This is a genomic window from Pseudomonas sp. B6002 (assembly GCF_013385985.1).
Taxonomy (GTDB): domain Bacteria; phylum Pseudomonadota; class Gammaproteobacteria; order Pseudomonadales; family Pseudomonadaceae; genus Aquipseudomonas.
The window spans coordinates 55293-166226 of sequence record NZ_JACAOY010000006.1; the positions used below are offsets into that span (position 1 = coordinate 55293).

The window sequence follows — 110934 nt, forward strand, 5'->3', positions numbered from 1 at the left end:
GATGCCGGTGCAGGAGCATGTGGACTGGCACCAGTTCTTGCCCAAAAGCGCGATTCGCAGCAAAGGCTACAGCGACAGCGAAGCCTTGCTGCCCACGGGCCCGCGCTCGTTCCAGGGCTATCGGCTGCTGCAGGAATACTTCGCCATGCCTCAGCGCTTCATGTTTGCCGACATCGTCGGGCTGGCCAACAGCGTGAGCCGTTGCGCGGCGGAACAGCTGGACGTGATCGTGCTGTTCAAGAAGCTCGACCCGGTGCTGGAACAGAGCCTCAGCGCGGCCAATTTCGGCCTGTACTGCACGCCGGCAATCAACCTGTTCCCGATGCGCACCGAGCGTGTGCACCTGTCGGACCAACAGTCGGAATACCACGTGATCCCGGACCGCACGCGGCCGATGGATTACGAGATCTACCAGATCGAAGGCGTCACCGGTTACGGCAGCGGCGCCGAGGCCAGCCAGACGTTCGAATCGTTCTACCGTGCCAACGACCTGCACGCGCGCACGCCGCCCAAGGCCTTTTACCAGGTGCGCCGCGATACCCGGGTGCTGTCCGAGCAGCAACGGCGCCAGGGACCACGCTCCAGCTACATCGGCAGCGAGCTGTTCCTGTCGCTGGTGGACGCCCAGGAAGCGCCGCACCGCAGCGACCTGCGCCAATTGGGCATCGACACCCTGTGCAGCAACCGCGACCTGGTGTTGAGCATGCCGGTGGGCAGCGGCCGTACCGACTTCACGGTCGAGAGCGGCGCGCCGGTGCAGTCGGTGCGTTGCGTGGCCGGGCCGACGGTGCCGGCGGCGTCGTTTGCCGAAGGGGAAACCGCATGGCGGTTGGTCAGCCATTTGTCCCTCAACTATTTGTCGCTGCTGGACCAGGACAAGGAGCAGGGCGCCACCGCCTTGCGTGACCTGCTGCGCCTGTATTGCCGCATCGACGATGAAGCCGCGCACAAACAGATCGAAGGCCTGCGTTCCGTCACCGCCGAGAGCATCGTGCGGCGTCTGCCACTGCCGGGGCCGATCACCTACGGGCGCGGCCTGCAAATAGGTGTGACCCTGGATGAGTCGGCCTTCGAAGGCGCCGGGGTGTTTGTGTTGGGTTCGGTGTTGGAACAGTTTTTTGCCAAGTACGTGTCACTCAATTCGTTCACTGAAACGGTGATCAAGAGCACGGCACGCGGCGTGATCATGCAGTGGCCGGCGCGGGTGGGCAGATGCGAGATCCTCTGAGCCTGCTCAGCGCCCTTGAGGCGCACCCTGGGCGCTTTGACTTCTACGGCGCGCTGCGCCAACTCGAATGCGCGTTCCCGCAATTGCCGCGTATTGGCCAGGCTGCGCGCCCGGCGGATGAGCCCGTGCGCTTCGGCCAGCAACCGTCGCTGGCGTTCGAACCGGCGATGATCGCCGCGCTCAAGCCGGGCGTTACGCCCAAGTTGCTGCTGAATTTTTTCGGCCTGATGGGCGCCAACGGCCCGTTGCCGATCCACCTCACCGAATACATCCGCGACCGCCAGCGCAACCTGAATGACCCGACCCTGGCCGCGTTCTGCGACGTGTTCCACCACCGCATGATCAGCCTGTTCTACCGCGCCTGGGCCAGTGCCCAACCGGCGGTGAGCCTGGACCGGCCGGGGGCGGACCGTTTCGCCCAGTACCTGGGTTCATTGATCGGCATCGGCCAGGCGTCGTTGCTTAACCGCAATGCCGTGCCGGACGTGGCCAAGCTGCATTTTGCCGGGCGCCTCGGGCCGCAGACGCGCAACGCCGAGGGCTTGGCGGCGTTGCTCAGCGATTACCTGGGTGTGCCGGTGCAGGTCGAGCAGTTTGTCGGCCACTGGATGACCTTGCCCGCCGACGGGCTGTGCGCGCTGCGCAGCGGCCCCGACGCCGCCGTGCTCGGCCAGACCACGGTGATGGGCAAGAAAGTCTGGAACACCCAGCACAAATTCCGCCTGCTGATCGGCCCCCTGGACCTCGCGCAAACCCGTCGCCTGCTGCCCGGTGGCGACAGCCTGCAGCGCGTGCAGGACTGGGTGCGCCAGTACGTCGGCCTGGCGATGGACTGGGACGTCAACCTGATCGTCAAGAAAGAACAGCTGCCGGGCCTGCGCCTGGGGTCTGCGCCCCTGGGTTGGACCAGTTGGCTGAGCAGCAAAGCCCCCCAACACGATGATCGGCAATTGCTGATCAACCCTCGCATTTCTTCTCAAGGACCTGCCCATGGCTGATATCAGTCGCGTCGCGCTTTTCGGCAAACTCAACAGCCTGTGCTACCGGGCCATCGAAAGCAGCACCGTGTTCTGCAAGATGCGCGGCAACCCCTATGTGGAGCTGGTGCACTGGTTGCAGCAGATCCTGCAACTGACCGATTCGGACTTGCTCCGGCTGGTGCGCCACTACGGCATCGACCCGGCGGCATTGGCCCGCGACCTGACCGCCGCGCTGGACCGTCTGCCCCGTGGTTCGACCTCGGTCACCGACCTGTCTTCCCAGGTGGAAGAGGCGGTCGAACGCGCCTGGGTCTACGCCACCCTGATGCTCGGCGAGTCCCAGGTGCGTTCCGGGCATTTGCTGCTGGCGCTGCTGAAAACCCCGAGCCTGCGTAATGGGTTGTATGGCGTGTCCCGCGAGTTCAATAAGGTTGGCATTGATGATTTGAGCGAGCAGTTTGGCGCGTTGCTCAAGGATTCCCCCGAGGCGCAGATGACCGCCAGCGATGGCTACCAACTACCGGGTGAAGACCTCGGCGCCGTGGCGCCCAGCAAGCAGGAAGCCTTGCAGCGTTTTACCGTCGACCTCACCGAACAGGCGCGCAGCAGCAAGATGGACCCCATCGTCGGACGGGACGAAGAGATCCGCCAGGTCATCGACATCCTCATGCGCCGTCGCCAGAACAACCCGATCCTCGTTGGCGAGGCCGGGGTCGGCAAGACCGCCGTGGTCGAAGGTTTTGCCCAGCGTATTGCCCGGGGTGACGTACCGCCTAGCCTCAAGGACGTGCAGTTGCTCGCCCTGGACGTGGGCCTGTTGCAAGCCGGCGCAAGCATGAAAGGCGAGTTCGAGCAGCGTCTGCGCTCGGTGATCGACGAAGTGCAAGCCAGCGTCAAACCCATCGTGCTGTTCATCGATGAAACCCACACCCTGGTGGGCGCGGGCGGTGCAGCCGGCACCGGTGATGCGGCTAACCTGCTCAAGCCGGCGCTGGCCCGTGGCACCTTGCGCACCGTCGGCGCGACCACCTTTGCCGAGTACAAGAAGCACATCGAAAAAGACCCGGCGCTGACCCGGCGTTTCCAGACCGTGCAGGTTGACGAACCCGATGAAGCCCGTGCCTTGCTGATGCTGCGCGGCATTGCCGAAACCATGCAGAACCACCACCAGGTGCACATCCTGGACTCGGCGCTGGAAGCCGCGGTGCGCTTGTCCAACCGCTATATCCCGGCACGCCAGTTGCCGGACAAGGCCGTCAGCCTGATCGACACCGCCTGTGCCCGCGTGGCCATCAGCCTGCACGCCACGCCCGCCGAGGTGGACGACAGCCGTCGGCGCATTGAATCCCTGGAAACCGAACTGGCAATTATCGAGCGTGAAACCGCGATTGGTGTGGAAACCACCAGCCGTCGCGCCTCGGTCGAGGCCTTGCTGGCCAGCGAACGTGAACGCCTGGATGAGGTGGAAGGGCGCTGGGATAACGAACTGGCGCTGGTGGAGCAGATCCAGCGCCAGCGCAGCCAGTTGGTCGATGCCGCCGATCGTGAAACCGGCTTGATCGAGTTGCGCCAGTTGCAGGACGAATTGGTCGCGCAACAGGGCGAACACCCGCTGGTGCTGATCAGCGTCGACGAACAGGCCGTGGCGTCGGTGGTGCAGGATTGGACCGGCATCCCCGTGGGCCGCATGGTCAAGAACGAAATCGACAACGTGCTGCGCCTGGCCGAGCGCCTGGGCCAACGCATCATCGGCCAGAGCCATGCACTGGAGATGATCGCACGGCGTATCCAGACCTCCCGTGCGGGCCTCGACAACCCGGGCAAGCCGGTGGGCGTGTTCATGCTCGCCGGCACTTCCGGCGTGGGCAAGACCGAGACCGCCCTGGCCCTGGCCGAGTCGCTGTATGGCGGCGAGCAGAACGTGATCACCATCAACATGAGCGAGTACCAGGAGGCCCACACCGTTTCCACCTTGAAGGGCGCGCCACCCGGCTACGTGGGTTATGGCGAGGGCGGCGTACTGACCGAAGCGGTGCGGCGCAAGCCTTACAGCGTGGTGCTGCTGGATGAAGTGGAGAAGGCCCACCCGGACGTGCACGAGCTGTTTTTCCAGGTGTTCGACAAGGGCTGGATGGAGGACGGTGAGGGCCGGATCATCGACTTCAAGAACACCCTGATCCTGCTCACCACCAACGCCGGCACTCAGTTGATCAGCCGCCTGTGTCGTGACCCGAAGACCATGCCCGCGCCGGATGACATCGCCAAGGCCCTGCGCGAGCCATTGCTGGAAGTGTTCCCACCGGCCTTGCTCGGCCGCCTGGTGGTGATTCCGTATTACCCGCTGAGCGACGCCATGCTGGGTAGCATCATCCGCCTGCAACTGGGGCGCATCGAAAAACGCATCGCCGACAACCACAAGATCCCGTTCACCTACAGCGACGACGTGGTGCACCTGATCGCCAGCCGCTGCACCGAGCTGGAAAGCGGTGGGCGCATGATCGACGCGATCCTCACCAACTCGATGCTGCCGGCGATCAGCACCGAATTCCTCAACCGCCTGCTGCTGGGTACCCCGGCGACCCAAGTGCAGGTCAGCGTGGAGGCGGGCGAGTTTGCCTATGCCTTTACGGCCGAGGCCGCGAGGTAAGCCCCGATGGCAACGACCCAGACCCATCGCGAGATCCAGGTGACCAGCGTCCTCGGCCCCGACGTGCTGCTGTTTCGGCGCATGCAGGCGAGCGAAGGCTTGTCCCGGCTCAGCGAATACCACGTGGAGCTGTACAGCGAGCGCGCCGACCTGAACATCGACGACCTTCTGGCCACCCAGATGACCGTGGCCGTGGACCTGCCCAAGGGCGGCAGCCGCTATTTCAGCGGGCATGTCAGCCACTTCTCGTTCAGCACGCGCCAGGGCCGCTACGCCACCTACAAGGCGGTGTTGCGCCCGTGGTTGTGGTTCCTGACGCTGACCAGCGACTGCCGGATCTTCCAGGAACTGAGCGTGCCGGACATCCTCAAGCAGGTGTTCGCGCCCTACAGCATTGCCGACGTCGACACCTCGGGCCTCAGCGGCAGCTACAAGCCGCTGACTTATTGCGTGCAGTACCGCGAAAGCGATTTCAACTTCGTCAGCCGCCTGATGGAACAGGAGGGCATCTACTACTACTTCAAGAGCGCGGCGGGGCGTCACACCCTGGTGCTGGCGGACTCCTATGGCGCGCACTCACCGGCGCCGGGGTACGCGCAGATCCGCTTCATGCCCGCCGAAGACCACGCCATGCGCGAAAGCGAAGTGATCTACGACTGGCGCATGGGCGGCGACGTAGAGCCGGGCGGCTATACGCTGCAAGACTTCGACTTCGAAAAGCCCAGCGCCAACCTGCTGGCCAAGTCCACCCTGGCCGGCAGTTACCCGCAGTCGCGCCACGAGCGCTATGACTACCCGGGCAAGTACACCGAGCGCAAACAGGGTGAAACCTATGCGCGAACCTTGATTGAGTCGCTGCACACCGGCACCCAGCGCGTGACCGGCGCGACCCGTGCCCGTGGCCTGTTTCCCGGCGCTCTGCTGACCCTGACCGAACACCCGCGCAGTGAACAAAACGCGCAGTTCCTGTTGCTGGAGGCGCGTTATGCATTGTCTTCCGACACCTACGAGCCCACCCCGCCGGCCGACCCCGCGCCGGTGCTGAGTTGTGAATTTGTCGCGCTGTCACGCCAGCAGCAGTTCCGTGCGCCCTGTGTGTCGCGCAAGCCGCTGATGCACGGCCCGCAGACCGCCATGGTGGTGGGCAAGCAGGGCGAGGAAATCTGGACCGACAAATACGGGCGCATCAAGGTGCAGTTCCACTGGGACCGCGAAGGCAAGCGCGACGAAAACAGCTCGTGCTGGATCCGCGTGGCGCAGAGCTGGGCGGGCAAGCGCTGGGGCGCGCTGTACACGCCGCGCATCGGCCAGGAAGTGGTGGTGAGTTTTCTGGAAGGTGATCCCGACCAGCCGCTGGTCACGGGCAGCGTCTACAACGCCGACACGATGCCGCCGTATTCACTGCCGGAAAACGCCACGCGTTCGACCCTCAAGAGCAACTCGTCCAAAGGTGGCGGGGGCTACAACGAGCTGCGTTTCGAAGACAAAAAGGGTTCGGAACAAGTGTTCCTGCACGCGCAGAAAAACCTCGACCAGCGCGTGCTCAAGGACTCCCTGGACTGGGTCGGCGGCGACCGCCATTCCAGGATCGACCAGGACCTGCGCGAGAAGGTCGGCGGCGACCGGCATTCGTCGGTGGGCGGCCATCGCAATGAGAAAGCCACGGGCGACGTGTCGATGGCGGCCGGCGCCAACATGATCATCAACGGTGGCATGAAGACCGGCATCACCGCTGGCATGGACACCTACATCAAGGGCGGCATGAACGTGGTGATCGAGGCCGGGGCGACCATCACGCTCAAGGTCGGCTCCACGTTTCTGACCCTCACGCCGGCAATGATCGTCGCCTCGACCATCCCGCTGCCACTGCCCGAAGCCGCCTCGGCGGCGCAAGCCCTGGCCCTCACGGCCGCCACCGGACCCGCTGGCGTGCCGTTGCCGCCCAAGGAGGCCGACGATGGCAAGTAACTCACTCTGGAGCCCGCTATGAACCTGATCCTGCTGGTTAAAAGCTACCGCGACCAACCCATGCCCGGCGACGTGATCTGCCGCTTCACCGAAGTGGGCGGCGCCATTGGCCGTGGGCCGGACAACGACCTGACCCTGGATGACCCGGGCAAATACATCTCCCGGGTGCATGCGCGCATCGACCTGCGCGGCGAGCAGTTCTACCTCACCGACACCGGCAGCAACCCCAGCCTGGTCAACGAACGGCCGCTGGGCAATGGCCGCGAGCGTGTGCTGGAGGAGGGCGATCGCCTGGTGATCGGTGACTACGCGTTGCTCGTGCGCCTGGAGCAACCCCAGGCGCCGGAACCCGAAGACGACGCCCTGGCCACGCGCATCCTGCCGCCGCTATTCGTGCCACCACCGCCGCCCGTGGCCGTCGAATTGCCGCCGTTGGAAGTACCGCAGGCGATGGTGCGCGACCCGGAAGTGGTGGTGCCGGTGCTGTTGCACGACGACCTGGCCGGTGCGCGGATCCTCGAAGGTCACTCGCTGTTCGATGGGGCAATGCCGCTGTCGGACCCGCTGGGCTTGAACCCATCGCTGACCCCGGTGTTTCGCGGCACCGAGAGCGACCATGTGGCGCCGCAACTGCAGGCGTTCAACCCGCCAATCTGGCAGGCCGAGCCGCAGGTGATCCCGGAGGATTACGACCCTCTATTCGGCCTCTCCACATCCCCCCCCCCTGTGGGAGCGGGCTTGCCCGCGATGGCGGTCTTTGAACATGAGGTAATTCCGGAGACCCCCGTTGTCGCTGAGACCATCGCGGGCAAGCCCGCTCCCACAGGGGATGAAGGTGTTCTCACGGCACTGCTTTCGGGTCTCGGCCTCCCCGACCTGCACACCACCCGTACGCCCACGGAACTCGCCCAACTGGTGGGTGAAATGCTGCGCGCCGCCACGGGCGGCACCATGGATGTGCTGATGGCGCGTGCGTTGACCAAGCGCGAAAGCCACATCGACATGACCATGATCGGCGCCTATTCCAACAACCCGCTCAAGTTCTTTCCCGACGCCGACAGCGCGCTGACCCAGATGCTCAACAGCGATTCACCGGCCTACATGCGCCCGGTCAAGGCGTTGAATGCCTCGTTCGATGACCTCAAGGCCCACGAGCTGGCGGTGATCGCCGGCATGCGTGCGGCGCTGGGCGCGGTGGTGCAGCGCTTCGACCCGGCGCGGGTTGAGCAGCGGCGCACTACCCACGGCGCGCTCGACAAGTGGATGCCGGCGCGGCGCAAGGCGCGTCTGTGGGACCGCCTGGTGGAGCGCTACGAAGACCTGGCGCGGGACGCCGACGAAGACCTGCAACGCCTGTTCGGCGAACTGTTTTCCAAGGCCTACGAAGAACAAGTCGCCCGCATGCGCACGTGATCATCGCCACGCAACGCATTCATTTGATGAGAAGAATTTATGACCTGGAACAACAAAGTCGTCTGGTCCGAAGGCATGCTGCTGCAGCCTCAGCACCTGCAGCAGCATGACCGTTTTCTGCAAACCCAACTCGAAGCTCGGGTCGCCACCTTGCGCGCCTACGGCTGGGGTTTTTCCAAACTGGAAATCGACCCGCAGCAGTTGGCGATGGGCAAGCTGTCGTTGCTCTCTTACAGCGGTGTATTGCCCGACGGCACACCCGTGGGCCTGCCGTTTGACGATGAAATGCCGCTGCCCCTGGAGATCCCCGACGACGCCCGTGACCTTAAAGTGGTGCTGGCTTTGCCGAGCCTGCGCCCGGGCGTGTCGGAGGTCGACGACAACCCCAGCTTTGAAAATTTCGCCCGCCATCGCAGCAGCGAATACGAGGCCTGGGACAGCAATGGCCTGGACAGCAGCGCGCTGATGAGCATCGGCAAGCTGCGCCTGCGTTTGGCGTTCGAAGGCGATGTGGCCGACACCCATAGTGTGTTGGGCGTCGCCCATGTGGTGGAAAAACGCGCCGACAAAAGCGTGCTGCTCGACCGCGATTATTGCCCGCCGTGCCTGGATATTCGTGCCGCCGAACGCCTGCGCGCGTTCAACGATGAGTTGCTGGGCCTGGTGCAGCAACGGGTCGAAGCCCTGGCGTCGCGCCTGACCCGCCCGGACGGCAGCGGCGCGGCGGAAATCGCCGACTTCCTGCTGTTGCAGGTGCTCAACCGCAGCGTGCCCCTGGTGCGGCACCTGTCGGCGATGACGGGGTTGCACCCCGAACAGCTGTACCGCGACTTGGCATCCCTGGCCGGTGAGTTGGCGACCTTTACCCGCGATGACAAGCGTGCTGCCAGTTACCCGGTGTATCGCCATGGCGCCCTGGCGGAAACCTTCGCCCCGGTGATGCTCGACCTGCGCCGCGCGCTGTCGGCGGTGATGGATGTGCGCGCCATCGCGATCCCGCTGGAAGAGCGTCAGTACGGGATTCGCGTGGCGGTGCTGCCCGATCAGGAACTGCTGCGCTCGGCGACCTTCATCCTGGCGGTGCAGGCGCAGATGTCGGCCGAAAGCGTGCGCAACGGTTTCCCGCCGCAGGTGAAGATCGGCTCAGTGGAAAAGATCCGCGACCTGGTCAACCTGCAACTGCCGGGCATCGGTCTGCGCCCCTTGCCGGTGGCGCCACGGCAGCTGCCGTTCCACGCCGGCTTCACCTATTTCGAACTCGATCGCAGCAGCGAATATTGGCAATTGCTCAGCCAGTCGGCGGGTTTTGCCATGCACATCGCCGGGGTGTTCCCGGGGCTGGAGATGCAGTTCTGGGCCATCCGCAATTAAGGCAAGGTGACTGACGTGAACGACACTTTTGAAGGCGGCCAGGACCCGGACCGCACCTTGCTGATCCCCACCCCCGGCGGACGTCGGGCCACACCGCCGCCAACCGCGGCCGCGCCGGTGCAACGCGCCGCGCCTGTGCTGCACGGCCAGGGCCTCAACCCACTGGTGCGTGCGGCCAACCCGCTGCTGGACCTGGTGGTACCGTTGCGCACCCTGACGGCGATGCCGGACATGGAGAGCCTGCGCCAGCGCCTGATCCAGGCGGTTCAGGCCTTTGAAGCCCAGGCCCGTGCGAGCCAGGTGGATGTGGAAACCGTGGCCGCTGCGCGTTATGCGTTGTGCACGTTGGTGGATGAGACCATCGCCAGTACGCCCTGGGGCGCGGGGGTGTGGGGCAGCCGCAGCTTGTTGGTGACATTCCACAATGAGGCGTGGGGCGGCGAGAAATTCTTCATGATCCTGCAGCGCCTCAGCCAGGACCCGCGTACTCACATCGATGTGCTGGAGTTGATGTACCTGTGCATGGCCCTGGGCCTGGAGGGCCGTTACCGGGTGCTGGAGCGTGGCCTGGATCAGCTGGGCCTGTTGCGCGAGCGCCTGTTGCAACTGATCAATCAGCAACGCGGCCAGCAGGAACAGGACCTGTCACCGCGCTGGCGCGGCGCCGAGGCCCCGCAGGCATCGATGCTGCGTCGTGTGCCGTTGTGGGTGCTGGCGTCGGTGGCGGCGGTGCTGTTGTTGAGTGTGCAGTTGACCTACAGCTGGCTGCTCAACCGCGCGTCCGACCCGGTGTTTGCCCAGCTCGGTGCCATTCGCGTGGCCTCGCCGCTGAAAGTGGCGGTACCCGTGGCGCCAGCGCCGGTGCGCCTGGCCGGGTTCCTCGCGCCGGAAGTGGCCCAAGGGCTGGTGGCGGTGAAAGACAGTGCCGATCGCTCGGTCATCACCTTGCGCGGCGACGGTGTGTTTGCCTCCGGCAGTGCCGAAGTGTCGAGCAACTTCGACGGGCTGCTCGCCCGCATTGGCGACGCCCTGGCCACGGTGCCGGGGGATGTGGTGGTGGTTGGGCATACCGACAACGTGCGGCCTTCGGCGACGTCGCGGTTGGGGTCGAACTTCGACCTGTCCCAGGCGCGGGCCAAGACCGTGGCGCGTTTGCTCGCCCAGCGTGCCGGGCCAGCCGAGCGTTACCGCAGCGAGGGCCGTGGCGAAACCGAGCCGCTGGTGCCCAATGATTCGGCGGCCAACCGTGCGCGTAACCGCCGCGTCGATATCACCGTGTTGATCCCTTCCCAGGCGCAATAACCATGAATTTTTCTTCGTTTTTCTCATTGTTATGGTCCTCGGTGGAGCGCTTTATTCTGTGGCTGCTCAAGCCGTGGTTGCTGTCGCTGATCGGCGTGGCGCTGTTGTCGTTGCTGGTGTGGTACGAAGGCCCGTTGCTGGCGTTCAACGGCAGTGAGCCGCTGGCGCCGGAGTCTCGTCGCTGGGGGTTGATCGCGCTGTTTGTGCTGATTTGGCTGGGCTATTTCGCCTGGCGCCTGTGGCGTGCCTGGCGGGCCAATCGTGGCCTGATGGCCGGCGTGGCCGAGGCGCCGGTGGTGGCGCCCGGTGTGCGTGAAACCCAGGCCGAAGTGGCTGAGCTGGGCGAGCGCATGCGCTCGGCCATGGCGGTGCTGCGCAAGGCCAACCCGGGCTGGAAGATGAGCGGGCAGTACCTGTACCAACTGCCCTGGTACATGTTTGTCGGCGCGCCGGGCAGCGGCAAGACCACCGCGCTGACCCACTCTGGCCTGCAGTTTCCCCTGCGCGAAGCCATGGGCAGTGGCGCCATCGGCGGTGTGGGCGGTACGCGGCATTGCGACTGGTGGTTCACCGACGAAGCCGTGTTGCTCGACACCGCCGGGCGCTACACCACTCAGGACAGCTACACCGAGGTGGACAAGGCGGCCTGGGGCGGCTTTCTCGACCTGCTGAAAAAGTACCGTCGCCAGCGCCCGGTCAACGGTGTGATCGTGGCCTTGAGTGTCAGCGACCTGCTGCAACAGACCGACGCCCAGCGTCAGGCCCAGGCCGTGGCGATCCGCGCGCGCATCAACGAGCTGTATGAGCGCCTGGGCCTGCGGTTTCCGGTGTACGTGATCATCACCAAGTGCGATTTGCTGGCGGGCTTCTCGGAGTTTTTCGAGACGTTCGGCCGCGACGAGCGTGCCCAGGTGTGGGGGGTGACCTTTCCCTTGCCCCAGCCACCGCAGCCCGACACCGGGTTGGCGTCGTTCCCGGGCGAGTTCGATGCGTTGGAACGTCAGTTGCAGCGGCGGGTACTGGAGCGGTTGCAGCAGGAGCGCGACCTGTCGCGACGTGCCTTGCTCTATAGCTTCCCGCAACAATTTGCCAGCCTGGGCGATGGCCTGACGCGCTTTCTCAACACGGTGTTTGAAACCAACCGCTACCAGGAGCCGGCGCTGCTGCGTGGGGTGTACTTCACCAGCGGCACCCAGGAAGGCAGCCCGATTGACCGCGTGCTGACTTCGCTGGCGGCCTCGTTCGGCCTGGGCCGCAAGGTGCTGGCGCCGAATGTAGCCAGCGGGCGCAGCTATTTCATCACGCGGTTGCTGCGCGAGGTGATCTTCAAGGAGGCCGGGCTTGCCGGGGTCAATCATCAAGAGGAGCGGCGTCGGCGCTTGCTTGGCCGCGCCGGGCGTATCACGGCGGCGGCAGTGTTCGTGTTGCTGCTGGCGGCGATGACCATCAGCTACAACCGCAACCTGCAATTGATCGCCGATGCGTCTGGCGCCGCCAACAACGTCGCGCAATTGGCCGCTGCATTACCGGCCGAGGGCGATGTGCTGGTGACGTTGCCGTTGCTCAATGCCGCGCGCAATTTACCCAGTGGCTACGGCGACGCCGACAACAGCGTGCCGCTGCTCAGCCGCATGGGCCTGTATCAGGGCAACAAGCTGGGCGCAGGGGCGATCACCCTGTACCGCCGTCTGCTGCGCAGTACGTTGCTGCCGCACATCGTCGCCAACATGGAAAACGCGTTGCGTCGGGGTGATGCGAGCAATCAGGAGTTTCTGTATGAAACCCTGCGCGCCTACCTGATGCTGGGCGAGCGGCAGTTCTTCGATGCGCCGTCGGTGCAGGCCTGGGTCGATGTGGACTGGCGCCGCGAACTGCCCCAGGCCACACCCGCGCAGTTGCAGCAACTGTCGGATCACGTGGCGGCGTTGCTGGAGGCCGATGACGAAGCCGAACCGGTGCAGCTCGACAGTGCATTGATCGCCAAGGTGCGCCTGGCGCTGGCGAGCATGCCGTTGTCCCAGCGCATCTATAACCGGGTCAAGCGCCAGGTGGATCAGCAGCATCTGCCGGAGTTGAGCGTCAACAGCGCGGTGGGGCGGGACGTATCGTCGCTGTTTACCCGCGCCAGTGGTGAGCCGTTGTCCCGTGGGGTCAGCGGCGTGTACCGGATCGCCGGTTACCGTGAGCTGACCGACAAGACCCCACAAGCCGTGGCCGACATGGCCAAGGACAGTTGGGTGCTGGACCGTCAGGAGTCGGCGCAGATCGCCGGCGGCAACCCGGCGATGCAGGCGGCGGTGCTGGAGTTGTATTACGCCGACTACATCCGCCAGTGGGACACCTTTCTCGCGGATGTGCACCTGGTGCCGTTGACCGGCCTCGGCCAGGCGTCCCAGGTCAGCAACGCGCTGTCTGCCAGCGATTCGCCGTTGCGCGCGTTGCTGCAGGCCGTGTCCAGGGAAACCACCCTGGAAGGCGCCCTGACTTCGGCCACCGCCAAGGACACCGACCAGCGCGTGCGCGACAAGATCGCGGCGGCCACCCAGAAACTGCAATCGGCGTTGGGCGGCGACAGCCAGGCACCGGTCGCGGACGCTTCGGCCAACCCGGTGGACCAGCATTTTGCAGCGCTGCATCGTCTGGTCGGAACCGGTGCCGGGCCGCAGCCATTGGATGACGTGCTGGCTTCGCTGAAAGATGCCGGGCAGTTTTTCGACAGCGCCGATGCAGCCCGCCGCAGTGCTGCGCCGGCACCGTCCAACGAAGTGCTGGGGCGCTTGAAGCGTTCGGGCGACACCCAGCCGGCACCTTTGTCGACCTTGCTGCGCGATGTGGAGGCCGGTGGCACCGCGCTCACCCTGGGCAATGAAAAGGCCCGCTTGAACGCGCTGTGGGAGGCCACTGGCGCGCCGTTCTGCCGGGTGGCGATTGAGGGGCGCTACCCGCTGGTGCGCAGTTCCGGGCGTGACGCCACCGCCGACGACTTCGGCAAGTTCTTCGGCCCCGGTGGCTTGATGGATGACTTTTTCAGCAAGAACCTGGCGGCTTATGTCGACATGAGTGGCAGCCAGTGGCGCTGGCGCTCCAGCGGAGTGACGCCGCTGAATATCTCCCAGGAGGTGCTTAATCAGTTCCAGCGTGGCGCCAAGCTGCGCGACATGTTCTTTGTGGCGGGGGCGCGCCAGCCGTCGATGCGTTTTGATCTGAAGGCCCTGGGGGCTGATCCGGCGTTGACCAAAGTGACCCTGGACATCGATGGCCAGCCGGTGGTGTACGACACCGGCACTTCGCCGGACTTCACCAGCATCTCCCTGCCCAGCGGCAAGTCTGGCGGGTTGGTGCGCCTGGACACCACGCCGGCGCTGGTCAACCCGTTGCGCAGTGACGGCCCGTGGGGCTGGCTGCGCATGATGGACAAGGCGGCGGTTAGCGCCCAGGGCGAGCAATTGCAATTGACCTTCACCGTGGAGGGCCACCGCGTGGCGTACCAGTTGCGCGCCAGCAGTGTGATCAACCCGTTCCGCCGCGACGGTTCAGAGTCGTTCCATTGCCCCAGCAGTTTTTAAGGACCCGTCATGAATGGATTTTTCGGCAAGGTCGCAAGCCATGGGGATTTTGTCAGCCGCCGTTTGCCGCCGGCGTTTTTGAACACCTGGGACAGTTGGCTGCAGGCCGGTTTGCAGTGCAGTCGTGAACGCCTGGGTGAGCAATGGCTGGAGGTGTACCTGTGCAGCCCGATCTGGCGTTTTGCGTTGGCGGCGGGGGTGTGCGGTGACAGCGGTTGGGCGGGGGTGATGATTCCCAGCGTGGATCGGGTGGGGCGGTATTTTCCGCTGACCCTCGCCAGCGCAGGAGAGGACGTGCCGTTGCTGGCGCGGTTGGAACGGGATGGGGTGTGGTACAGCCAGTTGGAGCGCCTGGCGTTGTCGGCGTTGAGCGAAGGGTTTGCCCTGGAATCGTTCGACGAGGTGTTGCAGGCGCTGCCATTGGCCGGCTGCTGGACACCGGCGAGCCACGCCGACACGGCCTGGGTACCCGCCCAATGGCTCGACTTGCCCGACCCGGAGCGGATCGGCGATGGCATGCCGCAATTGAATGCGCAGATTGATCCTTCGGGCCTAGCGCGGCACTCACTGTTCTGGACCGAAGGCTCGCCCCACGTTGCGCCGTCGATTTGGGTGGGGGAGGGGTTGCCGGATGACGAGACCTTCGCCGATATGCTGGGTGGACGGTAGAGCCTGATGATCCCTGTAGTGAGCGGGTTTACCCCGCGCCGCGATCTACCTGAGGTACCGCGCCACCTGATACACCGCCGCGCGGGGTAAACCCGCTCACTACAACCGCTGATTTTTGTAGTGAGCGGGCTCGCCCCGCGCCGCGATCTACCTGATGTACCGCGTCACCTGATACACCGCCGCGCGGGACAAGCCCGATCACTACGGGCTTTGTTGTTCCTGAGAATGCAAAACGGCGCCCGAAGGCGCCGTTTTTTTGCTGCATCCAACTAAGCGATCAAACGCCCAGTACCGCGTGCTGCACCAGGGTGAGCAGCGGTTGTGGGTATACGCCCAGGAAGAACGCGAGCAGGGCGATGGCCAGCAGCATTACGCCGCCTGCCTTCTGTTCCCAGTGCAGCTCGGCGTCGACGCGGCGCAGGTTTGGCTCGATCAGGTACAGGGTGACCATCACGCGCAGGTAGTAGAACACGCCGATGGCGCTGCCCAGTACCAGGGACGCGACCAACCACCATTCGTGGGCTTCAACACCGGTCGCGACGATGTAGAACTTGCCGATGAAGCCGGCAGTCAGCGGGATACCGGCCAGGGACAGCATCATCACGGTCAGTACGGCGGTCAGGTACGGACGGCGCCAGAACAGGCCGCGGTATTCGTACAGGGCGTCAGCGTCACGGCCTTTGAACGGCGAGGACATCAGCGTGATCACGCCGAATGCACCCAGGCTGGTGATCACGTAGGTGACCAGGTACACGCCCATGGCTTCCACGGCCAGGCCTTTGCTCGCCACCAGGGCGATCAGCAGGTAGCCGAAGTGGGCGATGGACGAGTAACCCAGCAGACGCTTGAGGTTGTTCTGGGTCAGGGCCAGCAGGTTACCGAACAGGATCGACGCGATGGCGATCACGGTCAGCACGGTGCTCAGCACGCCGGTGTTGGCAGCCGGGGAGATCTGGAACAGACGCACCATCACCGCAAACACAGCCACCTTCGACGCAGTGGCCAGGAACGCAGCCACCGGCGCCGGGGCGCCTTCGTACACGTCCGGGGTCCACAGGTGGAACGGCACCAGCGACAGCTTGAACGCCAGGCCGATCAGCATCATGGCCAGGCCCAGTTGGGCAATTGGCGCAGGCATGCTGGTGGCGGCCAGGGCGTGGCCGATACCGGTGAAGCTCAGGTTGCCGGCTTCAGCGTAGAGCAGGGCCATACCGAACAACAGGAACGCGGAACCGGCCGCCGACAGCACCATGTACTTGATGCCGGCTTCCAGGGAGCGCTTGTTGAAGAACGCATAGGCCACCAGGCCGTAGGTCGGGATCGACAGCAGTTCCAGGCCGATGAACAGGCCCGCCAGGTGCTGTGCGCTGACCAGCACGATGCCACCGGCCGCAGCCAGCAGGATCAGCAGGTACAGCTCTTCGCGGTTGCCTGGGTAGCCGGTGCCGCCTTCGCCGAGGTAGGCGTGGGCGAGGGTGACGCAGGCCAGCGTGGCCACCAGGATCAGCGCGATGTACAGCAGGGCGAAGTCATCGACCATCATCAAAGGCGTGACCGCCAGTGGCGCGACCTTGAGGGCCGGGATGATCGACAGCAGGGCCAGGTTCAGACCGGCACAGGACAGCAGGAACGTTTGCGAGTGATTGCGGCGCCAGGCGATTGCCAGCATCACCACCACGATGGTGAGGCTGGTAATCAGCAGCGGCGCAAGCGCGATAAAGTGTTGGATCGTGAATTCCATAGCGCTCTTACCGGGCCGAAGCGAGTTGAGAGAAGGCGGTGCCGAACCACTGCTGCACGCCATGCATCGTTGCGGCAGAAGTGTCCAGGAACGGTTGCGGGTACACGCCGATGTAGATCAGCAAGACCGCAAGGCCGAGCACCATGATCAGTTCGCGAGCGTCCATCCCTTGCAGGACGGTGTCGGACTTGGCCGGGCCGAAGTAGGCGCGGTGGATCATGATCAGCGAGTAGACCGAACCGAACACCAGGCCGGACGTGGCGATGGCGCTGATCCATGGGGTCTGTACGAACGAGCCCATCAGGATCAGGAATTCGCCGATGAAGTTACCGGTGCCCGGCAAGCCCAGGGACGCGGCGGCAAAGAACAGGCTGATCGCCGGCAGGTAGGCGATGCGCGACCACACCCCACCCATTTCACGCATGTCACGGGTGTGCAGGCGCTCGTACAGCTGGCCACTCAGGATAAAGAGGGCAGCGGCCGAAACACCGTGGGCCAACATCTGGATCACCGCGCCTTGCAGCGCCAGTTGGCTGCCGGAGTAGATGCCGATCAGTACGAAGCCCATGTGGGAAACGGACGAGAAGGCAATCAGACGCTTGATGTCGGTTTGTGCGAACGCCAGGAACGCACCGTAGAAGATCCCGATCAGACCCAGGGTCATCGCGATCGGCGCGAACTCGGCCGAGGCATTCGGGAACAGCGGCAGGGCGAAACGCAGCAGACCATACGCAGCGGTCTTCAGCAGGATACCGGCCAGGTCCACGGAGCCTGCGGTCGGCGCCTGGGCGTGAGCGTCAGGCAGCCAGGAGTGGAACGGCACCACCGGCAGCTTCACCGCGAAGGCGATGAAGAAGCCCAGCATCAGGATGTACTCGGTGGTCAGGGACATCTTGGTCTTCAACAGGTCGGCGTAGTTGAAGGTAATCACGCCGGTGTTGTTGAAGTTGACCAGTACCAGGCCCAGGATCGCCACCAACATGATCAGGCCGGAAGCCTGGGTGAAGATGAAGAACTTGGTCGCCGCGTAGATCCGGGTTTTCTTGCCGTCCGAAGAGCTGTGACCCCAGAGCGCGATGAGGAAGTACATCGGCACCAGCATCATTTCCCAGAAGAAGAAGAACATGAACAGGTCGAGGGCGAGGAACACGCCGACAACGCCGCCCAGGATCCACATCAGGTTCAGGTGGAAGAAGCCCACGTGACGCTGGATCTCTTTCCAGGAGCAGAGTACCGAGAGGATACCCAGCAGGCCGGTCAGCAGGATCATCAACAGCGACAGGCCGTCGAGGGCCAGGTGCACGTTGATGCCGAAGCGCTGGATCCACACGTGCTTGAATTCAAGCGCGAAGGTTGGATCAACACCCGGTGCCGGAGCAAATGAATAGTCGCCATGGGCCCACAGCCAGAGGCCGAGTGCGAGTTCCAGGGACATGGTCAGCAACGCAATCCAGCGGGGGAGGGTGGCGCCGAAGCGTTCACCCATCCAGCAGAGCAGGCCGCCGATGAAGGGGATCAGGATTAGCCAGGGCAGAATCATGACAGGCTCGTTTCCTTTCGCAAGTTCGCAAAGTTGGCAATGTTCATAATCAGACCGCTACCACCACGATGGCGCCAATCACCAGCACGGCACCGGCCGCCATGGAGGCTGCATACCAGCGCAGTTGGCCAGTCTCGCTGCGGCTCAGGGCGGTGTGACCGGCCTTGGCGGCGCGCGGGATCAAACCGATGGTCTGGTCGAGCGGGTCTTTGCGCAGTACATGGCTGATGGCCAGGTAAGGCTTGACGAACAGTTTGTCGTAGATCCAGTCGAAGCCCCAGGCAGCGAACCACCAGGCTGACAGGAAGCGGCCAATGCCACTGTTGGCAACCGCCGTCACGAAGCGACGCTTGCCCAGGAACAGCAGGGCCGCCAGCAGGATACCGGCGATAGCGATAGCGCCCGAGGCGATTTCCAGGCTGTGCTTGGCAGCGCCACCGGCATGGCCGGCGCTTTCTGGCAGCACGCCAGCCAGTGGCGGGGTGATCAGGGCGCCGACGAAGGTCGACAGCACGATCAGTACCGACAAAGGCAGCCAGTGCGAAATACCGTGGCCTGCGTGTGCTTCAGTCTTGGCTTCACCGTGGAAGGTGATGAAGATCAGGCGGAAGGTGTACAGCGAGGTCATGAATGCACCCACCAGGCCTGCGTACAGCAGGTTCTGGTTACCACTGGCAAAGGCTTCCCAGAGGATTTCGTCTTTCGAGTAGAAACCTGCGGTCACCAGCGGCAGGGCGGCCAGGGCGGCACCACCGACGATGAAGCTGGCGTAGGCCAGTGGCAGTTTCTTCCACAGGCCGCCCATCTTGAAGATGTTCTGCTCGTGGTGGCAGGCAACGATCACCGCACCGGAAGCAAGGAACAGCAGAGCCTTGAAGAAGGCGTGGGTCATCAGGTGGAAGATCGCCGCGTCCCAGGCGCCAACGCCCAGGGCCAGGAACATGTAGCCGATCTGGCTCATGGTCGAGTAGGCGAGGATACGCTTGATGTCGGTCTGCACCAGCGCGGCGAAGCCGGCCAGTACCAGGGTCACGCCGCCTACCAGGCCCACCAGGTGCAGGATTTCCGGCGCCAGGGTGAACAGGCCGTGGGTACGTGCGATCAGGTAGACACCTGCAGTTACCATGGTTGCCGCGTGGATCAGTGCGGAAACAGGGGTAGGACCGGCCATCGCATCCGCCAGCCAGGTTTGCAGCGGCAGTTGCGCGGATTTACCGACAGCGCCGCCCAGCAGCATCAGGGTGGCCAGGGTGATCCAGAAGTCGCCAACCTGGAATTTCTGCGGTGCCAGCACCAGCAGTTCCTGGATGTTCAGCGTGCCCACCTGTTGGAACAGGATGAACAGGCCGATGGCCATGAACACGTCACCGATACGGGTCACGATGAAGGCCTTGAGTGCCGCATTACCGTTGTTGCGGTTGCTGTAGTAGAAACCGATCAACAGGTACGAGCACAGGCCCACGCCTTCCCAACCGAAGTACAGGAACAACAGGTTATCGCCCAGCACCAGGAACAGCATGCTGGCGATAAACAGGTTGGTGTACGAGAAGAAGCGCGAGTAGCCCGCTTCACCGCGCATGTACCAGGACGCGAACAGGTGGATCAGGAAGCCCACACCCACCACCACGCCGAGCATGGTGATCGACAGGCCGTCGATGTAGAGGGCGAAGTTGGGCTTGAAGCCTTCCACCGACATCCACTGCCACAGCACGAGGGTGTAGTGGCCGCCTTCCGGCGGCGCCACGTTGAATTGCCAGATGACGTAGGCGGCCACTATGGCCGACAGGCCAATGGAACCCACGCCCACCAGGGCCGAGAGGTTTTCCGACCAGCGCCCGCGAGAGAACGACAGCAGCAGGAAACCGATCAGGGGGAATACGAAAGTCAGAAAGATCATGTTCATCCGCGCATCTCACTGGCAGCGTCGATATCAAGCGTGTGGAAGCGACGATACAGTTGCAGCAGGATCGCCAGGCCGATACTGGCCTCGGCGGCTGCCAGGCTGATCACCAGGATGAACATGACTTGTCCATCCGGCTGGCCCCAACGTGCACCCGCAACGATGAAGGCCAGTGCGGCGGCGTTCATCATGATTTCCAGGCTCATCAACACGAACAGAATGTTACGGCGGACCATCAGGCCGACCAGGCCAAGGCAGAACAGGATGCCGGCGACCGCCAGACCATGCTCCAAAGGGATAGCAGGCATCGTCATTGCTCCTTGGCTTCGTTGCGGCCCAAGTGGAAGGCGGTGACGGCTGCAGCGAGCAGCAGCATCGACGCCAGTTCGACCACCAGCAGGTACGGGCCAAACAGGCTGATGCCCACGGCCTTCGCGTCTACGGTGGTGTGGCCGATGGCCTGGCCGCTCTGGTGAGCGAACAGTACATACAGCAGTTCACCCAGCAGCAGGGCTGCCAGGACGACCGGGCCGAGCCAGATGCCGGGCTTGAGCCAGACGCGCTCCTGGGCGACCGAAGCCGGCCCCAGGTTGAGCATCATCACCACAAACACGAACAGCACCATGATGGCGCCGGCGTAGGCGATCACTTCCAGCACACCGGCGAACGGTGCGCCGAGGCTGAAGAAGGTCATGGCCACGGCGATCAACGAAATGATCAGGTAGAGCAGGGCGTGCACGGGGTTGGTGTTGGTGATCACGCGAAGCGTGGACACCACTGCAATACCGGACGCGAAATAGAAAGCGAATTCCATCTTTCTTCCTTAAGGCAGCAAGCTCTTCACGTTGATCGGCTCGGCTTCGTTTTGTGCGGCGCCTTTTGGCTTACCGGCAACGGCCATACCTGCAACACGATAGAAGTTGTAATCAGGGTTTTTACCGGGACCAGAGATCAGCAGATCTTCTTTCTCGTACACCAGGTCCTGACGTTTGAACTCGGCCATCTCGAAATCCGGCGTGAGCTGGATTGCGGTGGTCGGGCAAGCTTCCTCGCAGAGGCCGCAGAAAATGCAGCGCGAGAAGTTGATGCGGAAGAAGTCCGGGTACCAGCGACCGTCTTCGGTTTCAGCTTTCTGCAGGGAGATGCAACCCACCGGGCACGCCACGGCGCACAGGTTGCAGGCTACGCAACGCTCTTCGCCATCGGGGTCGCGGGTAAGCACGATGCGGCCGCGATAGCGTGGCGGCAGGTACACCGCTTCTTCCGGGTATTGCAGGGTGTCGCGCTTGCGAAAGCCATGGCCGAAAACCATCACCAGGCTTCGCAACTGGGTACCGGTACCCTTAACGATGTCGCCAATATATTTGAACATGGGTCAAATCCTCACTGAACCGCGCCGGCGGGCGTGTTCAACAACACAACGGCAGCCGTCACCAGCAAATTGATCAGGGTCAGCGGCAGGCAGAAGCGCCAGCTGAAATCCATCACCTGGTCGTATCGTGGACGCGGAATGGAAGCGCGCAGCAGGATAAACAACATGATGAAGAACGCGGTCTTCAGGAAGAACCAGAAGAACGCCAACTGCGGCAGGATGCCGAACGGACCGTGCCAGCCGCCGAAGAACAGCGTGACCAGCAGGGCCGAGATCAAGATGATGCCGATGTATTCGCCAACGAAGAACATGCCCCATTTCATGCCGGCGTATTCGATGTGGTAACCGTCGGCCAGTTCCTGTTCTGCTTCCGGCTGGTCGAACGGGTGACGGTGAGTCACGGCGACGCCAGCGATGAAGAAGGTACAGAAGCCGAAGAACTGCGGAATGATGAACCACAGGTTCTGCGCCTGGTACTCGACGATGTCGCGCATGTTGAACGAGCCGACCTGCACCACGATGCCCATCAGCGCGAGGCCCATGAACACTTCGTAGGACACGGTCTGGGCCGAAGCCCGCAAGCTGCCCAGGAGGGCGAACTTGTTGTTACTCGACCAACCGGCGAACAGCACCGCGTAGACCGACAGACCGGCCATGGCGAAGAAGAACAGCAAGCCGATGTTCAGGTCCGCCACGCCCCAGGTCGGGGTGATCGGGATGATCGCGAAGGCGATCAGCAAGGCGCTCATGGCCACGACCGGTGCCAGGGTGAAGATCACCTTGTCGGCAAACGGCGGGGTCCAGTCTTCCTTGAAGAACATTTTGAGCATGTCGGCAGCGATCTGGAACATGCCGAACGGGCCAACGCGGTTCGGACCGTAACGGTCCTGCCACCAGCCCAGCAGGCGACGTTCAACGAAGCTGAGCAGGGCGCCCGCGACGACCACGGCCAACAGGATCACGACAGCCTTGAGGACCGCAATGATCACGTCGATCACTTCAGGGGTGAACCAGGTCATTGCGCTGCCTCCTGCAGACCGTCAACGGTTTTGCCAAAGATGGCCGCTGGGATACCGGCGAAACCTTTCGGCAGTGCTACCAGGCCAGCGCCCAACTCTTCGTTGATGCGCAGCGGCAGACGCAGGGTCTGGCCGGCCACGTTCAGGCTGAGCAGTGCACCGTCGTTGACGCCCAGGCGGTCGGCTTCGGACTTGGCCAGGGAAACGTAGGCGGTCGGGATGCGCTCTTGAACCGGCGCGGCCTTGGAAGAGTTCTCTTCGCTGCCGAACAGGTGGAAGAACGGCACAACCTGCCAGGTGCCCTGGGCCGGGTTGAACGGACGCGGTACGGCGGCGAACCAGTTCAGCGAGTCACCGCTGCTTTCGATCAGGCGGGTGCCCGGGTCGCCAGCGCGGATGTGACCACCGACTTCGTCCTGGAACTTGTTCCAGGCCTGAGGCGAGTTCCAGCCCGGCGACCAGGCGAACGGCACCTGCTGACGCGGCTCGACCGAACCCGAGTAACCTTCCATGGAGAAGGCAAACGCGGTGTCCTGGTCTTGTGGAGTACGCGGTTCGTGCACGCTGATGTTGGCGCGCATGGCGGTACGACCGGAGTAACGCAGCGGTTCACGGGCCAGTTTCATGCCCTTGATGCGGAACGCGGCGGACGGTGCAGCGTCGACGATACGCGCCAGTTGCGGCGCGCTGGAGGCGGCGGCGGCGGTCACGTGGTCGAGCTGGGTCCAGTCGATCGGCTGGTTCAGCAGGGTGGCGCGCAGGGCATGCAGCCAGCGCCAGCCTTCGTGAACCAGGATGCTGGCGTCCATGTACTTCGGATCGAACACCTGGAAGAAGCGCTGGGCGCGGCCTTCCTGGCTGACCAGGGTACCGTCGCCTTCGGCGAAGGTGGCGGCTGGCAGGACCAGGTCGGCACGCTCGCTGGTGGCAGTCTTCTGGTGGTCGGCAACGATCAGCACCTTGGCGGCGTTGAGCGCAGCGTCAACCTTGGCGGCATCGGTGCGGGTGTACAGGTCGTTTTCCAGCACGACGATGGCGTCGGCCTTGCCATCGGTCACGGCTTGCAGCGCGGCGTCCAGGGACTCACCACCGAGCATGGCCAGGCCAAGGCTGTTGGCTTCCGGCACGACCAGGCTGATGGAACCGTTCTTGTCGCGCAGCTTCAAGGCCTTGGCGATGTTGGCAGCGGCTTCGATCAGCGCCTTGGAACCCAGCGAGGTACCGGCAATGATCAAGGGGCGCTTGGCGGCCAGCAGGGCGTCGGCGATGCGCTGGGCCAGTTCAACGGCTTCAGTGTCCAGGCCTTCGACGGCAGGCGCGCTGGCGTCCAGGGCGTGGGCCACGGCGAAACCGATGCGGGCCAGGTCGTCTGGGGCGGCGTGGACGCATTCTTCGGCGATGTCGTCGAGCTTGGTTTCAGCCAGGCTGGCGATAAACAGCGGGTTCAGCGCGTGCTGGCCGATGTTTTTCACGGCGGCGTCGAGCCACGGCTGTACGCGCATCGCGTCGGCCATGTCTTCGGCCTTGCCCTTGACCGACTGGCGCAGCGACAGGGCGATGCGGGCAGCGGTCTGGGTCAGGTCTTCACCGAGCACGAAAATGGCGTCGTGGTCTTCGATGTCGCGCATGTTCGGCACCGGCAGCGGGCTGTCGTTCAGCACTTGCAGGACCAGGCGGATGCGCTCCAGCTCACCGGCTTCGATACCAGAGTAGAAGTGCTCGGCACCCACCAGTTCGCGCAACGCGTAGTTGCTTTCGAGGCTGGCGCGGGGCGAGCCGATACCGACGATGTTGCGGCCGCGCAGCAAGTCGGCGGCTTTATCCAGCGCGTCGTCCAGGCTCAGCTTGCCGCCATTGGCCAGCAGTGGCTGGCGAGGGCGGTCCTTGCGGTTGACGTAGCCGTAGCCGAAACGGCCACGGTCGCACAGGAAGTACTGGTTGACCGAACCGTTGAAGCGGTTTTCGATACGACGCAGTTCGCCGTAGCGCTCGCCCGGGGAGATGTTGCAACCGCTGGAGCAGCCATGGCAGATGCTCGGCGAGAACTGCATGTCCCACTTACGGTTGTAGCGCTCGGAGTGAGTCTTGTCGGTGAACACACCGGTCGGGCAGACCTCGGTGAGGTTACCGGAGAACTCGCTTTCCAGGACGCCGTCTTCAACGCGACCGAAGTACACGTTGTCGTGGGCGCCGAATACGCCCAGGTCGGTGCCGCCGGCGTAGTCCTTATAGAAGCGCACGCAACGGTAGCAGGCGATGCAGCGGTTCATTTCGTGGGAAATGAACGGGCCGAGGTCCTGGTTCTGGTGGGTACGCTTGGTGAAGCGATAACGGCGCTCGTTGTGGCCGGTCATCACGGTCATGTCTTGCAGGTGGCAGTGACCGCCTTCCTCACAGACCGGGCAGTCGTGGGGGTGGTTGGTCATCAGCCATTCGACGACACTGGCGCGGAACGCCTTGGATTCTTCATCGTCGATGGAGATCCAGGTGTTGTCGGTGGCGGGGGTCATGCACGACATGACGATACGACCACGGGTGTCGTTCTCGTCGGTGTATTGCTTGACCGCACACTGGCGACAGGCACCGACGCTACCGAGTGCGGGGTGCCAGCAGAAATACGGGATATCGAGGCCGAGTGACAGACACGCCTGTAACAGGTTGTCCGCCCCATCGACTTCGAGCGCTTTGCCGTCTACGTGGATAGTGGCCATGGTTCAAAGTTCTTCGTTGGCCCGTTGTCAGCGGGCGTGGCTAATGGAATCTTGTTATTCATGTGCATCTACACAGCCGTTAAGGCGTCAGCACATGAGCAGTTGAAGGGCACGGGCCCTTCGCCTGTTTAAGCGTTACGCGCCGACTACGATCGGCCTTGCCAGAGGCGGGACGGCGGCGCTGGTAGGCGCGATGCCGGCTTCGAACTCCGAGCGGAAGTATTTGATGGCGCTGCCCAATGGCTCCACGGCGCCCGGTGCGTGAGCACAGAAGGTCTTGCCTGGGCCGAGGAAACCGACCAGTCCCAGCAGGGTCTCGATGTCACCCTCGCGGCCTTCGCCTTTTTCCAGGGCCATCAGCAGCTTCACGCTCCACGGCAAACCGTCGCGGCATGGGGTGCAGAAACCGCACGATTCACGGGCAAAGAACTGCTCCATGTTGCGCAGCAACGAGACCATGTTCACGGTGTTGTCCACCGCCATCGCCAGGCCTGTACCCATCCGGGTGCCGACCTTGCCGATGCCGCCGGCGTACATCTGTGCGTCGAGGTGCTCGGGCAGCAGGAAACCGGTGCCGGCGCCGCCTGGCTGCCAGGCTTTCAGGGTGTAGCCGTCGCGCATGCCGCCGGCGTAGTCCTCGAACAGCTCGCGTGCGGTCACGCCGAACGGCAGCTCCCACAGGCCAGGGTTCTTGACCTTGCCGGAGAAGCCCATGAGCTTGGTGCCCATGTCTTCACTGCCTTCGCGGGCCAACGATTTGTACCAGTCCACGCCGTCGGCGATGATCGCCGGCACGTTGCACAGGGTCTCAACGTTGTTCACGCAGGTCGGCTTGCCCCACACGCCCACGGCGGCAGGGAAGGGCGGCTTGGAACGCGGGTTCGCGCGGCGGCCTTCGAGGGAGTTGATCAGTGCGGTTTCTTCACCGCAGATGTAACGCCCGGCGCCGGTGTGCACGAACAGTTCGAAGTCAAAACCGGAACCGAGGATGTTCTTGCCCAAAAGGCCTGCGGCCTTGGCTTCTTCCACGGCACGGTTGAGGTGCTTGGCGGCGGTGGTGTACTCGCCACGCAGGAAGATGTAGCCACGGTAGGTTTTCAGCGCTCGGGCGCTGATCAGCATGCCTTCGATCAGCAGATGGGGCAGTTGCTCCATCAGCATGCGGTCTTTCCAGGTGTTGGGCTCCATTTCATCCGCGTTGCACAGCAGGTAGCGGATGTTGATGGATTCGTCCTTTGGCATCAGGCCCCACTTAACACCCGTGGGGAAGCCTGCACCGCCGCGACCTTTGAGGCCGGCGTCTTTCACGGTCTGGACGATATCGTCCTGGGCCATGTCGGCGAAGGCTTTGCGCGCCGCCGCGTAACCGTTCTTGGCCTGGTATTCGTCGAGCCATACCGGCTCGGCGTCGTCACGCAGGCGCCAGGTCAGCGGGTGGGTCTCAGGCGAACGCTTGATCAGGTTGGCCGGGCCGAAAGATGTAAGGGTCATGGGTAGCCCTCGAGCAATTGGGTCACGCCAGCAGGCTGTACGTCACCGAATGTGTCGTCGTCGATCATCAACGCCGGCGCCTTGTCGCAGTTGCCCAGGCAGCACACCGGCAGCAGCGTGAAGCGGCCGTCCGGGGTGGTTTGGCCCAGGCCAATGCCCAGCTTGTTCTGGATCTCGCTGACCACGGACTCGTGGCCACCGATGTAGCAGACCATGCTGTCGCACACGCGAATGATGTGGCGGCCCACTGGCTGACGGAAGATCTGGCTGTAGAACGTGGCCACGCCTTCAACGTCGCTGGCAGGGATGCCGAGGATTTCGCCGATGGCGTAGAGGGCGCCATCCGGCACCCAGCCACGTTCCTTCTGGACGATCTTCAAGGCTTCGATCGAAGCCGCGCGCGGGTCTTCGTAGTGATGCAGCTCGTGCTCGATGGCCGAGCGCTCGGTTTCACTCAAGGTGAAACGGTCTGTCTGGATAAGCGTGCTGTTCATGCTTAGCGGTCCACGTCGGCCATAACGAAATCGATACTACCCAGGTACGCAATCAAGTCCGCGACCATCTCGCCTTTGATCACCGAAGGGATCTGCTGCAAGTGGGCGAAGCTTGGGGTGCGGATCCGGGTGCGGTAGCTCATGGTGCCGCCATCGCTCGTCAGGTAATAACTGTTGATACCCTTGGTCGCTTCGATCATCTGGAAGGATTCGTTGGCCGGCATGACCGGGCCCCACGAAACTTGCAGGAAGTGCGTGATCAGGGTTTCGATGTGCTGCAGCGTGCGTTCTTTCGGCGGCGGCGTGGTCAGCGGGTGGTCCGCCTTGTACGGGCCGGCCGGCATGTTGCGCATGCACTGCTCGATGATCTTCAGGCTCTGGCGCATTTCTTCGACGCGCACGATGCAACGGTCGTAGGCATCGCCATTGGCCGCCAGCGGGACCTCGAACTCGAAGTTCTCGTAGCCGGAGTACGGGCGCGCTTTACGCAGGTCGAAATCGCAGCCGGTGGAACGCAGGCCAGCACCGGTGACGCCCCATTCCAGGGCCTCTTTGGTGTTGTACTGGGCGACGCCGATGGTACGGCCTTTAAGGATGCTGTTGTCCAGCGCGGCCTTTTGGTATTCGTCCAGACGCTTGGGCATCCACTCGACGAACTCCTTGACCAGGCGCTCCCAGCCATTTGGCAGGTCGTGGGCCACGCCGCCGATGCGGTACCAGGCCGGGTGCAGGCGGAAACCGGTGATGGCTTCGATAACCTTGTAGGCGCGCTGACGGTCGGTAAAGGTGAAGAACACCGGGGTCATGGCGCCAACGTCCTGGATATAGGTACCCAGGAACAACAGGTGGCTGGTGATCCGGAAGAACTCGGCCATCATGATGCGGATGGTGTCGACGCGGTCTGGCACCTTGATGCCGGCCAGCTTCTCGACCGAGAGCACGTACGGCAGGTTGTTCATCACGCCGCCGAGGTAGTCGATACGGTCGGTGTACGGGATGAAGCTGTGCCACGACTGACGCTCGGCCATCTTCTCGGCACCACGGTGGTGGTAGCCGATGTCCGGCACGCAGTCGACGATTTCTTCGCCGTCCAGTTGCAGGATGATACGGAAGGCACCGTGAGCCGAAGGGTGGTTCGGGCCCAGGTTGAGGAACATGTAGTCCTCGTTGGTGCCGGAGCGTTTCATGCCCCAGTCTTCCGGACGGAAACGCGCCGCTTCCTCTTCAAGCTGCTGCTTGGCGAGGTTGAGGCTGAACGGGTCGAATTCGGTGGCGCGGGCAGGGAAGTCCTTGCGCAGCGGGTGACCTTCCCACGTCGGCGGCATCATGATGCGCGTCAGGTGCGGGTGGCCCGGGAAGTCGATGCCGAACATGTCCCACACTTCACGCTCGTACCAGCTGGCGTTCGGCCAGATACCGGTCACGGTCGGGATGCTCAAGTCGCTCTCAGACAGGGCGACCTTGATCATCACGTCGCTGTTACGTTCCAGCGACATCAGGTGGTAGAACACGGTGAAATCGGCGCCGCTCGGCAGGCCCTGGCGCTTGGTGCGCAGACGCTCGTCCACGCCATGCAGGTCATAAAGCATGACGTACGGCTTGGGCAGGTTGCGCAGGAAGGTCAGGACTTCGACGAGCTTGGCACGCGCCACCCACAGCACCGGCATACCGGTGCGTGTGGCCTGGGCGGTGAAGGCGTCAGGGCCAAAACGGTTATTGAGTTCGACGACCACATCCTGGTCGTCTGCCTTATAAGGCGGGATGTACAGAGCACTGCCTGTAGTCATGGTTTTTTTATCGCTTTCGGTCAACGTAAAGAATGAAGCCAGGTGTTCGTTCTATAAAAGAAGCGGGCTGGATCAGACTTCGTCAGGGCTGCGCAGGTTGGTGACTGCGATTCGCTGTTCGCGGCGCTCTTCCTTTTGCGAAGGCATCTCGGCGCGATATACGCCTTGATCACCAACGACCCAGGAAAGCGGGCGACGCTCCTTGCCAATCGATTCCTGCAGCAGCATCAAGCCTTGCAGGAACGCTTCAGGGCGAGGCGGGCAGCCAGGCACGTAGACGTCCACGGGCAGGAACTTGTCCACCCCTTGAACGACGGAGTAGATGTCGTACATGCCACCGGAGTTGGCGCACGAACCCATGGAGATAACCCACTTCGGCTCGAGCATTTGCTCGTAGAGACGCTGAATGATCGGCGCCATCTTGATGAAGCAGGTTCCGGCGATAACCATGAAATCCGCCTGGCGCGGCGAGGCCCGGATAACTTCGGCGCCAAAGCGCGCGATGTCGTGGGGCGCCGTGAAGGCGGTGGTCATTTCCACGTAGCAGCACGACAGACCGAAGTTGTACGGCCACAGGGAGTTTTTACGCCCCCAGTTGACCGCGCCACTCAGCACGTCTTCGAGCTTGCCCATGTAGATGTTTTTGTGGACTTGGTCTTCTAACGGATCGGAAACGGTTTCCCGTTCGCCGATGGGGTACTGCTCGTTAGGAGCATCCGGGTCGATCCTGGTGAGATTGTATTGCATCGCCAAAGCCTCATTGTTTCAGCTTCGCTTGCCGCTTACGACGAGCTTCCGGAGCCCAGTCAAGGGCGCCCACTCGGAATAGGTAGACAAGGCCTGCCAACAGAATTGCTATGAAAACGAGAGCTTCGACGAATCCGGTCCAGCCGCTTTCGCGGACGGACACAGACCAGGCAAAGAGAAAGAGGGCTTCGATATCGAAGATCACGAACAGCATCGCGACCAGATAGAATTTGGCTGAGAGCCGCAAGCGGGCGCCACCTGTAGGCAGCATGCCGGACTCGAACGGTTCATTTTTGCTGCGGCCCCAGGCTTTTGACCCGAGGAGGCTGGAGACACCGAGCATGAAGGCACAGAGGCCGACAACACCGAGGAGGAAAATGGCAAAGCCCCAGTTGTGGGCCATGAGTCCTGTCGCTTCGGTCATGCTGGAAATCCTTAACAGAGAGCAAAGGTCTCTGAGCTCGAAAAAGTAACGATGCAGTGACGATATGTCGCACTGCAATCAATCGCGGTGATTTTATGGCTAAACACCGGGCAAGTAAAATTCCTATAGCGAAATTATTCGATGGAATAAGGACATAGTGCACCTTTGTGGGGCTGCAGCCCTTGTGCTGTGGGCATTAGCGGGCTTTTGAACAATTAAGTTTTGTTTGTCTGGTAACGAAGCTTTCATTCTCTAAATGATAATGAATATTGTTTGCGTGGGGTTTAAGCGAATGTTTCTCGTGTGGCGAGGGAAGTTGCCGTTACTTGCTTGATTGTCGCTTAGTTGCTGGAGCGGATCTTTTAACCGATCTGGTCCGTAGGAATACCGCTCTGGATCAATATTTTGCGCAAAATCTTCGCCTCGACAGCGTCCCTGTGGGAGCCGGGCTTGCCCGCGATGGCGGTGCGTCAGATATGAATGTGGCGTCTGGGCCGCCGCCATCGCAGGCAAGCCAGCTCCCACATTTGATTTTTGGTGTACTCGAAACAAAAAAAACGCCCCGAACCAGTCGGGGCGTGATTGCTGTGCGGCACTGCGGTTAGGTCTTCCGTGGGGGCGCAGTGGCCGTGTACTCGCTGCTGCTTAGTGGAACTGCTCTTCTTCGGTCGAACCGGTCAACGCGGTCACAGACGAGGTGCCGCCCTGGATCACGGTGGTCATGTCGTCGAAGTAGCCAGTGCCCACTTCCTGCTGGTGCGCCACGAAGGTGTAGCCCTTGGCGGCGTCAGCGAATTCCTGCTCCTGCAGTTTCACGTAGGCGGTCATGTCGTTGCGGGCGTAGTCGTGCGCCAGGTTGAACATGCTGTGCCACATGTTGTGAATGCCGGCCAGGGTGATGAACTGGTGCTTGTAGCCCATGGCGGACAATTCGCGCTGGAACTTGGCGATGGTCGCGTCGTCCAGGTTCTTCTTCCAGTTGAAAGAAGGCGAGCAGTTGTAGGACAGCAGTTGGTCCGGGTATTCCTTCTTGATCGCTTCGGCGAAGCGACGGGCTTCGTCCAGGTCTGGCTTGGCGGTTTCGCACCAGATCAGGTCGGCGTACGGTGCGTAGGCCAGGCCGCGGGCAATCGCCTGGTCCAGGCCGGCGCGCACCTTGTAGAAACCTTCCTGGGTGCGCTCGCCGGTCACGAACGGCTTGTCATACGGGTCGCAGTCCGAGGTCAGCAGGTCTGCTGCGTTGGCGTCGGTACGGGCCAGGATGATGGTCGGTGTACCGGCAACGTCAGCGGCCAGGCGGGCAGCGGTCAGCTTCTGTACGGCTTCCTGGGTGGGTACCAGTACCTTGCCGCCCATGTGGCCGCATTTTTTCACGGAAGCCAGCTGGTCTTCGAAGTGCACGCCGGCAGCGCCCGCCTCGATCATGCTCTTCATCAGTTCGTAGGCGTTCAGTACGCCGCCGAAACCGGCTTCAGCGTCAGCCACGATCGGTGCGAAGTAGTCGATGTAGCCTTCGTCGCCCGGGTTCTTGCCGGCTTTCCACTGGATCTGGTCGGCACGACGGAACGAGTTGTTGATGCGCTTGACCACGGTCGGCACCGAGTCCACCGGGTACAGCGATTGGTCGGGGTACATGGATTCAGCGGAGTTGTTGTCCGCTGCCACTTGCCAGCCGGACAGGTAGATCGCCTGGATACCGGCTTTCACCTGTTGCACTGCCTGGCCGCCAGTAAGGGCGCCCATGCAGTTGACGAAATCTTTGTCGGGACGGAAGGAAGGCTTGGCACCTTGGGTGACCAGGTTCCACAGCTTCTCGGCGCCGAGTTTTGCAAAGGTGTGCTCAGGTTGAACCGAGCCACGCAGGCGGACGACGTCAGCAGCGGAATAAGCGCGGGTCACGCCTTTCCAGCGTGGGTTTTCAGCCCAGTCTTTTTCAAGGGCTGCAATTTGCTGTTCGCGTGTCAGTGCCATGGAGATAAACCTCGTCGCGTTTAGAAGATCCGTTTTCCAGCCGTGCATTCAATGCGTGGGCAGGGCTGCTCGCTGACCAGAAGCTTAGGCGGTCATGTCGGGTTTGACGGGGAAGGCGACGGGATGAACGTGGTGCTCAAGGGGGAGTTGAGCAGGTAAGGGCAAACTGCGGACAGTCTTCGGGCGTCGTGGGCCTTTGTGCGTTCCATCAGTGTGTAGCCGGGTTACCTGGTTAGCTTCCGTCCCTCGGGACAACTTCGTTCCAGTCGCAACCAAAGTCAAACACACCTTGTGGGCGGTACAGACACGAATCGGCTCGGGTGGGTAGCTTGGAGCGGCGATCCGAAGGCCCTTGCCAGGGCCCCTGATTAGCGGGAGCGAGGCCATCATGCACAGGCTTTTTTGTATCGTCAAATGTTTTGTAGTGCTTTTTTTCAAGCACTACATCTTTAGTCTAAGGCGACTCATCGGTCAGTTTTTGGTGCTTCAGTTCAGGGTGTCGACCTTGACCCGTAAAGTCAGGTCATCACGACCCTGAGTAGAGTAGCTGCGGGTTGTAGAGGATTTGTCGGCCTGGGTCTCGCGATTGATGCCGGCCAGGGGGATCCATTCGCCCAAGCGACCGCTGACAGTTGTGTCGGTACTTTGTACGTTCACTACATCGGGACGTTCCTGGCTCATGCGGTCACGGTTGGTACTGATGGCCAGGTGAACGGTCTCGCCGGTGACGCTTGCCGTCACATAGAAACCCTGGGTGACGTTGCGATACTGGGTCTGGTTCTGCGGGCGGCCGTAGGCGTCCGGCTGAGTGGTGGTGAGTGGCACACTTTGGCCAACCTGGATCAGCGCAGGTACGCCTTCGCTGGCGTGGATCTGCTGGATACCACCGTCACGGCTGGCGGTGCCATAGCTGATGATGCGGGTCTGGCTATCACCGGTGTTCTGCTGGTTGTTCTCGTTGGTGTCGACAGTGATCAGCAGGCGCTTGGCCGGTGTGTCCAGTTGGGCGAGCAGGGCGCGCAGGTCCTGGATCTTGCCTGGGTCGGCGTTGACGATCAGTTGGTTGCCGTAGGCGCTGACGGTGCCGTCCTTGCCGATGAAGTTCTGTGCCACCGGGAGCAGGTCGGCACTGGTGCGGTTGCTCAGGTTGACGACTTCGGTGTCGGCCACGGCGGAGAAGCTGGCGGTCAGGAGGAGGGCGGTGAGCAGGGTGCGTAGGGACATGTCCGTTATCTCTGCGAGTCATTTAGGCGGGATAGTGCCAGTTTGTCGGCCTGGTGGGTCGCAAATTGAATCGTAGACGGCAAAATGCCCTGGCATGGCAGGGCATTTTGGGGTGTTGCTGAGATAGCCATCGCAGGCAAGCCAGCTCCCACACTTGACCGCGTGCATCCCTTGGAATGCGATCAACTGTGGGAGCTGGCTTGCCTGCGATGCAGGCGACGCGGTCGCGGATCAGTCGCCGCGCACCATATCCACATGCGGAATCCCGACCTCAAGAAACTCGTCACTGACGACCTTGAAGCCCAACCGCTCATAAAACGGCGCCGCATACACCTGCGCACTGAGGAACTGCTTGGTCTGGCCGCGTTTCTCGGCTACGCCAATCACAGCATCCATCAGCTTGTCGCCCACATTCAGGCCGCGCCAGTCCTTGAGGACCGATACGCGACCAATCTCGCCCGTCGGCAGCAGGCGCGCAGTGCCGATAGGAAAGTCGCCTTCAAACGCGAGAAAGTGCACCGCGCCTGCGTCTTCCGCATCCCACTCCAGCTCCGGTGGAACCGATTGCTCAGCGATAAACACCGCTTCACGAATGCGCCGTATCTCGGCGATATCCTTTTGCCAGTCCGCGACACTTACGTGAATCTTATTCATCGGCAAATCCCAGGCTTCCTTGCTTGACCAATTCGCACAGCAGGTCACGACCGTCTTCGTCCGCCAGCCACGCACCGAGGTTCTCGGCATGCAGGGCGTCGGCGGCGCAGATCAGTTTCAGCAACTCGCGCAGCTTGCCCGGCAGGTAACGGCTCTGGCCGCTGGCGAACAGCAGCACGTCGTCGTCCACTTCCGACCAGGCCATGCGTGCGCTTGGGTTGCGCACCAGAATCGCGCCATCTTGCAGGGCGTTGATGAAGTCTTCTTCGCCCAGCTCTTCGCCGGCCACCAATTCAGGATAGCGCGGTTCGGTCATGAACTGGCCGAACCAGGTCAGCAGCATGCGCTCGTCGCTCATGTGCTCGGCCAGCAGGCTTTTCAGGCGGTCCAGGGCGTCGGTCTGGATCTGGTGCGGATCGCTGACCGGCTGGGCGTCGGCGTCGGTGTAGCGCTCTTCGTCCGTCAGGTACTGGCTGAGGAAGTCGGTGAAGTGGGTCAGCACTTCGGCCGCGCTCGGTGCACGGAAGCCGACGGAGTAAGTCATGCAGTCATCTTCGGCAATGCCGAAATGCGCCAGGCGTGGCGGCAGGTACAGCATGTCGCCCGGTTCCAGCACCCATTCGGCGCTTTCTTCGAATTCGGCGAGGATGCGCAGGTCAGCGTGCTGCAACAGCGGGCTTTCGGAGTTGCACATCTGGCCGATCTTCCAGTTGCGCTTGCCCTGGGCTTGCAGCAGGAACACGTCGTAGTTGTCGAAGTGCGGGCCAACACTGCCGCCGGGTGCGGCAAAGCTGATCATCACATCGTCGATACGCCAGCTTGGCAGGAAGCGGAACTGCTCCAGCAGCTCGGCCACTTCCGGCACGAACTGGTCGACGGCCTGCACCAGCAGGGTCCACTCACGCTCGGGCAGGGTGCTGAACGCGTCTTCAGCGAACGGGCCGCGACGCAGTTCCCACGGGCGCTCGCCGTGCTCGATCACCAGGCGCGATTCGACTTCTTCTTCCAGGGCCAGGCCGGCCAGTTCGTCGGCGTCGATCGGGCTTTCGAAATCAGGAATGGCCTGGCGGATCAGCAGCGGTTTTTTCTGCCAGTAGTCGCGCAGGAATTCCCGTGCCGTGATGCCGCCCAGAAGTTGAAGAGGGATATCAGGATTCATGTGTAACCTATTGAAAGAAAGCACTTTTCAGACTGGAATAAAAACGCCCGGCGCGGCCGGGCGTCTCAAAGGGTCTTGCGAAGATCAGATGCGCTTGGCTTGCTCTACAGCGTTGCCGATGTAGTTGGCCGGGGTGAGCAATTTCAGCTCGGCCTTGGCCGCTGCTGGCATGTCCAGGCCATCGATGAAAGTTTGCAGCGCTTCAGGGCTGATGCCCTTGCCGCGCGTCAATTCTTTCAGTTTCTCGTACGGGTTTTCGATGTTGTAACGGCGCATCACGGTCTGGATCGGCTCAGCCAGGACTTCCCAGCACGCATCCAGGTCAGCAGCGATCTTCTGCTCATTGAGCTCAAGCTTGCTGATGCCTTTGAGGCTGGCTTCGTAGGCGATCACGCTGTGAGCGAAGCCCACGCCGAGGTTGCGCAGTACGGTGGAGTCGGTCAGATCGCGCTGCCAGCGGGAGATCGGCAACTTGCTGGCCAGGTGCTGGAACAGGGCGTTGGCGATGCCGAGGTTGCCTTCGGAGTTTTCGAAGTCGATCGGGTTGACCTTGTGCGGCATGGTCGACGAGCCGATTTCACCGGCGATGGTGCGCTGCTTGAAGTAGCCCAGGGAGATGTAGCCCCAGATATCGCGATCGAAGTCGATCAGGATGGTGTTGAAGCGCGCAATGGCGTCGAACAGCTCGGCAATGTAGTCGTGCGGCTCGATCTGCGTGGTGTACGGGTTGAAGCCCAGGCCCAGCTCGTCTTCGATGAAGGCGCGGGCATTGGCTTCCCAGTCGATCTCAGGGTAGGCCGACAGGTGGGCGTTGTAGTTGCCTACGGCGCCGTTGATCTTGCCCAGCAGCGGTACGGCCGCGACTTGAGCGATCTGACGCTCCAGGCGGTACACCACGTTGGCCAGTTCTTTGCCCAGGGTGGTCGGCGAGGCTGGCTGGCCGTGGGTGCGCGACAGCATTGGCACGTCGGCGAAACGGATGGCCAGTTCGCGGATGGCGTTGGCGGTCTGGCGCATCAGCGGCAGCATCACGTCATCACGGCCTTCGCGCAGCATCAGGGCGTGGGACAGGTTGTTGATGTCCTCGCTGGTGCAGGCAAAGTGGATGAACTCGCTGACCTGGGCCAGTTCCGGCAGCTTGGCCGCTTGCTCTTTGAGCAGGTATTCAATGGCTTTTACGTCGTGGTTGGTGGTGCGCTCGATCTCTTTCACACGCTCGGCGTGCTCCAGGGAGAAGTTTTCCGCCAGGGTGTTGAGCACAGCGTTGGCTTGCGCGGAGAACGCCGGCACTTCGCTGATGGCGGGGTGAGCGGCCAGGCGCTGGAGCCAGCGCACTTCAACCAGAACACGAGCACGGATCAAGCCGTATTCGCTGAAAATAGGGCGCAGGGCCTGGGTTTTGCCGGCGTAGCGGCCGTCAACAGGGGAAACCGCAGTGAGCGAAGAGAGCTGCATGGGGTGTTCTCGGACAGTCGGGCAACGAAATGGGGCGCGTATCATACATGAAAAAATCCGCCGGTCCGTCGCCAACTGACCGGCGTATTACGCGTGAGGCTATAAAAAAAACGGGTCGCTGCGACTTATTCGTTGCGCATCAACGGGTAAAGCTCTTTGAGCAATTTGCGCCGGCTGATGACCAGCTGCCAACGATGACCGCCCAACTGGCGCCACAACCGCGCCGAACGAATGCCGGCCAGGAGCAGGGCGCGGATCTTCGAGGCGTTGTTCGGTTGCTGCAGGTTGCGCATGTCGCCGTGCACCTGGATGCGCTGGCGCAAGGTGCTCAAGGTGTCCTGGTACAGCGCACCACAGGCCGCGATCACGTTTTCGTGGGCGGGGCCGAAGTGTTCCACCTGGGACTGGATCTGCGGCAGGCGTTTGCCGATGGTTTCGAGCATGTCCTCGCGCTTGGCCAGTTGGCGTTCGAGGCCGAGCATCGACAGTGCATAGCGCAACGGCTCGCGCTGCAGGGTGCTCGGGTCGCGCTCCAGGGCGCCGATCAGCGCGCGGTAGCCTTCGCGCAGCGCCAGGTCATCACCGCCGTAGACTTCCAGGGTGTCCTTGGGATCGCGGATCAGCAGGCTGCCGAGCATGCAGGTCAGCCCGGCTTCGGTGACCTGGCCGGTCTTGGCAATCTTGTCCACCAGCACCGCCGCGAGGAATACCCCGCCGAGTGCCGTCAATTGCTCCTGGGTCGGGCTCATGCCTTTTGGCTCCAGGCTTCGGCCGCTTCAATCACACCGCCGCCCAGGCAGATTTCGCCGTCGTAGAACACCACGGACTGGCCCGGCGTCACTGCGCGCTGCGGGTCATCGAAGGTGGCGCGATAGCCGGTCGCGGTTTTTTCCAGGGTGCAGGGCTGGTCGCTCTGGCGATAACGCACTTTGGCGGTCAGGCGGCGCGGGGTGCTCAAGTCGATCGGGTTGACCCAATAGATCTCCGAGGCGAGCAGGGCGCCCGAGAACAGCAGTGGATGCTCATTGCCCTGGCCGACGATCAGCTCGTTGTGCTCCAGGTCCTTGATCAGCACGTACCACGGCTCTTCACCGGCGTCTTTCAAGCCGCCGATGCCCAGGCCCTGGCGCTGGCCGATGGTGTGGTACATCAGGCCGTGGTGACGGCCGATGACTTCGCCTTCGGTGGTCTTGATTTCGCCCGGTTGTGCCGGCAGGTACTGCTTGAGGAAGTCGCTGAAACGGCGCTCGCCGATAAAGCAGATCCCGGTGGAATCCTTCTTCTTGGCCGTGGCCAGGCCGTGTTTCTCGGCGATCTTGCGCACTTCGGGTTTTTCCAGCTCGCCCACCGGGAACAGGGTCTTGGCGATCTGTTCGCCGCCGACGGCGTGCAGGAAATAGCTCTGGTCCTTGTTCGGGTCCAGGCCCTTGAGCAGTTCGGTGCGGCCATCGATGTCGCGACGGCGCACGTAGTGGCCAGTGGCAATCAGGTCGGCGCCGAGCATCATGGCGTAGTCGAGGAACGCCTTGAACTTGATTTCACGGTTGCACAGGATGTCCGGGTTCGGCGTGCGGCCGGCTTTGTATTCGGCCAGGAAGTGCTCGAACACGTTGTCCCAGTACTCGGCGGCGAAGTTGGCGGTGTGGAGCTTGATGCCAATCTTGTCGCACACGGCCTGGGCGTCCGCCAGGTCGTCCATGGCGGTGCAATATTCCGTTCCATCGTCTTCTTCCCAGTTCTTCATGAACAGGCCTTCCACCTCATAACCCTGCTCCATGAGCAGGACGGCGGAAACGGAAGAGTCCACGCCGCCGGACATGCCGACGATGACGCGCTTCTTTTGTGTGTCAGAAGGGGCTGGATCACGCATAGGGTTTCAACGGGTGTCTTGAAAAAGGACGCGATTCTATCAGGCTCAGGCCTTCAAGGCTAAAGAGAAGGGCGGATCAATTCGAGACTGTGGCGCTGCCCGGCCAGATAATCGTCGATGCAGCGGATGATCAGCTCGCTGCGCCAGTCGTCGCGCACGGCCATCAACTCGTCACGGGTCAGCCAGCGGGCGCGCAGGATGCCTTCGTCGAGTTGATAGTCTGGGTGGTGTTTCAGCGCCTTGGCGATGAAGCAGACCCGTTGGTAGGTCACGCCATTGCTCGGGGCCGTGTACAGGTAGATGCCGACGATGCCGGTGGCTTCCACGTCCCAGCCGGTTTCTTCGAGGGTTTCGCGCACGGCGGCTTCGGTGAGCGTTTCATGCGGGTCGAGGTGGCCGGCGGGCTGGTTGAGCACGGCGCGGCCGCCCTTGAGTTCTTCGACCATCAGGAAGCGGCCGCTGTCTTCGACAATGGTGGCGACGGTGATGTGGGGTTGCCAGGTCATTCAATACCTCGTGTTTGCACGGTCATTGCAGGAGCTGGCTTGCCGGCGATGAGGCCCTCAAGCTTTGCGCAAGCCTTGAGGTCGCCATCGCCGGCAAGCCGGCTCCTACAGGGGTATTTGTTTTCAGTCGAGCAGTACAAACAGAAACCCCGGCACGGGGCCGGGGCTTCTTTGCATCCTTACAACCTTACTTCAACTTGGCAATGGCCGCGTTGAGGGTGTTGCTTGGGCGCATGGCTTTGCTGGTCAGCTCCGGGTTCGGCGCGTAATAGCCGCCGATGTCCACTGGCTTGCCCTGTACGGCGTTGAGTTCGGCAACGATGGTTGCTTCGTTCTCGGTCAGGGTCTTGGCCAGTTCGCCGAACTGCGCTTGCAGTGCAGTGTCTTCGGTCTGGGCAGCCAGGGCTTGTGCCCAGTACAGCGCCAGGTAGAAGTGGCTGCCGCGGTTGTCGATGTTGCCGACTTTACGCGATGGCGACTTGTTGTTGTCCAGGAACAGGCCAGTCGCCTGGTCCAGGGTCTTGGACAGAACCAGGGCTTTCGGGTTGTTGTAGTTCACACCCAAATGCTCAAGGGAAGCAGCCAGGGCCAGGAACTCGCCCAGGGAATCCCAGCGCAGGAAGTTCTCTTCCACCAGTTGCTGCACGTGTTTCGGAGCCGAACCACCGGCGCCGGTTTCGAACAGGCCGCCGCCGTTCATCAGCGGCACGATGGACAGCATCTTGGCGCTGGTGCCCAGTTCCATGATCGGGAACAGGTCGGTCAGGTAGTCACGCAGCACGTTACCGGTCACCGAGATGGTGTCCAGCCCCTTGCGGGTGCGCTCCAGGGTGAACTTCATCGCGTCGACCGGCGACATGATGCGGATGTCCAGGCCTTCGGTGTTGTGGTCTTTCAGGTAGGCCTGAACTTTCTCGACCACGACGCCGTCATGTGCACGCTTGGGGTCCAGCCAGAAGATGGCCGGGGTGTTGCTGGCGCGAGCACGGTTGACGGCCAGTTTGACCCAGTCCTGGATCGGCGCGTCTTTGGTCTGGCACATGCGGAAGATGTCGCCGGCTTCAACAGCCTGTTCCATCAGCAGGGTACCCTTGCTGTCGGTGACGCGGACAACGCCGTCAGCCTTGATCTGGAAGGTCTTGTCGTGGGAGCCGTACTCTTCGGCTTTCTTCGCCATCAGGCCAACGTTTGGCACGCTGCCCATGGTGGTTGGATCGAAGGCGCCATTGGCCTTGCAGTCTTCGATGACCGCCTGGTAAATGGTGGCATAGCAGCGATCCGGGATCACGGCCTTGGTGTCGTGCAGCTGGCCGTCGGTGCCCCACATCTTGCCGGAGTCACGGATCATGGCTGGCATCGAGGCGTCGACGATGACGTCGCTCGGCACGTGCAGGTTGGTGATGCCTTTGTCGGAGTTGACCATCGCCAGGGAAGGGCGAGCGGCGTAGACCGCCTGGATGTCAGCTTCGATCTGCGCTTGCTGGTCAGCCGGCAGGGCCTTGATGCGAGCGTACAGGTCGCCGATGCCGTTGTTCAGGTTGAAGCCGATCTGCTCCAGCACGACAGCGTGCTTGGTCAGGGCGTCTTTGTAGAACTCGGCAACGATCTGGCCGAACATGATCGGGTCGGAGACCTTCATCATGGTGGCTTTCAGGTGGACCGACAGCAGAACGCCTTGTTTCTTGGCGTCTTCGATTTCGGCGGCGATGAAGCTGCGCAGGGCTTTCTTGCTCAGCACGGCGGTGTCGATGATTTCGCCAGCTTGTACCGAGGTCTTTTCTTTCAGGACGGTCGCGGTGCCGTCTTGAGCGATCAGCTCGATTTTGACAGCGTCAGCGGCTTCGATCTGTACGGCTTTTTCGCTGCCGTAGAAGTCGCCGTTGTTCATGTGCGCGATGTGCGACTTGGAGTCAGCGGCCCAGGCGCCCATCTTGTGCGGGTGCTTGCGTGCGTAGTTCTTGACCGACAGCGGTGCGCGGCGGTCAGAGTTGCCTTCGCGCAGTACCGGGTTCACGGCGCTGCCCTTGACCTTGTCGTAACGTGCACGGGTTTCTTTTTCCGCGTCGGTGGTTACGGTTTCCGGGTAGTCCGGCAGGGCGTAGCCCAGGGCCTGCAGTTCCTTGATCGCAGCTTGCAGCTGTGGGGTCGAGGCGCTGATGTTAGGCAGCTTGATGATGTTGGCTTCAGGCGTAACGGCCAGGTCGCCGAGTTCAGCGAGGTGGTCCGGGATAGCCTTGGCGCCCAGTTGCTCGGGGAAGCTTGCGAGGATGCGCCCGGCGAGGGAGATGTCGCGGGTTTCCACAGCAATATCAGCGGAAGCGGTGAAGGCCTCTACGATAGGCAGCAGTGAATAGGTGGCGAGGGCTGGGGCTTCGTCGGTGAAGGTGTAGATGATCTTCGAGCGGGTGGGCATATTCGGATTAACTCTCTTCTTTGCTGAAAGCGTGCGCAGAAACTCGAGATGCGCCGGGTGGAGCGCGTTCGTTCAAAGTCATCCATGAGCGAAATGTCGAGGTTTCTTCGCGGTGATGTTGGGTTGCATCAGTCGAGCGTCAAGCGTTTGGACTATTGTAATAGTCCTGCTTTCTGGCTGAAGGCTACTGTCTAGAGCGGTCAGCTGTCGTGACTCTTGGGTCAGCGGCGGCATTATACATAGGTCGCTATGCTTACGCCGAGCCTTCATACAAAAGGTGTGTCGTCCATTGGTCTAAAGGTCGCAGGGGACGGATGGCGTCAGAAGTCACACAATGTGCTCAAGATTGGCGCTTTTCCCGTTTCTTTCAGGCTTGTAGGCCACTAAGTGTGCTGTTTTCGATGCAAATGAGCATGGCGCGAGGTTTCAGTCGCCATTTATCTGGAGTAGGCTCGAACGCAGCCAGATGTTCAATCCATAGATGGAGTTCAGCATGGGATACAAGAAGATTCAGGTTCCGGCAGTCGGCGACAAAATCACCGTCAATGCAGACCATTCTCTCAATGTTCCTGACAAACCGATCATCCCTTATATAGAAGGCGACGGTATTGGCGTCGACATCAGCCCGGTGATGATCAAGGTGGTCGATGCAGCTGTTGAAAAGGCCTACGGCGGCAAGCGCAAAATCTCCTGGATGGAGGTGTATGCCGGCGAAAAGGCCACTCAAGTCTACGACCAGGACACCTGGCTGCCCCAGGAAACCCTGGATGCTGTGAAGGATTACGTGGTGTCCATCAAGGGCCCACTGACCACGCCCGTCGGTGGCGGCATCCGCTCGCTGAACGTGGCTTTGCGCCAACAGCTCGACCTGTACGTGTGCCTGCGTCCGGTGCGCTGGTTTGAAGGCGTGCCGAGCCCGGTCAAGAAGCCTGGCGATGTCGACATGACCATCTTCCGTGAAAACTCCGAAGACATTTACGCCGGTATCGAGTGGAAGGCCGGCTCGCCGGAAGCCAATAAGGTCATCAAGTTCCTGAAGGAAGAAATGGGTGTTACCAAGATCCGCTTTGACCAGGATTGCGGGATTGGCGTGAAGCCGGTTTCGAAGGAGGGCACCAAGCGTCTCGCGCGCAAAGCCCTGCAGTATGTGGTGGATAACGACCGCGACTCGCTGACCATCGTGCACAAAGGCAACATCATGAAGTTCACCGAGGGGGCCTTCAAAGAGTGGGCCTACGAAGTGGCGGCTGAGGAATTTGGTGCGACGCTGCTGGATGGCGGCCCGTGGATGCAGTTCAAGAACCCGAAGACCGGCAAGAACGTGGTGGTCAAGGATGCGATTGCCGATGCCATGCTTCAGCAGATCCTGTTGCGCCCGGCTGAGTATGATGTGATCGCCACGCTTAACCTTAACGGCGACTACCTGTCTGACGCGCTGGCGGCAGAGGTGGGTGGGATTGGTATTGCGCCGGGGGCCAACCTGTCTGACACCGTGGCCATGTTCGAGGCAACCCACGGGACTGCGCCGAAATACGCGGGCAAAGACCAGGTCAACCCGGGTTCGCTGATCCTGTCTGCAGAAATGATGCTGCGTCACATGGGCTGGACTGAGGCTGCCGACTTGATCATCAAGGGCACCAATGGCGCGATTTCGGCCAAGACCGTGACCTATGACTTCGAGCGCTTGATGGAGGGCGCCAAGTTGGTGTCATCGTCGGGCTTTGGTGATGCGCTGATTTCGCATATGTAAGCGCCTGGGCATAAAAAACCGGCCATACCGTCGAGGCGGAATGGCCGGTTTTTTATTGGGCGTTTGCTCAGTGGCCAATCAGGCCAATTGCTTTTCTGTTTTTTGAGCGGTGCCATTTGTTGCTGTGCCGATGGTGACTGGCGCACTGATATTCACGGCGTGCATGCCTTTGGGTCCCTGAATGATGTCAAAGGAGACCGGCTGCCCCGCCTTCAGTGTTTTATAGCCATCCATGATAATCGCTGAGTAATGCGCAAAAAGGTCTTCTTCCTTGCCGTCTTCAATGATGAAGCCGTAACCCTTGGCATTGTTGAACCACTTGACCTTACCGCTAGTCATGCCCATATCCCTCTGCACCAGACTCCATCGCTGGAGTATCATCCAGTTTATCCGTCCTAACCCGAATAAATAAGGTTGACTGCGCGGACCTTTTTTACCCACTGTGGGTTCTATTGGTTGTAACACCGTTTCACCGATAGTCAAGGCGACCAGTCGGTCAGAGTTGAAATTCTGACAGGTCGCCCCCACCACTGTATTTGAACCACTGACGAACCTTTCTTTCCATGCATGCAAACAGCCAGATTCGACTAACATTCAATCAGGATCGCCCGGATCAGGAACATGACGACGACGGTTCTGCAGGCATTGCTGTTCAGGAGGCCAAGCCCGCCCTGCAGGCGCCGCCGATGTACAAGGTGGTTTTGTTCAATGATGACTACACACCGATGGATTTCGTCGTCGAAGTGCTCGAGGTGTTTTTTAACCTGAACCGCGAGTTGGCGACCAAGGTAATGCTGGCCGTTCACACAGAAGGACGGGCAGTATGTGGAGTGTTTACCCGCGACATCGCCGAGACAAAGGCCATGCAGGTCAACCAGTACGCCAGGGAAAGCCAGCATCCGCTACTCTGTGAAATCGAGAAGGACGGTTAACGCCGACCACTTGGGTATGAGGTGAAGCTATGTTAAACCGCGAGCTCGAAGTCACCCTCAATCTTGCCTTCAAGGAGGCTCGTTCGAAACGTCATGAATTCATGACCGTCGAACACCTGCTGTTGGCACTTTTGGATAACGAAGCTGCCGCCACCGTTTTACGTGCGTGCGGCGCCAACCTCGACAAACTCAAGCATGACCTGCAGGAGTTTATCGACTCCACTACGCCACTGATCCCCGTTCACGATGAAGACCGTGAAACCCAGCCGACCCTGGGCTTCCAGCGGGTGCTTCAACGTGCCGTGTTCCATGTGCAGAGCTCCGGCAAGCGAGAAGTCACAGGCGCCAACGTGCTTGTGGCGATCTTCAGCGAACAGGAAAGCCAGGCAGTGTTCCTGCTCAAGCAGCAGAGCGTTGCCCGTATCGATGTCGTCAACTACATCGCCCACGGTATCTCCAAGGTGCCCGGGCACGGCGATCATTCCGAGGGTGAGCAGGATATGCAGGACGACGAGGGCGGTGAGTCTTCTTCTTCGGGCAATCCACTGGATGCCTATGCCAGCAACCTCAATGAACTGGCGCGCCAGGGGCGGATCGATCCGCTGGTGGGGCGTGAGAATGAGGTTGAGCGTGTAGCGCAGATCCTCGCGCGTCGTCGCAAGAACAACCCGTTGCTGGTGGGTGAGGCGGGCGTGGGTAAAACCGCGATTGCCGAAGGCCTGGCCAAGCGCATCGTCGACAACCAGGTGCCGGACCTGCTGGCCAACAGTGTCGTCTACTCCCTGGACCTGGGCGCGTTGCTCGCCGGGACCAAGTACCGTGGCGATTTCGAGAAGCGCTTCAAGGCGCTGCTCGGTGAGCTGAAAAAACGTCCGCAGGCCATTCTGTTCATTGATGAGATCCACACCATCATTGGTGCCGGTGCGGCATCCGGTGGGGTGATGGACGCCTCCAACCTGCTCAAGCCGCTGCTGTCGTCGGGTGATATCCGCTGCATCGGCTCGACCACGTTCCAGGAATTCCGCGGCATCTTCGAAAAAGACCGTGCCCTGGCGCGCCGCTTCCAGAAAGTCGACGTGTCCGAGCCTTCGGTTGAAGACACCATTGGCATTCTGCGCGGCCTGAAAGGGCGCTTCGAAGCGCACCACGGCATCGAGTACACCGATGAAGCCCTGCGTTCGGCGGCAGAGTTGGCGTCGCGCTACATCAACGACCGGCACATGCCGGACAAGGCCATCGACGTGATCGACGAGGCGGGTGCCTACCAGCGCCTGCAGCCGGTCGAGAAGCGTGTGAAACGTATCGACGTGCCTCAAGTCGAGGACATCGTGGCGAAGATCGCGCGGATTCCGCCAAAACACGTCACCAGTTCCGACAAGGAGCTGCTGCGTAACCTCGAGCGCGACCTGAAACTGACCGTGTTTGGCCAGGATGCGGCGATTGACTCGTTGTCCACCGCCATCAAGCTGTCCCGTGCAGGCCTCAAGTCGCCGGACAAACCAGTGGGTTCGTTCCTGTTCGCAGGCCCGACCGGCGTCGGCAAGACCGAAGCAGCGCGGCAATTGGCCAAGGCCATGGGGATCGAGCTGGTGCGTTTCGACATGTCCGAATACATGGAGCGTCACACCGTGTCGCGCCTGATCGGTGCGCCTCCGGGCTATGTCGGTTTCGACCAGGGCGGCCTGTTGACCGAAGCCATTACCAAGCAGCCGCATTGCGTGTTGCTGCTCGATGAAATCGAGAAGGCCCACCCGGAAGTCTTCAATCTGCTGTTGCAGGTGATGGACCACGGGACCCTGACCGACAACAACGGGCGCAAGGCGGACTTCCGCAACGTGATCGTGATCATGACCACCAACGCCGGTGCCGAAACGGCCGCCCGGGCTTCGATCGGCTTCAGTCATCAGGATCACTCGTCCGATGCCATGGAAGTGATCAAGAAGAGCTTTACGCCGGAGTTCCGCAACCGTCTGGACACCATTATCCAGTTTGGTCGCCTCAGCCATGAGGTCATCAAAAGCGTGGTGGACAAGTTCCTTACCGAGCTCCAGGCGCAGTTGGAAGACAAGCGCGTGCAGTTGGAAGTGACAGATGCGGCACGCAGTTGGCTGGCCGAAGGCGGTTACGATGCGGCAATGGGCGCTCGCCCAATGGCGCGTCTGATCCAGGACAAGATCAAACGGCCATTGGCCGAAGAGATCCTGTTCGGCGAGTTGTCCGACCATGGTGGCGTGGTGCACATCGACCTGAAGGACGGCGAGCTGACCTTCGAGTTCGAAACCACGGCTGAAATGGCCTGATAGCTGACTGCAATAAAGCAAAAGGCGCCGAAAGGCGCCTTTTTGCTGTCTCGAATACGCCGCGCGCCCTGTAGGAGTCCGGCTTGCCGGCGATGAGGCCCGCAAGATCGGCGCCTGCCTCATGGTCGCCATCGCCGGCAAGCCGGGCTCCTACAGGGGAGAGGTGCTTGATAAATAGCGCACACACAAAAACGCCCGGCATAACCGGGCGTTTTGTATTGACTTGCTTAGCGAGCGCGGTAAGTGATGCGCCCTTTGCTCAAGTCATAGGGCGTCAGCTCGACGCGCACTTTGTCACCGGTAAGAATACGAATGTAGTTCTTGCGCATCTTGCCGGAGATATGCGCGGTTACGACGTGCCCATTTTCCAACTCCACACGAAACATGGTGTTGGGCAGGGTGTCGACGACAGTGCCTTCCATTTCGAAGCTGTCTTCTTTCGACATGCAGTAAAGCCCTCGGTATCCAGTGAATGGCCCGGTGCAACTGCGCCAGGCAAAAGCGGCGTGCATTGTGCCCGAAAAAGGGTGTTTAAGCCAAGGGGTTCTAGTTAAGCACGACCCATCTTTGATTAATCAGCAGTTCAATGGGCCGATATTGGGTCTTGTAGTTCATCTTTTTGCAGTTTTTGATCCAGTAGCCGAGGTACACCGCTTCCAGTTCCAGGCGCAGGGCTTCGCCGATTTGCCATAGGATGGCAAAGCGCCCGAGGCTGCGGCGCTCTTCGGCGGGCTCATAGAAGGTATAAACCGCCGAAAGACCGTTGGGCAGCAAATCGGTGACCGCGACGGCCAGCAGGCGGCCATCGAGTCGAAACTCATAAAATCGCGAAAACGGCAGGTCGCGCACCAGGAACGTCGAAAACTGGTCGCGGCTCGGTGGAAACATATCGCCGTCGGCGTGGCGCTGTTCGATGTAGCGCTGGTAAAGGTCGAAATATTCTTCGCTGAACCGCGGTTTAGTGGCGGTTACCGTCAGGTCGGCGTTTCGCTTGAGGATGCGCTTCTGATTGCGGTCCGGCAGGAATTGCGCCACCGGAATGCGCGCCGGCACGCAGGCATTGCAGTTCTGGCAATGCGGGCGGTACAGGTGATCGCCGCTGCGCCGAAAGCCCATCTCGGAAAGGTCGGCATACACATGCACGTCCATCGGCTGGCTGGGATCGAGGAACAGCGTCGTGGCCTGCTCGTCGGGCAGATAGCTGCAAGAGTGGGCTTGAGTGGCATAGAACTTCAACCGCGCCAGCTCGGTCATGATCAACCCTCGGGATAAGCTTTGAAATAAGTGTAAGCCAGGTGCGCGCAAGTCGCCTAGGAAACCCACGGTCCAGAGCTGGTTTGGTCCAGGTGATCGCGCAGGAAGCCGGCAAATACGTCACGCGGTATGGCCCGGGCGCCGAGGCTGTGCAAGTGGTCATTGGGCATCTGGCAGTCGATCAGGACGAAACCCCAGGCTTGTAGTTGCCGGGTGAGTGTGGCGAAGCCGAATTTCGACGCGTTGTCGGCGCGACTGAACATGGATTCGCCAAAGAACAGTTGCCCCATCGCCAGGCCGTACAGGCCGCCCACCAGTTGGCCCGCATCCCACACTTCCACGGAATGCGCGTAGCCGCGGTGGTGCAGCTCCAGGTAGGCGCCCTGGATACCTTCGGTGATCCAGGTGCTGTCGGCGTAGGCGCGCGGCGCGGCGCAGGCCTGGATGACGGCGGCGAAATCCTGGTCGAAGGTCACGGTATAGCGCTGCTGGCGCAGCAATTTTGCGAGGCTGCGCGAGACGTGCAGCTCGTCGGGGAAGATCACGGTGCGCGGGTCTGGCGACCACCAGAGGATCGGCTGGCCCTCCGAGAACCACGGAAAGCAGCCATGCCGGTAGGCCTGGATCAGTCGCTCGGCCGACAGGTCGCCACCGGCGGCCAGCAGGCCATTGGGTTCGCGCATGGCCTTGGCCAGTGGCGGGAAAGTCAGGGAGTCGCGTTGCAACCAGGTCAGCATGGCATCCAGGCTTACGGAAGGGGAGGGGAGTGGCAGGTAGGGCAACTGCCGCACGAGTGCTGATTATTGTCGACGCGGCGCTGTGGGGCCAGCCCGAATCGGGTGTCGGCACGGATTAGCGTGAGCAGGTGTTTCTGCAACTCTGGGTGACTGTCGCGGTCGTAATCGGGTCTGGGCCATGCAGGCCATTTGCCAAGCTGCTCCGGATTGGCAAAAACAGCTCATAAGCCTTTGTCAGCAAAGACAATGCATGCTCAAATTGATCGCGTTATGACAACTCAATTGTCTATGCTGATGGGTAGGGGGCAAGGGCGTGGCATCGGTGGCACAAACCCGTACAATGCGGCCATTGTGGCGTTATCGCCATTTCACCTAGCCGTTATCCGGTGTTAAAAGTAGATTCAACGACATTCGTTCATTTTTCAGCTGCTCGGATTGGGCAGTCATGTGCAGTCATTCAACAGATGGACGCGCTAATGGCGCAGGAATAGACCCGTTTTGAAGAAATCCGCCGCAACACCCAAAGCAGCAGTCGTGCCGGCCTGGCGCCAGCACCTGCATTATCGACTCAAGGAAGGTGCGCTGATCGCAATCGGCGCGCTGTGCCTGTTCCTGATGATGGCCTTGCTCACCTATGGAAAGGACGATCCGGGCTGGAGCCACAACAGCAAGATCGAAGACGTGCAGAACTTCGGCGGGCCTGCCGGTTCCTACAGCGCCGATATCCTGTTCATGGTGCTGGGTTATTTTGCGTACATCTTCCCCTTGTTGCTGGCGATCAAGACCTGGCAGATCTTCCGTCAGCGCCATGAGCCGTGGCAGTGGAGCGGCTGGCTGTTCTCCTGGCGCCTGATCGGCCTGGTGTTCCTGGTGCTGTCCGGCGCGGCACTGGCCCATATCCATTTTCATGCACCCACCGGCCTGCCGGCGGGCGCTGGCGGTGCGCTGGGCGAAAGCCTCGGCGACCTGGCGCGCAGGACCCTGAATATCCAGGGCAGCACCCTGATGTTCATCGCGCTGTTCCTGTTCGGCCTCACGGTGTTCACCGACCTGTCATGGTTCAAGGTGATGGACGTGACCGGCAAGATCACCCTCGACCTGCTGGAGCTGTTCCAGGGCGCCGCCAACCGCTGGTGGGCCGCCCGGGTGGACCGCAAGCGCATGGTGGCCCAGTTGCGTGAGGTCGACACCCGCGTCAACGAGGTGGTTGCCCCGAGCACGCCGGACCGTCGTGAGCAGGCCAAGGTCAAGGAGCGCCTTATCGAGCGCGAGCAGGCCCTGAGCAAGCACATGTCGGACCGCGAGAAACAGGTGCCGCCCGTTATCGCCCCCGCGCCGCCCAAGGCCCCCGAGCCGAGCCATCGCGTGCAGAAAGAGAAGCAGGCGCCGTTGTTTGTCGACAGCGCCGTCGAAGGCACCTTGCCGCCGATCTCGATCCTCGACCCGGCTGAAAAGAAACAACTCAACTATTCCCCGGAATCCCTGGCGGCTGTCGGCCACCTGCTGGAAATCAAGCTCAAGGAGTTTGGCGTCGAAGTGTCGGTGGACTCGATCCATCCCGGCCCGGTGATTACCCGCTACGAAATCCAGCCGGCCGCTGGCGTGAAGGTCAGCCGTATTGCCAACCTGGCAAAGGACTTGGCTCGCTCCCTGGCCGTGACCAGCGTGCGTGTGGTGGAAGTGATTCCCGGCAAGACCACCGTGGGTATCGAGATTCCCAACGAAGACCGCCAGATCGTGCGCTTCTCCGAAGTGCTGTCGACGCCTGAATACGACAACTTCAAGTCGCCGGTCACCCTGGCCCTGGGCCACGACATCGGCGGCAAGCCGGTGATCACTGACCTGGCGAAAATGCCTCACCTGCTGGTGGCCGGTACCACCGGTTCCGGTAAGTCGGTGGGTGTGAACGCGATGATCCTGTCGATCCTGTTCAAGTCCGGCCCGGAAGACGCCAAGCTGATCATGATCGACCCGAAGATGCTGGAACTGTCGATCTACGAAGGCATTCCGCACCTGCTGTGCCCGGTGGTCACCGACATGAAGGACGCCGCCAACGCTCTGCGCTGGAGCGTCGCCGAGATGGAGCGTCGCTACAAGCTGATGGCGAAGATGGGCGTGCGTAACCTGTCGGGCTTCAACGCCAAGATCAAGGAAGCCCACGAGCGCGGCGAGACCATCGATGACCCGTTGTACAAGCGTGAAAGCATCCACGACGAAGCGCCGAAACTGACCAAGCTGCCGACCATCGTGGTGGTGGTCGACGAATTTGCCGACATGATGATGATCGTCGGCAAGAAGGTCGAAGAGCTGATCGCACGTATCGCCCAGAAGGCCCGTGCGGCCGGTATCCACCTGATTCTCGCCACCCAGCGGCCATCGGTGGACGTGATCACCGGCCTGATCAAGGCCAACATCCCGACGCGCATGGCGTTCCAGGTGTCGAGCAAGATCGACTCGCGGACCATCATCGACCAGGGTGGCGCCGAACAATTGCTGGGCCACGGTGACATGCTCTACATGCCGCCCGGCACCAGCCTGCCGATTCGGGTTCACGGCGCGTTCGTGTCCGACGATGAAGTACACCGCGTGGTGGAAGCCTGGAAGCTGCGTGGCGCGCCGGAATACAACGACGACATCCTCAACGGCGTCGAAGAGGCCGGCAGCGGCTTTGAAAACGGTGGCGGTGGCGGTGAAGACGATGCCGAAACCGATGCCCTGTATGACGAAGCCGTGGCGTTTGTGCTGGAAAGCCGTCGTGCCTCGATCTCTGCGGTACAGCGCAAACTGAAGATCGGCTACAACCGCGCCGCCCGCATGATCGAAGCCATGGAAATGGCCGGCGTCGTCACCGCAATGAACACCAACGGTTCGCGCGAAGTCATTGCCCCCGGGCAGATGCGCGACTGATCCCGCGCCGCGTGGCAGCACGCGGCGCGTCCTGACCATTCAATGAGGACTCCCATGCGTCTTATCCGCATGCTGTTGTTGCCGGCCCTGGCCCTGACCGCTGTTTCGGCCCATGCCGACCCGGCTTCCGTCGCCAGCCTGACCAACCTGTTGGACAAATCCAAGACCCTGACCGCGCGCTTCTCGCAACTGACCCTGGATGCCGGTGGCACCCAGCTGCAGCAGACCGAAGGCGAAATGGCCGTGCAGCGCCCGGGCCTGTTCTACTGGCACACCGAAGGCAAGTCCGAGCAGACCATCGTCTCCGACGGCCAGAAAGTCACCCTGTGGGACCCGGACCTGGAACAGGCGACCATCAAGAAGCTCGACCCGCGCCTGAACCAGACCCCGGCCTTGCTGTTGTCCGGTGATGTGTCGAAGATCAACGACAGCTTCGAGATCACCTCCAAGCAAACCAGCAACGTGATCGAGTTCACTCTCAAGCCCAAGTCCAAGGACACGCTGTTCGACAGCCTGAACCTGTCATTTGGTAACGGTGTGATCAACAACATGCGCCTGATCGACAGCGTCGGCCAGCGCACCGATATCCTGTTCTCCGGGGTCAAGGCCAACGAGCCGGTGCCGGCGTCCAAGTTCAAGTTCGACATCCCCAAGGGTGCCGACGTGATCCAGGAATAATCTGCCCAGAGGTTTCAAACGCTGCCCATGGATTTGTTTCGAAGTGACCCGATTGCTCAACCTTTGGCCGCGCGCCTGCGCTCGACCAACCTGGATGAGTACGTCGGCCAGGAACACCTGCTCGCCCGTGGCAAGCCATTGCGCGAAGCCCTGGAGCAGGGTGCGCTGCACTCGATGATTTTCTGGGGGCCGCCAGGCGTGGGTAAAACCACCCTGGCGCGGCTGCTGGCAAAGGTCTCGGATGCGCACTTCGAAACGGTCTCGGCGGTGCTCGCCGGGGTCAAGGAGATCCGCCAGGCGGTGGATGTGGCCAAGCAACAGGCCGGGCAGTACGGCAAGCGCACCATCCTGTTCGTCGACGAAGTGCATCGCTTCAACAAGTCGCAGCAGGATGCGTTCCTGCCTTACGTTGAAGACGGCACGTTGATCTTCATCGGCGCGACCACCGAAAACCCTTCGTTCGAATTGAACAACGCCTTGCTCTCGCGGGCGCGGGTCTACGTACTCAAAAGCCTGGACGAGGCGGCGATGCGAAAGCTGCTGCATCGCGCATTGAGCGAAGACAAGGGGCTGGGCAAGCGCCAGCTCAGCGTGAGCGAAGAGGGCTTCAAGATATTGCTCACCGCCGCCGATGGTGACGGCCGCCGCTTTCTCAACCTGGTGGAGAATGCTTCCGACCTGGCAGAAGACGGCAGTGAGATTGGGATCGACCTGCTGCAAAGCCTGCTCGGTGATACCCGTCGTCGTTTCGACAAGGGCGGCGAAGCCTTCTACGATCAGATTTCGGCGCTGCACAAATCCGTGCGTGGTTCCAACCCCGACGGTGCGCTGTACTGGTTTGCGCGCATGATCGACGGCGGCTGCGACCCGCTCTACCTGGCGCGCCGTGTAGTGCGCATGGCCAGCGAAGACATCGGCAATGCCGACCCGCGTGCGTTGAGCCTGTGCCTCGCCGCGTGGGATGTGCAGGAGCGCCTCGGCAGTCCGGAAGGCGAGCTGGCGGTGGCCCAGGCCATTACCTACCTGGCCTGCGCGCCAAAAAGCAACGCGGTGTACTTGGGCTTCAAGTCGGCGTTGCGCGCTGCCGCTGAATACGGCTCCCTTGAGGTGCCGATGCACCTGCGCAATGCGCCGACCAAGCTGATGAAACAACTGGGTTATGGCGATGAATACCGCTATGCCCACGATGAGCCGGACGCCTATGCGGCCGGTGAAGACTACTTCCCCGATGAACTTGAGCCGCTGGCGCTCTATCAGCCGGTGCCCCGTGGCCTGGAGCTGAAGATCGGCGAAAAGCTCAATCACCTCGCGCAACTGGATCGACTCAGCCCCCGGCAGCGGAGAAAGTAGTGCTCAAGACGATTCTTGCCGTGTCCGTAGCCGGCATCGCTGGTACATTATTGCGTTTCGCCGCTGGCACTTGGGTCAGCGCCAATTGGCCGAAGCATTTTTATGCGGCGACCCTGGCGGTCAACCTGGTGGGCTGCCTGATCATCGGGCTGTTGTACGGCTGGTTCCTGTTGCGCCCGGAAGTACCGATTGAAATTCGCGCCGGCTTGATTGTCGGCTTTGTAGGCGGTCTGACGACCTTTTCATCCTTTTCACTGGATACGCTGCGCCTGCTGGAAAGCGGGCAGGCCCTGGTAGCCATCGGTTACCTGGGCATCAGCGTATTCGGCGGGCTGCTCGCCACCTGGGCCGGCCTGTCCTTGACCAAACTTTGATAAACGAGAGACCGACATGCTCGATTCCAAACTGTTACGTAGCAACCTTCAGGACGTAGCGGACCGCCTGGCATCCCGTGGCTTTGCCTTGGATGTCGCGCGCATCGAAGCGCTGGAAGAACAGCGCAAGACCGTCCAGACCCGCACCGAAGCACTGCAGGCTGAGCGTAATGCGCGTTCCAAATCCATCGGTCAGGCCAAGCAGCGCGGCGAAGACATCGCGCCGTTGATGGCGGATGTCGAGCGCATGGGCACCGAGCTGTCCGAAGGCAAGGTCGAGCTGGACAAGATCCAGACCGAGCTGGACTCGATCCTGTTGGGCATTCCCAACGTGCCTCACGAATCCGTGCCGATTGGCGAAGACGAAGACGGCAACGTCGAAGTGCGCCGCTGGGGCACGCCAAAAGCCTTTGATTTCGAGATCAAGGACCACGTTGCCCTGGGCGAATTGACCGGCGGCCTGGACTTTGAAACCGCTGCGAAAATGTCCGGCGCACGCTTTGCCTTGCTGCGTGGCCCGATCGCCCGCATGCACCGTGCCCTGGCGCAGTTCATGATCAACCTGCACACCGCCGAACACGGTTACGAAGAGGCCTACACCCCTTACCTGGTGCAGGCGCCGGCGCTGGTGGGCACCAGCCAGTTGCCGAAATTCGAAGAAGACCTGTTCAAGATCAGCCGCGACGGCGAAGCCGACCTGTACCTGATCCCGACGGCCGAAGTGTCGCTGACCAACATCGTGTCCGGCGAGATTCTCGACGCCAAGCAACTGCCTCTGAAATTTGTGGCGCACAGCCCATGCTTCCGCAGCGAAGCCGGTGCCTCGGGCCGTGACACCCGCGGCATGATCCGCCAGCACCAGTTCGACAAGGTCGAGATGGTGCAAGTGGTCGAGCCGTCGAAGTCGATGGAAGCCCTGGAAGGCCTGACCGCCAACGCCGAACGCGTCCTGCAACTGCTGGAATTGCCGTACCGCGTGCTCGCGCTGTGCACCGGCGACATGGGTTTCAGCGCCGTTAAGACCTACGACCTCGAAGTGTGGGTGCCGAGCCAGGACAAGTACCGCGAGATTTCGTCGTGCTCTAACTGCGGTGATTTCCAGGCCCGTCGCATGCAGGCGCGTTTCCGTAACCCTGAAACCGGCAAGCCGGAGCTGGTGCACACCCTCAACGGTTCCGGCCTGGCCGTAGGCCGTACGCTGGTAGCCGTGTTGGAAAACTACCAGCAGGCTGACGGTTCGATCCGCGTACCGGACGTGCTGAAGCCTTACATGGCGGGCGTCGAGGTCATCCGCTAAATGGAATTTCTGCCGCTGTTTCATAACCTGCGCGGCAGTCGTGTGTTGGTCGTCGGTGGCGGGGAGATTGCCTTGCGCAAATCCCGGCTGCTGGCCGACGCCGGTGCGTTGCTGCGGGTGGTTGCTCCCCAGATCGAAAGCCAGCTCAACGAGCTGGTGCTGGGCAGTGGCGGGGAACTGATTTTGCGCGGTTATCAGGAGGCCGACCTCAACGGGTGCACCCTGATCATTGCCGCCACCGACGATGAGCCACTGAACGCGCAAGTGTCCAGTGATGCCAAGCGTCGTTGCGTGCCGGTCAATGTGGTGGACGCGCCAGCCTTGTGCAGCGTGATCTTCCCGGCAATTGTCGACCGTTCACCCTTGGTGATAGCGGTGTCCAGCGGCGGCGATGCGCCGGTGCTGGCACGCTTGATCCGCGCCAAGCTGGAAACCTGGATTCCGTCCACCTATGGCCAACTGGCCGGGTTGGCGGCGCGCTTTCGTGCCCAGGTAAAGAGTTTGTACCCGGATGTGCAGCAACGTCGTGCATTCTGGGAAGACGTCTTCCAGGGCCCGATTGCCGACCGCCAACTCGCCGGGCAGGGCGCCGAGGCCGAGCGCCTGTTGATCGAGAAGGTCAATGGCGCACCGCCAGACGCGCCAGGTGAGGTCTACTTGGTGGGCGCCGGCCCCGGCGACCCGGACCTGCTGACCTTCCGCGCCTTGCGCCTGATGCAGCAGGCTGACGTGGTGCTGTACGACCGCCTGGTCGCTCCGGCGATTCTTGAACTGTGCCGCCGCGACGCTGAACGCGTGTACGTCGGCAAGCGCCGCGCCGATCACGCTGTGCCGCAAGACCAGATCAACCAGCAATTGGTCGACCTGGCCAAGCAAGGCAAGCGCGTACTGCGCCTCAAGGGCGGCGATCCGTTCATCTTTGGGCGTGGTGGCGAAGAAATCGAGGAATTGGCCGCCCATGGCATCCCGTTCCAGGTGGTGCCGGGGATCACGGCGGCCAGCGGTTGCGCGGCGTATGCCGGGATCCCGCTGACCCATCGCGATTATGCGCAGTCGGTGCGGTTCATCACTGGGCATTTGAAGGACGGTACGTCGGATCTGCCTTGGCATGACCTTGTCGGCCCCTCGCAGACCCTGGTGTTCTACATGGGCCTGATCGGTCTGCCGATCATCTGTGAACAGCTGATCAAGCATGGTCGCGCGGCGGATACGCCTGCGGCGTTGATCCAGCAGGGCACCACGTCCAACCAGCGCGTGTTCACCGGCACCCTGGCCGACTTGCCGCGCATGGTGGCGGAGCATGAAGTGCATGCCCCGACACTGGTCATCGTCGGCGAGGTGGTGGTGCTGCGCGAAAAGCTCAAGTGGTTCGAAGGCGCCCAGTCTCAAATCTAAGGCGTAAACGCATCGCGGGCAAGCCCGCTCCCACAGGGGATCGCATTCCAATGTGGGAGCGGGCTTGCCCGCGATGAGGCCGTCAAAGCCATCCAAAATTCCGGATCAGCTCCGCACGCCTTTGGCAATCAATCGTTCACGATTGTGCTGGGTCTCGAACGCTTGCACCGGCCCTTTCGGCACAATCCCCGTCGGATTGATCGTGCGATGGCTCGCGTAGTAATGCCCCTTGATGTGCGCAAAATCCACTGTCTCGGCCACCCCCGGCCACTGATACATTTCCCTCAGCCAGTTCGACAGGTTCGGATAATCCGCAATCCGCCGCAAATTGCATTTGAAGTGCCCGTAGTACACCGCATCAAAGCGAATCAGCGTGGTGAACAGGCGCACATCGGCTTCGGTCAGGTATTCACCGGCCAAGTAGCGATGATCTCTCAGGTGTTGCTCCAGATAATCCAGCTCGGCAAACACATCATCAAACGCACTTTCGTACGCCTGCTGCGACGTGGCGAAGCCTGCGCGGTACACGCCGTTGTTCACAGCGGGATAGATGCGCTCGTTCAGGGCGTCGATGGTCGGGCGCAGGGCCTCGGGGTAGAAGTCCAGGGTGTTGCCGGTCAGCCCGTTGAAGGCGCTGTTGAACATGCGGATGATCTCCGCCGACTCATTGCTCACGATGCGCTTGAGCTTCTTGTCCCACAGCACGGGCACGGTGACGCGGCCGGTGTAGTCGGCGGTATCGGCGGTGTAGCGTTGGTGCATGAAGTCGAAACCATCCAGCCTGTCGCCGGTGGAGCCGTGGGCCTTGTCGAAGGTCCAGCCATTCTCCAGCATCAACCAACTGACCACCGACACGTCGATCAAGTCTTCCAGGCCCTTGAGCTTGCGCAGGATCAGGGTGCGATGGGCCCAGGGGCAGGCCAGGGACACATACAGGTGATAGCGGCCGGCCTCGGCCTTGAAGCCGCCTTCGCCGCTCGGGCCGGGCGCGCCGTCGGCGGTGACCCAGTTCCGGCGTTGTGCCTGTTCGCGTTGGAATGCGCCATCGGCGCTACTTTCGTACCACTGGTCTTTCCAGTGTCCTTCGATCAGCAAGCCCATGACTGGCTCCTCGGCTAATAAGCGTTGGAGGCCAGTCTAAAGGGCTGAGTTCGATTTAAAAGCGCAAAGACCGGGCGTGAATAATCGATTAAATCGATTTGTCCCGCGCGTCCCAGTACTGCTGGGCCAGCACGAACGCCTGTTCCCGCGTGTGGCCGAGGCCGCGCAGGGCGAGGGCCATGGTGGCGATCAGCGCCAGTTGCGGGTAGCTGTCTTCAACATCGCCACGCCACAGGGCCTTGAGGTGTTCGGGTTCCAGCGTGGCAGGCTTGACGTGGCGCTCGGCGGAGAGGGCGGGCCATTCCTCGTCCCAGCTTTCGCCGTCGGTGGTGCCGTACAGGTGGCTGGCGGAGTCGGGGTTGATCTCGATTTCGCCGCCGTCGCCTTTCACCACAATCACGTTGTCGCCGAGCAAGCCGCTGGCATCGCGGTGCACGCCCTGATAGCCCGGGTGGAAGATGCTTTGCAGGCCCAGGCGCGCATTCAGCGGGTTGAGCAGGCGCGCCAGGGAGTGGATCGGCGAGCGCAGGCCCAGGGTGTTGCGCAGGTCAATCATGCGTTGCAGTTGCGGCGCCCAGTCGCCCAGCGGAATAAACGCCAGGTTGCCGTGCTCATAGGCGGCCTCGACCTGCTGCCAGTTGCGGCACAGCGGGATCTGTAAACCTTCCAGCAATTGTTCGGTATACAGCCGACCGGCCGTGTGGGCGCCGCCGCCGTGCATGAGGATGCGCACGCCGTTCTGTGCCAGGCACTTGGCCGCCAGCAGGTACCACGGCAGGTGGCGCTTCTTGCCAGCGTAGGTCGGCCAGTCGACATCCACGTTCAACGCCGGGGCGTCGAGCCGTTCGCGCACGGCTTCGGTGAAGCCGGCGAGTTCTTCCGGGCTTTCTTCCTTGTGGCGCAGCAGCATCAGGAAGGCGCCGAGCTGGGTGTCTTCGACTTTTTCGTCGAGCAGCATGCCCATGGCTTCGCGGGCTTCCTCGCGGGTGAGGTTGCGCGCGCCGCGCTTGCCTTTGCCCAGGATGCGCACGAACTGCGCAAACGGGTGTTCGGCCGGGGTTTGGAGGGTCAGCGGGGCAAAGTCGGTCATAAGCAATTCGTCGGCCTGGGCAGGCCCGCCAGCTTGGCGGCGAGTTTGGCGGGAGTGCCGTTGAAGAGTTTGTTGAGGTGCAGGCTGTTGCCCTTTTCCGCGCCGAGCTTCAAGGCGGTGTACTTAATCAGTGGGCGCGTGGCCGGGGACAGCTGGAACTCGGCATAGAAACCGCGCAGCAATTCGAGGATTTCCCAGTGGGCCGGGGTCAGCTCCAGCGCTTCAATGGCAGCGAGAGCGTTGGCCACGTCGGCAGACCATTGGTTGAGGTCGACGAGGTAGCCGTCCTTGTCCAGCTCAAGGGTGCGTTCGCCTACGGTCAGGGTGTTCATAGCCAAGTGTTGACCTTGTCGTAGTCGAGCGACAGTTGTACGAAACCCGGGTAGTCGACGCTGTCGGCCCAGTCCGGCAGGGGCAGGTTACGCGCCTGCATATCCTCGGCCAGCACAAACACCTTCACGCCCTGGGTGTGCAGGGCGGGGGCATGGAGCCCGTAGGCGCCGTCGCCGCACAGCAGGATTGCGTCCTCGGCGCCGCAGATACGCAGGCAGCTGTCGAGGCGGCTATCGGAAAACGGCGAGTGAGACACCACGTGTAGAGTCGACATCAGAGGGTAATCACCTGGTCGTAACGGTCAATCAATTCGGAAATGGCTTCGTTGCTCAACGGTTGCGCCTCGGTGGGTGGCGTCAAGCCCCGCACGGCCATGCTGTGACGGCAAACAAATACATCGTCGATGCCGAACAGCCCCAATGCCTTCAGATTGGCGCTGAGGTCCTTCTGTTGCACGGCCTTGGCATTCTGGTGCGGTGCCAGCTGGAACACGCCGTCATCCATGAACAGCAGGCCGATGGGCAGATCGAAGGCGCCACCGGCCAGTACGATGTCCAGGGCTTCCCGCGCACTCGGGCCGGACCATGGGGCCTGGCGGCTGATCACCAATAAGGATTTGGACATCTCACGGCCCTCCAAAGCAGATCAGGCGGTCGGCGGCCTGCGCAGCATCGTGCAACTGCCCCAGGCCGGAGAGCGCCCAGGGCGCTTCCAGGTTCACCGCGCTGCGTTGATAACGCGTGGCTTCCTCCTGGTTGAGCACGCCACGGCGCAGGGCGGCGGCGATGCACACCACGCCATCAAGCCCATGCTCGCTGACAAATTCGCGCCATTGGCGGGCGATGTCTTGCTCATCCTGGGGGGCGACGATGTTATTGGAGGCGCTGTAGACGCCATCCTGATAGAAAAACAGCCGAACAATCTCGTGCCCGCCCGCCAGCGCGGCCTTGGCAAACAGCAAGGCGCGGCGCGAGGAGGGCGCATGGGCGGCGGAAAACAGGGCAATTGCAAACTTCATGGAACACTCTGCCAGCAAACGTGGGCCAATGATAAAGCCGCCGCCACGAAAAAGCCCGCCGTGATCAAAACGGTCACTGTCGCTGACCGTTCCGGCGATTGCCGACGGGCGCAAGGCTGCCTAGTCTGTGGGCACCCGAAACGGAATTGGAGTGCCCATGTCAGGTCCCTTGGCGTCCCTCAAAGTGCTGGATTTTTCCACCTTGCTGCCCGGCCCGTTTGCGTCGTTGATGCTGGCGGACATGGGCGCCGAGGTGCTGCGTATCGAATCGCCCACACGCCCGGACTTGCTGCGGATATTGCCGCCCCACGACCTCGGCACTTCGGCGAGCCACGCCTACCTCAATCGCAACAAACGCAGCCTGGCGCTGGACCTCAAACAGGCCGAGGCGCTGGAGATTGTGCGTGAGCTGGTCAAGGACTACGACATTGTTCTGGAACAGTTCCGGCCCGGGGTGATGGAGCGCCTGGGCCTGGGGTATGAGGCGCTGAAGGCGATCAACCCCAGGCTGATTTATGTGTCGATCACCGGTTATGGCCAGACCGGCCCCTACAAGGACCGCGCCGGGCACGATATCAATTACCTGGCGCTGGCGGGGGTGGCCAGCTACACAGGGCGCCAGGACAGCGGGCCGGTGCCGCTGGGCGTGCAGCTGGCGGATGTGGGCGGGGGCTCGTTGCATGCGGTGGTGGGGTTGCTGGCGGCGGTCGTCGCCCGGCAACAGAGCGGGGTGGGTCAGTACCTGGATGTGAGCATGACTGATTGCTCGTTCAGCCTGAACGCCATGGCCGGCGCGGGCTACCTGGCGTGCGGAGTGGAGCCGGCGCGGGAAAGCCATGTGCTCAATGGCGGCAGTTTTTACGATTATTACCGCTCGCGGGATGGGCGCTGGATGTCGGTGGGCAGCCTGGAACCGGCGTTCATGCAGCAGCTCTGCGAGGCGCTGGGGCGGCCGGAGTTGGCGGCGCTGGGCTTGTCGCCCAAACTCAAGGCAGCCCTGCAGGTTGAATTTGAGAAGCGCAGCTTTGATGAGCTGTGTGAGCTGTTCGCCGGGGTGGATGCGTGCGTGGAGCCGGTGCTGAGCTTGAGCGAGGCCGTGGAGCATCCACAGCTTAAGGCGCGGCAACTGGTGAGCCAGGTGCCGAGGGGGGATGGGTCGACCCAGGCGCAATTGGCCTGTCCGTTGAAATTTTCCGAGGGTTTGCCGCCGCCACGGCATATCGGTGCTGTGGTGGGAGCGCACACCGATGAAGTGCTGGCGCAGTTAGGGTTCAGTGTTCAGCGGATAGCCGAGTTGCGGCAGGCCAAAGTTGTAGGGTGACTGTACGGGCGCTATCGCAGGCAAGCCAGCTCCCACAGTTGATCGGCGACGCGGTCAAAATGTGGGAGCGGGCTTGCCCGCGATGAGGCCCTTTATTCCACCCGGGTTTCCCCGGTAAACACCAAGGTCTGCCGACACCGCCGACACAAATACCGCCGCCCCTGGGCCACCAGACCATGGCGCTGCGAGGAAAACGGAAAATCACTGTCCGCACACGGGCAGCGGTAGATATAGCGGGTCACCTGGCGGCGCTTCACTTCATAGGTGTGGCAACGATCAGGCGGCAGCTCGTAGACCCCGCGCATGATCAATTGCCATTCCTCGCCATGGGGCTGGATGCGCTCGCCAAACAATTGGTGTGCGATCAGGTGCGCCACTTCGTGGGCCACGGTCTGCTTGAGGAAGTGTTGGGTGTTTTCACGGTACAACTGTGGGTTGAAACGCAGCAGGTTCTCGTGCAAATGCGCGACACCGGCCTTCTGGCCCCGCAGCTTGAGGCTGACCTGGGGGCGTTTGAAACTTCGTTTGAAAAAGGATTCGGCTTGCAGGAAACAATCTTCGACGCGGGTATTGAGTTGCTCGGGCATGCTGTACATATCTCCAGAGACGTCCAGTATGCCGCAAAGCAGGGTGTTTCCGAATCTGTCAGGCGCCGAATGGTCATGCATAACGCACAAAGCCACCTTGCGGTGGCCTTGCTCACGGTTTAAAAGCGCCTAATTGGTGTAGATCGGTCCCACACCCAGGCCCCACACGATCACGGTAAACGCCATGATCGCCACCAGCACCACCAGGCCCACGGCCAGTACCGAGCTGGAAAACAGGAAGCCCTCATCCGGGTCGATGTTCATGAAGGTGGGCAGCCCCACATATAAGAGGTACACCGTGTAGCAGATCGCCGCCGTGCCCAAGATCATGCCCAGCCACATATGCGGGTAGAGCGCGGCCAGCCCACCGATGAACAGGGGCGTGGCGGTGTAGGTGGCAAATGCGACGCAGCGCGCCATGCTGGGGTTGGCGTCGTAGGTGCGCGCCATCCAATGGATGAACGCACCCATCACCGCCACGCCGCCGAGCATGGCCGCGTAGGACATGATGGTCATCCACAATGCGCTTTCCTGGGTCAACATCACCGGCGCCCGGCTGCCGATGACCCAACCGACCTGGGTGGTACCGATAAAGGCTGATACGGCGGGGATCGCCGCGAGAATCAGGGTGTGAGTGAGGTACATGTGGCTGATGCTTTCTTCTTTATCGCCACGGATTTCCCGCCATTCCTGGTCGGGATGGGTAAAAAGCCCCACGACGTGATGGATCATGCCAGTCACTCCTGTCGTTATTACCATCGCCCCCCATCGGAGCGCCCACGGGCCAAATGGCCACAAAGGTCTGGATGTATGTGCGACCTCAAGTCGCAGTATAGGAAGTGATGACCGGAAAAACTGTAGGGCTTTAGAGCAAATCGCGCTGTAAACAGGGGGCTTAATCGCGGCGAGGTCTGTCTAAATTGCTACGGTCGATGTGGGAGCTGGCTTGCCTGCGAAAGCGGCGGGTCAGCAACAGATGAGTTGGCTGACCCACTGCTTTCTCAGGCAAGCCAGCTCCCACATTGGATCGTCGTCGCCCATTGAAGTATTTTTGCGTAAAATGCTGCGCTTTTCGTCACACACCTCTAGCGGATCCAAGCGCCATGGGCACTCTTACGGTCAACCAGAACAAACTGCAAAAACGCCTGCGTCGCCTGGCCGGTGAAGCGGTCGCCGATTTCAATATGATCGAGGACGGCGATAAGGTCATGGTCTGCCTCTCCGGCGGCAAAGACAGCTACACCATGCTCGACGTGCTGTTGCACCTGCAGAAGGTCGCACCGATCAAGTTCGAGATCGTGGCCGTCAACATGGACCAGAAACAACCCGGCTTTCCCGAGCACGTGCTGCCGGCCTACCTCAAAGAGCTGGGCGTGGAGTACCACATCGTCGAGAAAGACACCTATTCGGTGGTCAAGGAACTGATCCCGGAAGGCAAGACCACCTGCTCGCTGTGCTCCCGCCTGCGCCGTGGCACGCTCTACACCTTCGCCGATGAAATCGGCGCAACCAAAATGGCACTGGGGCATCACCGCGACGACATCGTCGAGACCTTCTTCCTCAATATGTTCTTCAACGGCTCCCTCAAGGCCATGCCGCCCAAGCTGCGTGCCGACGACGGGCGCAACGTGGTGATTCGCCCGCTGGCGTATTGCAACGAGAAGGACATCCAGGCCTACTCCGACCTCAAGCAGTTCCCGATCATCCCGTGCAACCTGTGCGGTTCCCAGGAAAACCTGCAGCGCCAGGTGGTCAAGGAGATGCTGGTGGACTGGGAACGCAAGACCCCGGGCCGTACCGAGAGCATTTTCCGCAGCCTGCAGAACGTACAGCCGTCACAGTTGGCTGACCGCAACCTGTTCGATTTCACCAGTTTGAAGATTGACGAGACGGCCGCATCGCGCTTCGTCAATGTTGTGAACCTCTGAGCGATTTCAATGCTCTGACACACGGCGCTCGCGGGCGCCGTTTTCAATTCCATTGCCAGGAGAGGGCATGCGCGATTACAAGTGGCTGCACGAATATTGTCTGAACCGTTTTGGTTCGGCGGCCGAGCTGGAAGCCCATCTGCCTGTACCCCACACCCCGGCGCAACTGCGCAAGATCAGCGATGACCGCTACCTGTCCACACTGGCGCTGCGTGTGTTTCGCGCGGGGCTCAAGCACAGCGTGGTGGATGCCAAGTGGCCGGCGTTCGAAAAGGTGTTTTTCGGCTTCGACCCGGAAAAAGTCGTGTTGATGGGCGCCGAACATTTGGAGCGACTGATGCAGGACACCAGCATCATCCGCCACCTGGGCAAGCTCAAGAGCGTGCCGCGCAATGCGCAGATGATCCTCGACATCCAGCAGGAGAAGGGCAGCTTCGGTGCCTTTATCGCCGACTGGCCGGTGACGGATATCGTCGGGCTGTGGAAGTACCTGAGCAAGCACGGGCATCAGTTGGGCGGGTTGTCGGCGCCACGCTTCTTGCGCATGGTGGGCAAGGACACCTTTGTGCCCAGTTATGACGTGGTGGCGGCGTTGAACGCGCAGAAGATCATCGACAAGGTGCCGACCAGCTTGCGGGATCTGGCGACGGTGCAGGGGGCGTTCAACCAGTGGCATGCCGAGAGTGGGCGGCCGATGTGCCAGCTGTCGATGATGCTGGCTTACACAGTGAATCATTGAGGCCATGGTGAGGCTATCGCCGGCAAGCCGGCTCCTACACGGAATGTGCGTTTCCCTGTAGGAGCCGGCTTGCCGGCGATAGCGGTCTTCAGGCCACCACAGCCTCAGCCAGCCGCCGATTGAGCTGATGCCGCCACCGCACATACAACAACGCCGTACAAAACACCGCCAGGCTCGCCAACATCTCCAGCACCCCGAACCACTGCCGGTTCGGGTCATAAGCCGCCAGCGCACCCTTGATGAAATACAGATTCACCACAAAGCACATCCACGAATACCCACGTGCGCTACCGAGCAACATCCCCGGCGCGAGGATCAGCAGCGGCACCAGTTCGATCACTAGGATCACCCACGGCCGCGCACCATGCAGGTCGGCGATGAACAGGTAATACACGCATAACAACCCCACCAGGCCCAGGAACGCCAGCAGGCTCAGTACGCGAGCGACTTTGACCCGTGGCTCCAGCCACGCCTGGGCCGGCAGGACCTTAGGCTTCCTGGCCACGGCCGTTCTCCAGCAGGATCGCGGTTTTCGCCAGGCGCAGGCCCAGGGCGCGGCACAGGGTGATTTCGTGCTGATCGAGCATGCGTTTGCCGTCCGGGCCCGAGTGGTGGCTGGCGCCATACGGCGTGCCGCCGCCCTGGGTGTCGAGCAGGGCTTGCTCGCTGTAGGGCAGGCCGGTGATCAGCATGCCGTGGTGCAGCAGCGGCAGCAGCATCGACATCAAGGTGGTTTCCTGGCCGCCATGCAGGCTGGCGGTGGAGGTAAACACCCCGGCCGGCTTGCCGACAAGGGCGCCGGTGAGCCACAGGTTGCTGGTGCCGTCGAGGAAGTACTTGAGCGGCGCCGCCATATTGCCGAAGCGGGTCGGGCTGCCCAGGGCCAGGCCCGAGCAATTTTTCAAGTCATCCAGGCTGGCATACAGCGCGCCTTCGTCCGGAATGCTGGGGGCCACGGACTCGCACTCGGCAGAAATCGCCGGCACCGTGCGCAGGCGCGCTTCCAGTCCGGCCTGCTCGATGCCCCGGGCAATCTGGCGGGCCATTTCGCTCACCGAGCCATTGCGGCTGTAATACAGCACCAGCACATACGGCGTCGTCACGGCAGGATCTCCAGCACGTTTTCCGGCGGGCGGCCGATGATGGCTTTATCGGCGGTTTCCAGGATCGGGCGTTCCATCAACTTGGGGTGCTCGGCGATGGCGGCGATCAGTTGCGCCTCGCTGAGGCTGGCGTCGGCCAGGTTGAGGGTTTTGTATTCGTCTTCGCCGGTGCGCAGCAGTTGGCGGGCGCTGAGGCCGAGCTTGGCCAGCAGGGCCTTCAACTGCGCCGCGTCCAGTGGGGTTTCCAGGTAGCGCACCACGGTCGGGGTGAGGCCACGGGCTTCCAGCAGTTCCAGCGCACCGCGGGATTTCGAGCAGCGCGGGTTGTGATAAAGCGTCAGATCGGTCATGTGCGGGTCGCATCTTGCGTAAGGTGGCGGGTATTCTACCCGGGCTGCGCCCCGTCCTTAAACCGTAAGAGGCGATAGGTCGCAGCCAACGTTCATTTTTGCGAAGGATTACCCCATGACAAGGCGACTGATCGGTGCATTGGCGATCATCACAACCCTGCTGCTCAGCGGCTGCGGTAACGATTACGGCGTTGACCAATATGGCAAGAAAGTGGCGGCCGAGCGCCTGGACAAGCAATGGGTGGTGGTCAACTACTGGGCCGAATGGTGTGGCCCGTGCCGCACGGAAATCCCGGAGCTCAATGCCCTGGCCGAGCAACTGAAAGCGCAGAAGGTGGGGGTGTTCGGGGTCAACTTCGACAATGTGCAGGGTGAAGAACTCAAGGCCGCCAGCGAGAAGCTGGGGATCAAGTTCACCGTGCTGGCGCAGAACCCGGAAGAGATTTTCGATATCCCGCGCAGCGAGGCGTTGCCGGTGACCTACATCATCGATGACAAGGGCAAGGTGCGCGAGCAATTGATGGGTGAGCAGACGGCGGAAGGGGTGCTGGCCAAGCTCAAGGCGCTGCGCGGATAAACAGCGGGGAGCCGGCTGGTGTGGGAGCTGGCTTGCCTGCGATGCGGGCGGCGCGGTGTATCAGGTGCGCCGCAGCGATGTCATCGCAGGCAAGCCAGCTCCCACAGAGAAGCCAGCCGAATCTGAGGTTGGGTCAGCCTTCTTCGAGCCACAGGCGGATCGGCAGGCCATCGGCCGGCCAGAAACGCGTCTGCTCGATCGGTGAAATGTCCCAGCGCTGTACGCCTTGCAAGGCCTGGAAGAAGCGGTGTTCCTGCTCCATCAGGGCCTCGGCGCAGAGCTTGCGGGTGCTGCCGATCTTGCCGAAGCTGAGCTTATCGCCATCGACGGTGTAGGGCGCGAACCAGTGGTTGCAGCCGCCGTTGCCGTAGGCGCGACCATCGGCGCCCAGGGTGACGGTCAGGTGCGCGTAGTCCATCAGCGGCCGCTCACCGATCCATTCCACCACGTAGCTGTGGTCCTGCTTGAGCTTGACCGCATCCCCGGCACAGCCGGCAAGGCCTGCACCGAGGGCAGCGAGCAGAAGCAGGCCTTTCATTGCGCGGCCTGCTGGCATTTCGGGCAGCGGTGCTTGTCGCCTTCGCTGGCCCAGCCCAATTCCTTGATGCGTGCATTGGCCGCCGGTTGCAGCGGTTCTTTGGTCAGCTTGGTTTCCACTGCGAATTCAAACTCCAGCACGCTGTCGCAGCTGTCGCAGTTGACCTTCCAGGTGTGAATTTCCAGTTCGCCGAATTTCGGCCCCTGGGCCATGGCGACCCATTGACCCGCCGGGCGGATGGAGTAGCGCGCGTCACCTTCGACGGTAAGGCGCATCGACAGGGTTTTACTGCCGCGCAGGGTGACGATCAGAACGTCGCCGTTCTTGATCGCGCCACCGTTGCCGGTGACTTGGTAACGGCCCGGCACCAGGGCGCGGCATTCGATCAGGGTGTGTTGCGGGCTCAGCAAGCTGAAGCGGAAATCGTGTTCGGCCATGGATCCTCCAAATAGGCGCGGCATCCTATCACGGGTGCCCGCCCATCATGAGCCTGGTATGTGACCGCTGATCATCCGTGCACGACGTTCTGCGGCTGGCCATTGGCCCATGCGCTGATGTTGGCCAGTGTGGTGCCGGCGATGGCGGCCAGGGCCTCGCGGGTGAGAAACGCCTGGTGGGCGGTGATGATCACGTTGGGGAAGGTCAGCAGGCGCGCCAGTACGTCATCTTGCAGGGGCAGGTCGGAGCGGTCCTCGAAGAACAGCTGCGCCTCTTCCTCGTACACGTCCAGCCCCAGGTAGCCGAGTTGGCCGTCTTTCAGCGCTTCGATCAGCGCCGGAGTGTCCACCAGGCCGCCACGACCGGTGTTGATCAGCATCGCGCCCGGCTGCATGTGCGCCAGGGAGCTGGCATTGATCAGGTGTTTGCTCTCGGCGGTCAGCGGGCAGTGCAGGCTGATGATCTGCGCCTCGGCCAGCAGCTCGGGCAGGCTCACATAGCGGGCGCCCAGGGCCTGGACCTGTGGATTGGGGAAGGGGTCGTAGGCAAGCAACTGGCAGCCGAAACCGGCCATGATTTTGGCAAACGTGGCGCCGATCTGCCCGGTGCCGACCACGCCGACGGTCTTGCCGACCAGGTCGAACCCGGTCAGGCCGTGCAGGCTGAAGTCGCCGTCGCGGGTACGGTTATAGGCGCGGTGCAGGCGTCGGTTGAGGGCCAGGATCAGCGCGACGGCGTGCTCGGCGACCGCATGGGGCGAGTAGGCGGGTACACGCACGACGGTCAGGCCCAGGCGTTTGGCGACGGCCAGGTCGACATGGTTGTAACCGGCCGAACGCAAGGCGATCAGGCGCGTGCCGCCCTTGGCCAACTGCTCCAGCACCGGCGCACTGAGGTCATCGTTGATGAAGGCGCAGACCACTTCGTGTTTTTCGGCCAGGGCCACGGTGTCGAGGTTGAGCCGGGCGGGCTGGAATTGCAGCTCAACGCCCGCAGGCAATGGCTCGCCAAGAAAGCTGTCGCGGTCGTAGGCTTGGCTGCTGAAAAGAATAACGCGCATCAAAAGGCTCCCCGCACTCACACAATAAACACATAACCCTGTGGGAGCGGGCTTGCCCGCGATAGCGATGTATCTGTTGCAGCATCGTTAACTGATACACCGCCATCGGGGGCAAGCCCCCTCCCACCTAAGGCAGATCCCATTAGGCGCAGGTCAGGCGCTGACCCGCGCCTCACTGGCCAGTCGGGCAATCGCCATGTCCAACTCGTCCAGCGCTGCCATGGCCTTGGCGTCGTCCTGCTTGAGCAGGGTTTCGGCACGCTGGCAGGCGGCGCGCAGTTGCGGCACGCCGCAGTAACGGGTGGCGCCGTGCAGGCGGTGGACGCGTTCGATCAGCGCATTGTTGTCGTTGGCTTCACGGGCAACGGTGATGGCCAGGCGGTCGGCTTCCAGGGAGGCCAACAGCATGGCGAGCATATCAGCGGCCAAGTCGGACTTGTTGGCGGCCAGGCGCAGGCCTTCTTCGTGGTCGAGCACCAGCAATTGCAGGCCAGGGCCCAAGCCGTCGTTCGAACGCTCCGGCCCTTGGTTGCGCAGGGCCAGGCCGGTCCACTTCAGCACCACCTGGGCCAATTGCCGCTCACTGATGGGCTTGGTCAGGTAGTCGTCCATGCCGCTTTGCAGCAGGGCACGTTTTTCGTTGGCCATGGCATGGGCGGTGAGGGCCACCACCGGCAGCGGCGTGCCATGGCGTTCGCTCTCCCACTGGCGAATCGCCTCGGTGCTCTGGCGGCCGTCCATGCCGGGCATCTGCACGTCCATCAGCACCAAGTCGAAGGTTTCCTGTTTGACCGCGTCGATGGCCGCGTAACCGCTTTCCACCGCCTGGACCTTGGCCCCCATGTCTTCGAGCAAGGTTTGCACCAGCAGCAGGTTGGCCGGGTTGTCGTCCACGCACAATACCCGCGGTGCGCGGCTCGACAGCGGTTCGCCCGGTTCGCTGCGCGCAGGGCGCGGGCTGATCAGGTCGGCCAGGGCGCGGCGCAGCTTTCGCGTACAGGCCGGCTTGGCCTGCAATTGGCTGTTGGGGTTGGGCACCGACTGGTTGAACAGCATCTGCTCGGTGGTCGGGCACAGCACCAGCACCTTGCAGCCCAAGTGTTCGAGGTCCCACAGATGCTGGTTGAGGCGCTCGGGCGGGATGTCATTGGCGGTCACGCCCAGCACAGCCAGGTCAATGGCCTGCTCGGTTTGATGGGCGCTGGTGATGCCGTTGGTCAGGCTTTCCAGGGTGTTGAACGGGGTGACTTCCAGGCCGCAGTCTTCCAGTTGGTGCTGCAAGGCCTGGCGCGCCAGTTCGTGGTTTTCCAGCACCGCCACGCGCCGGCCGAGCAACGGCGGGGAGGGCAGGTCGTCAACGTCGTCGCGGGTCTTGGGCAGGCTCAGGCTGATCCAGAATTCCGAGCCTTCGCCCGGTGTGCTGTCCACGCCGATTTCGCCGCCCATCTGCTCGATCAATCGCTTGGAAATGACTAGCCCCAAGCCCGTACCGCCCGGTTGGCGCGACAGCGAGTTGTCGGCCTGGCTGAACGCCTGGAACAGTGCGCGCACGTCCTGGTTGGACAGGCCGATGCCGGTGTCCTGCACGCTGATGCGCAGCTGTACGCTGTCTTCCTGTTCGTCTTCGATCATCGCCCGGGCAACGATGGTGCCTTCGCGGGTGAACTTGATCGCGTTGCTGATCAGGTTGGTGAGGATCTGCTTGAGTCGCAGCGGGTCGCCCACCAGCGCCAGCGGCGTGTCGCGGTACACCAGGCTGACCAGTTCGAGCTGCTTGGCATGGGCGGCGGGGGCGAGGATGGTCAGGGTGTCTTGCAGCAGGTCGCGCAAGTTGAACGGCACACTGTCGAGCACCAGTTTGCCGGCTTCGATCTTCGAGAAGTCGAGGATTTCATTGATGATGCCCAGCAGGTTGTCGGCGGACTTTTCGATGGTGCCCAGGTAATCGAGCTGGCGTGGCGACAGTTCGCTTTTTTGCAGCAGGTGGGTAAAACCGAGGATGCCATTGAGCGGGGTGCGGATCTCATGGCTCATGTTGGCCAGGAACTCCGACTTGATGCGGCTGGCCTCCAGGGCCTCCTTGCGCGCCAGGTCCAGCTCGATGTTCTGGATTTCGATGGTTTCCAGGTTCTGGCGCACGTCTTCGGTGGCCTGGTCGATGCTGTGCTGCAGTTCTTCCTGGGCATTTTGCAGGGTTTCGGCCATGCGGTTGATGCCCGAGGCCAGTTGGTCGAGTTCCTGGCTGCCCAGCGGTGGCAGGCGGGTTTCCAGGTTGCCGTCCTTTAACTGTGCAACGGCTTGCTTGATCTGGCCGATGGGCGAATTGATGGTGCGGCTGATCCGCAGCGCCAGGGCGGCCGTGCAGATCAAGCCGATGGCAATCAACAGCAGGCTGGCGAACAGGCTGCGATAGCCGCGCAGCAGCATGCCGTTGTGGGACAGTTCTACTTCGACCCAGCCCAGCAAACGGTCGGCTTCGTCGGGAATCAAGTCGCCCGCCAGGTTTCGATGGCGGCCAAATACTGGCAGCAGGTAGCGCGTGGCGTCGTTGCCGGTGCGCTGCAACAGGTGCGAGCTGTTGCCGACGGGCGGCTGGTTGAGCATGGTCGGGCCCGCGTGGGCCAGGGGCGAGCGGTCGGGGCTGAGGAACGATACGGCGCGTACGTCCGGCTGTTCCAGGGATTGGGTGGCGATGCGCTCCAGCAGGTCGGTGTTGCGGGCACTCAGGGCCGGTGCCACCAGCGGCGCCAACTGTTCGGCGATCATTTCACCGCGCTGCAGCAACTGGGTCTGCAACTCCGAGAGCTGCATCCAGGTGAAATAGCCGCCCAACAACAGGGCCATCAGGCTGGTCGGTAATAAGGTCAGCAACAGTACGCGGCCTTTTATCCCCATTCTTCTAAGCACGCCACTCTCCTGCTACCACAGTGTTTTCGATTATCCGCGCAGGCATCCGGCCCGCACCACCTGCGCAGTGTAGCCATTTGCGCGGGCTGGAATCTCGCAAATTATTGACGGGTGGCAATCTTCGGGCCATTCGGTGCCCGGTGGCGATTGCCTGTGACGGTTTAATCTTGAATAATCGGCCATTGAGAATGAATTGCAGACGCTAATGAATCCCGCAGCAGTTGGCCTACCCAGTATCCTGACCATCGAAGATGACCCTGTGCTGGGCGCCTATGTCCACGAGCACCTGGGGCGCTGTGGCTTTCAGGTGACCTGGTGCCAGAATGGCCAGCAAGGCCTGCAGATGGCCCGCGACCAGGCGTTTGATGTGGTGTTGATGGATATCCTGCTGCCGGGGCTCGATGGGTTGTCGATCCTCACCCACCTGCGCCAGAGCCACGCGATCCCGGTGATCCTGATGTCGGCCCTGGGTGCCGAGGCGGATCGCATCAGCGGTTTTCGCCTGGGGGCGGATGACTACCTGCCCAAGCCGTTCAGCATGATCGAGCTGCGGGTGCGCATCGAGGCCATCCTGCGTCGCGTGGCGCTGGATCGTCGCCCGTTGCCGACACCCTTGGCGCCGCGAGATGACGCACGCTCCCTGCGTTTTGACGACGAGCTGTGCGACATTTTCTATCAGGAGCACTGGGCCGGTTTGACCCGCAGCGAGTACCGCCTGCTGGAAACCCTGCACCGCAGTGCGGACGAGGTGCTCAGCAAAGCCTTCCTTTATCAGCATGTGTTGCAACGCGGTTATGCCCCCCATGACCGCAGCCTCGACATGCACATCAGCCAGATCCGCCGCAAGCTCAAGGCCATCGGCTACAGCGAGCGCGAGGTGCGCACGGTGTGGGGCAAGGGCTATGTGCTGAGCGGTCACGATGAAGGGCTTTGAACGCGCGCTGAAACAGCTGCCCGGCAAGCACTCGTTATTCTGGAAGCTGGCCTGCCTGTTGATTGCCTTCTGCTTGCTGATGATCTGGCTCAGTTGGTCTTGGGGCCGCTACATGGAAGAGCAGAACGCCTACCTGGCCGACGAGTCGCGCGAGATCCTCAAGGGCTATGCCGCCGGCGCCGAACTGGCGTGGAACACCCAAGGCAATGCCGGTGTGGATGCCTGGCTGCACGTCATGGCCCAGCGTGAATCGACCTGGATCGGCGTGATTGGCAACGACCTACAATCCCTCAGCAGTGCGCCCTTGAGTGACAAGGAAAGCCAGCGGCTGACCTTCCTGCGGGGGCTGGAGTGGCCGGTGAGCCGGCACGTCAAAGGCCTGCCGTGGGTGAAAATCCCGTTCCCGATGGACCCCGGAGCCGGCTCTTTGGTCATCGAATTGCCCAAGCGTTTTATGCCAGGGCGCTACCAATTGTTCTGGCGAGTGGTCACCAATGGCGTGATCCCGGGCCTGTTTACCTTGTTGCTGTGCATTGGCCTTTACCGGCTGCTGATCATGCCCCTCAATCAGTTGCGCGAGCAGGCTAACGCCTGGCGTGCCGATCAACTCAATACCCGGATGTCCCGCGAGGCCATCAGCCGCCAGGATGAACTGGGCGAGCTGGGTCGGGCGTTTGACCATATGTCCGAGCGCTTGCAGGGCACCGTGGTGCTGCAACAACAGTTGCTGCGCGACATGTCCCATGAATTGCGCACCCCCTTGAGTCGCCTGAGGGTGGCCTGTGACAGTGAGCAGGACCTGACGCAGCTGCGCGAGCGGCTGGGGCGTGAGGTGGACGCGATGCAGCGCCTGGTGGAAGACAGCCTGCAACTGGCGTGGCTGGACAGTGACAGGGCGCCGCTGCCTAACGAGGATATTCAGTTGCAGGCGTTGTGGGACATGTTGCGCGAAAACGCCTGTTACGAGAGTGACTGGCCGGCGTCGCGCATGCCTTGCCTGTTGCCGGCCGATTGCTGGGTGCGCGGCAACCTGAATGCACTGGCCCAGGCCCTGGAAAACGTGTTGCGCAATGCCATCCGCCATTCTCCCGCCCACGGTCTGGTGAAACTGGACGGGTGCCGTGAGGGTGACTACTGGCACCTGTGGCTGGAGGATCAGGGCGGGGGTATCGCAGAGCAGGACCTGGAGCGAATTTTTGCGCCCTTTACCCGCCTGGAAGGTTCACGGCCTGGCGACGGTGGGTTCGGCCTGGGCTTGAGCATCGCGCGCAACGCCGTGCAGCGCCAGGATGGTCGCTTGTGGGCGGAAAATACCGGGAAGGGCCTGCGGGTACACCTGCGCTTGCTGGCTCGTTGAGGTTTCAGGCGCGACGCTGTTTGCGCTTTTTCCACTGGTGGGCAACCCACCAGCGCCAATAGATCATGGTCAGGCAATAGGCCAACGCTCCCAGCACCAACCCCAGTACCACGGAACCCAGCAGGAAAGGCTGCCAGAGGGTGCTCAGTTGGCTGCTGATCCACTCCCAGGTGAGGTTGTCGGGCAGGCTGCGTGGCGGCACATTCATCAGCCAGGCGCCGGTGAGGTAGGTGCAGATAAACACCAACGGCATGGTGATCGGGTTGGTCAGCCAGACCAGGCTGACGGCAATCGGCATGTTGGCGCGTACGACAATCGACAGCACGGCCGCCAGCAGCATCTGCAAGGGAATCGGGATGAACGCCGCGAACAGGCCCACGGCCATGGCCCGGGCCACGGAGTGTCGATTCAGGTGCCAGAGGTTGGGGTCATGCAGCAACGTGCCGAGAAACTGTAATGACTTGTGTTCCCTGATACTGCTGGGATCGGGCATGTACCGTTTGAATAAGCGCCGGGGCATAAGGGGTCCAGGTCAGTTCGAGGGGCAAGTATGCCCGCATTCTATAAACAGAAAATTCAGACTTTGTGACAAAACATCATAGGTCGCCCTGAGGGCCCGGCTAAGACTGATTGGAACTTTTGAAAAGGAAGCTCCATGAGAACCGGGATGTTCGCCCTCGCGCTTGGCTTGCTGGCCTTGCGATTTCTACCGGCACTGCCCCCGACTGCAGGCTTGCTGGCCATGCCCGTGCTGGCCTTGATGCTGCTGCCGTTTCGCACCTACCCGCTGGCATTCTTCCTGTTGGGGTTGAGCTGGGCGTGCATCAGCGCGCAGTGGGCATTGGATGGTCGTCTCAAGCCCGCGCTGGACGGGCAGACACGTTGGGTGGAGGGGCGTGTGGTCGGGTTGCCGCAACAGACGGCCACCGGGGTGCGTTTCGAACTGGCCGACAATCGGTCGCGCAACGCTCGATTGCCCAAGCGTATCCGGGTGTCCTGGCATGGTGGCCCGCCGGTTAAAAGCGGCGAGCGGTGGCGCTTGGCAATTAAGCTCAAGCGGCCCACGGGATTGCTCAACTTTCACGGTTTTGATTACGAGGCCTGGCTGCTGGCCCAGCGCATCGGTGCCACCGGCTCGGTCAAGGACGGCGAACGCCTGGCGCCAGCGCGTAATGCCTGGCGCGATTCGCTGCGTCAACGACTGATGGCGGTGGACGCCCAAGGTCGTGAAGCGGGCCTGGCGGCGCTGGTGCTGGGGGACGGTTCCGGGCTCAAGGCCGAAGACTGGCGGGTACTGCAAGACACCGGCACGGTGCATCTGCTGGTGATTTCCGGTCAGCATATCGGCTTGTTGGCGGGTTTGATCTATGGCCTGGTCGCCGGCCTGGCGCGTTATGGCGCCTGGCCGCGAACAGTGCCGTGGCTGCCTTGGGCCTGTGGCCTGGCGTTTGCCGCGGCGCTGGGTTATGGCTTGCTGGCGGGGTTTGGCGTGCCGGTACAGCGGGCGTGCGTAATGGTGGGCCTGGTCTTGCTGTGGCGTTTGCGCTTCCGGCATCTGGGGATCTGGTGGCCGCTGTTGCTGGCATTCGACAGCGTGCTGCTGCTTGAACCGCTGGCGAGCTTGCAGCCGGGGTTCTGGTTGTCGTTTGCGGCGGTTGCGGTGTTGGCCCTGAGCTTCGGCGGGCGTTTGGGGCGTTGGAGTGTCTGGCAACTGTGGACCCGCCCGCAATGGTTGATTGCCATCGGTCTGTTTCCCTTGCTGCTGGTGCTTGGGCTGCCCATCAGCCTCAGTGCCCCCGTGGCCAATTTATTCGCCGTGCCGTGGATCAGCCTGGTGGTGTTGCCGTTGGCGCTTCTGGGAACGGCCTTGTTGGCCGTGCCGTGGGCGGGGGAAGGGCTACTTTGGTTGGCAGGCGGGGCGTTGGATGGGCTGTTTCGCGGGTTGGCCTTGCCCGCCGGGCACGTGCCGGCCTGGGTGCCGCCCGAAGTGCCTTTGGGCTATTGGCTGGTAAGCGTGGCAGGTGCTGTGTTGCTGTTGTTGCCCAAGGGTGTTCCGTTTCGGCTGCTCGGGTGGCCGATGCTGATGCTGGCAGTATTTCCACCGAGAACACTGGTCCCCCACGGTCAAGTGGACGTGGTGCAACTGGATGTCGGACAGGGGCAGGCGTTGATCTTGCGCACGCGCAATCACAGCATGATTTACGACACGGGGCCCCGGGCGGGGGATTCCGATCTGGGCGCCCGTGTGGTGCTGCCTTCGCTGAAAAAATTTGGGGTAGGGCGGTTGGACCTGATGCTGATTAGCCATGCCGATGCCGATCATGCCGGGGGCGCGGCAGCGGTTGCGCGAGGGCTGCCCGTCCAGCGAGTGGTGGGCGGGGAGACCACAGGGTTACCGGCGTTTCTCCATACGCAACCCTGTATCAGCGGTGAGCAATGGACATGGGATGGGGTGTCGTTCGAGTTATGGCAGTGGCCCGACGCGATTTCTGGCAATGCCAAGTCCTGCGTATTGTTGATCGAGGCCAATGGCGAGCGTCTGTTGCTCACGGGGGATATCGATCGCGCTGCTGAGCGGGTCTTGCTTGGCTCACCCTTGGCGGCGCCTGTCGATTGGTTACAGGCGCCGCACCATGGTAGCCACAGCTCTTCCTCCTGGCCTTTCGTGCAACGGCTGGCTCCCAAGTCAGTGTTGATTTCACGGGGCCGTGGCAATGCGTTCGGCCATCCTCACGCCCAAGTCATCGAACGTTACCGGGCGCTGGGCAGCCAGCTCTATGACAGTGCGGAACAGGGCGCGGTGCGCCTGCAATTGGGCGCTTTCCAGCCACCGGTTGTTGCGCGCAGTCAACGTCGCTTCTGGCGCGAACCCTTACCCTAGTGGTGCATTGCCCAAGGCCAGGCCCCGCGACGGGCGGGCCTGCGGCCGACAAACCCAGCCAGCGAACCTATATGGTAAAGTGGCGCACTTTTTCGAGGGGACATTCACTGTGTGGGAATTGGTCAAATCCGGCGGCTGGATGATGTTGCCGATCATCTTGAGCTCCATCGCCGCACTCGGCATCGTCGCCGAACGCCTGTGGACCCTGCGCGCCAGTCGCGTCACCCCTGAGCATTTGCTGGGGCAGGTCTGGGCCTGGATCAAGAACAAGCAGCTGGACAAGGACAAACTCAAGGAACTGCGCGCCAATTCGCCCCTGGGGGAAATCCTCGCCGCGGGCCTGGCCAACTCCAAGCACGGTCGCGAGATCATGAAAGAGTGCATCGAAGAGGCCGCCGCCCGGGTCATCCATGAGCTGGAGCGCTACATCAATGCGCTCGGCACCATTGCGGCCATGGCGCCGTTGCTCGGCTTGCTGGGCACGGTGCTGGGCATGATCGACATCTTCAGTTCGTTCATGGGCTCGGGCATGACCACCAACGCGGCGGTGCTCGCCGGTGGTATCTCCAAGGCGCTGATCACGACGGCTGCGGGCCTGATGGTGGGTATCCCGTCGGTGTTCTTCCACCGCTTCCTGCAGCGACGCATCGATGAACTGGTGGTGGGCATGGAGCAAGAAGCCATCAAGCTGGTTGAAGTGGTGCAGGGCGACCGTGATGTGGACCTGGTCGAGGGCAAAGCGTGAAATTTCGCCGCAAGCAACGGGAAAACGTTGATATCAACCTCGCGTCGCTGATCGACGTGGTGTTTATCCTGCTGCTGTTCTTTGTCGTCACCACCACCTTTACCCGGCAAACCGAACTGCGGGTCGATCTGCCGGAAGCGGTGAGCGGCTCGCCGGCCGAGGACCAGGAGGTCAAGCAACTGGACATCGCGATCAGCGCCGACGGTGTGTATTCGGTCAATAACCACCTGCTGGAGAAGAATGACCTCGCCAGCCTGATGGACGCCTTGCAGAAAGAATCCGGCGGCGATACCAAGATGCCGCTGTCGATCAGTGCCGACGGCAAGACCCAGCATCAAGCAGTGATCACGGCAATGGACGCGGCCGGCAAGCTCGGCTTCAGCCATTTGCGTATGACCACCGTCGAGGCGGCGAGCCAACCCTGATGGCCATGTCCGATCGTTTGCTAAAAGCCTGGTACGAAGGTCATCCGGCGCTCACGCTGCTGCGGCCGCTGGAATCCCTCTATCGCCACGTGGTGCAGCGCAAGCGTGCGCGCTTCCTGGCGGGCGAGGGGTCGATCTACCAGTCGCCGGTGCCGGTGGTGGTGGTGGGTAATATCACCGTGGGCGGCACCGGCAAGACGCCGCTGATCCTGTGGTTGATCGAACACTGCCAGCGCAGCGGTTTGCGCGTGGGTGTGGTCAGCCGGGGTTATGGCGCCAAGCCGCCGCACTTGCCGTGGCGGGTTGAGGCCAGCCACAGCGCCGAGGTGGCGGGCGACGAGCCTTTGTTGATCGTGCAGCGCAGCGGCGTGCCGCTGATGATCGACCCCGACCGCAGCCGCGCCGTCCGTGCGCTGCTGGCCAGTGAACCCCTGGACCTGATTCTCTCCGACGATGGCCTGCAGCACTACCGCTTGGCTCGCGACCTTGAACTGGTGCTGATCGACGCCGCCCGTGGCCTGGGCAACCGCCGCTGCCTGCCGGCCGGGCCGCTGCGCGAACCGGTGGAGCGCCTGCAAAGCGTCGATGCGCTGCTCTACAACGGCGCCGGCGCCGACCGTGATGATGGTTTTGCCTTTCGCCTGGTGCCCACGGCATTGATCAATGTCAAAACCGGCGAGCGCCAGCCAGTCGATCACTTTCCGGCCGGCCAGCAGGTGCACGCGGTGGCGGGCATCGGCAACCCGCAACGTTTCTTCAATACCCTTGAAACGCTACACTGGCGGCCGATACCCCATGCGTTCGCCGACCACGCGGCGTATAGCGCCGAGGTCTTGAATTTTTCACCGTCATTGCCGCTGGTCATGACCGAAAAGGACGCGGTGAAGTGCCGCGCCTTTGCCAGGCCCGACTGGTGGTACCTTGCAGTGGATGCGCTGCCGTCGCCGGCGTTTGTCGCCTGGTTCGACACGCAGCTGATGCGCCTGCTGCCCGCCCGTCTTTTGCCTTAAACGCTTCTTTCCAGGAAACACTCATGGACACCAAACTGCTCGACATCCTCGCTTGCCCGATCTGCAAAGGCCCGCTCAAGCTCAGCGCCGATAAAACCGAGCTGATCAGCAAAGGCGCCGGCCTGGCGTACCCGATCCGTGATGGCATCCCGGTCATGCTGGAAAGCGAGGCCCGTACCCTGACCACCGATGAGCGTCTGGATAAATGACCACCGCCTTTACCGTTGTCATTCCGTCTCGCTTTGCCTCCACCCGTTTGCCGGGCAAGCCGCTGCAATTGATCGGCAGCAAGCCGATGATCCAGTTGGTGTGGGAACAGGCCTGCAAAAGCAGCGCTGAACGCGTGGTGGTGGCTACCGATGACCCGCGCATCATCGAGGCCTGCAAAAGTTTTGGTGCCGAAGCCGTGCTGACCCGCGAAGACCACAATTCCGGTACCGACCGCCTGGCCGAAGTGGCCACGCAACTGGGCCTGGCGCCGGATGCGATCGTGGTCAACGTGCAAGGCGATGAGCCGTTGATTCCGCCAAGCGTGATCGACCAGGTGGCCGCCAACCTGGCTGCCCATGGCGAAGCACGCATGGCGACCCTGGCCGAACCCATCGAAGACATCGACACCCTGTTCAACCCGAACGTGGTGAAAGTGGTCAGCGACATCAACGGCCTGGCGCTGACCTTCAGCCGCTCGACGCTGCCGTGGGCACGCGATGCGTTCGCCAGGAACCGCGACGTGCTGCCCGAAGGCGTGCCGTATCGTCGCCACATCGGTATCTACGCCTATCGCGCCGGTTTCCTGCATGACTTCGTCAGCTGGGGCCCGTGCTGGCTGGAAAACACCGAGTCTTTGGAACAACTGCGTGCCCTGTGGCATGGCGTGCGTATCCACGTGGGCGATGCACTGGAAGCGCCGCCCGCCGGTGTCGACACCCCGGAAGACCTAGAGCGCGTCCGTCGCCTGCTGGGGGCCTGATGGAAGTTTTGTTTGTCTGCCTGGGCAATATCTGCCGCTCCCCGACAGCCGAAGGCGTGCTGCGCCACAAATTGCGCGAGGCGGGTTTGGCAGGGCAGGTCGACGTGGCGTCGGCTGGCACCGGTGACTGGCACGTCGGCAACCCACCGGACCAGCGCAGCCAGCGTGCGGCGCTGGTGCGCGGTTATGACTTGTCGGCCCAGCGCGCGCAGCAGGTATCCCGCGCGGACTTTGCGCGGTATGACTTGATCCTGGCGATGGACAACAGCAACCTGCGCAACCTCAAGGCATTGCAGCCGGGGCAGGGCAAGGCCGAGCTGGATCTGTTCCTGCGTCGCTATGAAGGTGAAGTGGATGAAGTGCCAGACCCTTACTACGAAGGTGAGCAAGGGTTTGAGCGGGTCCTGGACTTGATCGAACAGGCCTGTGATTCATTGGTCATCGAATTGAAGGGGCGGTTATGACCTTGCAGGTGCGGGCGCAGGTGTCGCTCAAACCGTTCAACAGCTTTGGCATCGATGTGCGTGCGCAATTGTTCGCCGAAGCCCGCAGCGACGCCGACGTGCGTGAAGCCCTGGCCTACGCGGCTGCACAAGCGCTGCCCTTGCTGGTGATCGGTGGCGGCAGCAACCTGCTGCTGACCCAGGATATCCCGGCGTTGGTGCTGCGCATGGCCAGCGAGGGAATCCGCGTGCTGCACGACGACGGTATCCATGCGGTCGTCGAGGCAGAAGCGGGCGAGGCTTGGCATCCGTTTGTGCTGTGGACCCTGGAACATGGTTTTTGCGGCCTGGAAAACCTCAGCCTGATTCCCGGCACTGTGGGCGCTGCACCGATGCAGAACATTGGCGCCTACGGTGTGGAGATCAAGGACGTATTCGCCGGGCTGACCGCACTGGATCGCCAGACGGGTGAGCTGCGCGACTTCAGTCTGCAAGAGTGCAGGTTTGCCTATCGCGACAGCCTGTTCAAGCATGAGGTCGGGCGCTGGTTGATCCTGCGGGTGCGTTTTGCGCTGAGTCGCGCCAGCCACCTCAAGCTTGACTACGGCCCGGTGCAGCAGCGCCTGGCGGGGCAGGGGATCACCGACGCGACGCCGAGTGATGTCAGCCGTGCCATCTGCAGCATCCGCCGGGAAAAACTGCCGGACCCGGCCGAGCTGGGCAATGCGGGGAGCTTCTTCAAGAACCCGCTGGTGTCCCAGGTGCTGGCTGCCGAGCTGCAAGGCCTGTATCCCGACCTGGTGGCGTACCCACAGGCGGATGGGCAGATGAAGCTTGCGGCCGGCTGGCTGATCGACAAGGCCGGCTGGAAGGGCTTTCGCGAGGGTGATGCCGGCGTGCATAAGATGCAGGCGCTGGTGCTGGTCAACTACGGCACGGCCACCGGGCATGACATTGCCAACCTGGCCCAGCGTATCCAGCGGGATATCGCTGAGCGCTTCAAGGTCGAGCTGGAAATGGAGCCTAACCAGTACTGACCGTTCGGCCACAAAAAAGCCCCGCATCTCTCGATGCGGGGCTTTTTTTATGTCGCTAGCAATCAGTCATCACGGCCCATGATGCCGAAGATCTGCAACAGGCTGATGAACAGGTTGTAGATCGATACATACAGGCTGATGGTCGCCATGATGTAGTTACGTTCACCGCCGTGGATGATGGCGCTGGTCTGGAACAGGATGCACACGGAGGAGAACAGCACGAAACCGGCGCTGATCGCCAACTGCAGGCCGCTGATCTGGAAGAACATGCTGGCTACGACGGCCGCCAGCAACACGAAGAAACCCGCAGTGATGAAGCCACCCAGGAAGCTCATGTCCTTGCGGCTGATCAGCACGTAGGCCGACAGACCACCAAACACCAGAGCGGTCATGGCGAACGCCGAGCTGACCACTTCCGCGCCGCCGGCCATGCCGAGGTAGCGGTTGAGGATCGGGCCGAGGATGAAGCCCATGAAACCGGTCAGGGCAAACGCCGACACCAGGCCCCAGGCCGAGTCACGCAGCTTGTTGGTCAGGAAGAACAGACCATAGAAGCCGATCAACACGACAAAGATATTCGGGTAGCCAACGCGCATCTGCTGCGCCACATACGCCATCACGCCGCTGAATGCGAGGGTAAGGGCGAGCAAGCCGTACGTATTGCGCAACACGCGGCTGACTTCAAGCTGCTCAGCCTGCGCGTTACCATTCACTGCGTAATTCTGTTCGCGCATGGCGACACTCCTTCAGTTTTGAAACGTTCAGTCGCAAAGATCATAACAGACGCTCTGTAACAAGCTATGGCGAGAGTTTGACAGTGTGTTTCATTCGGGTATTATGGCGCCCGCTGAGACGGGATAGGCTACTATAATCCTGTGATGCACAAGGGAAATTGGCAGAGTGGTTGAATGCACCGGTCTTGAAAACCGGCGGACGTTAATAGCGTCTCCAGGGTTCGAATCCCTGGTTTCCCGCCAAATTAAACGATAAGGCCTCGATTAGTCGGGGCTTTTTCGTATCTGGGGTTTGAGAAGGTTTCTGCTGCTTTTGGCAGGGGTTCCGAAACTTTCGGGTAGGAGTTCCGAAACTTTGTCTATTTGGAGGGTTTCGCGGTTGCCCCAATCCTCCTGTAAACCCTCTTTGTGATCTCCTGTTTGCTGTGTCCCAGCAGCAGGCTTGCATCGCCGATATCGATGATTTCCGAGGCGGCCTTCGGCCGGATGTCGCGGAACTGAAACCCTCCAATTTTGGCCGCTAGCAGCGGGTCGCCTTGTTCGATGGCGTTCTGCTGAGCTTTTTCACGCGCCTTGTCCCAGCGCAAGCGCAACATCCCCTTCGTCATCCGCTTTCCATGCTTGTTGATCAACAGGTATTTGGACGGGTGCCCGGCATTTCTTTCGCCAATTTCCCTGACTAGCCTCCCCAAGCTGTTCTCCCCTGCATCCGTACGCATCAGGATTCTGAGCTTCTGCCCGGTCTTGCCCTGCGTTACCAGGAAGTAATCACCTTCGGTATCGTCGCTGCGCATGATCAACACGTCAGCAGGCCGCTGCCCGGTCAAATAGCCCAGGTCCATGGCTTCCTTCAGTTCTTGTTCGGCAACGGCGTAGACGGCATTCCAGACAGCCGCATTGGCGTAATAGTCGCGCGGCGCCTCCTTGTTCTTCCTTATGCCCTGGCATGGGTTCTCCCGCTCGGTCAGGCCCCATTCCCTGGCCATGTTGAAAACGTGGGAGAGAAGGGCGATCTCACGGTTGGCACGAACCTTTGCTGAGCGGGCATCACGGTAGCCGGCAATGTTGAAAGGCGTAATTGAATCGATGGGTGCCTCATCAAAGGTTGGACGAAGCTGTTTCAGTTCGGACATGTTGTCCTTCTGTGTCCGCTCCCCCTTTTTTGGGATGACGTCACGCACATACCGGTCGAAGATCCCCTTCATCAATGTCAGGTCCGCCGGTTTGTCTTTGGCCTCCAGTTCTGCCCATTTCAATCGAGCTTTGCTCAGGTCCGTACCCAGCGGGATCTCTTTACCGGCAGAGTCCCGATAGTAGTAGCCGATCCAGACCTTCCCGTTTTTCCTTGGGCGCTTGCGCCGCACCATTCCAGGCGGCAAGTCCCTATTTTCCGTGTTCCGGGGGCGCATATCAGTTCACTCTGGAGAAGTCGGGCGTCCAAGCCGGACGGGCCGGCGGCGGCGGGTTTGGATCTGCGATCGCGGCATTGACCATGCCGAGCTTCATGCGGGCGAACATCCGGCCCACCAGCGGCCGGCCGCCACGGCTCTCGATGTATACCCAGTTTCTGTCTTTCAACCATTTGCGCTGATGAGCGCGCTGCTTGTAGCCGGTAATCTCGGCGAGCTCTTCGTCCGAGAGGATCTCTGTGTGCATAACTACCTCCCGCCGTCCGTACTGTGCGGCGCTTTTTTGATGATCTGCATTTGGTGTCCTTGCCGCACGGGGCAGCAGAAGTTCGCCCGCCGCTCAGCGGCAGGCATGTTGGGGATTGGGGTTAGGGGTAGTTCTTGCTGATGCGCTGTGCGATATCTTCGAGTTCCCCGGCTATTTCAAACATTTGGTTGTTGTCGCGACCGGAAACAACGGGGGATCGGTGCACGTTTCGGCCGCTCAAGATTTTGGCGGCCATCAGGATCAGCCAGGCCTCTACCTTGCGGCGGAAGAAACGCTTCATGGCCTGGGCCCCTCGTAGATAAACACGAAGGCGAACCAGAGGGTGGCGATCATGGCTTGGCCTCCGCTCGAGATTTTTGCAGCTGCTGGATTCGGTAGTCTTCGGCGGTGCGCGAGCAGCTGCCGCCCTGGCAGCCGTGCTCATGACAATCTGTCTTGTTGCAGATGGCGCGCATGCCGGTTCCGCCGCAGGAACTGCAGCTGTCGCCGGTATGAGTCGGACACCGATACACTTCGCCCGGCGCACCAAATTTCTGCTTGCGAATAGGCAGCATGCCGGTCTCGGCGTCTGGTGCGTGTTGCGGGGTGGCGATCATGGCGTCACCCGTTCAGCCACGACTTCATCAATGAGAGATTGCGGGAGCCGTGCGGCGAACTTGCCCTCCGTCCACGAAAGGGGCTCGGACTGGCGGATCATTTCGTTCAGCAGCTCGAATGCAGCGACAAGTTGCTGGTCACGGATCTCGCCGTCCTCTGGTAGATCGTCACTGAATACGTCCGACGGATCGATCTCGCGGGGCATGTTTGGCTCGCAGATGCAGAGCTGTAGGTCGGCCAGGTCGATATCGCTGTCGACGAGGAAGTCACGCAGGCTGTCTTCGTCAAAGAAATACTGGTCACCATCGAATATAACCAACGGTTCGCCGGACCAATCCTTGACGGGCATCGCTGCGAACTTCGCTTGGAGGCTTTCCTGGTGACACTGCTGGCAGTAGCTCCGAATCTCGTGGATCGGATGATCCGGATTCTTCTCGCATTGGCGATGGGTGGCGCCACACCAGCGCGCCATATGCTCATCTTTGCCCCAGAAGCGGCCATCAGCGCCTACCCAGCCTGTGACGGTTTGGATGCTGGCAGCTTGTGGGGATTCGTACATCACGACTTTTTCTTCAGGCATGACTTCGTCCTTGCCGCTATAGCGGCTGACTTTGAAGGGGGGAGAGGTTTATTTAAAATCGGCCTAGACGAGACCGTGGGATGTGCTAGAAATGACATGTCACGCATGCATTTCAGATATTCGTTGTTGGGGTGCTGCGCGGCAGACGCTCTATTACTCCGTTGGAGCGGGCTCTTCTGCTGTGGGCATTGATCGGTAGGCTGTCGCATTTAGCCGCGAGTTAAACAACTCCCTTCCTCTGGGCTACTAACTCAACGCCTTGGCCTGCCGGTCACCTCTTCTGATTCAGCCCGCAGCCTCCCTCGTTACCAAGTCATCTGCATTCACAACCGTCATGCCGAGGCGTTCGGCGATCAGGACTTCCAGACGGGCACCCTTTGAATGCTCCCAGCCGGGCAGGGTGGCCACGGTGTTGCACTCCATCAGGGCCACGATGTCGCGGCGCATGCAGTCGTTCCAGGTGCCGCCATCGGGGTTGATCTCGGCGGGGTTGGTGACGGTGTGGCCGTCGGCGCGCAGGTTGGTGGTCATGGCGTGGAAGGCGGCGAAGTTGAGGTCGGGCAGGCCGGTCATGGGGCCGCTCAGGTAAATCCGTTTCACGGGGAGTCCTTGCCGGGCCATGCCCGGGCGGTGGCGGTAAAGGGGGGGACTGATGATATGATCGCTCAATGGATTGGGAGTCGATCGATGGGATACAAAGCAGCATTTTACGGTGCGGTAGGGCTTTTGATTGTCGCGGTAGCTGTTGCCTGGAATTTAGAAGTTTGGAGTAGCAAGCCGTTTTGGGATGAGGCGAATAAGTACGGACTGTTTTTTACGATTTTTGGTACTTTGTTTACAGTGGTGACTTTTTTTTACGTCGGAATGTTTGGTGAAAAACTAAAGCGGCGACATAGAATTCCAGAAACTCATAAAGACTTGCAGCAACTCCTGCTTGAAATTCGGCAATCTCTGAAGGACTGGAAGGGACGCGAGAATGACATCATTGACTTGCTATATCAGGTGCAAGGCCATTTAGAAAATGTAAGCCAGAAACTAGATGGAGTCGAAAAAAGCTCGGCCAAACAGTTGGTTTCGTCCATTGCCAGGGAAGGTGTTTTTTATATTGGTAGGCGAAAATTGACTGAAGAGGTTAGTTGGGATATCCAGCGAAAGCTTCAGAGGTTTGTCACTCAGCTTGGCGCTAAACATCAGGATAACGAGGTGGAAAGACTATGAATGACTCCAGATTTTCGAATATGGTTGCGAGGCTGATCGAAGAAACCGCCCGCGGGCGTATGACTTGGCGATTGTGCGATGCACCAAGAAATATTTTTATCGGCACAGAAGATGTGATCGGCTTGTATTTTGAAGGCGTATTTAAGGGCACTAAATTTTCAATCTATGAGCTGCGGTATAAGCATTTTACAGATGAGGAGATTTATTATTGGAGCTCCACAAATGTGTTGGCTGTAGTAGATAATGATGACAGGGTTCTATGGACGCAGAATAACTATCGAGAAATTAACGAACTCTATGATGATGTTCGTAGAAAGGCTAGCGGTGTAGATAGGCTTCTGGATTATTTTAGATAGGTTATTAGCTTAATCACCGCAGAAACATTCAATGTCCTCGGAGAGATAATCAAAATCGAAGTCGGTCTGCCGAGATCGCTGCTCGGCAGACCAGCCAAGAGTCTTGTAATCGGCGCGATCTTGACGGAATACCTGGCCAAAGCGTTCTTCGGTGCCCGACCACCAGATCACCCGGGAGGGGTCTTCGATGATGGTCTTGATCAGCTTCCCTTCGTTTTTCTTCCAGCACAGGTCGCAGTTGCCGAAGTCTGAATTCATGCCCAGATCGAAAGGCTGGGCATTCCAGAACTCTGATACGTCCTCCTTCGTGACGCCGGCGGTGTAAGAGGGGCAAAGGTTGTCCCAGCGGGTGCCGCCGCGTTCGTTGGCGGCCATCATGCGGTGATAGCGCTTAGGCTCGTCGTAGCGGATGCCGACAACGCAATCCCATTCGTCATAGCCCAGGGCGCGCATGTGCTTCTCGCCGATTTTCACCTTTAAATAAGCGGTGCACATGTTGTTCGAGAAGTTCGGCAACACCGGCGGTAGGTTCTTCACATCTTTCCGGTATGCCGCGTAATACTCGAGCATCGTCGTGAATGGCTCGCCGTTGCGGCTGGCGGTCTCAAAGTCCACCAGCTTGTACCAAGGCGCGTCATCCGGCTGACCGTACACACGGCACCACTCCATCCACACTATGCTCACGTCCCAGCGCTTGGCAATCCGGTCGATGAACACCAGTGTTTCCTCGCGTTCCTTGCCAGTGTTCTGGAAGAACAGGTGCACATCAGACGGCAAGGTTCCGCCGTGGGCCTCGAGGATTTTGTAGACCATGTGCCCGCTGGTGCGGCCACCACTGATTCCGATCTGGGCCGGGCCAGTGATCAGGTAAGGATTCATAATTGCTCCAGACAGCCGAAAACCTAGCCGGCTGGCGTGATTCGTTGATATGGGGTATTACGGGTGACCGGCATGGAGCCGGATCAAGGAGGAAATCTATGGTTAAGGTTGTTGAAGTTGTGCTCGAGCTTGAGGCTACGGACTTTATGAATGGAGCCAAAGCAACGCGCGGGAGAGTAGTTCGGGAGCATGGCAGCGCAAAACTGACGTGCCAGGTTGAAGACCGGATTAAGGGTTTGAAAGAGCCGGTCGGAGATTTTTCGCATGTTGATGAGGCAAGAGCGGCATTGCTCAAGTATTGGGATGCGTGCGATGCGGAACTCGGAGCTGGGTCTAGCTGGCAGAACAAGTAATCGATATCCGAAATTACTGGCTATAGTTTAAGGAACGTTGCTCGCCCCGCAGTTCCGGCAGTCTTCCCGATAGCGCTGCGCGTCGCTGATGAACCGGCCGCAGCCATCGCAATTGAATATCATCATTTTGGGCTTGTTCGGCTTGGCGTGCTTGATGCCGGTGCCACGCAGGGCGTCTTTGATATTCACGTCGTCGCGCTCAACAAGGTGCCGGGAGTGGGCGTCGATGTAGGGCTTGGGCCAGAGCACCGCGCCTGACTGACCTAGCCCGATCCAGTCCACGGTGTGAGCTCTCGGCACCACCACAGCCTTGGAAAGGTCGCTTGTGAACACGCCATCTTCGCCAAGCCAAATCAAGTTGTTTCCGTTCCAGCACTGCGGCTTTTGGATGTAGAACTCGGCTGCGTATGGGTGCTGGTCCAGCGCTTCGCTCAACGTCACCTGCTGGCAGTCAACACCGATGCGCGCCCGAGGATCGACGTAGGCCTTGGGCCACGGAATGTCAGTGTCGCGGTGATCGCAAGCGCCATCCCGTGTGAACACCTGAGCCTTCGCCAGATCGGTGACATATCCAGATCCGCCAAAACCCCAGAACGACAACCCGTCGCCGACGTAGGCGTGACTGCGGCTGTCTTGTAGATAGAACTGGTCTTCCATGGATTATCTCCAGTCAGGCGTTACTCTCCGTTACGGAATGCAACAAAGGTGTAGTGGCAATTTGGCTTTAGGCTCGGTATTACTGGCGGTTTATAAATTTCATTTGAGGGACATGGATGAGTATTCACGTACTCGAGGCAGAGCTCACGGAGCTTGATCTGACCTGCTTTCACGAGATTCGATTTATCAGTTACCCGGAAGACTCCGTCGGCATCCTCACTCTTTCTTGGCCTGCTCCAGGCAAGCTTGAAAGAGAGCTGCTGAGGGTGCTGGTCGACAAGCCCAATGATGCCGAAACCCTGGCTCGTGTCGCGGGCATAATTGTGTCACTCAGGAAATAACATTCTGAGTTTGGAATTGGTTTTCGATAGTCACCGGCATGGAGCCGGATCAAGGAGAGATGATGTCTTTCGGCTATGCAGCAGAGAAGTTTGCCTCTGCCCGTTCAGTGTTGATGCTTCCTCACCCCCAAGGTGAGGATCAGTCAATCGCTACAGCTTTTTCCGAATGTCGTAAGGGCTTGGAGCGATTCGACAGAACACTTTTTGACGATAGTTCGAGCATATGGATCAAACAGCTGGATCAGTTGATGAAGACAGAGGGGATTGAGGATCCAGACAGAGAAGGGTTGTTCCTGATCAAAGCCCGCCAACTTTCCATCGATGATCAGCTCCAGTTTTCCACGGTGGTGGATGAACTGCAATGTTGGTTTAGTCGCCGGAAAGACTGAGCTTATCGTGCATTCGTCCAGTGTAAAAAATGGACGAATGCAGTTCAGGCACGCCGGACTTTGAAGTGGAGCATCGCCTTGATGCTGTGGCAGTAATCTTGAAGTGTCTCATAGGCCTTATACTTGGCCTGGCTTCGGGTTGCCGCCCACACCCGGACCAAATCTTCCCGAGCTTCCTTGTCCCAGTTCAAATCATCCCAATCATGTCTAAACGGCAGGACCAACCACTCTTTGAGTGGTAGCGTCTCGGCCATTTCGCCGTACTGCATTTCGTGGGTAGGGTGGTAGTTGCTGATCCGCTTCTTCGGGTCTTCGTCCAACACCACGCCAATGTAGTGGCCGCGATCCGCCAGGATGATACCGGGCTTGCCGTAGGCGATGACGCGGCGGCCTACTTCGGCGGGCACCTGATAGTGCTGCCGGACGTATGCGCAGTTGTGGCTCATGGATTATCTCCAGTCAGGCGCCGCCCTCCGTTATCGGATGCGGCTGTGTGAAATTTGATGAAGTGGCGTAGTGATGGCTCTATCATTCGCCATCACTCATGCATGGAGCGCAATAAATGCGGATTTTGCTGATTTCAACGATTGCATTGCTCATGGCGGGCTGCTCTGGCCCAGGTGTCGTTCCAATGGGACGCGACACTTACATGATTGCAAGGGAGGGTAGCTTTACTACCTTTAGCGGCGGCGCCGTTAAGGCTGATCTATATCGGGAGGCGAATGCTTTTTGCGAGAGCAAGAGCAAGCAGCTGATGCCGCTTAAAGATTCATCCGTGGACAAAGGCTATGGTCGTCATGCCAATGCCGAGGTCCAGTTCCGTTGCCTTGATGCAAGCGATCCAGAGTTGCGCCGCCCGATAATGGAGAGCGAGCCCAATATGAAGATAAAAATCGAGTAACGGATCCTCCGTGACCGGTGGTGGCAATTTGGTTTTGGTTGGGGTATTACGGGTGACCGGCATGGAGTCGGTTTAAGGAGTGAAATATGGCTTGGGTTGTAAAAATGACCGATTCTGACGGCAATGTATTTTGGGGGTCGTCACCCGATCATGAAGGTCTCCGTTACGCTGCGTACAAACCGGAATATGCAGAGCAGTTCGAGAGCAAGGAAGCAGCGGAGGCGGTGTTCTATTGGTTTCACCAAATTCGCGACCTTCAGAAGTACAATTTGGTAGCGGTTCAGTTCTGATAGTGGCGACCTGGGTGGACGTACTCATCACCCGGATCAGTCCCTAGCTCGACCATGCTCTTCTCATAAAATGCTCGCGACACCTTTTCGCTTGGCTCATAAGGTGTCGTGACACACTTGAGCATCAGCCTCGCCGTCTCGAAGTCGGCGGCGATCACGTTGCGCAGCAAGTTCTGGAACACCTCCTGCTGATTGTTGAAGCCGTGCTGCTTCATCAGGCGCTTAAGGTCGGCCTTGAACACGCCGGCAACCTCAACCGTAAATTTCTCGACGGCCAATGCAGCGTTCCTCGCGGCTTCCTTCTCGCGCTTGCGGCGCTGCTTCTTGGCTTCCGCCGTCAGCTCTTCCTCGGCCATGGCCTACCTCTTCCATTCCACTTGCTGGCAGTGCCAGCCATGTCGGCCGGCGCCGCGCGGCAGTGATCTTTCTGATGCACCTCATCGGGTTACGCTGATCACTGGGACCATCCCTCGATGTTGATGTTCTTGCCGTCGGCGCGAGCCTCAAGTACCTGGGCGCGGATGACCGCAGCTTTCCAGGTGAAGCTCATGCCCATGACCTTGCCGGTGGAGCGTTCGACGACGTGGTAAACGCCGGCGCCCTTGTTGACTACCTGGAAGCGAACTTCTTGCGCGGGCTGCTCCTTGCCGATCATGGCGTACATCGCGCCGGTGGCGATGGTTGCGCGGACACGGAGTGCCGCGAGTCCTTCTATGCGTTCTTGCATTGATGGGGGCATGTATTTTCCCTTATGGCTTGAGTTAGGCGAGCAGTACCGGTTGTTCCGCGCGGCGCACCATCCTGACTTGCGCTGTACGACGTTCCGGCACGCGACGGTCACGTCGCATCGACTCGTCACCGATCATTGCGTGCATGGCGATCAGTGCTGCCAAGACGAAGCACATCGGCGAGATGATCTGGCGACGCATTGCCTCGGCGATCATCGCTGTCTGGCGGGTCACGCCGAGCTTGAACATGGCGCAGGACAGGCGCTTGGCCACGGTGCAGGCTGCAACGTCGAATTGTCTGGCGATCTGCTTGGCCGTCATGCCTTGGGCAGCGGCCAGTAGGTACTGAAGTTCTTTGGGCGCAAGGCCTCTACCGAGGTGACCCTTCCATGCGCCGTTGATGATCTCATTCATCTTTGTGACTCCCGGTTGTTTTCCGAAAGCGCCCGATACAGGCGCTGACGTGAAATCTTCTGGTGTTGCTTGCCGGCTTCCCGCTACTGGCGTCGGTCGCCGGCTCCATTAAGTTGTTTGTCCAGCCGCGGGCCTTTCGGCTTTTGCTCCCGCTGGATAACTGTTCTTGGCGTTTTACGCTGCACGCCCGGGTCAGTTGCCAACCCTCTGAACCGTTGAGGCCGGTTCATCGCTGCCTTCCATCTGGCCGGTTGTTATCCGGCGACGTGGCAAAATTACAACTGTAAATTGTAGTATGCAAGTGATAGTTGTAATTATTTTTGCGGCAGGATGCGTGCTTGTAATTACAGCACGCATGAAAAAGCCCGCTCAATGGCGGGCTCTAGGCTTTTCGAGTAACGCTACACAACAGTTAGCGGGAGTACATTGCCCACCAGAACACATGGCCTAGGATGCTCAGCTGCTGCTCCTGGATCTGCTGAAATGAGTACTCCTCATCAGGATGCTCATCGCGGTTGAAGCTGCGCAGGCGAATGCCCGTCGGTAACCGAAATAGCTGCTTAATCCTGAGTTGGCCGTTGTGGTTAATGGCGTACATCTCTCCGTCAACCACGTCCTTCAGCGTATTTTTTCCAACATTGACACCCACTGTTGCGCCGTCTCGCAGCACCGGGACCATGCTGTTCCCGCTTACGACCACGCACTTTGCATTACTGAATTGCACGCCGTTGTGCCGCAGGTCCTTCTTGAAGAACCGCAGCCGCGAGCTGTCGCTTTCCTCGATCGCAAATCTACCTGAGCCGGCCGCGAGCTCAACCTCATGAAGAAAGGGAACGTAGACCTCATCGTCATCAAGAGGTGTGCTTTCGTCCCAAGGTTCGATTGCCTGCAGAGAAGTGTCAGCAGTAACGCTGTGCGACTCGGCTGGCCCAGATTCGCCCATCAAGTAGGCCACTGAGACACCGAGTACTTCGCTCAGATTTTTGATGCGTGGGTTTCGCGGAGCTGTGCGTCCCGACTCCCAAGCCTGGACCGACTGAGGGCTAACGCCAAGCTTGCGGGCTAACTCAGATTGATTGAGTCCCTGCGCTTCTCGTGCTGCGGCTATGCGGGAGGAGGTAGTAGTCATGAAAGTGAGAATACAACCAGCACTTGTAGCGAGCATTGCAATTCTCACTTGTAGATATATTTTAAAAACTGTAACTTTGAGTTGTAATTGAAGCTTTAACGAGGATTCTATGGAACCTAATGCAGCAGAGCGTGCAGCCAAGGCAGCAGGCAGCCAGTCGGCCCTTGCTCGCGTTCTTGGCTGCACGCCACAGAACGTACAGCGCTGGTGCGCCTCCGGGCGAGTGCCAGCGGAGCGCGTGATTTCGGTCGAGCAGGCAACTGGCATCTCGCGCCATGAGCTTAGACCAGACCTTTATCCAGAGGCTGCGTAGCCGTTCGTTGGGATGATTTTGTACCTGAAGAGCGGTGCCCGGTAGTGAACTGGCTTAGCTGTTGATTCATCCAGTAGCCAAATCGCACGCACAAAAAAACCGCCTGGCAGGGCGGTTCTTTCAACAACTTGTAAAACACTGTGGGGCCATTATGAGCACGATACCTATCTCTGGCAATACCCCTCATGTTGCGACACTTTCAGTCGGCTTTCAAAACGTGTCGCGACACATACGTCGTACCGCCGCACCAATACACAATATCCAAGGGAACTCGCTGTGAGCGTTCAAGCTATGTCATGGGCGCTCTCTTTGCCCGTGCAAACCCTAAAAGACTCTAGTGCTCGGCATGTGCTGCTGTGCCTGGCCAACTACGCAGGCTCAAACGGTGCAGGGGCTTTTCCGTCAGCCAAAACGCTCACCGATGACACAGGACTTTCCGAGCGCACGATACGAATCAAGCTTGATCTGTTGGAGGAGGTCGGGCTCATCGTTCGTGGCAATCAAGCTCTGGCCGCGGTTTACATTGATCGTCATGACCGCCGCCCGGTGGTGTATGACCTGATGATCAAGCGGGGTGCAGTAGCTGCACCCCGTGAAGACGCATCGGGGTGCAGCCTTGGTCAGAACGGGGTGCAGCCTACGACAGAGCGGGGTGCAGCCACTGCACCCAATACATCAATTAACCATCAATTAACCGAAAAGCAGCAGCAGCGCGAGATTTCGGAAGTTGTCGCGGGGCAGGATCGCCAGGCATTGGAACCACAAGACGACCGGCAGCGGTTCGCAATGTTCGCTGAGTTCGTACCGTCCGCCAACGCCCTCGAAGCGCAATTGAAGATCGCAGGTCTTCCGGAAGATTGCGCAACTGAAGACATGATCGCTCGCTTCAAAGGCTTCTTCGTCGCCAAAACCTCGGTCGTCGATAGCGCTGCCGGCTGGTGCTTCAAGCTAGCCGGCTGGATCAAGCGTGAGCGCGCCCTGGGGTCAACCTCCACTGAAGATGACGCGCCTTCTGGCGACTGGGCATCGAAGGGGGTGCGCCTGTGAACCGATCGAGCAAGCCCGTAATGGCAAGTCAGTTGGTTGCCCGCCGCCAATGCGATCCAACGTACCAGGGGCCAGTTCAGTCACCTGCCGTAGTTGCCGTTGATCATGCCACCCGGGCAGTGATTGACGACCTGTTCCTTCGGTTGCGCGGCGCTTGTGGTGCATGGCGTCAATCCTGGCCGACAGAGGCCGTGATGAACGCCTCAAAGCTTGAATGGCTAGGCGAGTTCATGCGATCCGGCATCACCAAAATGGAACAAATCGATCACGGTATGCGCGTTGTCAGCGCGAACAAATCGGCCTTTGTTCCGGCCCCAGGTGTTTTCGTCAGTTGGTGCTTCGCGCCGGAAGGCTTGGGTCTTCCAAGCGTTGAATCTGCATACGCTCAGGCCCTGCGCAACTGCCATCCCGCTATGCGTAGTTGCTCGAAGTGGTATCACCCGGCCGTGTATCACGCGACTGCCGCCGTGGGTTTCCACAGCCTGCCGCTTCTGCCGCGCGAGCTTGGTCTGGCCCGCTTTGAAAAACAGTACCTGAACCAGTGCCGCCGCATCTGGCAGGGCGAGAAGCTCAATGCCGTACCGGTAGCCGAGTTGCCCAAGCCTGCCCCGAAAGTGACCCCGGATGTCGGCAACAGGGCGTTGGCCGAGCTGCGTGCCCGCCGTGCGGGGGTGACCCAGTGAGCAAACTCACCAACGCCGCTCGCGATCGAGACTGCCAGGTTCGGTTTCCGGGATGTAGTTGCGACTCGTCCACCACCGTCCTCGCGCACTACCGTCTGGCCGGCACCTGCGGCATGGGCCTGAAGCCAAATGACTTTCAGGGCGCCTGGGCCTGCGCGTATTGCCACGACATCGCAGACGGACGCCTGCGTGCACCTGGCCAGCTGACCAATTACGAGATCCGTCTATTTCTTGCCGAGGGCGTCATGCGAACTCAGGCCATTTTGATCAAAGAAAGGAAGGTGATCACTTGAGCACCAAAATCCAAACCCTGACGGTGAAACTGTCGGATGCGGAGATCGCGCGAAACGCCAAGCTTGAGCATGTGCGCGACCTGCGAGATGCGAGTCATCCAGCGCTTCACTTTCGGTACTTGAAGAACCGCGCGCGCGGCTCCTGGTATTTGCTCCACAAGCGCCAATGGCACCTGATCGGCCATTTTCCCGACCTCAGCAGCAAACAGGTGGTCGCTGCGCTCCCCGCGGTGCGGTTGCGGGTGGCGGCTGACGGCGCGGCCAGCGTATCGGGCTGGGTGTCCGTGGGTGAGCTGCTCGACTGGTTCGGCGAACGCATGGCCAAGTCGCGGGCGCTCTCCGACAAGCGCCGCGCGGCTATCAAGTCTGCAATCAGCTGCCAGCTCAAGCCGCGCTTGAATGATCTGCTGCTGAGCGACCTCAACGCCCAAACCCTCGATAGGCAACTGATGTGGCCGGCGCAGGAAGAGCTGTCGCTGTCCTATGTTCAGCAGCTGTTTCGCCTCGTCACCATGGCATTCCGCCAGGCGCGCAAGCTCGATCTGATCCCCTTCAACCCGATGGCTGAGCTCAAGTTCAGCAACTTCACCACGGCCCGCATCCTGCCCAAGCCAGCACGCCTGCGCGATGTGCAGGTGCCGGACCTGGTGACGCTGCTGGCTGAGCGTTTTGACAGTGCACCAGGTGACGCCATGCTGGCCTTGCTGATGCTGTGCCACGGTACCCGGATTGGCGAAACCCGCCAGGCACGCTGGGCTGACATTGCACTGCCTGAGCGCGAGTGGTTCCTGCCGGCCGAGCACACCAAGACGAAGACCGAGCTGCGCGTGCCGCTGACCGATCAGGTGTGCGGGCTGCTGCGTCGTTACCGTGACCGCCAGGCCTCCCAAGGATACGAGGGGGCTTTCCTGTTCCCCTCACGCCGTGGCAAGCCGCTGAGCGATAACCAGGCGAGCGCTGTGTTTACTCGGTTGGGGCAGGGCGCCTGGACCAGTCACGACCTACGCAAAGTGGCTCGCACCGCGTGGACAGACCTCGGCATCGACGGTCACATCGGCGAGATGCTGCTGAACCACTCGCTGGGCAAGATCGCCTCCACCTACATCAACACCCAGGCCAAAGAGCAACGTCGCCTGGCCTTGGTGAAGTGGCACAACTGGTTAGATGCGCGTGGCTTCAAGGAGATTCACGAGCAGACAGGCATTAGATATGAAGATTCGCAAAACATCGTAGACGCCTTGAACGGCGGGGCCTGCGAGCCAGAACCACAATTTGTTAAGGGCGAGGTATTAAAACGTGCAGAAACGACAGGGGCCTGGCTTTAAGCGGGAGCGGATCGAGCTTGAATTCTGCTCTATCTGCAAGGGGAAGGCGGTGGTGGCGGGGGTGTTTTATGAGCTGGTTTGCACGGATTGCAACGGCTCAGGTTGGGTTGTTCAGGGGACAAAGTTGGTGCTTTCTGTCGACGAGTTGGTCACCCAATTGAGTTTCAAATTGCAGCAGGTACAGCGCGAAATCTTGGCATTAAAGACTCCTCAAACAGCGATAGGGCCACAGAGCCAATACGAGCAACCAAACCGCTTGGGAGCAGGCGGAACAAATTACACAGGGGATTGAGAGCATGATGATTCGTAAGCCGGCAGGCCGGCCGTTGGGCGATACCGAATACCTGCTTGAGCAATGGGGGTTATGGAGAATGGACGGAATGGGGGTGCCTGGGTACACGTCACCTACACTGGCACTCATGCGTCAGGCAGTACCTCAACCATCTTTGACCAAAGCCTACTGCATCTCAGACGATTGGGCTTTAGCAATTGATAACGCGGTAGCCAAACTCACGCAGCGCGATCAGCAAATGGGAGACATCATTTGGCTGTATTATGCCGCAAAATGGCCTATGGTCCGCGTAGGCAAACATTACGGTCTAAGTGAGGGGAAAACTCGAGAGCTGGCCAGGGCGGGCTCAGCCTGGATTGATTGTGCTGTACATATTGTGCTTCCGGCAGCATGAGCATTCTCGCGGTCCCGTATTCGCACCACAAGGATGCCTTTTAGTATATTTGGCAGAAGTTTCCTGACAAAAGTATCAGGGGTTGGTTTTTAGTTTATTAATGGATGTGGTATTTAGCTAGGGGTAGAAATATGAAGGGAATAACGGGGCTTTTAGTTTGCGCTCTTTTGAGTTTCTCGATTGTTGCGTTCTCGCAGACAAAATCGGCCTCGAGTGTGTCTGATGAAACTAGTCCGTCTGTTAGTTTGGTTGATGTTGAGAAAATGATCTCTAAAAAAGAATCTGAACTACTTCTTTTAAAAGAGCAGAATAAGCTGATTGGGGAATTTCAGACTTCACAGCAGACAACTGTCCTTTGGGCGTTGGGGGGTATTTTAAGTCTTGCCCTCGTTATGATGGGCTTAAATTATTTTACAAATTTTAAATTTTATGAGCAGGATAAAGAACGTATTAAATCGGACTTTGAAGGCCGCTTGGCATCATATCGTGCCGAGATGAACTTGCATCTGGAGGAGTCCAAGCGAGAAGTTAGCGTGATTCTAGATGAGAGTAATAAAGTCATTTTGGATAGAGTTCTGCTTCAGTTGGCTGAGGTTAGGTCGACCACTGAAAATTTGCGATCGGAGCTCATAGCTGAAATTAAATCGGTGGAAAGCACGGCCGTTAAATTCACAGATGATTTACATTCTATCGATGTGAAGCTAGCTAATGCGGAAATGGAGTTGAGGGAGGTAGAGATGGTTGTCTGGCAGTTGGATGATGTGCCGGAAAACATGTTGATTTCTCTTGGGCAAGGATTGCAGGCTGCCGCAGAAGCAGGGAATAAAGCCGGTGTCACTCGTATGTTAGGAAAGATACTTGACGTAATTGACAAAAAGTTCTTAGAGGCTGGGCAGACCATAGAAAGCGATACAGTGCAGATGTTAAACAACGATTTGGATTACGCGCGTTCGCTTAAATTCGCGGGTACTGCAAAGGTTAAAAAAGCACTTTCCCAAATCCCTATCGAAAAGGAACTGGATTCTGTAGTTTGAAAAATCACTCTTAAGTTTCGTCAAGCGCCTCGGGCATCCGGGTGCAGTGATATTTTCAAATAAACAGCTTTTCCGCGCGGAATAAGTCTGTTTTCATAGCAGCGTGTATTGCTGTGTACGCAGCGAGACGCCTTCAAAGCCGGGCCATTGAGCCGCGTTTTTTGTGCCTATTTACAAGCCCTGCCATTGAGCGGGGCTTTTTTGTTTTCGGCCCCACACCTGTCTCCTTGCCTAAAGCGGATGCCAACGACGTGGAGGCCGACCTATTTGAGGACTCAAGATGAACTCCGAGCATCAGGCTCTGGCCGATGTACCTCTGTGGTTGTTGGTTCTGCTGAGCCTCGCCGGTTTGTCTGGAGAAATGCTTCGCGCATCCGGTAGTGACTTGAGTCTTCGCCAGATCCTTCAGCGAGTAGCACTGCGCTTTCTCGCTTCTGGCCTACTGGGTATGGCCACGCTACTGCTCGCAATGGCGCTTTGGAACAACCTCTATCTCGCCGCCGGTCTGGGCATCGTAATCGCCGTGATAGGCGCAGACGTTGCCGGTGGTCTGTATACGCAGTTTTTGGCACGAAAGGTGGGTGTGAATGCCCCGGCTTCGGGCCCAAACGCAAACGGTCAGTAGGTAGGCTTATTGGAAGGAGGGGGCATGCTTAAGATCGAAACCAAGGGCGGCGACCTTCTCAAGAAGAAGCTAAGTGACCTAGAGCGGCGGCAGTTGCCATTTGCTTTGGCGTTGGCTCAGACCCGTACCGCAAAACTGGTCGAGGCGGCAGAGATTGAGGAAATGGCCAGGGTGTTTGACCGGCCTACTCGATTCACGCTCAACAGTATTTTCGTTCGTCCTGCCAAGAAGGGTGGGCATGGTGCGGTGGTGTGGGTCAAGGACTATGCATCCAAGGCCGACGCGCCCATTCGCTGGCTTCTGCCTGAGGTTGACGGCGGTGAGCGACATGCCAAGCGCAGCGAGAAACTGCTGGGTGCCCGAGGCATTCTTTCATCTGGTCGCTTTCTGATGCCGGGCGGTGGAATGACGCTGGATAGTCACGGCAACATCAGTCGTGGTGTGATGCAGAAGGTTCTGTCTGGTCTCGGCGCCCAAGGTGATAAGTACGCAAACAGCACCGATAGCCGCCGGAGTCGGGGCAACAGTAAGCGCTTCTTTGTGCTGGGTAAGGGTAGCAAGGCCGTTGGTATTGCGCAGCGCACCAGCAAGGACTCGGCGGGGTTGCAAATCATGTTGGCCTTCGCGGCTCGCCCGACCTACAAGCATCGGCTCGACTTCTACGGCGTTGCTGATCGTGTTGTGCGCGACAGCTTGCCCGAGCAGGTGCGCCAGTCCCTGGCAGAAGCGGTCCGGAAGGCGAAATGACCACGACGTCGTACGGCCATGTGCCTCAAATGAGAATAATTATCCAAAAGGTACTCCCGGATCCCACCCCCCTCAGGGGGTAATTCGAGGCCCGCGTCTTCGCTATATATGACCCATTTTCAAAGGTTGGTTGTTGTGTAGTTATGGCTAATCAATTGATCACCCGAAAACCTGAGTGGCTGAACAAGTCTCGAATGGCTGACAGTCTTGGAATTACCACGCAAGCCTTCGATAAATGGGGCGTGACGCCAATTGCCAAGATCGGCCGCGAGTCGTTTTATGACGTGCGTTCTGTGCTCGACAACCGGCTGGTTCACAAGGGCGAGAAGCAACAACCACTCGACGACGATGGCCAACCCATTGATCCGCTGATCGAGTACAAACAAGCGCAGCAGAAATTACGGTTAACCACTGAGCAAGCCGACGCCCAAGAAATGCGCAATCGGGTAAAGGCTAAGAAGCTGGTACCGGTGGATTTCTGCCTGTTCGCCTTGGGCAAGTTGAGCGCCATGCTCGGCTCAACCCTGGACACCATTCACATCAAAGTGAAACGCAAGCACCCGGATATCGAGGTGCGTCACATCGAGGCTATCCAACGTGAAATAGCCGTTACGCGGAACGAAGCGGTCAACCTGGCCGATACCTTGCCGGAGCTTCTAGATGAGTTCGTCGAAGCCCTGGATGAGGGCGCTGATTGATAGCGTCCGTAAGGGCCTGACCGGTCTCTACAAAGAGCCACCACTGACGGCAGTTGAGTGGGCGAATAAGCATTTTTACCTGTCTTCCGAGTCGTCCTATCAGGAAGGTCGGTGGACTACGGCACCGTTTCAGGTTGCCATTCTCAACGCGATGGGTAATGACCTGATCGCCGTCGTCAACGTGCTGAAGTCAGCGCGGGTTGGCTATACCAAGATGTTGGTAGCCAATAAGGGCTACAAGATCCAGCACAAGAAACGCAACGTGTTGTCGTGGTGCCCAACCGATCCCGACGGTGACACCATGATGAAACGGCACATCGAAACGATGATCCGCGACGTTCCCTTGGTGCGTGCTTTGGCGCCTTGGTACGGCGTGAAGCACCGGGACAACACCCTGGACGAAAAGCGTTTTGATAACTCGAAAATGCTTTGGTGCCTGGGTGGCAAGGCCGCACGTAACTATCGGGAGAAAAGCCCCGACGAGGTGATCTACGACGAGCTGTCGAAGTTCGATGCTGACATCGAGGGCGAAGGCTCCCCGACTATGCTGGGAGATAAGCGTCTTGAGGGGGCGACGTTTCCCAAGTCAATTCGCGGATCTACCCCTGGTGTAATCGTCGCCAGCGGCGAGGATGACGAGTCAGTTGGAGAGGGCTGCCAAATCAGCCGGGCGGCTGATGAGTCGCCGCACTTCCTGCGGTTCAACATCAAATGCCCATGCTGTGGCACAGAGCAGCATTTGAAATGGGGGGCGTTCGACAAACCCTTCGGCATGCGCTGGCGGCTCGATAGTTATGGCCAGGTAGAAAAAGCCTGGTACTTGTGTGAGTCCGGCAACGGCTGCACGTTCGAATACCACGAAATGATCCAGGCGTCGGTTGCTGGGCGCTACATCTGCGAACGGCAGGGCGTTTGGACGCGTGACGGGATGGATTGGTTTTCTGCTGACGATCAGCCAATCACCACGCCACGATCTGTCACGTTCCACATCTGGACCGTTTACTCCGAGTTCGTTACCTGGGCTTCGGTGGTCAGTGAATGGCTGAAAGTAGGCAAGGACCGAGGCAAGCTCAAGACCTTTATCAACACCACCCTTGGCGAAGCCTGGGAAGAGGACCAAGGCGAGAAACTGGAATGGGAAGTACTGGCCAAGCGGCGCAGCAACTACCTGAAGGTACCCGCTCGTGGCGTTGCATTGTTCGGCGGGATCGACACGCAGGATGACCGGTATGAGGGGCGTGTGTGGGCCTTCGGTGCAGGTGAGGAAGCATGGTTGATTCACCGTTGGGTGCTGACCGGTGACCCTGCCAGCGTCGAGTTGCGCAAGAAGGTTGGCCAAGAGATTCGCCGCCAATTTACCCGCGAAGACGGCACGCTGATGCGTGTAGATCGCTGGTGCTGGGATTCCGGGGGGCACTACTCGGACGAGGTGCGCAAAGAAAGTAAAAAACACGGCGTCACCTGGGTTATCCCGGTGTTTGGTGCTGCAACCTACGGCAAGAAGATTGCCAATTTCCCTAAGAAAAAAACCAAGGGTGACCGGGTTTACCTCACGGAAGTCGGCACGGACAACGCCAAGGAACTGATTTACAGCCGCTTGAAAATCGAACCGGACGGCGGCCGTCCGGTGCCTGAGTGTGTCCACCTGCCCCTTAACGAGCAGGTATGCGACGAAGACGAAATGAAGCAGTTGACCAGTGAGCGTAAGGAGTGGGTGATCTCTAAAGGGCGCCGCGTTCAGCGCTGGACTAATGGCCGTCGCCGGAATGAAGCCCTCGACTGTTTTGTATACGCACTGGCCGCCCTGCGGATCAGTCAAGAGCGGTTCGGTCTGGATCTGGATCAGCTCGCCATGGAAGCGCAGTTCGTGCCGTCTTCGGGCACATGGGAGGTGCCAGAGGCGCCTGACGTGGACGAGCCAGAAGAATCAGAGCCGCCGATTGAATTGGCGCGGCCTGAGCCCCCATTAACTCAAGTCGACGCCCAAGGCGACCGGCATAACGTGGAAAGTAACGGATGGCTATAAGCGCGCAGGAGATGCTGGACCAGTATCTGGAGGCAGAGGCCGCCATTCTGCTGGGTAAAACGACCGTTTTTAACGGACGTACCCACACCATGGCCGAATTGCCGCAAATCCAAGCAGGACGACGCGAATGGGAGCGCCGGGTTAACGCCCAGCGGGCCGCCGCGCAAGGCAGTCCGGGTTATTCCCTGGCTGAATTTCGGTGAACTTCCTCGACCGCTGCATTGCGGCGGTTAGCCCTGGCGCAGGGTTGCGGCGTCTGGCGGCACGCAGTGGCATCCAAGCCTTTGAGGCGGCCGAGGTCTCGCGTACACACAAGGCAAAGCGGCAAACGCGAAGCGCTGACAGTTCATTGCAGCGCGATGCGGAATCGTTGCGCGGCCAGGCTCGAAAACTGGACGAAGATCACGACCTGGTGACGGGCATTTTCGACCGGTTGGAAGAGCGGGTGGTGGGTGGTGCAGGGATCGCGGTAGAGCCGTTGCCGCTGGACCACGCGGGCAATATTCACCTGGAGTTCGCGGCGCAGATTAAAGATCTGTGGGCCGAGTGGTCCTTGCGACCGGAGACCTCGGGCGAGTTGACCCGGGCACAAATGGAGCGCCTGGTGTGCCGCACCTGGCTGCGCGATGGTGAGGCGCTGGCCCAGCAACTATTGGGCAAGGTACCCAACTTCAAGCACCTGCATAAAGTGCCATTTACCCTGGAGTTGCTGGAGCCAGATTACCTGCCTTGGAACTACAACGATGAATCGAAGGGGATTTGCCAGGGCATCACACGTGACGCTTGGCGCCGGGTCACCGGTTATAACCTGTTGAAGCGTCACCCGGGTAGCGCCTTGGGTTTCAGCCTGTCGGCAGATACCAAATTCGTACCGGCGAATCGGATGCTGCACATCGCTTATCGCAAGCGGATTGGTCAGAACCGGGGGCAGCCGTTGTTGCACGCGGTGATAACGCGCTTGGCGGATATCAAGGACTACGAGGAAAGTGAGCGCGTAGCCGCTCGTATCAGCGCAGCCCTGGCGATGTTCATCAAGAAGGGCTCAACCGAAGACTACGTGGTTGCGCCTACGACTGCTGGCAAAGATGGCCAGGCCACCGGCGCCCGAAGTATTCCGATTGCCCCCGGCATGGTGTTTGACGGGCTGTTGCCCGGCGAAGACGTGGGCATGATCGAAAGCAATCGGCCCAGCCAGTTTGTGGAGAGTTTCCGTAACGGTCAGCTCCGTGCCGTTTCGTGCGGTACACGCATTGGCTACTCCACGGCGACGCGGACATATACCGGTACTTACTCGGCCCAACGCCAGGAGTTGGTGGAGTCGCAGCTGGGGTACGACCTTCTGCAGCACGAGTTCATCGACTACTGGTCGCGCAAGGTCTACAGGGCCTTTATCGAAATGGCGCTGGTCAGCGGCGTACTGATCCCCCCTGGCGACGTCAACATGGACTCGGTGTACAGCGCAGTTTATCAGGGGCCGGTAATGCCCTGGATCAACCCGGTGCATGAGGCCAACGCCTGGGATCAACTGGTACAGAGTGGTTTTGCCGATGAGGCCGAAGTGGCCCGGGCGCGTGGGCGCAACCCGCAAGAGCTTAAGCGATCGCGTCAGGCGGAAATCGAAAGCAACCGGGCTAAAAAGCTGGTGTTCAGCTCAGATGCCTATCACAAGTTCTACGGGAAAGTGACCTTCAATGCAGACCTATCAAACGAGAAAGATAAAGCCTGAAGCGCCGCCGCTGACGATGCCTAGGGCATCGGCTCATTCGTCGGTGTCGTCCGTGATCACCGCGGCAAACCAGCCAGTGGAAAGTTGGTACTCAATGCGCGCCATGGCGCGTGGCAGTGTCGAAATTTTGCTGTACGACGAGATTGGCGGATGGGGTATTACCGCCAAGCAGTTCGCACAGGATCTGGCGGCCTGCGGTGACGTTTCACAAATCAATCTGCGTATTCATTCGCCGGGCGGCGATGTGTTTGCCGGCATGGCGATCTACAACACGCTGAAGGCCCACCCGGCCCGTGTAGATGTGTACATCGACGGCCTAGCGGCTTCCATGGCCAGCGTGATCGCGATGGCGGGTGACAAGGTGTACATGCCCACCAACGCCATGATGATGATTCACAAGCCCTGGGGCGCGCAGGGTGGCGATGCGGATGACATGCGCCGTTATGCCGACCTGCTCGACAAGGTTGAAGGAACGTTGGTGCAGGCCTACGTCGGCAAGACCGGCAAAAGCGCGGAAGCAATTCACGCGTTGTTGAAGGATGAAACATGGATGGATGGCAGCGAAGCGGTGGCAGCGGGCTTTGCTGATCAGTTGATTGATCCACTGGTAGCTGCCGCACAACTCAAATCGAAACGCATGCAGGAGTTTGAACACATGCCGCCAGAAGCTTTTAATAGCCTGATGAACCCGCGTAACCAATTGCCTGCACCGTCGCCGGCTCCCGTGCCTGTCCCGGCACCGGCGCCGGCGCCGGCGAATTCGCTGTCGGCCGACCAAATTCGAGCCCAGATCATTGCGGAAGAGGGCGAGCGCCGCACCGGCATTACCAACGCTTTCGGCGGCTTTGCTGCTGCTCATGCCGAGCTGTTGCAGGCTTGTGTGACTGACATGGCTTGCACTGTCGAGAGTGCCCGGGCGCAGTTGCTGGCGAAATTGGGCGAGCAGTCCACCCCGTCGAGCATTCCCGGAATGCATGGCCATGTCTCCAACGGTAATTTGGTTGGAGACTCCGTACGTGCCTGCCTGGAAGCGCGAATCGGTATCGCTGCAATCGAGGCCAGCAACGGCCTCAATCACATGAGCATGCGCGAGCTGGCCCGCGCCTCTCTGACCGAGCGTGGCATTCTAGTGGCGACGCTCAACCCAATGCAGATGGTCGGCCTGGCATTCACTCATAGCTCCAGTGATTTCGGGCAGATTCTGCTGGATATCTCTGGTAAGTCGGTATTGCAGGGCTGGGAGGAGGCGCCGGAGACATTCCAGCTTTGGACCAAAAAAGGCCAACTGAGCGACTTCAAAACCTCTTCGCGGGTCGGCTTGGGTGAGTTCCCAAGTTTGCGCGAAGTGCGCCCGGGCGCCGAATACAAGCACATCACCCTGAGTGATCGCGGCGAGCCGATCACGTTGGCCACCTACGGCGAGCTTTTTTCGATCACCCGTCAGGCGATCATCAATGACGATCTGTCGTTGTTGAGTGACGTACCTTACAAGATGGGCCAGGCCGCCCGCGCGACCATCGGCGATTTGGTCTACGCAGTGCTGACTAGCCCACCGAAAATGCGCGATGGTAAGTCGCTGTTTGATGCCGCGCGTAAAAACAACGCGGCTGGCCCGGCGTCTGAGCTGTCGATTACCAGCTTGATCGCCGGCAAGACTGCGATGGCTTCGCAGAAAACTCAGGTCGACGGTGGCAAGGCGCGCACTTTGAACATTCGCCCGGCTTACGTGCTGACGCCGGTGGCCCTAGAAGACAGGGCCAATCAGTTGATCAACTCGGCGTCAGTCCCAGGGGCTGATGTCAATTCCGGCATCATTAACCCGATCCGAGGCTTTGCCCAAGTGATCGGTGAGCCGCGCCTGGATGATGCATCTTCGTCGGCCTGGTACATGGCGGCCAAGCAGGGCGCCGACACCATCGAGGTCGCCTACCTCAACGGCATCGATACTCCATACGTTGAGCAGCAAAACGGCTTCAGCGTCGATGGTGTGGCCAGCAAGGTACGTATCGACGCAGGTGTTGCACCTGCCGACTTCCGTGGCCTGTACAGCGCCGCCGGCAAGTAATCCCAGCTGTCCCTGACGACCCCGCCTAGTGCGGGGTTTATTGTTTTTGCGTTCTGGAGAATTGAACGATGGCTAAGAATTATCAAAGCGCCGGGAAGACGCTCAACTTTACTTCCCCAACTGCTGGCACGACCTCCGGCGTTCCGCTGGTGATCAATACCCTGGTTGTGGTGCCGTTGGACACCACCAAGAAGGGCGAGTCGTGTGTGGGGGCCTTGGGCGGCTCGTGGTTGCTGCCCGTCACCGGTGCCTTGAAGCTCGGGGCCAAGGTCAGTTTGTTGGCCGGTGGTCTTGTGGCAGACGGCACGGCGGATGCTGTGCCTTTCGGCAAACTGCTTTCCGATGCGTCTGGCGGTTTCGCTGAAGCGCTGTTGATTCCGTGATGCGCGCCGGTCGCTTTCGCGCCCTGGCCGCGCGAATGGACGCGCTGCTGGTGGGCCGCCTGGGTGACCGCGCGATTCGTGACGATGGCACCGAGCTGTTCGGTACTTTTGTTTCCCCGTTTATCAGCGGCGAGCTGTCTGGCGGTAGTCACCGAATCGGCGCCGTAGCGAATGCCGAAGACGTGCAGCAACCGACGTTTACGGCCCGCGTGATCGACACTGTGGGATTCAAGAAGGGCACCCCCCTAATTCTGGATCTGCCGCCGGTGGATGGCGGTGGGGCCTATGTGGTCGTGCAGCTCAAGCCTGATGGCTCGGGTATGGTCGACGTGATATTGAGGCCCGGCAATGAACGTATTCGAGACTCTGCATGACGCCATGACCGCCACCATCAAGGCGGGCATGCCGGCGGCCGTTACGGTCGAGGCGTACCCAGAAATGGATAACAGTTTTAATTTGCCGGCGGTGTTTTTCGGGCTGTCTGAGTTTCACCCTGACTCGGACGTGGGGACGGGTGAGATGGTCCTACGCGGTACGTTCCAGGCGATCATTCTGGTGGATCCAGTATTGCCGCATGCGTCCTTACAGGCTTCCTGGCTGGCTGCAAAGCTGTCCATGTTGCTGCATGCCCAATACTGGGATCTGGATTTTGTCGAATGCACTAAGGACGTATCGGCGCGTCCAGATGATTCCAGTCCTGAGCTGGCCAGCTTCCTTGTGTGGGTGGTCCAGTGGACGCAGGTGATGCGCGTTGGGGAAATGGTGTGGCCATGGCAACCGGAAACCCCCGACATGCGTAGCCTCAATCTGTCGAGCGTCCCGGATGCTGACAGCCCTGGGGGCGCGCCATGAGCTGGGCCCAGGGCGAGCATGACCGCATGATCGCCGCGATGATCATGCCGTGCGTGGTGGTCGGGGTGGATCTGATGGCCCCGGCCGTGCGGGTCAAGTCGGGCGATTGGGTCAGTGCCTGGGTGCGCTGGCACAGCCAGGCCGCGGGCAAGGCCCGCCACTGGCGTGCGCCGAGCCTGGGCGAGCAGGGGATTTTATTCAACCCCAGCGGCCAGGCCGGTATGGGGACGTTTGTTCCGGGGTTGTACGGCGGCGCCGGTGCTGCCCCGGATAATCGCGATCACGTCGAGGTGTGGCGCTTCGATGATGGGGGTTCCCTGGTCTATGACTGGGTGGCCAAGAGCTACACCATCACCGTTCCCTCGGGTACGGTGAGCATCAAGGTCGGGGAAACTGAGGCTGACGTTACGGATAACGCGGTGACGGTCAAGACCGCCAACGTCAAGTTTATTGCTGACGTGGCCATCGAAGGGTCGTTATCCGTAACGCAAGACGTATCGGTCACGGGCGCTTTGCATGCGGTGCAAGACATCACCAGTGCCGGCAAGATCCTCGACGCAGGCGGCAACAGCGCAAACCACAAACACTAGCCGTTCAATTTCACAGGCCCGCCGCGCGCGGGCTTTTTTGTGTCCGGGGGAAACCATGGCCAAGACTTCTGAAACACCAGTCGCCGGCGCCGAGCCAAGCTCAACGTTTCGCGACAAGCTCTACACCTCGCGCATCCTGATCCTGCCCGACAGCGGCCGCCCTCTGGCGGTTCTCAAGGCGCAGGTAACGGTACAGGCCACGGACGCCGAGGCGCTGGAATACCTCAAGGCCCATGAGGAATTCGAACTGCTGCAGGAGTGATCCAGATGATCGGAATGGACCGCCACACCGGCCAGCCCATTTCGGGCCTCGCGCGTCTTCGCCAGAGCATTGAGGACATTCTGAGCACCCCGCTAGGCAGTCGTCGGCAGCGGCCGGAGTACGGCAGCAAACTGCGCCGGTACGTGGACCTGCCGGTTAACGAGGGTTGGAAGGGGGCCGTTCAGGCCGAGGCGAGCAGGGCGTTGGGGCGCTGGGAGCCGAGCTTGAAGTTGGAGCGCTTGCAGGCTGTCTCTGTCCTGGGTGGGTTGATCAAGATTCAAGTCACCGGTAGCTACCTGGGCGACAGCGTATTTCTAGAGGTAAGTGTATGAGTATCGTTGACCTGTCGGAGTTGCCGGCGCCGGACGTGCTTGAGCCCCTGGACTTTGAAGAGGTCTACACGGAGTCGCTCGGCGTGTTCCGTGAGTTCATGGGCGACAACTGGAGCGCGCCGCTTGAAAGCGATCCGGTGGTCAAGTTGCTGGAAGCCGGCGCCTATGCGCGCATTGGTGATCGTGCCCGGGTGAACGATGCGGCCAAGGCGCTGATGTTGGCCCATGCGATCCGGAGTGACCTCGATCAGCTTGGGGCGAACGTCAACACGCCGCGCCTGGTAATCCAGGCCGAGGATCTGCGCGCGGTTCCACCGGTGGAGAAGATCACCGAAAGTGACGACGCTTACCGCGAGCGTATCCAGATGGCCTATGAGGGCCTGACGACGGCCGGGCCGCGCAACAGTTACAAGTTGCATGCGCGCAACGCCTCTGCACTGGTGGCGGATGCGTCCGCTGAAAGCCCCGCGCCGGCATGCGTTACGGTAACGGTGCTGGGGCTGGAAGGCGATGGGGCAGTCGGCCCCGATTTGCTGGCCGTGGTTGCAAAGGCTGTCAACGATGAAAACGTCCGGCCGCTGGGCGACCGGGTGACGGTGCAAAGCGCCCAGGTGCTGCCGTATCGAATTGACGCAGTGCTGTACATGAAGGGCCCGGGCCCTGAAAGCGCTGTAGCGCTGGCCGAAGCTGAAAGGCGCCTGGCGGCCTGGATCAATCCGCGCAAACGCCTGGGCGTTGAGGTGGCGCGCTCTGCTGTAGACGCGCAGGTCCACGTACCAGCGGTTTCGCGGGTCGAGTTGATCGGCTGGCAGGATCTGGCCCCTACAGAGGCGCAGGCGGCATTCTGCACGGGTTACAGCGTCAAGCTGGGGGAGTGACATGAAAAGCCTACTCCCGATCAATAGCACACAGCTGGAGCGTGCCATTGAGGCGGCGAGTACGGATCAAACCGTGATCCCGCTGCGCTCGCTCTATAACCCCGCGACGTGCCCCGTTCATTTGCTGCCCCACCTTGCGTGGGCCTGGTCTGTCGATCGCTGGGACGATCGTTGGACCGTGGCGGCCAAACGCAACGCGGTACGGGCGTCGTTTTATATCCACTCACGCAAAGGAACCATCGGCGCGCTGCGCCGTGTGGTCGAGCCGCTTGGCTACCTGCTGGAGGTGATCGAGTGGTGGCAAACGGTGCCCGAAGGCCCGCCCGCGACATTCGCCTTGCGGGTTGGCGTACTCGACACCGGTATCACCGAAGAAATGTTCGGTGAGCTTGAGCGCCTGATTGACGACGCAAAGCCCGTGAGCCGGCACCTGACCGGCCTCGACATAACGCTAGAAACGCGCTTGGACGCCTATGCCGGCTTCGCTGTTTATGACGGCGATGAGATTGACGTTTACCCCTGGGCCAACCCCGATATCGACGTGGTGATCCAGGGACGCACGGGCGTTGGCGAATACACCCTCGACGAACTGGATGTGTACTCACATGGTTGATAAAAACTCTATTTTTGGCGGCATGATCACCACGCAGGGGGCCGCCAAGAAGACCAACTGCGATGCCCTGGGGATCCCTTGGGAGCCGCGTTACATGTTGATCGGTGATGCGAACGGCACCGACCCGGTGCCCAACCCTTCGCAAACCAAGCTGGTCAATCAGGTCCACCGCGCCCAAATTAATCAGCTGCGGGTGTCTCCCACTGACGCCAATGTGCTGATTGCCGAGGTGGTGTTGCCGCCTGACGTAGGCGGCTGGTGGGTGCGTGAGCTGGCCCTTGAGGACAAGGACGGTGTGTTTTCTGCGGTGGCCAACGCGCCGCCGAGTTACAAACCAGTGCTGGCCCAGGGATCGGGGCGAAATCAGGTGGTGCGGATGCACATCATCACCAGTGGCACCTCGAACATTCAGCTGAAGATTGACCCGTCGGTGGTGCTGGCAACGCGTCAGTACGTCGATGAGGCGGTTGGCGGGCTTCTGCCGGCGAACAAGCCCGCAGGGACTTACACCAAAGTCACGGTCAATGACCGTGGCGTTTTCGTGTCTGGATCTAACCCGACTACGCTGGCGGGGTATGGCATTACCGACACGTACACCAAGGACCAAATCACGGCGATGATCGCCCAGGCCTCGGCGTTGCCGGTGGGCTCGATGATGAGTTTTCCGGTGAACAAGGTAGCGCCGGGCTTTCTGGAGCTGGACGGGAGCGTCAAGAGCGTGGCGGCTTATCCTGACCTGGCAATGTTCCTGGGTGGAGCGTTCAACAAGGGGGATGAGGGCACCGGGAACTTCCGTTTGCCTGAGTCGCGCGGTGAATTCCTGCGGGGCTGGGATCATGGGCGGGGCGTTGATGCTGGCCGGGCCATAGGAAGCTGGCAAGAGGACATGTTTAAGTCTCACACCCACCGGCTGCAATACGGTAATCAGGCTGGCGGCAACTGGGGCTCTCCTGGTTATGCTGCTCTCGGCCAAAACACTAGCAACGGTATCGAAGCCACAGGCGGATCAGAAACTCGCCCGCGTA

Annotated in this window: 118 protein-coding genes and 1 tRNA gene (2 of these 119 running past the window's edge); 63 read left to right on the top strand and 56 right to left on the bottom strand. The window is 60.7% G+C overall.

The genetic code is table 11. The annotated features are described in order from the left end of the window. The 9 genes in view from tssF to tagF are tightly spaced (at most 39 nt apart) and all read left to right on the top strand, a layout consistent with a single transcriptional unit that may run on beyond the window. Window positions 1-1228, top strand: the 3' portion of a protein-coding gene (tssF, locus tag HX792_RS07425; protein ID WP_176995463.1) for a type VI secretion system baseplate subunit TssF. Its footprint begins 650 nt before the window's first position; 1228 of the gene's 1878 nt are visible here — the last part of the coding sequence; its start codon lies beyond the left edge, outside the window; the stop codon is at window positions 1226-1228. Beyond that, window positions 1213-2226: a type VI secretion system baseplate subunit TssG gene (gene tssG / locus HX792_RS07430; RefSeq protein WP_218172596.1), complete on the top strand. Its 1014-nt coding sequence runs from the start codon at window positions 1213-1215 to the stop codon at window positions 2224-2226. Before tssF ends, tssG begins: the two co-directional genes overlap by 16 nt. Beyond that, window positions 2219-4855 (top strand): type VI secretion system ATPase TssH, encoded by a 2637-nt coding sequence (tssH, locus tag HX792_RS07435; RefSeq protein ID WP_176995465.1) that lies wholly within the window; start codon window positions 2219-2221, stop codon window positions 4853-4855. Before tssG ends, tssH begins: the two co-directional genes overlap by 8 nt. Window positions 4856-4861: 6 nt before the next feature. Further along, window positions 4862-6823: a type VI secretion system Vgr family protein gene (locus HX792_RS07440; protein ID WP_176995466.1), complete on the top strand. Its 1962-nt coding sequence runs from the start codon at window positions 4862-4864 to the stop codon at window positions 6821-6823. 18 nt (window positions 6824-6841) lie between these two features. After that, entirely contained in the window at window positions 6842-8236 is a 1395-nt protein-coding gene (tagH, locus tag HX792_RS07445; RefSeq protein WP_176995467.1) for a type VI secretion system-associated FHA domain protein TagH, read from the top strand. 39 nt (window positions 8237-8275) lie between these two features. Next, the gene (gene tssK / locus HX792_RS07450; RefSeq protein WP_176995468.1) at window positions 8276-9607 is read left to right on the top strand and encodes a type VI secretion system baseplate subunit TssK; all 1332 of its coding nucleotides are present in this window, start codon (window positions 8276-8278) and stop codon (window positions 9605-9607) included. A 15-nt stretch (window positions 9608-9622) separates the two neighbouring features. Next, the gene (gene icmH / locus HX792_RS07455) at window positions 9623-10909 is read left to right on the top strand and encodes a type IVB secretion system protein IcmH/DotU (protein ID WP_176995469.1); all 1287 of its coding nucleotides are present in this window, start codon (window positions 9623-9625) and stop codon (window positions 10907-10909) included. Between the two features lie 2 nt (window positions 10910-10911). After that, window positions 10912-14475, top strand: a complete 3564-nt coding sequence (gene tssM, locus HX792_RS07460) for a type VI secretion system membrane subunit TssM (protein ID WP_176995470.1) — start codon at window positions 10912-10914, stop codon at window positions 14473-14475. A 9-nt stretch (window positions 14476-14484) separates the two neighbouring features. Then, window positions 14485-15144, top strand: a complete 660-nt coding sequence (gene tagF / locus HX792_RS07465) for a type VI secretion system-associated protein TagF (RefSeq protein WP_176995471.1) — start codon at window positions 14485-14487, stop codon at window positions 15142-15144. 277 nt (window positions 15145-15421) lie between these two features. Here tagF and nuoN read toward each other — a convergent pair whose 3' ends face one another. The 22 genes from nuoN to HX792_RS07575 form a co-directional block, all read right to left on the bottom strand. Beyond that, window positions 15422-16885, bottom strand: coding sequence for an NADH-quinone oxidoreductase subunit NuoN (nuoN, locus tag HX792_RS07470; RefSeq protein ID WP_012724956.1), 1464 nt, complete (start codon window positions 16883-16885; stop codon window positions 15422-15424). A 7-nt stretch (window positions 16886-16892) separates the two neighbouring features. Continuing rightward, a complete protein-coding gene (nuoM, locus tag HX792_RS07475; RefSeq protein WP_016974046.1) occupies window positions 16893-18425 on the bottom strand; it encodes an NADH-quinone oxidoreductase subunit M in 1533 nt (510 codons plus the stop codon). Window positions 18426-18474: 49 nt separating this feature from the next. Further along, window positions 18475-20328 carry an NADH-quinone oxidoreductase subunit L gene (gene nuoL, locus HX792_RS07480; protein WP_017255329.1) on the bottom strand — a complete coding sequence of 618 codons (1854 nt, stop codon included), beginning with the start codon at window positions 20326-20328 and terminating at the stop codon, window positions 18475-18477. After that, a complete protein-coding gene (nuoK, locus tag HX792_RS07485; RefSeq protein WP_003174727.1) occupies window positions 20325-20633 on the bottom strand; it encodes an NADH-quinone oxidoreductase subunit NuoK in 309 nt (102 codons plus the stop codon). The genes nuoL and nuoK overlap by 4 nt, the downstream gene beginning before the upstream one ends. A gap of 2 nt (window positions 20634-20635) precedes the next feature. Then, window positions 20636-21139: an NADH-quinone oxidoreductase subunit J gene (gene nuoJ / locus HX792_RS07490; RefSeq protein WP_016974048.1), complete on the bottom strand. Its 504-nt coding sequence runs from the start codon at window positions 21137-21139 to the stop codon at window positions 20636-20638. 9 nt (window positions 21140-21148) lie between these two features. Continuing rightward, a complete protein-coding gene (gene nuoI, locus HX792_RS07495) occupies window positions 21149-21697 on the bottom strand; it encodes an NADH-quinone oxidoreductase subunit NuoI (protein WP_003174725.1) in 549 nt (182 codons plus the stop codon). Window positions 21698-21708: 11 nt separating this feature from the next. After that, a complete protein-coding gene (gene nuoH / locus HX792_RS07500) occupies window positions 21709-22716 on the bottom strand; it encodes an NADH-quinone oxidoreductase subunit NuoH (protein WP_060755669.1) in 1008 nt (335 codons plus the stop codon). Continuing rightward, a complete protein-coding gene (gene nuoG / locus HX792_RS07505) occupies window positions 22713-25427 on the bottom strand; it encodes an NADH-quinone oxidoreductase subunit NuoG (protein WP_176995472.1) in 2715 nt (904 codons plus the stop codon). The genes nuoH and nuoG overlap by 4 nt, the downstream gene beginning before the upstream one ends. Before the next feature lie 135 nt (window positions 25428-25562). Then, window positions 25563-26918: an NADH-quinone oxidoreductase subunit NuoF gene (gene nuoF, locus HX792_RS07510; protein WP_105698604.1), complete on the bottom strand. Its 1356-nt coding sequence runs from the start codon at window positions 26916-26918 to the stop codon at window positions 25563-25565. Next, window positions 26915-27412, bottom strand: a complete 498-nt coding sequence (gene nuoE, locus HX792_RS07515; RefSeq protein ID WP_003174721.1) for an NADH-quinone oxidoreductase subunit NuoE — start codon at window positions 27410-27412, stop codon at window positions 26915-26917. The genes nuoF and nuoE overlap by 4 nt, the downstream gene beginning before the upstream one ends. 2 nt (window positions 27413-27414) lie before the next feature. Then, window positions 27415-29199, bottom strand: coding sequence for an NADH-quinone oxidoreductase subunit C/D (gene nuoC, locus HX792_RS07520; RefSeq protein ID WP_176995473.1), 1785 nt, complete (start codon window positions 29197-29199; stop codon window positions 27415-27417). 72 nt (window positions 29200-29271) lie between these two features. Further along, window positions 29272-29946 carry an NADH-quinone oxidoreductase subunit B family protein gene (locus HX792_RS07525; protein WP_016969249.1) on the bottom strand — a complete coding sequence of 225 codons (675 nt, stop codon included), beginning with the start codon at window positions 29944-29946 and terminating at the stop codon, window positions 29272-29274. Window positions 29947-29956: 10 nt separating this feature from the next. Further along, window positions 29957-30370, bottom strand: coding sequence for an NADH-quinone oxidoreductase subunit A (locus tag HX792_RS07530; protein ID WP_003219575.1), 414 nt, complete (start codon window positions 30368-30370; stop codon window positions 29957-29959). 645 nt (window positions 30371-31015) lie between these two features. Beyond that, window positions 31016-32341, bottom strand: coding sequence for an isocitrate lyase (gene aceA, locus HX792_RS07535; RefSeq protein ID WP_016969250.1), 1326 nt, complete (start codon window positions 32339-32341; stop codon window positions 31016-31018). Between the two features lie 486 nt (window positions 32342-32827). Further along, a complete protein-coding gene (locus tag HX792_RS07540) occupies window positions 32828-33565 on the bottom strand; it encodes a secretin N-terminal domain-containing protein (protein ID WP_176995474.1) in 738 nt (245 codons plus the stop codon). Between the two features lie 231 nt (window positions 33566-33796). Beyond that, complete coding sequence (locus HX792_RS07545) at window positions 33797-34219, bottom strand: GNAT family N-acetyltransferase (protein ID WP_176995475.1); 423 nt, start codon at window positions 34217-34219, stop codon at window positions 33797-33799. Continuing rightward, window positions 34212-35378 carry a cupin domain-containing protein gene (locus HX792_RS07550; RefSeq protein ID WP_176995476.1) on the bottom strand — a complete coding sequence of 389 codons (1167 nt, stop codon included), beginning with the start codon at window positions 35376-35378 and terminating at the stop codon, window positions 34212-34214. Before HX792_RS07550 ends, HX792_RS07545 begins: the two co-directional genes overlap by 8 nt. A gap of 84 nt (window positions 35379-35462) precedes the next feature. Then, window positions 35463-36833 (bottom strand): adenylosuccinate lyase, encoded by a 1371-nt coding sequence (purB, locus tag HX792_RS07555; protein WP_016975540.1) that lies wholly within the window; start codon window positions 36831-36833, stop codon window positions 35463-35465. A gap of 125 nt (window positions 36834-36958) precedes the next feature. Beyond that, window positions 36959-37582 carry a high frequency lysogenization protein HflD gene (gene hflD, locus HX792_RS07560; RefSeq protein WP_016969254.1) on the bottom strand — a complete coding sequence of 208 codons (624 nt, stop codon included), beginning with the start codon at window positions 37580-37582 and terminating at the stop codon, window positions 36959-36961. Beyond that, window positions 37579-38703, bottom strand: coding sequence for a tRNA 2-thiouridine(34) synthase MnmA (gene mnmA, locus HX792_RS07565; protein ID WP_176995477.1), 1125 nt, complete (start codon window positions 38701-38703; stop codon window positions 37579-37581). The genes hflD and mnmA overlap by 4 nt, the downstream gene beginning before the upstream one ends. Window positions 38704-38762: 59 nt before the next feature. Next, window positions 38763-39209 (bottom strand): NUDIX hydrolase, encoded by a 447-nt coding sequence (locus HX792_RS07570; protein ID WP_176995478.1) that lies wholly within the window; start codon window positions 39207-39209, stop codon window positions 38763-38765. A 187-nt stretch (window positions 39210-39396) separates the two neighbouring features. Then, entirely contained in the window at window positions 39397-41622 is a 2226-nt protein-coding gene (locus HX792_RS07575) for an NADP-dependent isocitrate dehydrogenase (RefSeq protein ID WP_176995479.1), read from the bottom strand. Window positions 41623-42115: 493 nt separating this feature from the next. Here HX792_RS07575 and icd point away from each other — a divergent pair, with 493 nt between their 5' ends. Then, on the top strand, window positions 42116-43372 hold the full coding sequence (gene icd, locus HX792_RS07580) for an NADP-dependent isocitrate dehydrogenase (protein ID WP_176995480.1): 1257 nt from the start codon (window positions 42116-42118) through the stop codon (window positions 43370-43372). A 78-nt stretch (window positions 43373-43450) separates the two neighbouring features. Here icd and cspD read toward each other — a convergent pair whose 3' ends face one another. Continuing rightward, window positions 43451-43717: a cold shock domain-containing protein CspD gene (gene cspD / locus HX792_RS07585; RefSeq protein ID WP_305729639.1), complete on the bottom strand. Its 267-nt coding sequence runs from the start codon at window positions 43715-43717 to the stop codon at window positions 43451-43453. Between the two features lie 218 nt (window positions 43718-43935). Here cspD and clpS point away from each other — a divergent pair, with 218 nt between their 5' ends. Both clpS and clpA read left to right on the top strand, forming a co-directional pair. Next, window positions 43936-44304: an ATP-dependent Clp protease adapter ClpS gene (gene clpS, locus HX792_RS07590; protein ID WP_005789091.1), complete on the top strand. Its 369-nt coding sequence runs from the start codon at window positions 43936-43938 to the stop codon at window positions 44302-44304. Between the two features lie 29 nt (window positions 44305-44333). After that, complete coding sequence (clpA, locus tag HX792_RS07595; protein WP_176995482.1) at window positions 44334-46604, top strand: ATP-dependent Clp protease ATP-binding subunit ClpA; 2271 nt, start codon at window positions 44334-44336, stop codon at window positions 46602-46604. 227 nt (window positions 46605-46831) lie between these two features. On the opposite strand, the gene infA is transcribed toward clpA, so the two are convergent. The 3 genes from infA to aat form a co-directional block, all read right to left on the bottom strand. Next, a complete protein-coding gene (gene infA / locus HX792_RS07600) occupies window positions 46832-47050 on the bottom strand; it encodes a translation initiation factor IF-1 (protein WP_002553999.1) in 219 nt (72 codons plus the stop codon). Window positions 47051-47150: 100 nt separating this feature from the next. Further along, window positions 47151-47858, bottom strand: a complete 708-nt coding sequence (locus HX792_RS07605; protein WP_176995483.1) for an arginyltransferase — start codon at window positions 47856-47858, stop codon at window positions 47151-47153. Window positions 47859-47914: 56 nt separating this feature from the next. Next, entirely contained in the window at window positions 47915-48595 is a 681-nt protein-coding gene (gene aat / locus HX792_RS07610) for a leucyl/phenylalanyl-tRNA--protein transferase (RefSeq protein WP_176995484.1), read from the bottom strand. Window positions 48596-49093: 498 nt separating this feature from the next. Here aat and HX792_RS07615 point away from each other — a divergent pair, with 498 nt between their 5' ends. The 6 genes from HX792_RS07615 to cysG are packed head-to-tail and all read left to right on the top strand — an operon-like array spanning window position 49094 to window position 56596. Further along, window positions 49094-51502, top strand: a complete 2409-nt coding sequence (locus HX792_RS07615) for a DNA translocase FtsK (protein WP_176995485.1) — start codon at window positions 49094-49096, stop codon at window positions 51500-51502. 54 nt (window positions 51503-51556) lie between these two features. Further along, a complete protein-coding gene (gene lolA, locus HX792_RS07620; RefSeq protein WP_176995486.1) occupies window positions 51557-52180 on the top strand; it encodes an outer membrane lipoprotein chaperone LolA in 624 nt (207 codons plus the stop codon). Window positions 52181-52207: 27 nt separating this feature from the next. Beyond that, window positions 52208-53530, top strand: coding sequence for a replication-associated recombination protein A (locus HX792_RS07625; protein ID WP_176995487.1), 1323 nt, complete (start codon window positions 52208-52210; stop codon window positions 53528-53530). Continuing rightward, complete coding sequence (gene crcB, locus HX792_RS07630; protein WP_176995488.1) at window positions 53530-53904, top strand: fluoride efflux transporter CrcB; 375 nt, start codon at window positions 53530-53532, stop codon at window positions 53902-53904. Before HX792_RS07625 ends, crcB begins: the two co-directional genes overlap by 1 nt. A gap of 16 nt (window positions 53905-53920) precedes the next feature. After that, entirely contained in the window at window positions 53921-55201 is a 1281-nt protein-coding gene (gene serS / locus HX792_RS07635) for a serine--tRNA ligase (RefSeq protein WP_176995489.1), read from the top strand. Further along, complete coding sequence (gene cysG / locus HX792_RS07640; RefSeq protein ID WP_176995490.1) at window positions 55202-56596, top strand: siroheme synthase CysG; 1395 nt, start codon at window positions 55202-55204, stop codon at window positions 56594-56596. A gap of 105 nt (window positions 56597-56701) precedes the next feature. On the opposite strand, the gene HX792_RS07645 is transcribed toward cysG, so the two are convergent. The 6 genes from HX792_RS07645 to tusD all read right to left on the bottom strand — a co-directional run bounded on the left by HX792_RS07645 (window position 56702) and on the right by tusD (window position 60138). Next, a complete protein-coding gene (locus HX792_RS07645; RefSeq protein WP_176995491.1) occupies window positions 56702-57697 on the bottom strand; it encodes a glutathione S-transferase family protein in 996 nt (331 codons plus the stop codon). A gap of 88 nt (window positions 57698-57785) precedes the next feature. Further along, window positions 57786-58787 (bottom strand): glycosyl transferase family protein, encoded by a 1002-nt coding sequence (locus tag HX792_RS07650; RefSeq protein WP_176995492.1) that lies wholly within the window; start codon window positions 58785-58787, stop codon window positions 57786-57788. Further along, on the bottom strand, window positions 58784-59119 hold the full coding sequence (locus tag HX792_RS07655) for a TusE/DsrC/DsvC family sulfur relay protein (RefSeq protein WP_176995493.1): 336 nt from the start codon (window positions 59117-59119) through the stop codon (window positions 58784-58786). Before HX792_RS07655 ends, HX792_RS07650 begins: the two co-directional genes overlap by 4 nt. Then, on the bottom strand, window positions 59116-59394 hold the full coding sequence (gene tusB / locus HX792_RS07660) for a sulfurtransferase complex subunit TusB (protein ID WP_176995494.1): 279 nt from the start codon (window positions 59392-59394) through the stop codon (window positions 59116-59118). The genes HX792_RS07655 and tusB overlap by 4 nt, the downstream gene beginning before the upstream one ends. Further along, window positions 59394-59744: a sulfurtransferase complex subunit TusC gene (gene tusC / locus HX792_RS07665; protein WP_176995495.1), complete on the bottom strand. Its 351-nt coding sequence runs from the start codon at window positions 59742-59744 to the stop codon at window positions 59394-59396. The genes tusB and tusC overlap by 1 nt, the downstream gene beginning before the upstream one ends. Before the next feature lies 1 nt (window position 59745). Further along, a complete protein-coding gene (gene tusD / locus HX792_RS07670) occupies window positions 59746-60138 on the bottom strand; it encodes a sulfurtransferase complex subunit TusD (RefSeq protein WP_176995496.1) in 393 nt (130 codons plus the stop codon). 157 nt (window positions 60139-60295) lie between these two features. Between tusD and HX792_RS07675 the strand changes: the two genes are divergently transcribed. Further along, window positions 60296-61459, top strand: coding sequence for a CaiB/BaiF CoA-transferase family protein (locus HX792_RS07675; protein ID WP_176995497.1), 1164 nt, complete (start codon window positions 60296-60298; stop codon window positions 61457-61459). 92 nt (window positions 61460-61551) lie between these two features. Here HX792_RS07675 and HX792_RS07680 read toward each other — a convergent pair whose 3' ends face one another. Together HX792_RS07680 and HX792_RS07685 are read right to left on the bottom strand one after the other, a co-directional pair. Continuing rightward, window positions 61552-62046 (bottom strand): SprT family zinc-dependent metalloprotease, encoded by a 495-nt coding sequence (locus HX792_RS07680; protein ID WP_176995498.1) that lies wholly within the window; start codon window positions 62044-62046, stop codon window positions 61552-61554. 129 nt (window positions 62047-62175) lie between these two features. Further along, window positions 62176-62778, bottom strand: coding sequence for a Yip1 family protein (locus HX792_RS07685; RefSeq protein ID WP_176995499.1), 603 nt, complete (start codon window positions 62776-62778; stop codon window positions 62176-62178). 371 nt (window positions 62779-63149) lie between these two features. Here HX792_RS07685 and ttcA point away from each other — a divergent pair, with 371 nt between their 5' ends. Continuing rightward, the gene (gene ttcA / locus HX792_RS07690; protein ID WP_176995500.1) at window positions 63150-63974 is read left to right on the top strand and encodes a tRNA 2-thiocytidine(32) synthetase TtcA; all 825 of its coding nucleotides are present in this window, start codon (window positions 63150-63152) and stop codon (window positions 63972-63974) included. A gap of 67 nt (window positions 63975-64041) precedes the next feature. After that, window positions 64042-64713, top strand: a complete 672-nt coding sequence (locus HX792_RS07695; RefSeq protein WP_176995501.1) for a DNA-3-methyladenine glycosylase I — start codon at window positions 64042-64044, stop codon at window positions 64711-64713. 88 nt (window positions 64714-64801) lie between these two features. On the opposite strand, the gene HX792_RS07700 is transcribed toward HX792_RS07695, so the two are convergent. Genes HX792_RS07700 through arsC form a run of 3 tightly spaced genes read right to left on the bottom strand, consistent with a single transcriptional unit; the run spans window position 64802 to window position 66166 of the window. Further along, window positions 64802-65218 (bottom strand): DUF2069 domain-containing protein, encoded by a 417-nt coding sequence (locus tag HX792_RS07700; protein WP_176995502.1) that lies wholly within the window; start codon window positions 65216-65218, stop codon window positions 64802-64804. Then, window positions 65202-65816, bottom strand: coding sequence for an NAD(P)H:quinone oxidoreductase (wrbA, locus tag HX792_RS07705; RefSeq protein WP_176995503.1), 615 nt, complete (start codon window positions 65814-65816; stop codon window positions 65202-65204). Before wrbA ends, HX792_RS07700 begins: the two co-directional genes overlap by 17 nt. Next, complete coding sequence (arsC, locus tag HX792_RS07710) at window positions 65813-66166, bottom strand: arsenate reductase (glutaredoxin) (protein ID WP_176995504.1); 354 nt, start codon at window positions 66164-66166, stop codon at window positions 65813-65815. The genes wrbA and arsC overlap by 4 nt, the downstream gene beginning before the upstream one ends. A 115-nt stretch (window positions 66167-66281) precedes the next feature. Here arsC and HX792_RS07715 point away from each other — a divergent pair, with 115 nt between their 5' ends. Further along, window positions 66282-66743, top strand: a complete 462-nt coding sequence (locus HX792_RS07715) for a TlpA disulfide reductase family protein (RefSeq protein WP_176995505.1) — start codon at window positions 66282-66284, stop codon at window positions 66741-66743. A gap of 133 nt (window positions 66744-66876) precedes the next feature. Here HX792_RS07715 and HX792_RS07720 read toward each other — a convergent pair whose 3' ends face one another. From HX792_RS07720 to HX792_RS07735, 4 genes are all read right to left on the bottom strand, one after another. Beyond that, window positions 66877-67281: an META domain-containing protein gene (locus HX792_RS07720; RefSeq protein ID WP_176995506.1), complete on the bottom strand. Its 405-nt coding sequence runs from the start codon at window positions 67279-67281 to the stop codon at window positions 66877-66879. Continuing rightward, window positions 67278-67718, bottom strand: a complete 441-nt coding sequence (locus HX792_RS07725; RefSeq protein WP_176995507.1) for a hypothetical protein — start codon at window positions 67716-67718, stop codon at window positions 67278-67280. Before HX792_RS07725 ends, HX792_RS07720 begins: the two co-directional genes overlap by 4 nt. Window positions 67719-67789: 71 nt before the next feature. Then, window positions 67790-68779, bottom strand: coding sequence for a 2-hydroxyacid dehydrogenase (locus HX792_RS07730; protein ID WP_176995508.1), 990 nt, complete (start codon window positions 68777-68779; stop codon window positions 67790-67792). A gap of 153 nt (window positions 68780-68932) precedes the next feature. Then, window positions 68933-71686: a response regulator gene (locus HX792_RS07735; protein WP_176995509.1), complete on the bottom strand. Its 2754-nt coding sequence runs from the start codon at window positions 71684-71686 to the stop codon at window positions 68933-68935. A 205-nt stretch (window positions 71687-71891) separates the two neighbouring features. Here HX792_RS07735 and HX792_RS07740 point away from each other — a divergent pair, with 205 nt between their 5' ends. After that, entirely contained in the window at window positions 71892-72620 is a 729-nt protein-coding gene (locus tag HX792_RS07740; protein ID WP_176995510.1) for a response regulator transcription factor, read from the top strand. Then, on the top strand, window positions 72607-73977 hold the full coding sequence (locus tag HX792_RS07745; RefSeq protein ID WP_176995511.1) for a sensor histidine kinase: 1371 nt from the start codon (window positions 72607-72609) through the stop codon (window positions 73975-73977). The genes HX792_RS07740 and HX792_RS07745 overlap by 14 nt, the downstream gene beginning before the upstream one ends. A 4-nt stretch (window positions 73978-73981) precedes the next feature. Here HX792_RS07745 and HX792_RS07750 read toward each other — a convergent pair whose 3' ends face one another. Then, the gene (locus HX792_RS07750; protein ID WP_176995512.1) at window positions 73982-74497 is read right to left on the bottom strand and encodes a DUF2062 domain-containing protein; all 516 of its coding nucleotides are present in this window, start codon (window positions 74495-74497) and stop codon (window positions 73982-73984) included. A gap of 135 nt (window positions 74498-74632) precedes the next feature. Between HX792_RS07750 and HX792_RS07755 the strand changes: the two genes are divergently transcribed. From HX792_RS07755 to murB, 8 genes are all read left to right on the top strand, one after another. Beyond that, complete coding sequence (locus HX792_RS07755; RefSeq protein WP_176995513.1) at window positions 74633-76858, top strand: ComEC/Rec2 family competence protein; 2226 nt, start codon at window positions 74633-74635, stop codon at window positions 76856-76858. A 109-nt stretch (window positions 76859-76967) separates the two neighbouring features. Continuing rightward, window positions 76968-77603 carry a MotA/TolQ/ExbB proton channel family protein gene (locus tag HX792_RS07760; protein WP_176995514.1) on the top strand — a complete coding sequence of 212 codons (636 nt, stop codon included), beginning with the start codon at window positions 76968-76970 and terminating at the stop codon, window positions 77601-77603. Then, entirely contained in the window at window positions 77600-78028 is a 429-nt protein-coding gene (locus HX792_RS07765; RefSeq protein ID WP_176995515.1) for a biopolymer transporter ExbD, read from the top strand. Before HX792_RS07760 ends, HX792_RS07765 begins: the two co-directional genes overlap by 4 nt. Next, window positions 78028-79038 carry a tetraacyldisaccharide 4'-kinase gene (gene lpxK / locus HX792_RS07770; protein ID WP_176995516.1) on the top strand — a complete coding sequence of 337 codons (1011 nt, stop codon included), beginning with the start codon at window positions 78028-78030 and terminating at the stop codon, window positions 79036-79038. Before HX792_RS07765 ends, lpxK begins: the two co-directional genes overlap by 1 nt. 23 nt (window positions 79039-79061) lie before the next feature. Next, window positions 79062-79247, top strand: coding sequence for a Trm112 family protein (locus tag HX792_RS07775; RefSeq protein WP_003174668.1), 186 nt, complete (start codon window positions 79062-79064; stop codon window positions 79245-79247). Continuing rightward, on the top strand, window positions 79244-80008 hold the full coding sequence (kdsB, locus tag HX792_RS07780) for a 3-deoxy-manno-octulosonate cytidylyltransferase (protein ID WP_176995517.1): 765 nt from the start codon (window positions 79244-79246) through the stop codon (window positions 80006-80008). The genes HX792_RS07775 and kdsB overlap by 4 nt, the downstream gene beginning before the upstream one ends. Next, window positions 80008-80472 carry a low molecular weight protein-tyrosine-phosphatase gene (locus tag HX792_RS07785; RefSeq protein WP_176995518.1) on the top strand — a complete coding sequence of 155 codons (465 nt, stop codon included), beginning with the start codon at window positions 80008-80010 and terminating at the stop codon, window positions 80470-80472. Before kdsB ends, HX792_RS07785 begins: the two co-directional genes overlap by 1 nt. After that, window positions 80469-81488: a UDP-N-acetylmuramate dehydrogenase gene (gene murB, locus HX792_RS07790; RefSeq protein WP_176995519.1), complete on the top strand. Its 1020-nt coding sequence runs from the start codon at window positions 80469-80471 to the stop codon at window positions 81486-81488. Before HX792_RS07785 ends, murB begins: the two co-directional genes overlap by 4 nt. 62 nt (window positions 81489-81550) lie before the next feature. Here the strand turns inward: murB and HX792_RS07795 are convergent, their stop codons facing one another. Then, entirely contained in the window at window positions 81551-82222 is a 672-nt protein-coding gene (locus tag HX792_RS07795; protein ID WP_176995520.1) for a Bax inhibitor-1/YccA family protein, read from the bottom strand. 152 nt (window positions 82223-82374) lie between these two features. Here HX792_RS07795 and HX792_RS07800 point away from each other — a divergent pair. Then, window positions 82375-82465: transfer RNA gene (locus tag HX792_RS07800), tRNA-Ser, on the top strand. A 116-nt stretch (window positions 82466-82581) separates the two neighbouring features. On the opposite strand, the gene HX792_RS07805 is transcribed toward HX792_RS07800, so the two are convergent. From HX792_RS07805 to HX792_RS07830, 6 genes are all read right to left on the bottom strand, one after another. Further along, the gene (locus tag HX792_RS07805; protein ID WP_176995521.1) at window positions 82582-83631 is read right to left on the bottom strand and encodes a tyrosine-type recombinase/integrase; all 1050 of its coding nucleotides are present in this window, start codon (window positions 83629-83631) and stop codon (window positions 82582-82584) included. A 1-nt stretch (window position 83632) separates the two neighbouring features. Beyond that, the gene (locus HX792_RS07810; RefSeq protein ID WP_176995522.1) at window positions 83633-83878 is read right to left on the bottom strand and encodes a DUF4224 domain-containing protein; all 246 of its coding nucleotides are present in this window, start codon (window positions 83876-83878) and stop codon (window positions 83633-83635) included. A gap of 121 nt (window positions 83879-83999) precedes the next feature. Further along, window positions 84000-84179: a hypothetical protein gene (locus HX792_RS07815; protein WP_176995523.1), complete on the bottom strand. Its 180-nt coding sequence runs from the start codon at window positions 84177-84179 to the stop codon at window positions 84000-84002. A 49-nt stretch (window positions 84180-84228) separates the two neighbouring features. Beyond that, window positions 84229-84495: a hypothetical protein gene (locus HX792_RS07820; protein ID WP_176995524.1), complete on the bottom strand. Its 267-nt coding sequence runs from the start codon at window positions 84493-84495 to the stop codon at window positions 84229-84231. Next, window positions 84492-85076 (bottom strand): hypothetical protein, encoded by a 585-nt coding sequence (locus HX792_RS07825; protein WP_176995525.1) that lies wholly within the window; start codon window positions 85074-85076, stop codon window positions 84492-84494. The genes HX792_RS07820 and HX792_RS07825 overlap by 4 nt, the downstream gene beginning before the upstream one ends. A 285-nt stretch (window positions 85077-85361) precedes the next feature. Beyond that, window positions 85362-85676, bottom strand: coding sequence for a DUF4406 domain-containing protein (locus HX792_RS07830; protein WP_176995526.1), 315 nt, complete (start codon window positions 85674-85676; stop codon window positions 85362-85364). Window positions 85677-85733: 57 nt separating this feature from the next. Here HX792_RS07830 and HX792_RS07835 point away from each other — a divergent pair, with 57 nt between their 5' ends. Together HX792_RS07835 and HX792_RS07840 are read left to right on the top strand one after the other, a co-directional pair. Next, a complete protein-coding gene (locus tag HX792_RS07835; protein ID WP_176995527.1) occupies window positions 85734-86294 on the top strand; it encodes a hypothetical protein in 561 nt (186 codons plus the stop codon). Further along, complete coding sequence (locus HX792_RS07840) at window positions 86291-86650, top strand: hypothetical protein (RefSeq protein WP_176995528.1); 360 nt, start codon at window positions 86291-86293, stop codon at window positions 86648-86650. The genes HX792_RS07835 and HX792_RS07840 overlap by 4 nt, the downstream gene beginning before the upstream one ends. 9 nt (window positions 86651-86659) lie before the next feature. Here the strand turns inward: HX792_RS07840 and HX792_RS07845 are convergent, their stop codons facing one another. Then, window positions 86660-87529, bottom strand: coding sequence for a hypothetical protein (locus HX792_RS07845; RefSeq protein WP_176995529.1), 870 nt, complete (start codon window positions 87527-87529; stop codon window positions 86660-86662). Window positions 87530-87627: 98 nt separating this feature from the next. Between HX792_RS07845 and HX792_RS07850 the strand changes: the two genes are divergently transcribed. Then, window positions 87628-87882: a hypothetical protein gene (locus tag HX792_RS07850; protein ID WP_176995530.1), complete on the top strand. Its 255-nt coding sequence runs from the start codon at window positions 87628-87630 to the stop codon at window positions 87880-87882. Window positions 87883-87909: 27 nt separating this feature from the next. On the opposite strand, the gene HX792_RS07855 is transcribed toward HX792_RS07850, so the two are convergent. Beyond that, window positions 87910-88539, bottom strand: coding sequence for a hypothetical protein (locus tag HX792_RS07855; RefSeq protein ID WP_176995531.1), 630 nt, complete (start codon window positions 88537-88539; stop codon window positions 87910-87912). A 116-nt stretch (window positions 88540-88655) separates the two neighbouring features. On the opposite strand from HX792_RS07855, the gene HX792_RS07860 reads away from it, so the two are divergent. Both HX792_RS07860 and HX792_RS07865 read left to right on the top strand, forming a co-directional pair. Further along, window positions 88656-88880, top strand: a complete 225-nt coding sequence (locus HX792_RS07860; protein WP_176995532.1) for a hypothetical protein — start codon at window positions 88656-88658, stop codon at window positions 88878-88880. Window positions 88881-88942: 62 nt separating this feature from the next. Next, on the top strand, window positions 88943-89269 hold the full coding sequence (locus HX792_RS07865) for a hypothetical protein (protein WP_176995533.1): 327 nt from the start codon (window positions 88943-88945) through the stop codon (window positions 89267-89269). Between the two features lie 44 nt (window positions 89270-89313). Here HX792_RS07865 and HX792_RS07870 read toward each other — a convergent pair whose 3' ends face one another. After that, window positions 89314-89715 carry a hypothetical protein gene (locus HX792_RS07870; RefSeq protein ID WP_176995534.1) on the bottom strand — a complete coding sequence of 134 codons (402 nt, stop codon included), beginning with the start codon at window positions 89713-89715 and terminating at the stop codon, window positions 89314-89316. A 116-nt stretch (window positions 89716-89831) separates the two neighbouring features. Here HX792_RS07870 and HX792_RS07875 point away from each other — a divergent pair, with 116 nt between their 5' ends. Further along, window positions 89832-90170 (top strand): hypothetical protein, encoded by a 339-nt coding sequence (locus tag HX792_RS07875; protein WP_176995535.1) that lies wholly within the window; start codon window positions 89832-89834, stop codon window positions 90168-90170. Between the two features lie 86 nt (window positions 90171-90256). Beyond that, on the top strand, window positions 90257-90460 hold the full coding sequence (locus tag HX792_RS07880; RefSeq protein WP_176995536.1) for a hypothetical protein: 204 nt from the start codon (window positions 90257-90259) through the stop codon (window positions 90458-90460). Here HX792_RS07880 and HX792_RS07885 read toward each other — a convergent pair. The 4 genes from HX792_RS07885 to HX792_RS07900 form a co-directional block, all read right to left on the bottom strand. After that, window positions 90451-90816, bottom strand: coding sequence for a hypothetical protein (locus HX792_RS07885; RefSeq protein ID WP_176995537.1), 366 nt, complete (start codon window positions 90814-90816; stop codon window positions 90451-90453). The genes HX792_RS07880 and HX792_RS07885 overlap by 10 nt on opposite strands. A gap of 98 nt (window positions 90817-90914) precedes the next feature. Then, entirely contained in the window at window positions 90915-91199 is a 285-nt protein-coding gene (locus HX792_RS07890) for a hypothetical protein (protein ID WP_176995538.1), read from the bottom strand. A 22-nt stretch (window positions 91200-91221) separates the two neighbouring features. Continuing rightward, window positions 91222-91602, bottom strand: a complete 381-nt coding sequence (locus HX792_RS07895; RefSeq protein WP_176995539.1) for a LuxR C-terminal-related transcriptional regulator — start codon at window positions 91600-91602, stop codon at window positions 91222-91224. A 412-nt stretch (window positions 91603-92014) separates the two neighbouring features. Next, the gene (locus HX792_RS07900; RefSeq protein WP_371319333.1) at window positions 92015-92767 is read right to left on the bottom strand and encodes an XRE family transcriptional regulator; all 753 of its coding nucleotides are present in this window, start codon (window positions 92765-92767) and stop codon (window positions 92015-92017) included. Window positions 92768-92840: 73 nt separating this feature from the next. On the opposite strand from HX792_RS07900, the gene HX792_RS07905 reads away from it, so the two are divergent. The 23 genes from HX792_RS07905 to HX792_RS30320 form a co-directional block, all read left to right on the top strand. After that, entirely contained in the window at window positions 92841-93044 is a 204-nt protein-coding gene (locus HX792_RS07905) for a YdaS family helix-turn-helix protein (protein ID WP_176995540.1), read from the top strand. A gap of 291 nt (window positions 93045-93335) precedes the next feature. Further along, the gene (locus HX792_RS07910) at window positions 93336-94091 is read left to right on the top strand and encodes a helix-turn-helix domain-containing protein (protein ID WP_176996160.1); all 756 of its coding nucleotides are present in this window, start codon (window positions 93336-93338) and stop codon (window positions 94089-94091) included. 20 nt (window positions 94092-94111) lie between these two features. Next, the gene (locus HX792_RS07915; RefSeq protein WP_176995541.1) at window positions 94112-94774 is read left to right on the top strand and encodes a replication protein P; all 663 of its coding nucleotides are present in this window, start codon (window positions 94112-94114) and stop codon (window positions 94772-94774) included. Next, window positions 94771-95067, top strand: a complete 297-nt coding sequence (locus HX792_RS07920) for a DUF1364 domain-containing protein (protein ID WP_176995542.1) — start codon at window positions 94771-94773, stop codon at window positions 95065-95067. The genes HX792_RS07915 and HX792_RS07920 overlap by 4 nt, the downstream gene beginning before the upstream one ends. Then, window positions 95064-96392 (top strand): site-specific integrase, encoded by a 1329-nt coding sequence (locus HX792_RS07925; protein WP_176995543.1) that lies wholly within the window; start codon window positions 95064-95066, stop codon window positions 96390-96392. The genes HX792_RS07920 and HX792_RS07925 overlap by 4 nt, the downstream gene beginning before the upstream one ends. 296 nt (window positions 96393-96688) lie before the next feature. Next, a complete protein-coding gene (locus tag HX792_RS07930) occupies window positions 96689-97078 on the top strand; it encodes an antiterminator Q family protein (protein WP_176995544.1) in 390 nt (129 codons plus the stop codon). 131 nt (window positions 97079-97209) lie between these two features. After that, window positions 97210-98112 carry a hypothetical protein gene (locus HX792_RS07935; protein WP_176995545.1) on the top strand — a complete coding sequence of 301 codons (903 nt, stop codon included), beginning with the start codon at window positions 97210-97212 and terminating at the stop codon, window positions 98110-98112. A gap of 280 nt (window positions 98113-98392) precedes the next feature. Continuing rightward, on the top strand, window positions 98393-98737 hold the full coding sequence (locus tag HX792_RS07940) for a phage holin family protein (protein WP_176995546.1): 345 nt from the start codon (window positions 98393-98395) through the stop codon (window positions 98735-98737). Between the two features lie 24 nt (window positions 98738-98761). Next, window positions 98762-99484, top strand: coding sequence for a hypothetical protein (locus tag HX792_RS07945; RefSeq protein WP_176995547.1), 723 nt, complete (start codon window positions 98762-98764; stop codon window positions 99482-99484). Window positions 99485-99627: 143 nt separating this feature from the next. Beyond that, window positions 99628-100182 carry a terminase small subunit gene (locus HX792_RS07950; RefSeq protein ID WP_176995548.1) on the top strand — a complete coding sequence of 185 codons (555 nt, stop codon included), beginning with the start codon at window positions 99628-99630 and terminating at the stop codon, window positions 100180-100182. Further along, window positions 100145-102208 carry a phage terminase large subunit family protein gene (locus tag HX792_RS07955; RefSeq protein WP_176995549.1) on the top strand — a complete coding sequence of 688 codons (2064 nt, stop codon included), beginning with the start codon at window positions 100145-100147 and terminating at the stop codon, window positions 102206-102208. The genes HX792_RS07950 and HX792_RS07955 overlap by 38 nt, the downstream gene beginning before the upstream one ends. After that, window positions 102199-102411: a primosomal replication protein PriB/PriC domain protein gene (locus tag HX792_RS07960; RefSeq protein ID WP_176995550.1), complete on the top strand. Its 213-nt coding sequence runs from the start codon at window positions 102199-102201 to the stop codon at window positions 102409-102411. Before HX792_RS07955 ends, HX792_RS07960 begins: the two co-directional genes overlap by 10 nt. After that, the gene (locus HX792_RS07965; protein ID WP_176995551.1) at window positions 102408-103934 is read left to right on the top strand and encodes a phage portal protein; all 1527 of its coding nucleotides are present in this window, start codon (window positions 102408-102410) and stop codon (window positions 103932-103934) included. The genes HX792_RS07960 and HX792_RS07965 overlap by 4 nt, the downstream gene beginning before the upstream one ends. Window positions 103935-103950: 16 nt before the next feature. Next, a complete protein-coding gene (locus tag HX792_RS07970; RefSeq protein WP_218172616.1) occupies window positions 103951-105999 on the top strand; it encodes a ClpP-like prohead protease/major capsid protein fusion protein in 2049 nt (682 codons plus the stop codon). Between the two features lie 68 nt (window positions 106000-106067). After that, entirely contained in the window at window positions 106068-106382 is a 315-nt protein-coding gene (locus HX792_RS07975; protein WP_176995552.1) for a DUF2190 family protein, read from the top strand. 35 nt (window positions 106383-106417) lie between these two features. After that, a complete protein-coding gene (locus HX792_RS07980; protein ID WP_256349819.1) occupies window positions 106418-106756 on the top strand; it encodes a hypothetical protein in 339 nt (112 codons plus the stop codon). Beyond that, window positions 106731-107234, top strand: coding sequence for a hypothetical protein (locus HX792_RS07985; RefSeq protein ID WP_176995554.1), 504 nt, complete (start codon window positions 106731-106733; stop codon window positions 107232-107234). Before HX792_RS07980 ends, HX792_RS07985 begins: the two co-directional genes overlap by 26 nt. Next, complete coding sequence (locus HX792_RS07990; protein ID WP_176995555.1) at window positions 107231-107824, top strand: phage baseplate assembly protein V; 594 nt, start codon at window positions 107231-107233, stop codon at window positions 107822-107824. Before HX792_RS07985 ends, HX792_RS07990 begins: the two co-directional genes overlap by 4 nt. Before the next feature lie 55 nt (window positions 107825-107879). Further along, entirely contained in the window at window positions 107880-108086 is a 207-nt protein-coding gene (locus tag HX792_RS07995; protein WP_176995556.1) for a hypothetical protein, read from the top strand. 5 nt (window positions 108087-108091) lie between these two features. After that, window positions 108092-108418 (top strand): GPW/gp25 family protein, encoded by a 327-nt coding sequence (locus tag HX792_RS08000; RefSeq protein WP_176995557.1) that lies wholly within the window; start codon window positions 108092-108094, stop codon window positions 108416-108418. After that, entirely contained in the window at window positions 108415-109296 is an 882-nt protein-coding gene (locus HX792_RS08005; RefSeq protein ID WP_176995558.1) for a baseplate J/gp47 family protein, read from the top strand. Before HX792_RS08000 ends, HX792_RS08005 begins: the two co-directional genes overlap by 4 nt. 1 nt (window position 109297) lies before the next feature. Beyond that, on the top strand, window positions 109298-109909 hold the full coding sequence (locus HX792_RS08010; RefSeq protein WP_176995559.1) for a phage tail protein I: 612 nt from the start codon (window positions 109298-109300) through the stop codon (window positions 109907-109909). Next, window positions 109902-110934 carry the 5' portion of a phage tail protein gene (locus HX792_RS30320; protein WP_256349820.1) on the top strand. Its footprint extends 1013 nt past the window's final position, so 1033 of the gene's 2046 nt are visible here — the first part of the coding sequence; its start codon is at window positions 109902-109904; the stop codon falls past the right edge of the window. Before HX792_RS08010 ends, HX792_RS30320 begins: the two co-directional genes overlap by 8 nt.

What these genes read in the sequence shown, in the direction of transcription:
- aceA (WP_016969250.1), bottom strand. Translation starts at nt 32,341, where the DNA reads ATGGCACTGACACGCGAACAGCAAATTGCAGCCCTTGAAAAAGACTGG.
- lolA (WP_176995486.1), top strand. Translation starts at nt 51,557, where the DNA reads ATGCGTCTTATCCGCATGCTGTTGTTGCCGGCCCTGGCCCTGACCGCT.
- HX792_RS07625 (WP_176995487.1), top strand. Translation starts at nt 52,208, where the DNA reads ATGGATTTGTTTCGAAGTGACCCGATTGCTCAACCTTTGGCCGCGCGC.
- HX792_RS07550 (WP_176995476.1), bottom strand. Translation starts at nt 35,378, where the DNA reads ATGAATCCTGATATCCCTCTTCAACTTCTGGGCGGCATCACGGCACGG.
- nuoH (WP_060755669.1), bottom strand. Translation starts at nt 22,716, where the DNA reads ATGACCTGGTTCACCCCTGAAGTGATCGACGTGATCATTGCGGTCCTC.
- kdsB (WP_176995517.1), top strand. Translation starts at nt 79,244, where the DNA reads ATGACCACCGCCTTTACCGTTGTCATTCCGTCTCGCTTTGCCTCCACC.
- nuoJ (WP_016974048.1), bottom strand. Translation starts at nt 21,139, where the DNA reads ATGGAATTCGCTTTCTATTTCGCGTCCGGTATTGCAGTGGTGTCCACG.
- nuoM (WP_016974046.1), bottom strand. Translation starts at nt 18,425, where the DNA reads ATGATTCTGCCCTGGCTAATCCTGATCCCCTTCATCGGCGGCCTGCTC.
- lpxK (WP_176995516.1), top strand. Translation starts at nt 78,028, where the DNA reads ATGGCCATGTCCGATCGTTTGCTAAAAGCCTGGTACGAAGGTCATCCG.
- HX792_RS07995 (WP_176995556.1), top strand. Translation starts at nt 107,880, where the DNA reads ATGGCCAAGACTTCTGAAACACCAGTCGCCGGCGCCGAGCCAAGCTCA.
- HX792_RS07910 (WP_176996160.1), top strand. Translation starts at nt 93,336, where the DNA reads ATGTCATGGGCGCTCTCTTTGCCCGTGCAAACCCTAAAAGACTCTAGT.
- HX792_RS07775 (WP_003174668.1), top strand. Translation starts at nt 79,062, where the DNA reads ATGGACACCAAACTGCTCGACATCCTCGCTTGCCCGATCTGCAAAGGC.
- HX792_RS08005 (WP_176995558.1), top strand. Translation starts at nt 108,415, where the DNA reads ATGAGTATCGTTGACCTGTCGGAGTTGCCGGCGCCGGACGTGCTTGAG.
- HX792_RS07950 (WP_176995548.1), top strand. Translation starts at nt 99,628, where the DNA reads ATGGCTAATCAATTGATCACCCGAAAACCTGAGTGGCTGAACAAGTCT.
- HX792_RS07930 (WP_176995544.1), top strand. Translation starts at nt 96,689, where the DNA reads ATGATGATTCGTAAGCCGGCAGGCCGGCCGTTGGGCGATACCGAATAC.
- HX792_RS07805 (WP_176995521.1), bottom strand. Translation starts at nt 83,631, where the DNA reads ATGCGCCCCCGGAACACGGAAAATAGGGACTTGCCGCCTGGAATGGTG.
- HX792_RS07745 (WP_176995511.1), top strand. Translation starts at nt 72,607, where the DNA reads ATGAAGGGCTTTGAACGCGCGCTGAAACAGCTGCCCGGCAAGCACTCG.
- HX792_RS07820 (WP_176995524.1), bottom strand. Translation starts at nt 84,495, where the DNA reads ATGATCGCCACCCCGCAACACGCACCAGACGCCGAGACCGGCATGCTG.
- HX792_RS07525 (WP_016969249.1), bottom strand. Translation starts at nt 29,946, where the DNA reads ATGCAATACAATCTCACCAGGATCGACCCGGATGCTCCTAACGAGCAG.
- tagH (WP_176995467.1), top strand. Translation starts at nt 6,842, where the DNA reads ATGAACCTGATCCTGCTGGTTAAAAGCTACCGCGACCAACCCATGCCC.
- HX792_RS07570 (WP_176995478.1), bottom strand. Translation starts at nt 39,209, where the DNA reads ATGACCTGGCAACCCCACATCACCGTCGCCACCATTGTCGAAGACAGC.
- HX792_RS07730 (WP_176995508.1), bottom strand. Translation starts at nt 68,779, where the DNA reads ATGCGCGTTATTCTTTTCAGCAGCCAAGCCTACGACCGCGACAGCTTT.
- icd (WP_176995480.1), top strand. Translation starts at nt 42,116, where the DNA reads ATGGGATACAAGAAGATTCAGGTTCCGGCAGTCGGCGACAAAATCACC.
- nuoI (WP_003174725.1), bottom strand. Translation starts at nt 21,697, where the DNA reads ATGTTCAAATATATTGGCGACATCGTTAAGGGTACCGGTACCCAGTTG.
- HX792_RS07685 (WP_176995499.1), bottom strand. Translation starts at nt 62,778, where the DNA reads ATGATCCATCACGTCGTGGGGCTTTTTACCCATCCCGACCAGGAATGG.
- HX792_RS07880 (WP_176995536.1), top strand. Translation starts at nt 90,257, where the DNA reads ATGGCTTGGGTTGTAAAAATGACCGATTCTGACGGCAATGTATTTTGG.
- HX792_RS07530 (WP_003219575.1), bottom strand. Translation starts at nt 30,370, where the DNA reads ATGACCGAAGCGACAGGACTCATGGCCCACAACTGGGGCTTTGCCATT.
- HX792_RS07945 (WP_176995547.1), top strand. Translation starts at nt 98,762, where the DNA reads ATGCTTAAGATCGAAACCAAGGGCGGCGACCTTCTCAAGAAGAAGCTA.
- nuoK (WP_003174727.1), bottom strand. Translation starts at nt 20,633, where the DNA reads ATGCCTGCTATCCCTTTGGAGCATGGTCTGGCGGTCGCCGGCATCCTG.
- HX792_RS07870 (WP_176995534.1), bottom strand. Translation starts at nt 89,715, where the DNA reads ATGAGCCACAACTGCGCATACGTCCGGCAGCACTATCAGGTGCCCGCC.
- tagF (WP_176995471.1), top strand. Translation starts at nt 14,485, where the DNA reads ATGAATGGATTTTTCGGCAAGGTCGCAAGCCATGGGGATTTTGTCAGC.
- HX792_RS07795 (WP_176995520.1), bottom strand. Translation starts at nt 82,222, where the DNA reads ATGCGCGAACAGAATTACGCAGTGAATGGTAACGCGCAGGCTGAGCAG.
- HX792_RS07885 (WP_176995537.1), bottom strand. Translation starts at nt 90,816, where the DNA reads ATGGCCGAGGAAGAGCTGACGGCGGAAGCCAAGAAGCAGCGCCGCAAG.
- HX792_RS07895 (WP_176995539.1), bottom strand. Translation starts at nt 91,602, where the DNA reads ATGAATGAGATCATCAACGGCGCATGGAAGGGTCACCTCGGTAGAGGC.
- nuoG (WP_176995472.1), bottom strand. Translation starts at nt 25,427, where the DNA reads ATGGCCACTATCCACGTAGACGGCAAAGCGCTCGAAGTCGATGGGGCG.
- tusB (WP_176995494.1), bottom strand. Translation starts at nt 59,394, where the DNA reads ATGTCGACTCTACACGTGGTGTCTCACTCGCCGTTTTCCGATAGCCGC.
- HX792_RS07845 (WP_176995529.1), bottom strand. Translation starts at nt 87,529, where the DNA reads ATGAATCCTTACCTGATCACTGGCCCGGCCCAGATCGGAATCAGTGGT.
- HX792_RS07855 (WP_176995531.1), bottom strand. Translation starts at nt 88,539, where the DNA reads ATGGAAGACCAGTTCTATCTACAAGACAGCCGCAGTCACGCCTACGTC.
- HX792_RS07960 (WP_176995550.1), top strand. Translation starts at nt 102,199, where the DNA reads ATGGCTATAAGCGCGCAGGAGATGCTGGACCAGTATCTGGAGGCAGAG.
- HX792_RS07650 (WP_176995492.1), bottom strand. Translation starts at nt 58,787, where the DNA reads ATGACCGACTTTGCCCCGCTGACCCTCCAAACCCCGGCCGAACACCCG.
- HX792_RS07675 (WP_176995497.1), top strand. Translation starts at nt 60,296, where the DNA reads ATGTCAGGTCCCTTGGCGTCCCTCAAAGTGCTGGATTTTTCCACCTTG.
- HX792_RS07915 (WP_176995541.1), top strand. Translation starts at nt 94,112, where the DNA reads ATGGCAAGTCAGTTGGTTGCCCGCCGCCAATGCGATCCAACGTACCAG.
- HX792_RS07935 (WP_176995545.1), top strand. Translation starts at nt 97,210, where the DNA reads ATGAAGGGAATAACGGGGCTTTTAGTTTGCGCTCTTTTGAGTTTCTCG.
- HX792_RS07655 (WP_176995493.1), bottom strand. Translation starts at nt 59,119, where the DNA reads ATGAACACCCTGACCGTAGGCGAACGCACCCTTGAGCTGGACAAGGAC.
- HX792_RS07970 (WP_218172616.1), top strand. Translation starts at nt 103,951, where the DNA reads ATGCCTAGGGCATCGGCTCATTCGTCGGTGTCGTCCGTGATCACCGCG.
- HX792_RS07840 (WP_176995528.1), top strand. Translation starts at nt 86,291, where the DNA reads ATGAATGACTCCAGATTTTCGAATATGGTTGCGAGGCTGATCGAAGAA.
- HX792_RS07990 (WP_176995555.1), top strand. Translation starts at nt 107,231, where the DNA reads ATGAGCTGGGCCCAGGGCGAGCATGACCGCATGATCGCCGCGATGATC.
- aat (WP_176995484.1), bottom strand. Translation starts at nt 48,595, where the DNA reads ATGCTGACCTGGTTGCAACGCGACTCCCTGACTTTCCCGCCACTGGCC.
- serS (WP_176995489.1), top strand. Translation starts at nt 53,921, where the DNA reads ATGCTCGATTCCAAACTGTTACGTAGCAACCTTCAGGACGTAGCGGAC.
- HX792_RS07440 (WP_176995466.1), top strand. Translation starts at nt 4,862, where the DNA reads ATGGCAACGACCCAGACCCATCGCGAGATCCAGGTGACCAGCGTCCTC.
- tusD (WP_176995496.1), bottom strand. Translation starts at nt 60,138, where the DNA reads ATGAAGTTTGCAATTGCCCTGTTTTCCGCCGCCCATGCGCCCTCCTCG.
- purB (WP_016975540.1), bottom strand. Translation starts at nt 36,833, where the DNA reads ATGCAGCTCTCTTCGCTCACTGCGGTTTCCCCTGTTGACGGCCGCTAC.
- HX792_RS08010 (WP_176995559.1), top strand. Translation starts at nt 109,298, where the DNA reads ATGAAAAGCCTACTCCCGATCAATAGCACACAGCTGGAGCGTGCCATT.
- HX792_RS07725 (WP_176995507.1), bottom strand. Translation starts at nt 67,718, where the DNA reads ATGGCCGAACACGATTTCCGCTTCAGCTTGCTGAGCCCGCAACACACC.
- cysG (WP_176995490.1), top strand. Translation starts at nt 55,202, where the DNA reads ATGGAATTTCTGCCGCTGTTTCATAACCTGCGCGGCAGTCGTGTGTTG.
- HX792_RS07905 (WP_176995540.1), top strand. Translation starts at nt 92,841, where the DNA reads ATGGAACCTAATGCAGCAGAGCGTGCAGCCAAGGCAGCAGGCAGCCAG.
- HX792_RS07900 (WP_371319333.1), bottom strand. Translation starts at nt 92,767, where the DNA reads ATGCTCGCTACAAGTGCTGGTTGTATTCTCACTTTCATGACTACTACC.
- HX792_RS07865 (WP_176995533.1), top strand. Translation starts at nt 88,943, where the DNA reads ATGTCTTTCGGCTATGCAGCAGAGAAGTTTGCCTCTGCCCGTTCAGTG.
- HX792_RS07545 (WP_176995475.1), bottom strand. Translation starts at nt 34,219, where the DNA reads ATGAATAAGATTCACGTAAGTGTCGCGGACTGGCAAAAGGATATCGCC.
- arsC (WP_176995504.1), bottom strand. Translation starts at nt 66,166, where the DNA reads ATGACCGATCTGACGCTTTATCACAACCCGCGCTGCTCGAAATCCCGC.
- HX792_RS07540 (WP_176995474.1), bottom strand. Translation starts at nt 33,565, where the DNA reads ATGTCCCTACGCACCCTGCTCACCGCCCTCCTCCTGACCGCCAGCTTC.
- tssK (WP_176995468.1), top strand. Translation starts at nt 8,276, where the DNA reads ATGACCTGGAACAACAAAGTCGTCTGGTCCGAAGGCATGCTGCTGCAG.
- tssH (WP_176995465.1), top strand. Translation starts at nt 2,219, where the DNA reads ATGGCTGATATCAGTCGCGTCGCGCTTTTCGGCAAACTCAACAGCCTG.
- HX792_RS07940 (WP_176995546.1), top strand. Translation starts at nt 98,393, where the DNA reads ATGAACTCCGAGCATCAGGCTCTGGCCGATGTACCTCTGTGGTTGTTG.
- HX792_RS07715 (WP_176995505.1), top strand. Translation starts at nt 66,282, where the DNA reads ATGACAAGGCGACTGATCGGTGCATTGGCGATCATCACAACCCTGCTG.
- tusC (WP_176995495.1), bottom strand. Translation starts at nt 59,744, where the DNA reads ATGTCCAAATCCTTATTGGTGATCAGCCGCCAGGCCCCATGGTCCGGC.
- murB (WP_176995519.1), top strand. Translation starts at nt 80,469, where the DNA reads ATGACCTTGCAGGTGCGGGCGCAGGTGTCGCTCAAACCGTTCAACAGC.
- tssG (WP_218172596.1), top strand. Translation starts at nt 1,213, where the DNA reads ATGCGAGATCCTCTGAGCCTGCTCAGCGCCCTTGAGGCGCACCCTGGG.
- HX792_RS07890 (WP_176995538.1), bottom strand. Translation starts at nt 91,199, where the DNA reads ATGCCCCCATCAATGCAAGAACGCATAGAAGGACTCGCGGCACTCCGT.
- HX792_RS07645 (WP_176995491.1), bottom strand. Translation starts at nt 57,697, where the DNA reads ATGGGCTTGCTGATCGAAGGACACTGGAAAGACCAGTGGTACGAAAGT.
- HX792_RS07975 (WP_176995552.1), top strand. Translation starts at nt 106,068, where the DNA reads ATGGCTAAGAATTATCAAAGCGCCGGGAAGACGCTCAACTTTACTTCC.
- cspD (WP_305729639.1), bottom strand. Translation starts at nt 43,717, where the DNA reads ATGGGCATGACTAGCGGTAAGGTCAAGTGGTTCAACAATGCCAAGGGT.
- HX792_RS07785 (WP_176995518.1), top strand. Translation starts at nt 80,008, where the DNA reads ATGGAAGTTTTGTTTGTCTGCCTGGGCAATATCTGCCGCTCCCCGACA.
- HX792_RS07850 (WP_176995530.1), top strand. Translation starts at nt 87,628, where the DNA reads ATGGTTAAGGTTGTTGAAGTTGTGCTCGAGCTTGAGGCTACGGACTTT.
- HX792_RS07875 (WP_176995535.1), top strand. Translation starts at nt 89,832, where the DNA reads ATGCGGATTTTGCTGATTTCAACGATTGCATTGCTCATGGCGGGCTGC.
- HX792_RS07985 (WP_176995554.1), top strand. Translation starts at nt 106,731, where the DNA reads ATGAACGTATTCGAGACTCTGCATGACGCCATGACCGCCACCATCAAG.
- HX792_RS07815 (WP_176995523.1), bottom strand. Translation starts at nt 84,179, where the DNA reads ATGAAGCGTTTCTTCCGCCGCAAGGTAGAGGCCTGGCTGATCCTGATG.
- ttcA (WP_176995500.1), top strand. Translation starts at nt 63,150, where the DNA reads ATGGGCACTCTTACGGTCAACCAGAACAAACTGCAAAAACGCCTGCGT.
- HX792_RS07750 (WP_176995512.1), bottom strand. Translation starts at nt 74,497, where the DNA reads ATGCCCCGGCGCTTATTCAAACGGTACATGCCCGATCCCAGCAGTATC.
- HX792_RS07680 (WP_176995498.1), bottom strand. Translation starts at nt 62,046, where the DNA reads ATGCCCGAGCAACTCAATACCCGCGTCGAAGATTGTTTCCTGCAAGCC.
- mnmA (WP_176995477.1), bottom strand. Translation starts at nt 38,703, where the DNA reads ATGCGTGATCCAGCCCCTTCTGACACACAAAAGAAGCGCGTCATCGTC.
- clpA (WP_176995482.1), top strand. Translation starts at nt 44,334, where the DNA reads ATGTTAAACCGCGAGCTCGAAGTCACCCTCAATCTTGCCTTCAAGGAG.
- hflD (WP_016969254.1), bottom strand. Translation starts at nt 37,582, where the DNA reads ATGAGCCCGACCCAGGAGCAATTGACGGCACTCGGCGGGGTATTCCTC.
- HX792_RS07955 (WP_176995549.1), top strand. Translation starts at nt 100,145, where the DNA reads ATGAGTTCGTCGAAGCCCTGGATGAGGGCGCTGATTGATAGCGTCCGT.
- HX792_RS07825 (WP_176995525.1), bottom strand. Translation starts at nt 85,076, where the DNA reads ATGCCTGAAGAAAAAGTCGTGATGTACGAATCCCCACAAGCTGCCAGC.
- HX792_RS07720 (WP_176995506.1), bottom strand. Translation starts at nt 67,281, where the DNA reads ATGAAAGGCCTGCTTCTGCTCGCTGCCCTCGGTGCAGGCCTTGCCGGC.
- nuoL (WP_017255329.1), bottom strand. Translation starts at nt 20,328, where the DNA reads ATGAACATGATCTTTCTGACTTTCGTATTCCCCCTGATCGGTTTCCTG.
- infA (WP_002553999.1), bottom strand. Translation starts at nt 47,050, where the DNA reads ATGTCGAAAGAAGACAGCTTCGAAATGGAAGGCACTGTCGTCGACACC.
- nuoN (WP_012724956.1), bottom strand. Translation starts at nt 16,885, where the DNA reads ATGGAATTCACGATCCAACACTTTATCGCGCTTGCGCCGCTGCTGATT.
- HX792_RS08000 (WP_176995557.1), top strand. Translation starts at nt 108,092, where the DNA reads ATGATCGGAATGGACCGCCACACCGGCCAGCCCATTTCGGGCCTCGCG.
- HX792_RS07755 (WP_176995513.1), top strand. Translation starts at nt 74,633, where the DNA reads ATGAGAACCGGGATGTTCGCCCTCGCGCTTGGCTTGCTGGCCTTGCGA.
- HX792_RS07605 (WP_176995483.1), bottom strand. Translation starts at nt 47,858, where the DNA reads ATGACCGAGCTGGCGCGGTTGAAGTTCTATGCCACTCAAGCCCACTCT.
- nuoC (WP_176995473.1), bottom strand. Translation starts at nt 29,199, where the DNA reads ATGACTACAGGCAGTGCTCTGTACATCCCGCCTTATAAGGCAGACGAC.
- HX792_RS07860 (WP_176995532.1), top strand. Translation starts at nt 88,656, where the DNA reads ATGAGTATTCACGTACTCGAGGCAGAGCTCACGGAGCTTGATCTGACC.
- HX792_RS07835 (WP_176995527.1), top strand. Translation starts at nt 85,734, where the DNA reads ATGATCGCTCAATGGATTGGGAGTCGATCGATGGGATACAAAGCAGCA.
- tssM (WP_176995470.1), top strand. Translation starts at nt 10,912, where the DNA reads ATGAATTTTTCTTCGTTTTTCTCATTGTTATGGTCCTCGGTGGAGCGC.
- HX792_RS07980 (WP_256349819.1), top strand. Translation starts at nt 106,418, where the DNA reads ATGGACGCGCTGCTGGTGGGCCGCCTGGGTGACCGCGCGATTCGTGAC.
- clpS (WP_005789091.1), top strand. Translation starts at nt 43,936, where the DNA reads ATGCATGCAAACAGCCAGATTCGACTAACATTCAATCAGGATCGCCCG.
- HX792_RS07740 (WP_176995510.1), top strand. Translation starts at nt 71,892, where the DNA reads ATGAATCCCGCAGCAGTTGGCCTACCCAGTATCCTGACCATCGAAGAT.
- nuoE (WP_003174721.1), bottom strand. Translation starts at nt 27,412, where the DNA reads ATGAACAGCACGCTTATCCAGACAGACCGTTTCACCTTGAGTGAAACC.
- HX792_RS07810 (WP_176995522.1), bottom strand. Translation starts at nt 83,878, where the DNA reads ATGCACACAGAGATCCTCTCGGACGAAGAGCTCGCCGAGATTACCGGC.
- HX792_RS07575 (WP_176995479.1), bottom strand. Translation starts at nt 41,622, where the DNA reads ATGCCCACCCGCTCGAAGATCATCTACACCTTCACCGACGAAGCCCCA.
- nuoF (WP_105698604.1), bottom strand. Translation starts at nt 26,918, where the DNA reads ATGACCCTTACATCTTTCGGCCCGGCCAACCTGATCAAGCGTTCGCCT.
- HX792_RS07695 (WP_176995501.1), top strand. Translation starts at nt 64,042, where the DNA reads ATGCGCGATTACAAGTGGCTGCACGAATATTGTCTGAACCGTTTTGGT.